This window comes from Pseudomonas koreensis (assembly GCF_012986595.1).
In the GTDB taxonomy this organism is placed as follows: domain Bacteria; phylum Pseudomonadota; class Gammaproteobacteria; order Pseudomonadales; family Pseudomonadaceae; genus Aquipseudomonas; species Aquipseudomonas koreensis.
The window spans coordinates 1-115,343 of sequence record NZ_JAAQYM010000003.1 but is presented as its reverse complement, the minus strand read 5'-3'; the positions used below and the strand labels follow the sequence as shown (position 1 = coordinate 115,343).

The 115,343-nt window shown below is 60.7% G+C and carries 100 protein-coding genes and 1 tRNA gene (1 of these 101 running past the window's edge); 44 read left to right on the top strand and 57 right to left on the bottom strand.

Annotated elements, in window-relative coordinates:
• A protein-coding gene (locus HBN98_RS10070; RefSeq protein WP_083367715.1) for an anti-sigma factor crosses the window boundary here: on the bottom strand, window positions 1-282 show its start. 393 nt of this gene lie to the left of the window's left edge; 282 of the gene's 675 nt are visible here — the first part of the coding sequence; its start codon is at window positions 280-282; its stop codon lies off the left edge, out of view.
• Window positions 279-914, bottom strand: a complete 636-nt coding sequence (locus HBN98_RS10065) for an RNA polymerase sigma factor (protein ID WP_083367716.1) — start codon at window positions 912-914, stop codon at window positions 279-281. The genes HBN98_RS10070 and HBN98_RS10065 overlap by 4 nt, the downstream gene beginning before the upstream one ends.
• 148 nt (window positions 915-1,062) lie before the next feature.
• Between HBN98_RS10065 and HBN98_RS10060 the strand changes: the two genes are divergently transcribed.
• Window positions 1,063-1,620 carry a DUF2780 domain-containing protein gene (locus HBN98_RS10060; protein ID WP_083367717.1) on the top strand — a complete coding sequence of 186 codons (558 nt, stop codon included), beginning with the start codon at window positions 1,063-1,065 and terminating at the stop codon, window positions 1,618-1,620.
• 1 nt (window position 1,621) lies between these two features.
• Here HBN98_RS10060 and HBN98_RS10055 read toward each other — a convergent pair whose 3' ends face one another.
• Window positions 1,622-2,509 carry an acyltransferase gene (locus HBN98_RS10055; protein ID WP_083367718.1) on the bottom strand — a complete coding sequence of 296 codons (888 nt, stop codon included), beginning with the start codon at window positions 2,507-2,509 and terminating at the stop codon, window positions 1,622-1,624.
• 333 nt (window positions 2,510-2,842) lie between these two features.
• Between HBN98_RS10055 and rloA2 the strand changes: the two genes are divergently transcribed.
• From rloA2 to creD, 4 genes are all read left to right on the top strand, one after another.
• Window positions 2,843-3,346 carry a retropepsin-like aspartic peptidase RloA2 gene (rloA2, locus tag HBN98_RS10050; protein ID WP_007962587.1) on the top strand — a complete coding sequence of 168 codons (504 nt, stop codon included), beginning with the start codon at window positions 2,843-2,845 and terminating at the stop codon, window positions 3,344-3,346.
• Between the two features lie 68 nt (window positions 3,347-3,414).
• Window positions 3,415-4,095 (top strand): two-component system response regulator CreB, encoded by a 681-nt coding sequence (creB, locus tag HBN98_RS10045; RefSeq protein ID WP_083369391.1) that lies wholly within the window; start codon window positions 3,415-3,417, stop codon window positions 4,093-4,095.
• The gene (gene creC, locus HBN98_RS10040; RefSeq protein ID WP_083367719.1) at window positions 4,095-5,513 is read left to right on the top strand and encodes a two-component system sensor histidine kinase CreC; all 1,419 of its coding nucleotides are present in this window, start codon (window positions 4,095-4,097) and stop codon (window positions 5,511-5,513) included. Before creB ends, creC begins: the two co-directional genes overlap by 1 nt.
• A 174-nt stretch (window positions 5,514-5,687) precedes the next feature.
• Window positions 5,688-7,058 carry a cell envelope integrity protein CreD gene (gene creD / locus HBN98_RS10035; RefSeq protein WP_083367720.1) on the top strand — a complete coding sequence of 457 codons (1,371 nt, stop codon included), beginning with the start codon at window positions 5,688-5,690 and terminating at the stop codon, window positions 7,056-7,058.
• A gap of 199 nt (window positions 7,059-7,257) precedes the next feature.
• Here creD and HBN98_RS10030 read toward each other — a convergent pair whose 3' ends face one another.
• The 8 genes from HBN98_RS10030 to HBN98_RS09995 all read right to left on the bottom strand — a co-directional run bounded on the left by HBN98_RS10030 (window position 7,258) and on the right by HBN98_RS09995 (window position 16,345).
• Complete coding sequence (locus tag HBN98_RS10030) at window positions 7,258-7,887, bottom strand: glutathione S-transferase (protein WP_083367722.1); 630 nt, start codon at window positions 7,885-7,887, stop codon at window positions 7,258-7,260.
• Between the two features lie 133 nt (window positions 7,888-8,020).
• Window positions 8,021-8,200: a hypothetical protein gene (locus HBN98_RS10025; protein ID WP_064589543.1), complete on the bottom strand. Its 180-nt coding sequence runs from the start codon at window positions 8,198-8,200 to the stop codon at window positions 8,021-8,023.
• On the bottom strand, window positions 8,197-9,321 hold the full coding sequence (locus tag HBN98_RS10020) for a PepSY-associated TM helix domain-containing protein (protein WP_083369392.1): 1,125 nt from the start codon (window positions 9,319-9,321) through the stop codon (window positions 8,197-8,199). Before HBN98_RS10020 ends, HBN98_RS10025 begins: the two co-directional genes overlap by 4 nt.
• A gap of 74 nt (window positions 9,322-9,395) precedes the next feature.
• Window positions 9,396-11,834, bottom strand: a complete 2,439-nt coding sequence (locus HBN98_RS10015; protein ID WP_083367723.1) for a TonB-dependent siderophore receptor — start codon at window positions 11,832-11,834, stop codon at window positions 9,396-9,398.
• A 248-nt stretch (window positions 11,835-12,082) separates the two neighbouring features.
• Entirely contained in the window at window positions 12,083-13,054 is a 972-nt protein-coding gene (locus HBN98_RS10010) for a FecR domain-containing protein (RefSeq protein ID WP_083367724.1), read from the bottom strand.
• Window positions 13,051-13,569, bottom strand: coding sequence for an RNA polymerase sigma factor (locus HBN98_RS10005; RefSeq protein WP_083369393.1), 519 nt, complete (start codon window positions 13,567-13,569; stop codon window positions 13,051-13,053). Before HBN98_RS10005 ends, HBN98_RS10010 begins: the two co-directional genes overlap by 4 nt.
• A gap of 137 nt (window positions 13,570-13,706) precedes the next feature.
• Entirely contained in the window at window positions 13,707-14,414 is a 708-nt protein-coding gene (locus HBN98_RS10000; RefSeq protein ID WP_083367725.1) for a 3'-5' exonuclease, read from the bottom strand.
• Complete coding sequence (locus HBN98_RS09995; protein WP_308425032.1) at window positions 14,411-16,345, bottom strand: putative nucleotidyltransferase substrate binding domain-containing protein; 1,935 nt, start codon at window positions 16,343-16,345, stop codon at window positions 14,411-14,413. Before HBN98_RS09995 ends, HBN98_RS10000 begins: the two co-directional genes overlap by 4 nt.
• A 259-nt stretch (window positions 16,346-16,604) precedes the next feature.
• Between HBN98_RS09995 and HBN98_RS09990 the strand changes: the two genes are divergently transcribed.
• Window positions 16,605-17,051: a response regulator gene (locus tag HBN98_RS09990; RefSeq protein WP_083367727.1), complete on the top strand. Its 447-nt coding sequence runs from the start codon at window positions 16,605-16,607 to the stop codon at window positions 17,049-17,051.
• 153 nt (window positions 17,052-17,204) lie between these two features.
• Here HBN98_RS09990 and HBN98_RS09985 read toward each other — a convergent pair whose 3' ends face one another.
• Entirely contained in the window at window positions 17,205-19,382 is a 2,178-nt protein-coding gene (locus HBN98_RS09985) for a malate synthase G (protein ID WP_064589536.1), read from the bottom strand.
• A 606-nt stretch (window positions 19,383-19,988) separates the two neighbouring features.
• Here HBN98_RS09985 and HBN98_RS09980 point away from each other — a divergent pair.
• Window positions 19,989-20,507 carry a glycine cleavage system transcriptional repressor gene (locus HBN98_RS09980; protein ID WP_007966538.1) on the top strand — a complete coding sequence of 173 codons (519 nt, stop codon included), beginning with the start codon at window positions 19,989-19,991 and terminating at the stop codon, window positions 20,505-20,507.
• A 223-nt stretch (window positions 20,508-20,730) separates the two neighbouring features.
• Here HBN98_RS09980 and rarD read toward each other — a convergent pair whose 3' ends face one another.
• From rarD to HBN98_RS09955, 5 genes are all read right to left on the bottom strand, one after another.
• Entirely contained in the window at window positions 20,731-21,618 is an 888-nt protein-coding gene (gene rarD / locus HBN98_RS09975) for an EamA family transporter RarD (RefSeq protein WP_064589534.1), read from the bottom strand.
• Between the two features lie 205 nt (window positions 21,619-21,823).
• Complete coding sequence (locus tag HBN98_RS09970; RefSeq protein ID WP_083367728.1) at window positions 21,824-22,798, bottom strand: serine/threonine protein kinase; 975 nt, start codon at window positions 22,796-22,798, stop codon at window positions 21,824-21,826.
• 166 nt (window positions 22,799-22,964) lie between these two features.
• Window positions 22,965-24,866 carry a PhoX family protein gene (locus tag HBN98_RS09965; protein ID WP_083367729.1) on the bottom strand — a complete coding sequence of 634 codons (1,902 nt, stop codon included), beginning with the start codon at window positions 24,864-24,866 and terminating at the stop codon, window positions 22,965-22,967.
• A 71-nt stretch (window positions 24,867-24,937) separates the two neighbouring features.
• Window positions 24,938-25,702 carry a TOBE domain-containing protein gene (locus tag HBN98_RS09960; protein WP_083367730.1) on the bottom strand — a complete coding sequence of 255 codons (765 nt, stop codon included), beginning with the start codon at window positions 25,700-25,702 and terminating at the stop codon, window positions 24,938-24,940.
• 183 nt (window positions 25,703-25,885) lie between these two features.
• On the bottom strand, window positions 25,886-26,620 hold the full coding sequence (locus HBN98_RS09955) for a ComF family protein (RefSeq protein WP_083367731.1): 735 nt from the start codon (window positions 26,618-26,620) through the stop codon (window positions 25,886-25,888).
• A 91-nt stretch (window positions 26,621-26,711) separates the two neighbouring features.
• Here HBN98_RS09955 and bioB point away from each other — a divergent pair, with 91 nt between their 5' ends.
• The 10 genes from bioB (at window position 26,712) to HBN98_RS09905 (ending at window position 39,615) form a co-directional block, all read left to right on the top strand.
• Window positions 26,712-27,767, top strand: coding sequence for a biotin synthase BioB (gene bioB / locus HBN98_RS09950; protein WP_064589529.1), 1,056 nt, complete (start codon window positions 26,712-26,714; stop codon window positions 27,765-27,767).
• Window positions 27,768-27,913: 146 nt separating this feature from the next.
• Window positions 27,914-29,092 (top strand): 8-amino-7-oxononanoate synthase, encoded by a 1,179-nt coding sequence (gene bioF, locus HBN98_RS09945; protein WP_083367732.1) that lies wholly within the window; start codon window positions 27,914-27,916, stop codon window positions 29,090-29,092.
• Window positions 29,085-29,816 (top strand): alpha/beta fold hydrolase, encoded by a 732-nt coding sequence (locus HBN98_RS09940; protein ID WP_083367733.1) that lies wholly within the window; start codon window positions 29,085-29,087, stop codon window positions 29,814-29,816. The genes bioF and HBN98_RS09940 overlap by 8 nt, the downstream gene beginning before the upstream one ends.
• Complete coding sequence (gene bioC / locus HBN98_RS09935) at window positions 29,809-30,621, top strand: malonyl-ACP O-methyltransferase BioC (protein WP_083367734.1); 813 nt, start codon at window positions 29,809-29,811, stop codon at window positions 30,619-30,621. The genes HBN98_RS09940 and bioC overlap by 8 nt, the downstream gene beginning before the upstream one ends.
• Window positions 30,618-31,298, top strand: coding sequence for a dethiobiotin synthase (gene bioD / locus HBN98_RS09930; protein WP_083367735.1), 681 nt, complete (start codon window positions 30,618-30,620; stop codon window positions 31,296-31,298). The genes bioC and bioD overlap by 4 nt, the downstream gene beginning before the upstream one ends.
• Window positions 31,299-31,407: 109 nt before the next feature.
• A complete protein-coding gene (locus tag HBN98_RS09925; RefSeq protein ID WP_003228898.1) occupies window positions 31,408-31,704 on the top strand; it encodes a hypothetical protein in 297 nt (98 codons plus the stop codon).
• Window positions 31,705-31,980: 276 nt separating this feature from the next.
• A complete protein-coding gene (locus tag HBN98_RS09920; protein WP_083367736.1) occupies window positions 31,981-33,786 on the top strand; it encodes a phenylacyl-CoA dehydrogenase in 1,806 nt (601 codons plus the stop codon).
• A 270-nt stretch (window positions 33,787-34,056) separates the two neighbouring features.
• On the top strand, window positions 34,057-36,159 hold the full coding sequence (locus HBN98_RS09915) for a cytochrome-c peroxidase (RefSeq protein ID WP_083367737.1): 2,103 nt from the start codon (window positions 34,057-34,059) through the stop codon (window positions 36,157-36,159).
• A 198-nt stretch (window positions 36,160-36,357) separates the two neighbouring features.
• Complete coding sequence (locus HBN98_RS09910; RefSeq protein WP_083367738.1) at window positions 36,358-37,647, top strand: GGDEF domain-containing protein; 1,290 nt, start codon at window positions 36,358-36,360, stop codon at window positions 37,645-37,647.
• A gap of 189 nt (window positions 37,648-37,836) precedes the next feature.
• On the top strand, window positions 37,837-39,615 hold the full coding sequence (locus HBN98_RS09905) for an acyl-CoA dehydrogenase C-terminal domain-containing protein (RefSeq protein WP_064589521.1): 1,779 nt from the start codon (window positions 37,837-37,839) through the stop codon (window positions 39,613-39,615).
• A gap of 227 nt (window positions 39,616-39,842) precedes the next feature.
• On the opposite strand, the gene HBN98_RS09900 is transcribed toward HBN98_RS09905, so the two are convergent.
• Complete coding sequence (locus HBN98_RS09900) at window positions 39,843-40,772, bottom strand: LysR family transcriptional regulator (RefSeq protein WP_064589520.1); 930 nt, start codon at window positions 40,770-40,772, stop codon at window positions 39,843-39,845.
• A 169-nt stretch (window positions 40,773-40,941) separates the two neighbouring features.
• On the opposite strand from HBN98_RS09900, the gene HBN98_RS09895 reads away from it, so the two are divergent.
• On the top strand, window positions 40,942-42,225 hold the full coding sequence (locus tag HBN98_RS09895) for an aspartate aminotransferase family protein (RefSeq protein ID WP_083367739.1): 1,284 nt from the start codon (window positions 40,942-40,944) through the stop codon (window positions 42,223-42,225).
• A gap of 197 nt (window positions 42,226-42,422) precedes the next feature.
• Window positions 42,423-42,581 (top strand): YqaE/Pmp3 family membrane protein, encoded by a 159-nt coding sequence (locus HBN98_RS09890; protein WP_003228885.1) that lies wholly within the window; start codon window positions 42,423-42,425, stop codon window positions 42,579-42,581.
• Between the two features lie 133 nt (window positions 42,582-42,714).
• Here the strand turns inward: HBN98_RS09890 and HBN98_RS09885 are convergent, their stop codons facing one another.
• From HBN98_RS09885 to rpsU, 16 genes are all read right to left on the bottom strand, one after another.
• Complete coding sequence (locus HBN98_RS09885; protein WP_083367740.1) at window positions 42,715-44,526, bottom strand: S9 family peptidase; 1,812 nt, start codon at window positions 44,524-44,526, stop codon at window positions 42,715-42,717.
• Window positions 44,492-45,652: a pyrroloquinoline quinone biosynthesis protein PqqE gene (pqqE, locus tag HBN98_RS09880; RefSeq protein ID WP_083367741.1), complete on the bottom strand. Its 1,161-nt coding sequence runs from the start codon at window positions 45,650-45,652 to the stop codon at window positions 44,492-44,494. The genes HBN98_RS09885 and pqqE overlap by 35 nt, the downstream gene beginning before the upstream one ends.
• Window positions 45,624-45,899, bottom strand: coding sequence for a pyrroloquinoline quinone biosynthesis peptide chaperone PqqD (gene pqqD / locus HBN98_RS09875; RefSeq protein WP_025108597.1), 276 nt, complete (start codon window positions 45,897-45,899; stop codon window positions 45,624-45,626). Before pqqD ends, pqqE begins: the two co-directional genes overlap by 29 nt.
• The gene (gene pqqC, locus HBN98_RS09870) at window positions 45,896-46,648 is read right to left on the bottom strand and encodes a pyrroloquinoline-quinone synthase PqqC (RefSeq protein ID WP_064589515.1); all 753 of its coding nucleotides are present in this window, start codon (window positions 46,646-46,648) and stop codon (window positions 45,896-45,898) included. Before pqqC ends, pqqD begins: the two co-directional genes overlap by 4 nt.
• 133 nt (window positions 46,649-46,781) lie before the next feature.
• Window positions 46,782-47,693, bottom strand: a complete 912-nt coding sequence (gene pqqB, locus HBN98_RS09865; RefSeq protein ID WP_047596447.1) for a pyrroloquinoline quinone biosynthesis protein PqqB — start codon at window positions 47,691-47,693, stop codon at window positions 46,782-46,784.
• 81 nt (window positions 47,694-47,774) lie between these two features.
• A complete protein-coding gene (gene pqqA / locus HBN98_RS09860; RefSeq protein ID WP_003444522.1) occupies window positions 47,775-47,849 on the bottom strand; it encodes a pyrroloquinoline quinone precursor peptide PqqA in 75 nt (24 codons plus the stop codon).
• Window positions 47,850-48,017: 168 nt separating this feature from the next.
• Window positions 48,018-50,435: a pyrroloquinoline quinone biosynthesis protein PqqF gene (pqqF, locus tag HBN98_RS09855; protein ID WP_083367742.1), complete on the bottom strand. Its 2,418-nt coding sequence runs from the start codon at window positions 50,433-50,435 to the stop codon at window positions 48,018-48,020.
• 48 nt (window positions 50,436-50,483) lie between these two features.
• Complete coding sequence (locus tag HBN98_RS09850; RefSeq protein WP_083367743.1) at window positions 50,484-51,278, bottom strand: carbon-nitrogen hydrolase family protein; 795 nt, start codon at window positions 51,276-51,278, stop codon at window positions 50,484-50,486.
• 12 nt (window positions 51,279-51,290) lie between these two features.
• Window positions 51,291-52,973, bottom strand: a complete 1,683-nt coding sequence (locus tag HBN98_RS09845; protein WP_083367744.1) for a flavin monoamine oxidase family protein — start codon at window positions 52,971-52,973, stop codon at window positions 51,291-51,293.
• Between the two features lie 223 nt (window positions 52,974-53,196).
• Window positions 53,197-53,658: an Lrp/AsnC family transcriptional regulator gene (locus HBN98_RS09840; RefSeq protein WP_007966501.1), complete on the bottom strand. Its 462-nt coding sequence runs from the start codon at window positions 53,656-53,658 to the stop codon at window positions 53,197-53,199.
• A gap of 297 nt (window positions 53,659-53,955) precedes the next feature.
• Complete coding sequence (locus HBN98_RS09835; RefSeq protein WP_083367746.1) at window positions 53,956-54,522, bottom strand: PBECR2 nuclease fold domain-containing protein; 567 nt, start codon at window positions 54,520-54,522, stop codon at window positions 53,956-53,958.
• Window positions 54,523-54,725: 203 nt separating this feature from the next.
• Window positions 54,726-54,802: transfer RNA gene (locus HBN98_RS09830), tRNA-Ile, on the bottom strand.
• A 15-nt stretch (window positions 54,803-54,817) separates the two neighbouring features.
• Window positions 54,818-58,564 (bottom strand): bifunctional diguanylate cyclase/phosphodiesterase, encoded by a 3,747-nt coding sequence (locus HBN98_RS09825; RefSeq protein WP_083367747.1) that lies wholly within the window; start codon window positions 58,562-58,564, stop codon window positions 54,818-54,820.
• Window positions 58,565-58,690: 126 nt separating this feature from the next.
• Entirely contained in the window at window positions 58,691-60,538 is a 1,848-nt protein-coding gene (gene rpoD, locus HBN98_RS09820; RefSeq protein WP_064589509.1) for an RNA polymerase sigma factor RpoD, read from the bottom strand.
• Window positions 60,539-60,605: 67 nt separating this feature from the next.
• Window positions 60,606-62,570, bottom strand: coding sequence for a DNA primase (gene dnaG, locus HBN98_RS09815; RefSeq protein WP_064589508.1), 1,965 nt, complete (start codon window positions 62,568-62,570; stop codon window positions 60,606-60,608).
• A gap of 482 nt (window positions 62,571-63,052) precedes the next feature.
• Window positions 63,053-63,268 (bottom strand): 30S ribosomal protein S21, encoded by a 216-nt coding sequence (gene rpsU / locus HBN98_RS09810; protein ID WP_002551877.1) that lies wholly within the window; start codon window positions 63,266-63,268, stop codon window positions 63,053-63,055.
• 199 nt (window positions 63,269-63,467) lie between these two features.
• On the opposite strand from rpsU, the gene tsaD reads away from it, so the two are divergent.
• Window positions 63,468-64,493: a tRNA (adenosine(37)-N6)-threonylcarbamoyltransferase complex transferase subunit TsaD gene (gene tsaD, locus HBN98_RS09805; RefSeq protein ID WP_064589507.1), complete on the top strand. Its 1,026-nt coding sequence runs from the start codon at window positions 63,468-63,470 to the stop codon at window positions 64,491-64,493.
• A gap of 10 nt (window positions 64,494-64,503) precedes the next feature.
• Here the strand turns inward: tsaD and plsY are convergent, their stop codons facing one another.
• Window positions 64,504-65,073, bottom strand: a complete 570-nt coding sequence (gene plsY, locus HBN98_RS09800) for a glycerol-3-phosphate 1-O-acyltransferase PlsY (protein ID WP_064589506.1) — start codon at window positions 65,071-65,073, stop codon at window positions 64,504-64,506.
• Between the two features lie 74 nt (window positions 65,074-65,147).
• Between plsY and folB the strand changes: the two genes are divergently transcribed.
• Together folB and folK are read left to right on the top strand one after the other, a co-directional pair.
• Window positions 65,148-65,504, top strand: coding sequence for a dihydroneopterin aldolase (gene folB / locus HBN98_RS09795; protein WP_083367748.1), 357 nt, complete (start codon window positions 65,148-65,150; stop codon window positions 65,502-65,504).
• A complete protein-coding gene (gene folK / locus HBN98_RS09790; RefSeq protein ID WP_083367749.1) occupies window positions 65,495-66,010 on the top strand; it encodes a 2-amino-4-hydroxy-6-hydroxymethyldihydropteridine diphosphokinase in 516 nt (171 codons plus the stop codon). The genes folB and folK overlap by 10 nt, the downstream gene beginning before the upstream one ends.
• Before the next feature lie 91 nt (window positions 66,011-66,101).
• Here the strand turns inward: folK and HBN98_RS09785 are convergent, their stop codons facing one another.
• The 11 genes from HBN98_RS09785 to HBN98_RS09735 all read right to left on the bottom strand — a co-directional run bounded on the left by HBN98_RS09785 (window position 66,102) and on the right by HBN98_RS09735 (window position 80,202).
• Window positions 66,102-67,325, bottom strand: a complete 1,224-nt coding sequence (locus HBN98_RS09785; protein WP_083367750.1) for a multifunctional CCA addition/repair protein — start codon at window positions 67,323-67,325, stop codon at window positions 66,102-66,104.
• Between the two features lie 63 nt (window positions 67,326-67,388).
• Complete coding sequence (locus HBN98_RS09780; protein WP_064589502.1) at window positions 67,389-68,951, bottom strand: SpoVR family protein; 1,563 nt, start codon at window positions 68,949-68,951, stop codon at window positions 67,389-67,391.
• Entirely contained in the window at window positions 68,948-70,219 is a 1,272-nt protein-coding gene (locus tag HBN98_RS09775; protein ID WP_041070055.1) for a YeaH/YhbH family protein, read from the bottom strand. Before HBN98_RS09775 ends, HBN98_RS09780 begins: the two co-directional genes overlap by 4 nt.
• Before the next feature lie 107 nt (window positions 70,220-70,326).
• Window positions 70,327-72,249, bottom strand: a complete 1,923-nt coding sequence (locus HBN98_RS09770; RefSeq protein WP_003228848.1) for a PrkA family serine protein kinase — start codon at window positions 72,247-72,249, stop codon at window positions 70,327-70,329.
• A 294-nt stretch (window positions 72,250-72,543) separates the two neighbouring features.
• On the bottom strand, window positions 72,544-72,873 hold the full coding sequence (glpE, locus tag HBN98_RS09765; protein WP_083367751.1) for a thiosulfate sulfurtransferase GlpE: 330 nt from the start codon (window positions 72,871-72,873) through the stop codon (window positions 72,544-72,546).
• A gap of 33 nt (window positions 72,874-72,906) precedes the next feature.
• Window positions 72,907-73,788 carry a symmetrical bis(5'-nucleosyl)-tetraphosphatase gene (locus tag HBN98_RS09760; RefSeq protein ID WP_083367752.1) on the bottom strand — a complete coding sequence of 294 codons (882 nt, stop codon included), beginning with the start codon at window positions 73,786-73,788 and terminating at the stop codon, window positions 72,907-72,909.
• On the bottom strand, window positions 73,788-74,168 hold the full coding sequence (gene apaG, locus HBN98_RS09755; protein WP_064589499.1) for a Co2+/Mg2+ efflux protein ApaG: 381 nt from the start codon (window positions 74,166-74,168) through the stop codon (window positions 73,788-73,790). Before apaG ends, HBN98_RS09760 begins: the two co-directional genes overlap by 1 nt.
• Window positions 74,169-74,281: 113 nt before the next feature.
• Window positions 74,282-75,100 carry a 16S rRNA (adenine(1518)-N(6)/adenine(1519)-N(6))-dimethyltransferase RsmA gene (gene rsmA / locus HBN98_RS09750; RefSeq protein WP_083367753.1) on the bottom strand — a complete coding sequence of 273 codons (819 nt, stop codon included), beginning with the start codon at window positions 75,098-75,100 and terminating at the stop codon, window positions 74,282-74,284.
• Window positions 75,097-76,086, bottom strand: coding sequence for a 4-hydroxythreonine-4-phosphate dehydrogenase PdxA (gene pdxA / locus HBN98_RS09745; protein WP_083367754.1), 990 nt, complete (start codon window positions 76,084-76,086; stop codon window positions 75,097-75,099). Before pdxA ends, rsmA begins: the two co-directional genes overlap by 4 nt.
• The gene (locus HBN98_RS09740) at window positions 76,083-77,399 is read right to left on the bottom strand and encodes a peptidylprolyl isomerase (RefSeq protein WP_064589496.1); all 1,317 of its coding nucleotides are present in this window, start codon (window positions 77,397-77,399) and stop codon (window positions 76,083-76,085) included. The genes pdxA and HBN98_RS09740 overlap by 4 nt, the downstream gene beginning before the upstream one ends.
• A complete protein-coding gene (locus tag HBN98_RS09735; protein WP_083367755.1) occupies window positions 77,380-80,202 on the bottom strand; it encodes an LPS-assembly protein LptD in 2,823 nt (940 codons plus the stop codon). Before HBN98_RS09735 ends, HBN98_RS09740 begins: the two co-directional genes overlap by 20 nt.
• 130 nt (window positions 80,203-80,332) lie before the next feature.
• Here HBN98_RS09735 and HBN98_RS09730 point away from each other — a divergent pair, with 130 nt between their 5' ends.
• From HBN98_RS09730 to HBN98_RS09720, 3 genes are read left to right on the top strand one after another with little or no spacing between them, the layout of a single operon-like run.
• Window positions 80,333-81,352: an aminoglycoside phosphotransferase family protein gene (locus HBN98_RS09730; RefSeq protein WP_083367756.1), complete on the top strand. Its 1,020-nt coding sequence runs from the start codon at window positions 80,333-80,335 to the stop codon at window positions 81,350-81,352.
• Window positions 81,349-82,020: an N-acetylmuramate alpha-1-phosphate uridylyltransferase MurU gene (gene murU, locus HBN98_RS09725; RefSeq protein ID WP_083367757.1), complete on the top strand. Its 672-nt coding sequence runs from the start codon at window positions 81,349-81,351 to the stop codon at window positions 82,018-82,020. The genes HBN98_RS09730 and murU overlap by 4 nt, the downstream gene beginning before the upstream one ends.
• A gap of 1 nt (window position 82,021) precedes the next feature.
• Complete coding sequence (locus HBN98_RS09720; RefSeq protein ID WP_083367758.1) at window positions 82,022-82,789, top strand: TerB family tellurite resistance protein; 768 nt, start codon at window positions 82,022-82,024, stop codon at window positions 82,787-82,789.
• Window positions 82,790-82,929: 140 nt separating this feature from the next.
• Here HBN98_RS09720 and HBN98_RS09715 read toward each other — a convergent pair whose 3' ends face one another.
• Window positions 82,930-83,904 carry an alpha/beta hydrolase family protein gene (locus HBN98_RS09715; RefSeq protein ID WP_064589491.1) on the bottom strand — a complete coding sequence of 325 codons (975 nt, stop codon included), beginning with the start codon at window positions 83,902-83,904 and terminating at the stop codon, window positions 82,930-82,932.
• Between the two features lie 74 nt (window positions 83,905-83,978).
• Here HBN98_RS09715 and HBN98_RS09710 point away from each other — a divergent pair, with 74 nt between their 5' ends.
• From HBN98_RS09710 to trpE, 10 genes are all read left to right on the top strand, one after another.
• A complete protein-coding gene (locus HBN98_RS09710; RefSeq protein WP_083367759.1) occupies window positions 83,979-86,375 on the top strand; it encodes a PAS domain-containing sensor histidine kinase in 2,397 nt (798 codons plus the stop codon).
• 124 nt (window positions 86,376-86,499) lie between these two features.
• Window positions 86,500-87,129, top strand: coding sequence for a response regulator (locus HBN98_RS09705; protein ID WP_064590115.1), 630 nt, complete (start codon window positions 86,500-86,502; stop codon window positions 87,127-87,129).
• 351 nt (window positions 87,130-87,480) lie between these two features.
• On the top strand, window positions 87,481-88,605 hold the full coding sequence (locus HBN98_RS09700) for an ABC transporter ATP-binding protein (RefSeq protein ID WP_064589489.1): 1,125 nt from the start codon (window positions 87,481-87,483) through the stop codon (window positions 88,603-88,605).
• 49 nt (window positions 88,606-88,654) lie between these two features.
• The gene (locus tag HBN98_RS09695) at window positions 88,655-89,698 is read left to right on the top strand and encodes an ABC transporter substrate-binding protein (protein WP_025113554.1); all 1,044 of its coding nucleotides are present in this window, start codon (window positions 88,655-88,657) and stop codon (window positions 89,696-89,698) included.
• A 281-nt stretch (window positions 89,699-89,979) separates the two neighbouring features.
• A complete protein-coding gene (locus tag HBN98_RS09690; protein ID WP_083367760.1) occupies window positions 89,980-91,227 on the top strand; it encodes an ABC transporter permease in 1,248 nt (415 codons plus the stop codon).
• A 12-nt stretch (window positions 91,228-91,239) separates the two neighbouring features.
• Window positions 91,240-92,064 (top strand): ABC transporter permease, encoded by an 825-nt coding sequence (locus HBN98_RS09685; RefSeq protein WP_064589486.1) that lies wholly within the window; start codon window positions 91,240-91,242, stop codon window positions 92,062-92,064.
• Between the two features lie 202 nt (window positions 92,065-92,266).
• Window positions 92,267-93,415: an iron-containing alcohol dehydrogenase gene (locus HBN98_RS09680; protein WP_083367761.1), complete on the top strand. Its 1,149-nt coding sequence runs from the start codon at window positions 92,267-92,269 to the stop codon at window positions 93,413-93,415.
• Window positions 93,416-93,495: 80 nt separating this feature from the next.
• The gene (rpe, locus tag HBN98_RS09675; protein ID WP_003228808.1) at window positions 93,496-94,170 is read left to right on the top strand and encodes a ribulose-phosphate 3-epimerase; all 675 of its coding nucleotides are present in this window, start codon (window positions 93,496-93,498) and stop codon (window positions 94,168-94,170) included.
• Window positions 94,167-94,985 carry a phosphoglycolate phosphatase gene (locus tag HBN98_RS09670; RefSeq protein ID WP_064589484.1) on the top strand — a complete coding sequence of 273 codons (819 nt, stop codon included), beginning with the start codon at window positions 94,167-94,169 and terminating at the stop codon, window positions 94,983-94,985. Before rpe ends, HBN98_RS09670 begins: the two co-directional genes overlap by 4 nt.
• Window positions 94,986-95,055: 70 nt before the next feature.
• Window positions 95,056-96,537: an anthranilate synthase component I gene (trpE, locus tag HBN98_RS09665; protein WP_083367762.1), complete on the top strand. Its 1,482-nt coding sequence runs from the start codon at window positions 95,056-95,058 to the stop codon at window positions 96,535-96,537.
• 171 nt (window positions 96,538-96,708) lie between these two features.
• On the opposite strand, the gene estP is transcribed toward trpE, so the two are convergent.
• The gene (gene estP, locus HBN98_RS09660) at window positions 96,709-98,619 is read right to left on the bottom strand and encodes an esterase EstP (RefSeq protein ID WP_064589482.1); all 1,911 of its coding nucleotides are present in this window, start codon (window positions 98,617-98,619) and stop codon (window positions 96,709-96,711) included.
• 408 nt (window positions 98,620-99,027) lie between these two features.
• Here estP and HBN98_RS09655 point away from each other — a divergent pair, with 408 nt between their 5' ends.
• The 4 genes from HBN98_RS09655 to HBN98_RS09640 all read left to right on the top strand — a co-directional run bounded on the left by HBN98_RS09655 (window position 99,028) and on the right by HBN98_RS09640 (window position 102,369).
• On the top strand, window positions 99,028-99,621 hold the full coding sequence (locus HBN98_RS09655) for an aminodeoxychorismate/anthranilate synthase component II (RefSeq protein WP_064589481.1): 594 nt from the start codon (window positions 99,028-99,030) through the stop codon (window positions 99,619-99,621).
• Window positions 99,622-99,630: 9 nt separating this feature from the next.
• Window positions 99,631-100,680, top strand: coding sequence for an anthranilate phosphoribosyltransferase (gene trpD, locus HBN98_RS09650; RefSeq protein ID WP_083367763.1), 1,050 nt, complete (start codon window positions 99,631-99,633; stop codon window positions 100,678-100,680).
• Window positions 100,677-101,516, top strand: a complete 840-nt coding sequence (gene trpC / locus HBN98_RS09645; protein WP_083367764.1) for an indole-3-glycerol phosphate synthase TrpC — start codon at window positions 100,677-100,679, stop codon at window positions 101,514-101,516. The genes trpD and trpC overlap by 4 nt, the downstream gene beginning before the upstream one ends.
• 151 nt (window positions 101,517-101,667) lie before the next feature.
• Window positions 101,668-102,369 (top strand): lipoate--protein ligase family protein, encoded by a 702-nt coding sequence (locus HBN98_RS09640; RefSeq protein WP_083367765.1) that lies wholly within the window; start codon window positions 101,668-101,670, stop codon window positions 102,367-102,369.
• A 10-nt stretch (window positions 102,370-102,379) separates the two neighbouring features.
• Here HBN98_RS09640 and crp read toward each other — a convergent pair whose 3' ends face one another.
• A complete protein-coding gene (gene crp / locus HBN98_RS09635; RefSeq protein WP_007966430.1) occupies window positions 102,380-103,024 on the bottom strand; it encodes a cAMP-activated global transcriptional regulator CRP in 645 nt (214 codons plus the stop codon).
• Between the two features lie 237 nt (window positions 103,025-103,261).
• Here crp and HBN98_RS09630 point away from each other — a divergent pair, with 237 nt between their 5' ends.
• Window positions 103,262-103,684 carry an OsmC family protein gene (locus tag HBN98_RS09630; protein ID WP_003228794.1) on the top strand — a complete coding sequence of 141 codons (423 nt, stop codon included), beginning with the start codon at window positions 103,262-103,264 and terminating at the stop codon, window positions 103,682-103,684.
• Between the two features lie 237 nt (window positions 103,685-103,921).
• Entirely contained in the window at window positions 103,922-104,716 is a 795-nt protein-coding gene (speD, locus tag HBN98_RS09625; protein ID WP_027610737.1) for an adenosylmethionine decarboxylase, read from the top strand.
• A gap of 112 nt (window positions 104,717-104,828) precedes the next feature.
• Here the strand turns inward: speD and coq7 are convergent, their stop codons facing one another.
• The 6 genes from coq7 to hemJ all read right to left on the bottom strand — a co-directional run bounded on the left by coq7 (window position 104,829) and on the right by hemJ (window position 109,405).
• Window positions 104,829-105,476, bottom strand: coding sequence for a 2-polyprenyl-3-methyl-6-methoxy-1,4-benzoquinone monooxygenase (coq7, locus tag HBN98_RS09620; RefSeq protein WP_083367766.1), 648 nt, complete (start codon window positions 105,474-105,476; stop codon window positions 104,829-104,831).
• 201 nt (window positions 105,477-105,677) lie between these two features.
• Window positions 105,678-106,016 carry a histidine triad nucleotide-binding protein gene (locus HBN98_RS09615; protein WP_003228789.1) on the bottom strand — a complete coding sequence of 113 codons (339 nt, stop codon included), beginning with the start codon at window positions 106,014-106,016 and terminating at the stop codon, window positions 105,678-105,680.
• A gap of 80 nt (window positions 106,017-106,096) precedes the next feature.
• On the bottom strand, window positions 106,097-106,885 hold the full coding sequence (locus tag HBN98_RS09610) for an SDR family NAD(P)-dependent oxidoreductase (protein ID WP_064589476.1): 789 nt from the start codon (window positions 106,883-106,885) through the stop codon (window positions 106,097-106,099).
• A 61-nt stretch (window positions 106,886-106,946) separates the two neighbouring features.
• A complete protein-coding gene (locus HBN98_RS09605; protein WP_083367767.1) occupies window positions 106,947-107,897 on the bottom strand; it encodes a DUF805 domain-containing protein in 951 nt (316 codons plus the stop codon).
• Between the two features lie 77 nt (window positions 107,898-107,974).
• A complete protein-coding gene (locus HBN98_RS09600; protein WP_083367768.1) occupies window positions 107,975-108,943 on the bottom strand; it encodes an NAD(P)H-dependent flavin oxidoreductase in 969 nt (322 codons plus the stop codon).
• A gap of 33 nt (window positions 108,944-108,976) precedes the next feature.
• Window positions 108,977-109,405, bottom strand: a complete 429-nt coding sequence (gene hemJ / locus HBN98_RS09595) for a protoporphyrinogen oxidase HemJ (RefSeq protein ID WP_083367769.1) — start codon at window positions 109,403-109,405, stop codon at window positions 108,977-108,979.
• A 134-nt stretch (window positions 109,406-109,539) separates the two neighbouring features.
• Here hemJ and argC point away from each other — a divergent pair, with 134 nt between their 5' ends.
• Window positions 109,540-110,574, top strand: coding sequence for an N-acetyl-gamma-glutamyl-phosphate reductase (gene argC / locus HBN98_RS09590; RefSeq protein ID WP_064589472.1), 1,035 nt, complete (start codon window positions 109,540-109,542; stop codon window positions 110,572-110,574).
• A 168-nt stretch (window positions 110,575-110,742) separates the two neighbouring features.
• Window positions 110,743-111,093: an iron-sulfur cluster insertion protein ErpA gene (erpA, locus tag HBN98_RS09585; protein ID WP_003228776.1), complete on the top strand. Its 351-nt coding sequence runs from the start codon at window positions 110,743-110,745 to the stop codon at window positions 111,091-111,093.
• A gap of 72 nt (window positions 111,094-111,165) precedes the next feature.
• Here erpA and HBN98_RS09580 read toward each other — a convergent pair whose 3' ends face one another.
• Entirely contained in the window at window positions 111,166-112,257 is a 1,092-nt protein-coding gene (locus tag HBN98_RS09580) for an anhydro-N-acetylmuramic acid kinase (protein ID WP_083367770.1), read from the bottom strand.
• Window positions 112,258-112,260: 3 nt separating this feature from the next.
• The gene (locus HBN98_RS09575) at window positions 112,261-113,685 is read right to left on the bottom strand and encodes a peptidoglycan DD-metalloendopeptidase family protein (RefSeq protein WP_083367771.1); all 1,425 of its coding nucleotides are present in this window, start codon (window positions 113,683-113,685) and stop codon (window positions 112,261-112,263) included.
• Window positions 113,686-113,897: 212 nt separating this feature from the next.
• On the opposite strand from HBN98_RS09575, the gene tyrS reads away from it, so the two are divergent.
• Window positions 113,898-115,097: a tyrosine--tRNA ligase gene (tyrS, locus tag HBN98_RS09570; protein WP_083367772.1), complete on the top strand. Its 1,200-nt coding sequence runs from the start codon at window positions 113,898-113,900 to the stop codon at window positions 115,095-115,097.
• Window positions 115,098-115,343: the final 246 nt, after the last annotated feature.

The following is a 115,343-nucleotide window of genomic DNA, read 5'->3' as shown; positions in this document are numbered from 1 at the left end:
GCTGACCCGCAGCCAGTTCCAGAACGGGCGCTTCTCGGGAAGGTGCAGCACTTGCGGTTCGATTCGCGCGGTGATGCCTTGCCAGACGTGTTCCGGCACTGGCTGCTGCGGTATCGCGTCGGTCAGGCTGGCGAGGCTCTCCTGCCATTGCGCCAGTTCGGTTCGCAAAGCAGCGTCATCCAAAAGCAATTGTTCAAAACGCCGACGCGCCGCCGTCGACATCAGGCCAATGGCGTAATCGGCAGCGAGCGCGCGGCGCAGGGCAGGGGTCTGGTAGTTCATGATTCGAGGCACCTGCGCAGACGTTCCATGCCACGGCGAATCCACGATTTCACCGAGCCCAGCGGCGCGGCCAGATGTTCGGCCAGTTCCGAGCAGGACAGACCCTGAAAGTAAGCAACGGTGATCGATTGCCGCTGCTGGCCGTCGAGAGTGTCCAGGCAACGGTGCAGCGCGCTGGCTTCGCGGCTGCTGTTCAGCAGTTCGTGCGCCGAAGGACCTTCGTCGGCGAGGGCGTCCTGTTCGACATCGGTCAGCGGGCGGTCGCGATGTTTGCGCAATTGGTCGATGGCCTGATTGCGGGTGATGTTGATCATCCAGGTCAGCGGCGCCGACAAATGCGCTTCGTAGCGCGACGCGTTGTTCCAGATGCGCACGAAGCTTTCCTGCAGCACTTCTTCGGCCAGATCCGCCCGGCCCATGAAACGCAGGGCCACGCCGTGCAGGCGCGGGCCGACACTACGATAGAGGGTTTCGAACGCGCGACGGTCGCCCAGTGAACACTGGGCCAACAGCTGGCGCAACTGATCGGTGTCGGCGGTGGAAATGACGTTTCTCCAGGCAATGGGCGGGCGACGAGGCTGCTGCTCGGGCTGTTCACAGGCTAGTTCAGCGACAGCGCTTGTGCCATTCATCTCGGGTTATCCACGGTTTCACGTTTTATATACGTGGCTATCCTGAAAATGGATGCGCCGGCGAGGAACATGCCGGCTGATACCCGGTCAAACCGGCAGTTTTGCCGCTCATTGACGGGCGGTTACCACAGCGCAAGAGGATGTCTGAATGAAGATTTCACGCGGTATTGCCTTGGCTTCACTGATGACCCTTGCAGCGAGCCCGGTGTTCGCCGGCTTCAGTCTGGACGACGTGACCAAAGCGGCTTCGAGCATGCAGGGCGGCAACGCCGCGACCGCCGCCGCGCCGACCTCGGAAACCGCCGGTCTACTGCAAGCGGTGACCGGTCTCGGTGTTACGCCTCAGCAAGCTGTCGGTGGCACCAGCGCCATGCTTGGCCTGGCCAAGAACCAATTGAGCAGCACCGATTATTCGCAGCTGGCCAAAGAAGTGCCGGGCATCGACAAACTGTCGGGTGGCAGCGGCAACCTGGCGGCGTTGAGCGGTTTGCTGGGCTCCTCGGGCAAGTCGGCGGGGCTGGAAAACGCCCTGGGCAATGTCAAGAACACCAACGACCTGAACAACGCCTTCGGCGCATTGGGCATGGACAGCGGGATGGTCGGTCAGTTTGCCCCGGTGCTGCTCAAGTATCTGGGTGATCAAGGCGTCGGCGGCCCGCTGCTGCAGAGCCTGGGCAGCATCTGGGGCGCCGGCACCGGTAGCTGATTCAGCCGCGCTCGTCGCGCAGTTCGGCGATGCGCTGGTCTTTCTCGGTCCAGAGCTGGTTGACCCAGTTCTGGACCGTCTGACGAAACACCGGATCGTTCTCGTAATCGCCCTGCCACAGCGCCGGGTCGAGTTCGCGGGTCTTGATGTCGACGATCACCCGCGGCACGTTGCCGCTGATCAAATCCCAGAACCCCGGAATCGTCTGCTGTGGATAAACCACGGTCACGTCGAGGATGGCGTCCAGTTGTTCACCCAACGCCGCCAGCACGAACGCCACGCCGCCGGCCTTGGGCTTGAGCAGGTGGTTGAACGGTGATTGTTGCTGCGCGCTTTTTGCCGCGGTGTAGCGGGTGCCTTCCAGATAGTTGACCACGGTCACCGGCTGGCGCTTGAACAGCTCGCAGGCCTGTCGGGTGATCTCCAGATCCTTGCCCGCCAGCTCCGGGTGCCTGGCCAGGAATGCCTTGGTGTAGCGCTTCATGAACGGGTAATCCAGCGCCCACCACGCCAGCCCCAGAAACGGAACCCAGATCAGCTCTTTCTTGAGGAAGAACTTGAAGAACGGCGTGCGCCGGTTGAGGGTCTGGATCAGCGCCGGAATATCGACCCACGACTGATGGTTGCTGACCACCAGGTACGAGGTGTCACCGCGCAGGTCTGCGCCCCCGCGAATGTCCCATTGGGTGGGGATGCACAGGCGAAAAATCAGCTTGTCGATTTCGGCCCAGGTCTCGGCAATCCACATCACCGCCCACGACGCATAGTCACGCCAGCGCCCGGGAGCAATCAGCTTGAGCAGCGCAAACACCAGCAACGGCCCGATCAGGATCAGGGTGTTGAGCAACAGCAGCAGGGTGACGAAACAGCCGGTGAGCAGGCGGCGCATAAGCAACTCTATGACGTTGGATGGGCGCGCCATGATAAGTGGCTTCGGGCGACAGGCCAAATCGGGGGTGACAAATGTTTCACTTTTGAGAGGTTACCCTTGAGTTATCGATGAACCCTGTGGCGAGGGAGCTTGCTCCCGCTGGGCTGCGAAGCGGCCCCGAATCCATTCCCCTCGGTGTGTCAGGCGAAACAGGCAGGCTGGTTTTACGACGACTGCGTCGTCGAGCGGGAGCAAGCTCCCTCGCCACAAAGGTTGGCGGTGAACCAACTATCGTGTTTTTTCGCGGTCTAGAATTCGGCGCTGAGCCCACTCTTTCAGGAAGCCCCTTACGTGAAATCCCTCCTTGCACTGTTTGCCCTCGTCGCCCTGCCGGTCATGGCCGCCGAGCCGACCCTGTACGGGCGTTATGAGTACATCGCGCTGCCGGAAATCGGTGGTGAGGTGCTCAAGGCCAAGATGGACACCGGCGCGCTGACCGCCTCGCTGTCGGCCAAGGACATCGAGACCTTCACCCGCGACGGCGAGAACTGGGTGCGTTTCCGCCTCGGCACCAAGGACGCCAGCAACAAGGTCTACGAGCACAAGGTCGCGCGGATCAGCAAGATCAAGAGCCGCTCGGATGAAGAGGACGAGGGCGACAGCACCGAAGTCGCCAAGCGCCCGGTGGTCGATCTGGAACTCTGCCTGGGCAACGTCAAGCGCACCGTTGAGGTCAACCTGACCGACCGCAGCAACTTCAACTACCCGCTGCTGATCGGTGCCAAGGCCTTGCGCGAGTTTGGCGCAGCGGTAAACCCGGCGCGGCGTTTTACCGCCGACAAGCCGGACTGCTAAGTGGTCTCATTGACGTAACGTCAGGCTTGGGGCACCGTTCGCGCACTTAACCCATGGGCTCGGACGCCATGCCTCATATCCTGATTGTCGAAGACGAAGCGGCGATTGCCGACACGCTGATTTTTGCCCTGCAGGGCGAGGGGTTCGCCACCACGTGGCTGAGCCTCGGCGCGGCGGCGCTGGAGCATCAACGGCAGACGCCAGCGGATCTGATCATCCTCGACATCGGCCTGCCGGACATCAGCGGTTTTGAAACCTGCAAACAGCTGCGGCGCTTCAGTGAGGTGCCGGTGCTGTTCCTCAGTGCCCGGGACGCCGAGATCGACCGGGTGGTGGGACTGGAGATCGGCGCCGACGATTACGTGGTCAAACCGTTCAGCCCGCGGGAAGTCGCCGCGCGGGTGCGGGCGATTCTCAAGCGCATGGCGCCGCGAGCTGCGGTGGACGCCGCTTCGGCGGTGTTTCGCATCGATCCCGAGCGGGTGCTGATCACCTACCGGGGCCAGCCGTTGAGCCTGACCCGGCATGAATTCCGTCTGCTGCAATGCCTGCTCGAGCAACCGCAGCGGGTCTTCAGCCGCGAGCAATTGCTCGACGCCCTAGGGGTTGCCGCCGACGCCGGCTACGAGCGCAGCATCGACAGCCACATCAAAAGCGTGCGCGCCAAACTGCGCCTGGTGCGGGCCGATGCCGAGCCGATCCAGACCCATCGCGGCCTCGGTTACAGCTACAGCCCGGGGCACAGCTAATGTCGCTGGGGCTGCGGATTTTTCTGGTGTATGTGCTGTTTATCGGCCTGACCGGTTACTTCGTGCTCAACACCGTGATGGAGGAAATCCGCCCCGGCGTGCGCCAGTCCACCGAAGAAACCCTGGTCGACACCGCCAACCTGATGGCGGAAATCCTTCGTGATGATTTCAAGGCCGGGACGCTCAGCGAGAACCGCTGGCCCGAGTTGCTGCGCGCCTATGGCGAGCGCCAGCCACAGGCGACGATCTGGGGCTTGCCGAAAAACCAGGTCAACCACCGCATCTACGTCACCGACGCCAAAGGCATCGTGGTGCTGGACTCCAGCGGGGTGGCGGTCGGTCAGGATTATTCGCGCTGGAACGACGTCTACCTGACCCTGCGGGGTGAGTACGGCGCACGTTCAACCCGCAGCGATCCGAATGATTCGGCGTCGTCGGTGATGCACGTCGGCGCGCCGATCCGCGACAACGGCCGGATCATCGGCGTGGTCACCGTGGCCAAACCCAACAGTTCCTTGCAGCCTTATGTCGATCGCACCGAGCGCCGCCTGCTGTTTTACGGAGCCGGGCTGATCGGCCTGGGTCTGCTGTTCGGCGCCTTGTTGTCATGGTGGCTGAGCCGCGCGCTGCACCGCTTGACCGGCTACGCCCAGGCGGTGAGTGAGGGGCGGCGAGTCGAAGTGCCGCATTACCGCGGTGGTGAACTGGAGCAACTGGCCACGGCGGTGGAGCAGATGCGCACTCAACTGGAAGGCAAAGCCTACGTAGAGCGCTACGTGCACACCCTGACCCATGAATTGAAGAGTCCGCTGGCGGCGATTCGCGGTGCGGCGGAACTGCTGCAGGGCGACATGCCGCCGATCCAGCGCCTGCGTTTTGTCGGCAACATCGACAGTGAGAGCGCGCGGATGCAGCAGTTGATCGAGCGGTTGTTGAATCTGGCGCAAGTCGAGCAGCGTCAGGGCCTGGAAGAGCGGGTGGCGGTGCCGCTGGCAGGGCTGGTCGATGAGTTGTTGCAGGCGCAGGCGGCGCGGATCGAAGGCCGGCGGCTCAAGGTCGAGCAGACGATTGCGCCGGACCTGTTACTGATCGGCGAGCCGTTTCTGCTGCGGCAGGCGGTGGGCAATCTGCTGGACAATGCGCTGGATTTCACCCCGGTCGCCGGGTTGCTGCGCTTCAGTGCCGAGCGGGTCGGGGAACAGGTCGAGTTCAGATTGTTCAACGAAGCCGCGGCGATTCCCGAGTACGCCTTGCCGCGCCTGAGTGAACGGTTTTACTCGCTGCCGCGTCCCGATAGTGGACGAAAAAGTACCGGGTTGGGGCTTAACTTCGTTGAGGAGGTGGTGAAGCTGCATGGTGGATCGATGCATATCCGCAACGTCGAGGGCGGCGTGGCAGTGATTTTGCGCTTGCCTTGAAACCGAGTCGCTGCCTTCGCGAGCAGGCTCGCTCCCACATTCGAACGCGTACACCTGTGGGAGCGAGCCTGCTCGCGAAGGGGCCATAACAGTCTCCACACAAACTCCACAATCGCCCCATATTCTTCCCACACAGCCCAACCAGACTCTGCCCATCCAAACAGGGAGAGTCCCATGAACAAGAATCTGACGATAAAGCTCGGGGCCATTGCCCTGCTGATCCTGCTGTTGCTGATACCACTGCTGATGATCGACGGCATCATCGACGATCGCCAGCAACTGCGCGACGGCGTGCTGGAAGACATCGCCCGCAGCTCCAGCTACAGCCAGCAACTGAGCGGGCCGGTGATGGTGGTGCCGTATCGCAAGGTGGTGCGTACCTGGAAAACCAACGAGAAAACCAATCAGCGCTATGAAGAGCTCGGCGAAGAACGCGGTCGTCTGTATTTCTTGCCGGAGCGCTTTGAGCTCGACGGGCAAGTGCAAACCGAACTGCGCAATCGCGGTATCTACGAAGCGCGGCTGTTCCATGCCGACAATCGCATCAATGGGCATTTCTCGTTGCCGGCGCAGTTGGGCATCCAGGAAGACTTCGCCGATTACCAGTTTGATGCGCCGTTTCTGGCGGTGGGCATCAGCGACATTCGCGGCATCGAGAACGCGCTGAAACTGGAAGTCGACGGCCAGCGTCTGGACTTCGTGCCTGGCACGCAGGTGGGCTGGCTCGGTGAAGGGGTGCGGGTGACGTTGCCGGTGCTGGACACCGGCAAAGCCACGGAGCTGGCCTTCGGCTTTGACCTGCGCCTGCAAGGCACCGGTTCGCTGCAGGTGCTGCCGGTGGGCAAGACCAGCCACGTCAGCCTTGCCGCCAACTGGCCGCACCCGAGTTTCATCGGCAACTTCCTGCCAGGCAAACGCGAGGTCAGTGATCAGGGTTTCAGCGCCGATTGGCAGACCTCGTTTTTCTCCACCAACCTGCAAGAAGCCATGAACCGTTGCGTGACCGGCAATGACTGTGAGGCCTTCAACGGCCGCAGCTTTGGCGTGAGTTTCATCGACCCGGTGGACCAGTACCTGAAGAGTGATCGGGCGATCAAATATGCGCTGCTGTTCATCGTCCTGACGTTCGCCGGTTTCTTCCTGTTCGAAGTGCTCAAGAGTCTGGCGGTGCACCCGGTGCAATACGCGCTGGTGGGTGTGGCGCTGGCGTTCTTCTACCTGTTGCTGCTGTCGCTGTCGGAACACATCGGGTTTGCCTTGGCGTATCTGCTGTCGGCCAGTGGCTGTGTGTTGCTGATCGGGTTTTATGTTTGCCACGTGCTGCACAGCGTGCGCCATGGGCTGAGTTTTTCCGCAGGGTTGGCGGCGTTGTATGGCCTGCTGTATGGCTTGCTCAGCGCTGAGGATTACGCGCTGCTGATGGGTTCGCTGCTGCTGTTCGGCTTGCTCGGGGTGTTCATGGTGCTGACGCGCAAACTCGACTGGTACGGGATCGGGCAGAAACCGGCCAAGCCACTGGCGTTTGATATCGGGGCGGTGCAATGAGCGGGTTGCGTGAGGAGCAGCGCTGGAAGGAAGCATTGGTGACGCGGATTATCGGCTTTCTGCCTGTGGATGCGAGTTGGTGCCATCGCTGGCAAGCCAGCTCCCACAGGACTTGTGCGGAAACAGAGGGCTCTGCCATACCAAAATCCAGTGTGGGAGCTGGCTTGCCAGCGATGAGGCCAGAACCGACGCCGCAGCCTTAAGGCTTGGGCAGGGTGGCGACCATGGACGGTCGCTGGCTCACTTCGAAATACCAGTTGGCCAGTTGTGGATTGGCGGTACGCCAGTCCAGATCCGGATGACGCAGGTCGAGGTAACCCAGCGCACAGGCGACGCTGATCGCTGCCACGTCGAAGTGGCTGGTCAGCTCGGCGATGGCGTCACTTTCCAGATAGGCCAGGGCGCGACGGATCTTGTCGCGCTGCGCGTCGAGCCACTCATCCCAGTGCTTTTCCGGGGCGCGTAGCACCAGTTCGTAACGCACGATCACTGAGGCGTCCATGATCCCGTCGGCCATCGAGGCCAGGGTCAGGCGCCGCCAGCGGGCCGAACCTTCGCGGGGGATCAGCGGATTGCCGACGTGCTGCTGGTCGAGGTATTCGAGGATCACGCGGCTGTCATGGATCACGCTGCCGTCGGCCAGGCGCAGGGCCGGGATCTTGCCCAGCGGGTTGTCGGCGTTGAGCGCAGCGTCCGGGCTGACCGGGCTGAGAACGCAGTCTTGCAGGGCCACGCGATCCTGCTGGCCGGTCTCGTGCAACAGCACCATGACTTTGCGCACGAACGGGGAGAGTGTGTTGTGGAACAGGGTCATGCTGGGGGCAGACATTGGCAAACCTCGGTGATCATCGAAGAACAGGAGGTTAGCCGTAGGAGCTGCGGAACGCTGCGATCTTTTGATCTTGATCTAAAAAAAGCATCAAGAGCAAAAGATCGCAGCGTGCCGCAGCTCCTTCAGGTGTTCAGCTTCGCGGCAGCAAGCCTCTTATGGCCAGAAACGCCGGAACACCCAGCCCGACCCAGCTCAACGCATCCCAGATCCCATCCCCCAACAGCGCCGAAAACAACCCCGCCGCACTCAGCAGCGCAATCACCAGCGGCGTGCTGAAGACCTTCCAGAAATTGGTCTGACGCGGCTTCATGCAACGGCCTCCGCTGGCAGCGGTTTCGCAGCCCTGCGCCGCACCAGCCACAGGTACACGCCACTGCCGAGGACGATGATGGTCAGCACGTCGAGGGTCGCCCAGAGGATTTTCATCGGCATGCCGCCGTAGTCACCGAAGTGCAGCGGCTGCGACATCCCCATGGCGTCCATGTACCACGGGCGTTCACCGACGGCAGTGACTTGCAGGGTGCTGGCGTCGATCAGCACCGGTGTCAGCAAATGCGAAGTCAGGTGGGTGCCGCCTTTCATGAACACCGAGTAATGGTGCTCACTGGAAAACCGTGTGCCGGGGAAGGCGATGAAGTCCGGGTTCATCCCCGGCGCGACGTCTTTGGCGATGTCCAGCAAACGGGTGGCGGGTGCCAGATGGGTCAGCGGCGGGGCATCGCGGTAGGGCGCGACCATGGCGTTCAACGTATCGTTGCGCCACGCGGCGATGATCAGGTCGGCGCAGGCGCTGATCACGCCGGTCACGCCGACCACCAGCGCCCAGGTCAGGGTGACGACGCCGATCAGGTTATGCAGATCGAGCCAGCGCAGACGGGTGGATTTGTCCTGGCGCACGGTGCCGAACTGCAAGCGGCGCATGAACGGCAGGTACAACACCGTGCCGGAGATGATCGCGACCACGAACAGCAGGCCCATGAACGCCAGCAGCAACTTGCCCGGCAGTCCGGCAAACATGTCGACGTGCAGGCGCAGGATGAACAGCATCAGGCCGCCGTTGGCCGACGGGGTTTCCAGCGCTTCACCGGTGCGCGCGTCGAGCATGAAGGTGTGCGAGGAGTTCGGTTCGGTGCCGGCGGTTTTCGCCATGATCGTCAGCACGGTGTTGGGCTCGTCGTCCTCGAAACCGAAGTACTGCACCACGTCGCCGGGACGATGTTTTTCTGCGGCCTCGACCAGTTGCGCCAGGTTCAGGTGCGGGGTGTTGGCGGGCATCTCGCGCACTTGCGGCGCATCGCCGAGCAGGTGCTCGATCTCGTGATGAAAGATCAGCGGCAGACCGGTCAATGCCAGCAGCAGCAAAAACACGGTGCAGATCAGGCTGGTCCAGGTGTGGATGAACGACCAGCGGCGAATTGTTTTACTTTTCATTTCATGACCTTCAAAAACACCGAAGCCGTCCACGGGGGACGGCTTGGTGACAGGACCGGGTTCAGCTCACGCGCTTACCACTTGTAAGTGGCGCTGGCGACGACACTGCGCTGGTCGCCGTAGTAGCAATAGAAACCGTCGCAGGTGGAGATGTAGTCCTTGTCGAACAGATTGGTGGCGTTGAGCGCGACCGACGCTCCTTTCAGGCTGTTGTCGAGGCGACCGAGGTCGTAATGCACGGCGGCGTCGAACACGGTGTAGGCGTCCGCCTTGCCCAGCCAGGTGTTGGCCTTGTCGCCGTAGGTGTTGCCGGTGTAACGCACACCACCGCCGATACCGAAGCCGTCGAGTACTCCGCTGTGCCAGGTGTAGTCGGTCCACAGCGACGCTTGCTGGTTGGGCATCAGTTGCAGGCGATTGCCCTTGTCCACGCCTTTCTGCACTTCGGACTTGGCCAGGGTGTAGGCGGCGATCACTTTGAGGTTATCGGTGACGTCCGAAACCGCTTCCAGCTCCAGACCTTTGACCTTCACTTCACCGGCCTGACTGGTGATCGTTACGTTGTTGACGATGGTGTTGACCGAGACGTTCTTCTGGGTCAAGTCATACACCGCGGCGCTCAGCAAAGTCTTGCTGCCTGGCGGCTGGTACTTGATGCCCAGTTCCCACTGCTTGCCTTCGGTCGGTTTGAGCGAGCCGGTGGACGTGGCGTCGGCGCCGGCCGTTGGCTGGAAGGACTCGGCGTACGACAGGTACGGCACGAAGCCCGAATCGAACACGTAGCTGAGCGCTGCGTTGCCGCTGAAGGCCTTGTCGCGCTGGGTGTTGGTGGCATCGCCCTTGTTGATGAACTGGGTGCTGGTGTGCACCCAGTCTTCACGCCCGCCCAGGGTCAGGCGCCATTGGTCGAGGGCCATCTGGTCCTGCACGTACAGGCCGGTCTGGTAGGTCTTCTGATCATAGTCATAGTAGGCCGAAGAGCGCGGCGGACGGGTGATCGGCTGACCGTAGATCGGGTTGTTGACGTTGATGTCCGGCGCGGTGCCGAAGATCGAGGTGTAGTTGGTGTTGCTGCGTTGATGATCCAGGCCGAGCAACAGCGTATGGCGGATGTCACCGGTGGCGAAGTCGGCCTGGAAGTTGTTGTCGACGGCGAACTGGCTGATGTCTTCATCAGCGTTGGTGGTGCCGCGACCGACATTGCCCTGATCGTCAACGGTGTATCCGGCGTATTTCGTGTTGTAGCTGTTGAGGGTCACGGTCTGGAACGACAGGTCTGATTTGGTGTAGCGCAGGTTCTGCTTGAACTGCCAGACGTCGTTGAGGCGATGCTCGAAGGCATAACCAAGCGCGTAGTAGGTGCGGTCGTAGAAGTCGTAGTCAGGATCGCCAAGATTCTTGTGATGGGAAATCTTGCCGAACGGCATGTCGATCTTGGTGCCCTGGATCGGGTAGAACTGGCTGGTGACACCGGTATCGTCGCGAGTGAACTGGCTCAGCAGGGTGAGTCTGGTGTCGTCGTCGATGTTCCAGGTCAGGCTCGGCGCGATGTTGTAGCGCTTGTTCTCGATGTGATCGATCTGCGTGTCGCTGTCACGCACCACACCGCTGATGCCGTAGAGAAACTGTCCGGCGTCGTCGATCTTGCCGGTGCTGGCGAAGTTGATCTGGCGATGATTGTCACTGCCGTACTGCAACTGGATTTCGCTGCTGGCGTCGCTGCTCGGGCGCCGGCTGACCATGTCCAGCAAGCCACCCGGCGGGGTCTGGCCGTAAACGGATGAGGCCGGGCCGCGCAGCAGGGCGAGGCGGTCGAGGTTCCAGGTTTCCTGTTTCGGGTTGGCGTATACGCCTTTTGGTAGTGGCAGGCCATCGAGGAACTGGGTCGGCTCGAAGCCGCGCACGCGCAGCCAGTCGGAGCGGGTGTCGCTGCCGTAGCTGCTGGCGGTGATGCCCGGCATGTAGCGCACGGCGTCATCGAGGCTGTGCACACTGCGGTCGTCCATTTGCTGGCGGGTGGCGACGGAGATCGAACGCGGCGCTTCGACCAGCGCGGTGTCGGTCTTGCTACCGGCAGCGGTGCGGGTGGCGGTGTAGCCTTCGACCGGGCCCCAGGCCGTTTCCAGGTTTTCCACGCCGATCACGGCGGTTTCCGGCAGCGCCAGTGTCCCTTCCGGCACGGCCACCAGGGTGTAGGTGCCGGTGCTGCTTTGTTCCAGTTGCAGACCGGTGCCTTGCAGCGCCGCGCGCAGAGCGCCGGCGGCGTCGTACTGACCGTTGACCGGCGCCGACGTCTTGCCGGCGGCCAGCGCCGGGTTCAGCGACAGTGCGAGGCCGCCCTGGCTGGCGATCTGGTTCAGCGTGGTCGACAACGCAGCGGCCGGCAGGTTGTAGGCGCGCACGCTGGAAGCCTGCTCAGCGGCGAGCAACGGGCTACTGAGCAGCGGTGCGCCGAAAGCGATGGCTGCCGCCAACAGACTGGGGCGCAACAAGGTGTCTAGCGAACGGGACATGCGAAGGCTCCTGAATGGAAATATTTCTCAATTGCCTGTGTGCCGGACGAGAAGTAAAAAGTGATAGGGCTGGATGAAAATAATTTCGATTAACTGAAAAGTGACCGATTCCCTGTGGCGAGGGAGCTTGCTCCCGATGGAGCGCGAAGCGGTCTCTGCTGTCTTTCAGATAAACCGCATTGACTGGTTTGACGACTGCTGCGCAGCCGAGCGGGAGCAAGCTCCCTCGCCACAGAGGTCGGTCGCTCTTAAGGCTTGGAATCTGCTTTGGCCACCGTGACCCAATACGGCGTATGCCGCTCGATCTGCACCGGCAGGGTCGGCAGCAGGGCGCTCAAGGCCTTGTCGGTGTCGTGCAGCGGGAAGCTGCCGGTGATGCGCAGATCAGCCACTTCCGGTGCCACGCCCAAATACCCGCGACGATAGCGCCCCAGTTCATGCACCAGATCCTCCAGCCGCGCGTTATCCACCACCAGCATGCCGCGGGTCCAGGCATCGGCGCCGGGCGTGAGCGCAGCGACCGCGTCGAGGCGGTCATTGCGGATCAGCACTTGCTGGCCTTCGCGCAGGATCTGCTCTTCAGGGTGGCTTTGCGGATGCGCGGCCACCGCCGATTGCAGGACGCTCAGGCGCGTGCCTTCGTCTTCACGCTTGACCAGAAACCGCGTGCCCAGCGCGCGCATGCTGCCTTCGCGGGTTTCAACAATGAACGGCCGCGCATCGCCATGGCCGGTCTCGACCATGATCTCGCCTTCCTGCAGGACGATCAGTCGTTGCCTGGCATCGAAGCGCACATCCACCGCGCTGTGGGTGTTGAGGTTGAGCAGGGTGCCGTCGACCAGGCGTACCGTGCGTTGTTCGCCGGTGGCGGTGCGTTGATCGGCGAGCCAGTAATCCAGCGGCAGGTAGCGATCTCCAACGAACAGCGCCAGACCCACCACCGCGACAATGCTCGCCAGACCACTGCCCAGCTTGCGCACCCGGCGGCGAATGCCTTCGCGTGATTGCAGCAAGGCGCTGCGGGCCGGGCCGTTGGCCACGCTGAAACGCTGATCGAGCATGCCCAACTGGCGCCAGGCCCGGGCGTGTTCTTCATGGGCGGCATGCCACTTGGCGAACTCTTCGCGCTCCAGCGGAGTGCCGGAATCCAGCGACAACTGCCAGGCAATCGCCGCATCCAGCACCTGAGCCGAGACCGGTTTGGAACTGGCCGGGCTCATGTCGGCTCACCGTACAGGGCGATGTAGCACTGACGAATCCCCTGCGCGAGGTACTGCCGCACCCGCGGCACCGAGACCCCGAGCTTCTCGGCGATTTCGGCATGGCCGAGGCCGTCGAGGCGGTTATAAAGGAAAGCGGCGCGGGCCTTGGTCGACAGTTTGCCGAGCAGGCGGTCGATGGCCTTGAGGTCTTCGAGGATCAGTTGCTGTTCTTCCACCGAAGGTTGTTCGCCTTCGGGGATCAGCATCAATTCAGTGAGGTAGGCCTGCTCCAGCGCGGCGCGGCGGAAGTAGTCAAACAGCAGGCCTTTGGCGATCGCCACCAGAAACGCCCGGGGCTCGCGCGGCGTCAGCAGTTCATCGCGCCCGAGCAGGCGCACAAAGGTGTCCTGGCTCAAGTCTTCGGCCCGTTGCGGGCACGCCACATTGCGCCGCAACCAGCTCAGCAGCCAACCGCGATGGTCGCGATACAACGCACCGACGAGTTCACTGTGAGGGCTTGGGACTGACGACACCAGACGCACCGATTGGGAAATGTTAACCAACGAGAATTGTTCGCGATTCTCGCAGAGGTGGGAATGGTTAGCAATTGGCCACTGGTCGGGTGAAGTTAATGGTGAACTCCTACATGGGATGTGGTTCGGCCGAAAATCTAGAAGGACGGCGCCTGCTGTCGGCGTTTCCACTGACTCAAACGCTGCTGCAAATTCAGCGGGCTATGAATCTGCTGCTGCCGCGCCCGGCTGAACAGAATCAGCGCCAGTTCCGCCGTCGCCAGCGCATCGGCGCTCGCGTTGTGTCGTTCGAACACTTCTAGCTTGAACCAGTCGATCCACTCATCCAGCCCGGCCTCACGGATGTTCGCCTGCGGGCACAGCAGCGGCGCCATGTCTGCGACATCCAGAAACACATTCTGCAGCTTGTAGCCCAGATGTTCCTTCAGCGCCCGCCCGAGCATGTGTTGATCGAAGGGCGCATGAAACGCCAGCACCGCGCTGTCGCCGATAAACTCCATGAGTTCCAGCAAGGCCTCAGCTGGCTCACTGCCCGCCGCAATCGCATTCGGCCCCAACCCGTGAATCAACACGCTCGGGCTGAGCTTCAGCTCTCGACATTGCAGGGTGCGCTCGAACTGCTGACTGAAGTCGATCGCGCCGTCTTCGATGACCACGGCGCCAATCGACAGCACGCGATCCTTGTTCAGGTTCAGCCCGGTGGTTTCCAGATCCAGCACCACCCAGCGCTGTTCGCGCAGGCTGCATTCGCGCAGTTCGCTGATTGCCGGCAGCTTCGCCAGACGCTGTTGCAGGTCGGCCGACAGCAGAGGGCTGGCCGGGCGCAGCCACGAAAACAGGCTCATAGCTGATACCGCAAGGCCAGACTGCTTTGCAGGCGCTGTGCCTGACGCAGGGATTCGCGCAGGATGCGCCGGTCCAGATGATTGAGGCTGTCGGGATCGACGCGGTTGGACCAGGGCAGGTTCTCGCGGGTCTGGATCTGGTGCTGTTGCATGCGCGTCTGCTGGATGAAGTGATACGCCTCTTCATACGCGGCGCCGTCGAGCCGTTCGATGACGTCTTTTTCGACCAGCTGGCGCAAGCGTTCCAGGGTGTTGTTGGTTTCGATGCCGTGCGCCAATGCCAGCAGGCGTGCGCCGTCGACGAAGGGCGTCAGGCCCTGGACCTTGAGGTCGAGGGTGGCTTTCTCGCCGTTCTTGCGTGCCAGCACAAACTCGCGAAAGCGCCCCACGGGCGGACGATTGCGCAGGGCGTTCTCGGCCATCATGCGCTGGAACAGACGGTTGTCGCCGACCTGATCGAGAATCCCCCGGCGCAGTTGCGCGCAGCCGTTCTCGTCGCCCCAGACCACTCGCAGGTCGAAATAGATGCTCGAACCGAGCAGGTTCTCCGGCGTCGCCTCGCGAATAAACGCCGCAAAACGCCGCGCCCATTCCGCCCGGGACAGACACAGCTCGGGGTTGCCGGCCATGATGTTGCCTTTGCACAGGCTGAAGCCGCACAGCGCCAGGCTCTGATTGATCTGTTGGGCGATCGGCAGTAGCTTGCCGCGAATCTGCGCCGCGTGCGCGGCATCCCGCGCTTCGAACAGAATGCCGTTGTCCTGATCGGTGTGCAGGGTCTGCTCGCGCCGCCCCTCGCTGCCGAAGCACAGCCAACTGAACGGCACACTGGGGTCGCCTTTTTCGGCAAGGGTCAATTCGATCACCCGGCACACGGTGTGGTCGTTGAGCAGGGTGATGATGTGCGTGATCTGCGTCGAAGACGCACCGTGAGCCAGCATGCGTTCGACCAGTTGACCGATCTCGCCGCGCAGGCTCACCAATTGCTCCACACGTTGGGCGCTGCGGATGGTCCGGGCCAGATGCACCAGGTCGACCCGTTGCAGGGAAAACAGGTCGCGCTCAGACACTACGCCGCACAGGCGCTGGTCTTTCACCAGGCAGACGTGGGCGATGTGCCGTTCGGTCATGGCAATCGCGGCATCGAAAGCGCTGTGATCCGGCGAAAGAAAAAACGGTGCGCGGGTCATGTGCTGGTCGATGGCTTCACTGAAATCACCGCTGCCATTGGCCACCACCTCGCGCAGGTCGCGCAGGGTGAAAATCCCCAACGGCGCCTTGTGTTCATCCACCGCGACGATGCTGCCGACCTGCTGCTCGTGCATCAGCTTCACCGCCTCGCGCAGTGGCGTGTCGGGGCTGCAGGTCACGGGATGACGCATCGCCAGTTCGCCCAGGCGGGTGTTGAGCGAATACTGGGTGCCGAGGGTTTCCACGGCTTTCTGCTGGACTTGCTGGTTGACCTGATCGAGCAGGCTGCTGACCCCGCGCAAAGCGAAGTCGCGGAAGCTGTTGGACAGGGCGAACAGTTTGATGAATGCCGGTTTGTTCAGTTGCAGGCAGAAGGTGTCTTCGCCCGCCAGATGCTCGGTGCGAGTGGCCCGTTCGCCGATCAGCGCGGCCAGCGGGAAGCATTCGCCGGTGGTGATCTCGAAGGTGGTTTCGGTGCCGGGCCTGGTGATGTGCTGGCGCTCGCCGACCACGCGGCCCTGTTTGACGATGTAGAAAAATTCGACCGGCCCGTCGGCGGGCTTGATGATGCTCTCGCCCTGGCCGTAGAAACGCAGCTGACATTGCTCCACCAGATAAGCCAGGTGGGTGTGTTCCATCTGATTGAAGGGCGGGAAGCGCTGGAGGAATTGCAGGGTGCCCTGAATGTTCTGCAACACCGCGGTTTTCCCTGCCTGGGTGAAGGCGTCCGCTTTACTCATAACCATTACCGCAGTCTTTTTTGAATTGTTGTTGTCGGGTCGTTGCAGCCATGGTCGGCCCCTGCGCGCGGGGTGCCCATTGGACGTAAGTCTAGGTTTGGGCTGCCGTTGGGCACATTTGGGAAGTGCCCTACAAAAACAGTCGGAAATTCGCCCGCCAGCCTCTTGGAAAAAAATCCGACGAAGTGCACATTGAAGCTCTGCTTAGCGATGTCTGACGACTGTGCCAGGTGATTGAATTGAAAACGTAGAGAACGCCATGTCCGACCACGATATTTTGAGCGACGCCGAGCGTGAAGCGCTCAGCGCTGTAATGCTCGAACCCGATTTGCCGCCGCAGCGTGTACTGATCGTCGATGACGACAAGGACGCCCGGGAGCTGTTGTCGGAGATACTCGCGTTGGATGGCATTCATTGCATGACCGCGGCCAGCGGCGAAACCGCGCTGAAGATGCTCGATGAAAAACCTTCGATCGGGCTGGTGATCACTGATTTGCGCATGGGCAATATCGATGGCCTCGACCTGATCCGCCAGGTGCGCGAATCAGTCAGGGCGGCACTGCCGATCATCATTGTCTCGGGTGACGCGGACGTGAAAGACGCCATTGCGGCGATGCATCTGAGCGTGGTGGATTTTCTGCTCAAGCCGATTGATACGGGCAAGTTGCTGGGCTTGGTCAAACACGAATTGGGCATCGAGCCCTGACTTTTTGAAGATCAAGAGATCGCAGCCTTCGGCAGCTCCTACATGAGTTCACCTGTAGGAGCTGCCGAAGGCTGCGATCTTTTGATTTTGCTTTCCAAAGAAAAAGCCCTGATCTCTCGACCAGGGCTTTTTCATGTCCGGCTTCAGCGCTAGTTACAGGCCGTTGGCCTTCTTGAACTCGCGGCGACGACGGTGCAGCACCGGCTCGGTGTAGCCGTTCGGCTGCTTGGTGCCTTCGATCACCAGTTCGACCGCCGCCTGGAAGGCGATGTTGCTGTCGAAGTTCGGTGCCAGCGGACGGTACAGCGGGTCGTTGGCGTTCTGACGGTCGACCACCGGCGCCATGCGCTTGAGACTTTCCATCACTTGCGCTTCGGTGACGATACCGTGGCGCAGCCAGTTGGCGATGTGCTGGCTGGAAATACGCAGCGTGGCACGGTCTTCCATCAGGCCGACGTCATTGATGTCCGGTACCTTCGAGCAACCGACGCCCTGGTCGATCCAGCGCACCACGTAACCGAGAATGCCCTGGGCGTTGTTGTCCAGTTCGTTCTTGATCTGCTCCGGGGTCCAGTTCGGGTTGACCGCCAGCGGGATGGTCAGGATGTCGTCCACCGAGGCGCGGGCACGTTTGGCCAGTTCGGCCTGACGGGCGAACACGTCAACCTTGTGGTAGTGCAGCGCGTGCAGCGCAGCGGCGGTCGGCGACGGTACCCAGGCGGTGTTGGCACCGGCCAGCGGGTGAGCGATTTTCTGTTCGAGCATCGCCGCCATCAGGTCGGGCATCGCCCACATGCCTTTACCGATTTGCGCACGACCTTGCAGGCCGGTGCTCAGACCGATATCGACGTTCCAGTTTTCATAGGCGCCGATCCACTTCTCGGCCTTCATGTCGGCCTTGCGCACCATCGGGCCGGCTTCCATGGAGGTGTGAATTTCATCGCCGGTGCGGTCGAGGAACCCGGTGTTGATGAACACCACGCGCTCGCTGGCGGCCTTGATGCAGGCCTTGAGGTTGACCGTGGTGCGGCGCTCCTCGTCCATGATCCCGACTTTCAGCGTGTTGCGCTTCAAGCCCAGCACGTCTTCGATGCGACCGAACAGCTCGTTGGTGAACGCCGCTTCTTCCGGGCCGTGCATCTTCGGTTTGACGATGTAGACCGAACCGGTGCGAGTGTTCTTGCGCGAGGTGTTGCCGTTGAGGTTGTGCATCGCCGCCAGGCACGTGACCAGACCGTCGAGGATGCCTTCCGGCACTTCGTTGCCGTCTTTGTCGAGAATCGCGTCGATGGTCATCAGGTGACCGACGTTGCGCACGAACAACAGCGAGCGACCGTGCAGGGTCAGTTCACTGCCGTCGACCTGGGTGTAGGTGCGATCCGGGTTCATGGTGCGGGTGAAGGTCTGGCCGCCCTTGGCGACTTCTTCGGACAGGTCGCCCTTCATCAGGCCGAGCCAGTTGCGGTAGATCACCACTTTGTCGTCGGCATCGACGGCGGCCACGGAGTCTTCGCAGTCCATGATGGTGGTCAGTGCCGCTTCCATCAGGATGTCTTTGACGCCGGCGGCGTCTGTCTGGCCGACCGGAGTGCTGGCGTCGATCTGGATTTCGAAGTGCAGGCCGTGGTTCTTCAGCAGGATGGCGATCGGGGCATTGGCATCGCCCTGGAAGCCGATCAGCTGAGCATCGTTGCGCAGGCCGGTGTTGCTGCCGCCCTTGAGGGAGACCAGCAGTTTGCCGTCAACGATCTTGTAGCCGGTGGAGTCGACATGGGAGCCGGCAGCCAGTGGCGCCGCTTCGTCGAGGAAGGCACGGGCGAAGGCGATGACTTTGTCGCCACGCACCTTGTTGTAGCCTTTGCCTTTTTCCGCGCCACCGTCTTCGCTGATCGCGTCGGTGCCGTAGAGGGCGTCGTACAGCGAACCCCAACGGGCGTTCGAGGCATTGAGGGCGAAGCGGGCGTTCATTACCGGCACGACGAGTTGCGGGCCGGCGGTACGGGCGATTTCATCATCGACGTTTTGCGTCGTTGCCTGGAAATCAGCCGCTTCTGGCAGCAGATAACCGATTTCTTGCAGGAACGCTTTGTAGGCTGCGGCGTCGTGCGCCTTGCCAGCGTGTTCCTGGTGCCAGGCATCAAGACGAGCCTGGAAGTCATCGCGTTTGGCGAGTAGGGCTTTGTTCTTCGGCGCCAGGTCATGAATGACCTTGTCGGCACCTTCCCAGAATTTGTCGGCGGTGAGGCCGGTACCGGGAATGGCTTCGTTGTTCACGAAGTCGAACAGGACTTTGGCGACCTGCAGGCCACCGACTTGAACGTGTTCAGTCATTGCTTGCCTCACTCTGCTCAGCTATTTCGCTTTTCAGCTCTTCAATTTAACAATGAAGCCTCTGGCCATTTAAACCACAAACCTTCCGACCAGTACATGCCATTGCTGGCGGCTGGGCTGGGACCAATCAACGGCTTGTTGGCCTTGCTGACGGGGCTTTCAGGGTTGCGAACGTGCCTTGGGCAGACATCGATCCAGCGTTATGTAGTGCGCGCTGCGGCATACTACATGATGCGTTGCGCTTGTGAAAATCAGACTAATTACGTCGTTCTGCGACCTCATGACGCATTGCGGTCACGTCGCGGAACTGGATGTTCTCAAAAAACCAGCGGATTGTTCCAGCTAAATATAAAAAGTTGTACACATAAATACTGTGTGGCTTCCATTCAGCTTCGCTGAGCCTGCATTTGTGGCGAGGGAGCTTGCTCCCGCTCGGGTGCGAAGCATCCGCAAAAGATATTACTGTCTGGAGAGGGCGTCCTGCGGCCGCCAGCGGGAGCAAGCTCCCTCGCCACAGGTGTTGTTCACTTGAGCATGGCGGCTGAATGTCGGTGCTTGCCTATACTTGCCCTTCTACAACAAAAGTCATGACAAGAGGGCTGCGCCATGGACCATCTCGTACTCACTGTCTTCGCCCCGGACAAGCCCGGGCAGGTCGAGCGCATCGCCCAATGCATTGCCGAGCACGGTGGCAACTGGCTGGAAAGCCGCATGTCACGGATGGCCGGGCAGTTCGCCGGGATTCTGCGGGTGGGCGTGCCGGCGGAGGCTTACGACGAATTAGTCGATTCCTTACAAGCACTGTCGGCCCAAGGCATTCGCGTGCTGATTGCAGAGAGCGGCATCGAGCAGTCCTGCACCTGGAAACCGATCGCCATGGAGCTGGTGGGCAATGACCGCCCGGGGATCGTGCGGGATATCACTCGGCTGTTGAGCGAGCAAGGTGTGAACCTGGAAAGGTTGGTCACTGAAGTGCGCCCGGCGCCGATGAGCAGCGAGCCGCTGTTTCACGCCGAAGCGATTCTGGCGGTGCCGCTGACGCTGTCGCTGGATGTGCTGCAATCGCGCCTGGAAACCCTGGCCGATGATCTGATGGTCGAGCTGGTGTTACGCACAGACGTTTAACCGGCGCTTGGCTTATCCAGTGTTAACGTGCACCTGCCTGTGGATAACCTGTAGAGACCGTGCGCAGCGCCAGGCCGGCCGGGGCTTGCAAGGAACTGATCAAAAAACCGCCAACATTCAGTGAGTTGCGCACAAACGGCGGGGATCACGCTGTGGATAACCTTGGGAAGGAACGTTGCAGGCCACGAGAACCGTGGCCTGCGAAGCTTTGTGCGTTTTTTGATCAGCTGCGTCGACGCAGACTGATCACCGCATCGACGCTGTAGACGGCCAGACCGGCCCAGATAAAGATGAACGCGATCAGGGTGCTCGACGACAAATGCTCGCCGAACAGCAACACTGCCTGCAGCAGCACCAGGGTCGGCGCCAGGTATTGCAGGAAGCCGATGGTGGTGTAGGGCAGGTGGCGGGTGGCGGCGTTGAAGCACACCAGCGGCACCAGCGTCACCGGGCCGGCCGCCACCAGCCACCAGGCTTGTGACGTGGTCCAGAACTCGGGTTGGGCGCTGGTGGCGGTCTGGTTGAACAGCAGCCAGGCCAGGGCAATCGGTACCAGCATCCAGGTTTCCACCACCAGTCCCGGCAAGGCTTTGACCGGCGCCTGTTTGCGGATCAAACCGTAGAAACCGAAGGTCAGCGCCAGCACCAGCGACACCCACGGCAGACTGCCGACCTGCCACACCTGCTGCGCCACGCCGATGGCCGCCAGGCCCACCGCGACCCACTGCATGCGCCGCAGACGTTCACCGAGAATCAGCATGCCCAACAGCACGTTGACCAGCGGGTTGATGTAGTAACCGAGGCTCGCTTCGAGCATGCGCCCGTTGTTCACCGACCATACGTAGGTCAGCCAGTTGGCCGCGATCAGGGTGCCGCTCAGTGCCAGAATCGCCAGACGCTTGGGGTTGTCGAGCAACTCGCGCAACCAGCCGGGATGCTTCCACACCATCAGCAGCAAGGCGCCGAACAGCGCTGACCACAGCACTCGGTGAATGATGATTTCGACGGCCGGGACTTCGGCGATGGCTTTGAAATAGATCGGGAACAGGCCCCAGATGATATAGGCACTCAGGCCCAGAATGTACCCGCGACGCGGGTTGGCGGCTTGCATGCAGAATCCTTGCTCAGGCAGCTGACAAAGGAGGGATTGTAAGGAGATTTGTCGACGAATGCCGTAGCGCAATGGTCGGGAAATTGTGAACGGCGGACAATTGTGGGAGCGAGCCTGCTCGCGAAGGCGTCGTTTCAGTCGACATCAGTGTTGAATGTCTGTCCGTATTCGCGAGCAGGCTCGCTCCCACAAGGATTTTGGTGAATCAGAACAACTTCAAAGGTTCTTCGTTGAGTGCCGACAGCTGTTCACGCAGCGCCAGCACCTGATCACCCCAATACCGTTCCGTGCCAAACCACGGAAAGCTGTGCGGGAACGCCGGGTCGTCCCAGCGCCGCGCGAGCCAGGCGCTATAGTGCATCAGGCGCAGGGCGCGCAGCGGCTCGATCAGCGCCAGTTCGCGCGGGTCGAAGTCGTGGAATTCGTTGTAGCCGTCCATCAGTTCCGACAGTTGGCCGAGGCATTCCTGACGGTCGCCCGCCAGCATCATCCAGATGTCCTGCACCGCCGGGCCCATGCGGCAGTCGTCGAGGTCGACGATGTGGAACATCTCGTCGCGGCACATCATGTTGCCGGGGTGGCAGTCGCCGTGCATGCGGATGTTCTGGTGCGGCGTGGCGGCGTACACATCTTCCACACGCTTGAGCAGATCGCGAGCGACGGATTCGTAGGCGGGCAACAGGCTCTTGGGAATGAAGTTGCCTTCGAGCAGCGTGTTCAGCGAATCATGGCCGAAGTTTTTCACGCCCAGCGCTTCGCGGTGCTCGAACGGTTTGGTCGCGCCAACCGCATGAATGCGCCCGAGCAATTGGCCGAGGCGATACAACTGATCGAGATTGCCCGGCTCCGGCGCACGGCCGCCACGGCGGGGAAACAGGGTGAAGCGGAAACCGGCGTGTTCGTGCAGGGTCTGGCCGTTGTGGATCAGCGGCGCGACCACCGGGATGTCGACGTCGGCCAACTCAAAGGTGAACGTGTGTTCTTCGAGGATGGCTTCGTTGGTCCAACGCTGCGGACGGTAGAACTTGGCGATCAGCGGTTCGGAGTCTTCGATGCCGACCTGATAGACGCGGTTTTCGTAGCTGTTGAGCGCGAGAATGCGCGCATCACTGAGGAACCCGATGCTTTCGACGGCATCGAGTACAAGGTCTGGGGTGAGGGTTTCAAACGGGTGGGCCATGCTGACTCCTGCGCGCAGCAGGCTGCCGCGTCCGGCCCAGCATGGTAGCGCAGATGGCAGCGGGGGAGGTGGTTGGTGTCTGTGCTGACGCCATCGCTGGCAAGCCAGCTCCCACATTTGGAATGCGATCCCCTGTGGGAGCGAGCCTGCTCGCGAAAGCGATTTATCAGGCGCCGACGATCCCGCCATCCTCACGGGTAATCGCCATCACCGAAGAACGCGGCTTGCCGTTCGGCAGATGCTCGGGGAAAGTCGACCCACCGTTCTCCCCCGGGTGCTGAATCCCGACAAACAACGTCTTCTGATCCGGCGAGAAGCTGATCCCGGTGACTTCGCAACCGATCGGTCCGACCATGAAGCGGCGAATCTCGCCGGTCTTGGGATCGGCGCAGAGCATTTGGTTGTTGCCCATCCCGGCAAAGTCGCCGGCGTTGCTCGAATCACCGTCAGTCAGAATCCACAAGCGTCCGGCCTTGTCGAAACCCAGGCCATCGGGGCTGTTGAACATGTTCTGCGCATTGATATTCGACGAGCCGCCCTTCGGCGTACCGGCGTGCACGCTCGGGTTGCCGGCAACCACGAACAGATCCCAGGCTAAGGTCTTCGACGCGTGATCGTCGCGGTCGGTGCGCCAGCGCAGGATCTGCCCGTAGACGTTCTTCGCGCGCGGGTTGGGCCCGCCCACCGGTTGCCCGTCTTCGCCGCGTTTGGCGTTGTTGGTCAGAGTGCAATAGACCTGGCCGTCCTTCGGACTGACCACGATCCACTCCGGGCGGTCCATGCGCGTCGCGCCGACCACGCTGGCGGCAAGGCGGGCGTGGATCAGCACTTCGGCCTGATCGGCGAAGCCGCTGCTGGCGTCGATGCCGTTCTTGCCGTGAGTCAGTTCGATCCACTGGCCCTGGCCTTTCGGGTGATCGGGGTTGCTGTCGCCGTTATCGAACTTCGCCACGTACAGGGTGCCGTGGTCGAGGATGTCGCGGTTGGCTTTCGGGTTGCGGTGGTTGATGCGGTCGCGGCTGACGAATTTGTAGATGAACTCGCCACGCTCGTCGTCGCCCATGTACACCACGGCGCGACCGTCATCGGTCTCGGCCAGGGCGGCGTTTTCATGTTTGAAGCGGCCCAGTGCGGTGCGTTTGACCGGAGTCGATTGCGGATCGAACGGATCGATCTCGACCACCCAGCCGTGACGGTTGAGTTCGTTGGGGTTCTTGGCCATGTCGAAACGCGGGTCGAACGGGTGCCAGTTGATCTCGCGGCTGGCGGCCGAGACGCCGTAGCGCTTTTGCGCCGGGTCGAACTGCTGTTGGGCGTTGCTGCTGCCGAAGCAGTCGGTGAAGTTCTCTTCGCAGGTCAGATAAGTGCCCCAAGGGGTTTTACCGTTGGCGCAGTTCTGGAAGGTGCCGAGGACTTTCTTGCCGTGTTTGTCGGCAGCCGTTTTCATCAAGTCGTGGCCGGCGGCCGGACCGCTGATGCGCAGCGGCGAGTTGCCATGAATCCGGCGGTTGTAGCGCGAGCCCTGGACGAACTGCCACTGACCGTTCTTGCGTTGCACTTCGATCACCGACACGCCTTCGCAGGCCAGCGCCTTGCGCACGTCTTCGGCCGATTGCGGCATGCCGCCGTGCGGGTAGAGGTAGCGGTAGTTGGTGTATTCGTTGTTGATGGCCATCAACGCGCGGTTTCGGTCGTCGGGGAATTCGAACAGACTCATGCCGTCGTTGTTGTCACCGAACTGCACTTCCTGTGCGGCGGCGGTGCCATTGCCGCTCGGGTCGAAGGCCGGGCCGTTCTTGTGCAGCGGCTGGCCCCAACTGATCAGCACCGAGGATTTGTAGCCCTTGGGCAGGCTGATGACGTCGGTGGTCGCAGCGGGAATGCTCTCGAAACCGAGCAGGCGACTGTTGCCGGCGCTGACTCCGGCAGCCAGTGCGCTGCGGGTCAGCAGGTTGCCGCCGAGGAACATGGCTGCGCCGCACAGCGCGCCGGCGCTGATGAAACCGCGACGGCTGAGGCCGACCATCTTTTCCAGATCAGTGGATTGGTTTTCTTCTAATAGGCTCACATCAGGCTCCCTGCTTGGTTTTGGCAGCAACCTTAATGGGGAGCGATGAAGTTTTTGTTGCAGGAAGTCCGTTAAAGCGGCGTGCCGATCAGCACATTGGACGGCGAAAACTGCACCTGCACCGGTTGCGCGACATTCAGTCCGCGCGTGCGCAGCTGCAGCGGCTCGGCCAGAGCGCAGAGGATCTGGCCGTTGGGCAGGGCGACGCGCACTTCGCTGGGGCCGTCCTCGGCGTCGAGAATGGCTTCGATGGTACCGCTCAGAAGATTGTGTCCAGATGTTGCGACCTGGTTCGGCGCCAGTAATTCAAGCCAACCGGCCTTGATCAGTGCCACCACTTCGGTGCCCGGTTGCAGCTCCAGGTGCACGGTGCTGTCGTGGGTGATTTGCGCATCGATGCACAAGCCTTCGGCCAGTTCGAGGCGGATCAGATCATTGCGCCCCTGGCCGTCGATCGCCACGACCTTGCCGTGCAACTGGTTGCGGGCGCTGGTGCGCAGCATCAGGCGACCGAGCAGGTCCAGGTCGCTGGCGTCTTCGGCGGCTTCCAGCACCTGCGCCTGCAAGGCCTGCAGCTTTTGATAAAGACGCAACACTCGCTCGCCCTCGCTGGACAGCCTGGCGCCACCACCGCCCTTGCCACCGACGACGCGTTCCACCAGTGGTTTCTGCGCCAGGTTGTTCAGCTCATCGATCGCGTCCCAGGCCGCTTTGTAACTCAGCCCGGCGCTTTTCGCGGCGCGGGTGATCGAACCTTGCTCGGCAATGTGCTGCAGCAAGGCAATGCGCTGCGGACGGCGGACGATGTGCTGGGACAACAGGGAAGGCATGGACATGAATGGGGGCTTTTGTGCTGTGGCGTTGGGACGTGAAGTTGGCGGCTTGCGACGCGAGAGTCAAGCCGAGCCGAGATCCCTTGTAGGAGTGAGCCTGCTCGCGATGGCGTTGTCATTGCCAACATCTATGCTGACCTTTCCACCGCCATCGCGAGCAGGCTCACTCCTACAAGGGTGCCGATTTCAGCTTCCGGGTTTTGGTGTACGGGCCAGGCAATAAACGTCGACCCTTGTCGCCCCTGCATCCCTCAACAGTCGCGCCAGTGCCTGGGCCGTGGCGCCGGTGGTCAGTACGTCATCGATCAACGCGAAGTGCCGACCTTTCACATCCGCCTCGGGCGCGAGTGCGAAGGCGTGACGCAAATTGCGCTTGCGCGCCTTGGCGTCGAGGTCCTGCTGGGCGCTGGTGTCGTGAATCCGCTGGAGCACCTGTTCTTCAAGCGGCAGATCGAGCTGTTTGCTCAACCATCGCCCCAGCATCGCGGCTTGATTGAACCCGCGTTGACGCAGGCGTTTGCTCGCCAGTGGCACTGGCAGCAAGACGTCGGGTCGCGGCAAACCTTCATCGAAGCGATGTTGCAGGTATTGTCCGGCAACGTCGGCGAGCAGGTGACCAAACGGCCATTTCGCGTTGTGTTTAAAACGCGTAATCAGACTGTCCACCGGGAAGTCATAACGCCACGGCACCACCACCTGTTCGAAGGCCGGAGGCTCTAGCAGGCACTCGCCGCACGTCAGGCCAGCGCCGGGTAACGGCAGGGCGCAGGTCTGGCAGTGCTCGCCGAGCCAGGGCAAATCGGTCTCGCAGGCGACGCAGATTGGCATTTCTGCTTCTGCGGGCTCATCGCACAGCAAGCAGATTTGTACGTTTTTTAAACAGATGTAAACCTGTTGTTCGTGTCGTGGTTGACAGCGCATGGCTCTTCCTTAAATATGCCGAACATCCGTGTCGCGCCTGTGGGTATTCCGTTCCCGCAGCCGCCAGCCAAGCATAACCAAGGAACTGCCCATGAGCGCCAGCACCTCTGCCACCCTGCGTCACGACTGGTCTTTAGCCGAAGTCAAAGCCCTCTTCGTACAGCCATTCAACGACTTGCTGTTCCAGGCGCAGACAGTGCACCGCGCGCATTTCAACGCCAACCGCGTGCAGGTTTCCACCCTGCTGTCGATCAAGACCGGCGCCTGTCCGGAAGACTGCAAATACTGTCCGCAGTCCGGTCACTACAACACCGGTCTGGAAAAAGAAAAGCTGATGGAAGTGCAGAAGGTCCTCGAAGAGGCTGCCCGCGCCAAAGCCATCGGCTCGACGCGCTTCTGCATGGGCGCAGCGTGGAAACACCCGTCGGCCAAAGACATGCCGTACGTGCTGAAGATGGTCGAAGGCGTCAAGGCCATGGGCCTGGAAACCTGCATGACCCTCGGTCGTCTCGATCAGGAGCAGACCGCAGCGCTGGCCAAGGCTGGCCTGGATTACTACAACCACAACCTCGACACCTCGCCGGAGTTCTACGGCAGCATCATCACCACCCGTACTTACAGCGAGCGTCTGCAGACCCTGGCCTACGTGCGTGAGTCGGGGATGAAGATCTGCTCCGGCGGCATTCTCGGCATGGGCGAGTCGCTGGATGACCGCGCCAATCTGCTGATCCAGCTGGCCAACCTGCCGGAGCATCCGGAATCGGTGCCGATCAACATGCTGGTGAAAGTCGCCGGCACGCCGCTGGAAAATGCTGACGATGTCGACCCGTTCGACTTCATCCGCATGCTCGCCGTGGCGCGCATCCTCATGCCGCAATCCCACGTGCGCCTGTCCGCCGGCCGCGAAGCGATGAACGAGCAGATGCAGGCCCTGGCGTTCTTTGCCGGTGCCAACTCGATTTTCTACGGCGACAAACTGCTGACCACCGCCAACCCGCAGGCCGACAAGGACATGCAACTGTTCGCGCGTCTGGGCATCCAGCCGGAAGCGCGCGAAGAGCATTCCGATGAGGTGCATCAGGCCGCGATCGAGCAGGCGCTGGTGGAGCAGAAGAGCAGCGAGCAGTTCTATAACGCTGCGGTTTGACCGCCACTTGAAATGCAAAACCTTGTAGGCGTGAGCCTGCTCGCGATAGCGGTCTGACATTCACCAATAATGTCGACTGATACACCGCCATCGCGAGCAGGCTCACTCCTACAGGGGATCTGTGTCACTTGAAAGTCGAGGCCTGCATGTCTTTCGATCTCGCCGCACGCCTTGCTGCCCGCCGTGCTGAAAACCTCTACCGCCAGCGCCCGTTGCTCGAGTCCCCGCAGGGACCTGAAGTGGTGGTCGACGGCCAGCCATTATTGGCGTTCTGCAACAACGACTACCTGGGCCTGGCCAATCACCCGCAGGTGATCGAAGCCTGGCGCGCCGGTGCCAAGCGCTGGGGCGTTGGTGGTGGCGCGTCGCATCTGGTGATCGGCCATAGCGGCCCGCACCATGCGCTCGAAGAAGCATTGGCCGATCTCACTAGCCGGCCGCGTGCGCTGCTGTTCACCACCGGCTACATGGCCAACCTCGGCGCGGTCACGGCGCTGGTCGGGCAGGGTGATACGGTGTTGGAAGACCGGCTCAACCATGCCTCGCTGCTTGATGCGGGCCTGCTGTCTGGCGCGCGTTTCAATCGGTATCTGCACAATGACGCCGACAGTCTGGCCAGGCGTCTGGAGAAGGCTACCGGCAACACGCTGGTGGTCACCGATGGCGTGTTCAGCATGGACGGCGACATCGCCGATCTGCCGGCGCTGGCGCGTGAGGCCAAGGCCAGAGGCGCGTGGCTGATGGTCGACGATGCCCATGGCTTCGGCCCGCTCGGCGCCAATGGCGGCGGAATTGTTGAGCATTTCGGCTTGAGCCAGGACGATGTGCCGGTGCTGGTCGGCACCCTGGGCAAGGCGTTCGGCACCGCCGGCGCCTTTGTCGCCGGCAGCGAAGAGCTGATCGAAAGCCTGATCCAGTTCGCCCGGCCGTACATCTACACCACCAGCCAACCGCCGGCGCTGGCCTGTGCCACGCTGAAAAGTCTGGAGTTGCTGCGCAGCGAACACTGGCGTCGTGAACATTTGCAGACGCTGATTCGCCAGTTCCGCCAGGGTGCCGAGCAGATCGGTCTGCAACTGATGGACAGCTTCACCCCGATCCAGCCGATCCTGATCGGCGATGCCGCTCGCGCCGTGCGCCTGTCACAGATGCTGCGTGAGCGTGGCTTGATGGTCACGGCAATCCGTCCGCCTACCGTGCCCGCTGGCAGCGCACGCCTGCGCGTGACCCTGACCGCCGCCCACAGCGAGGCGCAGGTGCAGCTATTGTTAGAAGGACTGGCCGATTGCTTTGCCCAACTGTCGCCGGAGCCAAGCCATGCGTGATCGCCTGATTCTGCTGCCCGGCTGGGGCCTCGGTGTTTCGCCGCTGGAGCCCTTGGCGGCGGCGTTGCGCGGGCTCAACGAGCATCTGCATGTCGAGATCGAGCCGTTGCCGGAGCTGGACTCCGGCGCTCTGCAGGACTGGCTCGACGAACTCGATGAGCGCATTCCTCAAGACGTGTGGCTGGGCGGCTGGTCGCTGGGCGGCATGCTTGCCTCTGAATTGGCAGCACGGCGCGGTGAGCGTTGCTGCGGTCTGCTGACCTTGGCGAGTAATCCGTCCTTCGTGGCTCACGAGCAATGGCCGAGTGCGATGCCGGGCGAAACGTTCGATGCGTTTCTTGCCGGTTGCACGGCCGATCCGAAAACCACGCTCAAACGTTTTACGCTGCTGTGTGCCCAGGGTGCGCAAGACCCACGCGGTTTGTCGCGCCTGATGCTCGGCGGCGCGCCGAACACCACGCCAGCCGCCTTGATGGCCGGGCTGGAATTGCTCGCCCAACTGGACACCCGTGATGCGTTGCAGGCGTTCCGTGGGCCGCAATTGCACTTGTTCGCCGGGCAGGACGGTTTGGTGCCTGCGGAGGCGGCGGGCGAGTTGTTCGCGCTGTTGCCGGATATCGAAATTGGCCTGATCGAACAGGCCAGTCATGCGTTTCTTCTGGAAGACCCCCATGGTGTGGCGGGTGCGATCCAGGCTTTTCTACATGAGTGTGGCGATGACTGATTTGTCTCTTGTTGCGCTGCCCGGCGGCTTGCCCGACAAGCGCCAGGTCGCGGCCTCCTTTTCCCGTGCAGCGGCCAGTTACGACAGCGTCGCCGAGTTGCAGCGCGACGTTGGCACGCAGTTGCTGCAGCGCTTGCCGGCGAGTTTCGTGCCGTCCCGTTGGCTGGATCTGGGTTGCGGCACCGGTTATTTCACTCGCGCACTGGCCGAGCGTTTCCCGTATGGCCAGGGGTTGGCGCTGGACATCGCCGAAGGCATGCTCGAACACGCACGTCCGCTGGGCGGCGCGGAGCATTTCATCGCCGGTGATGCCGAGCGTCTGCCGCTGCAGGATGCGACCTGCGAGCTGATTTTCTCCAGCCTTGCGGTGCAGTGGTGTGCCGACTTCGAGTCGGTGCTCAGTGAGGCTGTTCGCGTGCTGAAACCCGGCGGGATTTTTGCGTTTGCTAGTCTTTGTGTCGGGACGCTGTACGAATTGCGCGACAGCTGGCGCGAGGTCGATGGGCTGGTGCACGTCAACCGCTTCCGTGAGTTCGCCCGTTATCAAAAGTCGTGCACGGACAGCGGCTTGCGCACGGTGAGTCTGCAGAATCAGGCGCACGTGCTGCATTACCCTGATGTGCGCAGCCTGACCCATGAGCTCAAGGCGCTGGGTGCGCACAATCTGAACCCCGGTCGACCGGGAGGTTTGACCGGGCGAGCGCGGATTCTCGGTCTGGTCGCGGCTTATGAGCAGTACCGTCAGGCACAGGGATTGCCGGCGACCTATCAAGTGGTTTACGCCGTGTTGGAGAAACCCTTATGAGCGCAGCCTATTTCATCACCGGAACGGACACCGACGTCGGCAAGACCACCGTGGCTGCCGGGTTGCTGCATGCGGCACGATCAGCAGGGTTGAGTACGGCGGCGGGCAAGCCGGTGGCTTCGGGCTGCGAAGTGACGCCCAAAGGACTGCGCAATGCCGATGCGCTGGCACTGCTGGCTGAGTGTTCGTTGCCACTGACGTATCAACAGGTCAATCCGGTGGCGTTCGAACCGGCCATCGCCCCGCATCTGGCGGCGCGCGAGGCTGGCGTGGCGTTGACGGTGCAATCGTTGCTGGTACCGATGCGCGAGATCCTGGCGCTGAATGCCGATTTCACCCTGATTGAGGGGGCGGGTGGCTGGCGGGTCCCGTTGGCGGATCAGGCCAATCTCTCCGACTTGGCCATGGCGTTGAAGCTGCCGGTGATCCTGGTGGTGGGTGTTCGATTGGGCTGCATCAGTCATGCGTTGCTGACGGCTGAGGCGATCGCGCGCGATGGCCTGCAACTGGCCGGTTGGGTGGCCAACATCATTGATCCGAAGACATCGCGGCTGGAGGAGAACCTGGCGACCCTGGCCGAGCGGCTGCCGGCGCCATGCCTGGGGCGTGTGCCGAAATTGAAGGCGCTGAGCGCCGAGGCGGTGGCGGATCATTTGCAGCTGGATTTGCTCGACTAATGTTTTTGGCTATGACAGGGCACTGTGCCATCAGTATTTTTGACGGGTGTTTTTCTGGCGCCTCTGCTTCAATGGTAACCATTGATCCTTCCCAAGGATGAGAACTCCCATGGAAATCTCCGGTAACACAGCTTTTTATGCGGGTTTGAGCACCATTCAGACCGGGCAGAACCGCGTCGATCAGGCCGCCAGCCAGATTGCCAACAACACCATCGAGCGTTCGGTCACCAGCCAGTCTTCCGAGGCGCAAGTGGATCGTCTGCGCGGGATTGACCGCAGCCAGCAAATGGATCCGGGCAGCGCCATGGCCGAGATGGCCCAAGGCAAGTTCCAGGTGGAGCTGGGCACCAAGGTCGCCAAGGCCTCCGATGAAATGCTCGGTACGATCATCGACACGTTTGCCTGATTTTTCTCGCTGTCTGCCTATGGAACGCCGCGCCCTGTCGCGGCGTTTTTCGTTGTAAGTCCTTCTCCCTCAACTAATCTTTTTTTATCGCCCGTGATGCTCCGCAGCTCATGGCGGTTTGCGGTGCCCGGCGTTTTAAAAAGCGGATGACGAACGGCAAAAGATCGATGCTTGACAAGATTTCGGCGTAAACGTATGTTTCAAACAACTGTTTGACCGTCATAACAAATCAACACGGTCGTTCATTCCCGGTTACATCAGCAGAGGTTTATCGCTATGCCTGACTACAAGGCCCCCTTGCGTGATATTCGCTTCGTTCGTGACGAACTGCTCGGCTACGAAGCGCACTATCAGAGCCTTCCGGCTTGCGCCGACGCAACCCCGGACATGGTTGACGCCATTCTCGAAGAAGGCGCCAAGTTTTGTGAGCAGGTATTGGCACCGCTGAACCGTGTGGGCGACCTCGAAGGCTGCACCTGGAGCGAGTCCGGCGTGAAAACCCCGACTGGCTTCAAAGAGGCGTACAAGCAATTCGTCGAAGGCGGCTGGCCAAGCCTGGCGCACGACGTCGAGCACGGCGGTCAGGGCCTGCCGGAGTCGCTGGGTCTGGCCGTCAGCGAAATGGTTGGCGAAGCCAACTGGTCGTGGGGCATGTACCCAGGCCTGTCGCACGGCGCGATGAACACCATCTCCGAGCACGGCACCCCTGAGCAACAAGAAGCCTATCTGACCAAACTGGTGTCCGGCGAGTGGACCGGCACCATGTGCCTGACCGAACCGCACTGCGGCACCGACCTGGGCATGCTGCGCACCAAGGCCGAGCCTCAGGCCGACGGTTCCTACAAAGTCTCCGGCACCAAGATCTTTATCTCGGCCGGTGAACACGACATGGCCGACAACATCGTCCACATCGTACTGGCCCGCCTGCCGGACGCACCGGCTGGCACCAAAGGCATTTCGCTGTTCATCGTTCCAAAGTTCCTGCCGAACGCGGATGGCACCGTCGGTGCACGCAACGCCGTGAGCTGCGGCTCGCTGGAACACAAGATGGGCATCCACGGCAACGCCACTTGCGTGATGAACTTCGACGGCGCCACTGGTTTCCTGATCGGCCCGGCGAACAAAGGCCTGAACTGCATGTTCACCTTTATGAACACCGCGCGTCTGGGTACCGCACTGCAAGGTCTGGCTCACGCCGAAATCGGCTTCCAGGGCGGCCTGAAATACGCTCGCGATCGTCTGCAAATGCGCTCCCTGACTGGCCCGAAAGCGCCGGAAAAAGCCGCTGACCCGATCATCGTGCACCCGGATGTGCGCCGCATGCTGTTGACCATGAAGGCATTCGCCGAAGGCAACCGCGCGATGGTGTACTTCACCGCCAAACAGGTCGACATCGTCAAATACGGCGTCGACGAAGAAGAGAAAAAGAAAGCCGACGCACTGCTGGCGTTCATGACGCCGATCGCCAAAGCCTTCATGACCGAAGTCGGTTTCGAAGCTGCCAACCACGGCGTGCAGATCTACGGCGGCCACGGCTTCATCGCCGAGTGGGGCATGGAGCAGAACGTTCGCGACAGCCGCATCTCGATGCTGTACGAAGGCACCACCGGTATCCAGGCGCTCGACCTGCTGGGCCGTAAAGTGCTGATGACTCAAGGCGAGGCTCTGAAAGGCTTCACCAAGATCGTCCACAAGTTCTGCCAGACCAACGAAGGCAACGAAGCCGTCAAAGAGTTCGTTGCACCGCTGGCGGCACTGAACAAAGAGTGGGGCGAGCTGACCATGAAGGTCGGTATGGCCGCCATGAAAGACCGCGAAGAAGTCGGCGCGGCCTCCGTGGACTACCTGATGTACTCCGGTTACGCCTGCCTGGCCTACTTCTGGGCCGACATGGCACGTGTCGCCGCCGAGAAGCTGGCAGAAGGCAGCGGCGACGCAGCGTTCTACACCGCCAAGCTGCAAACCGCGCGTTTCTACTTCCAGCGCATCCTGCCACGTACCCGTACCCACGTGGCCACCATGCTGTCGGGCGCCAACAACCTGATGGACATGAAGGAAGAAGACTTCGCACTGGGCTACTAAGCCTTAACGCGGTCTGACGAAACCGCTGCGCCTTCGGGGGCAGCGGTTTTTTTTCGCGTTGGATTTATCCCCAATTCCGGGGGAGTTTCCCCAGCAGAAACGGTGCGCCAACAGCGCGAACCTCAGTGTTTATTGATTCAAAATGTTTCTCGAAAGGCTGGCCAATTAATTGCAATGCGCATATCAACCGGCGCTCACGAGAAATCCTGTGCTGTTCCACGACGTCTCTCGCCCGGCAAACGCAAAACAACAATCGTCAGGGTGAAGCACATGAACATCTGCCGACTTGCCTGGTTAGCCCTCACACTTGCTGCCTGCAGTGCCATGGCGGCAGATCCCGCCGAAGTGGAGCCGCTCGTGCCGGAAGTGCCAAGCCTGCAATCCTTGCGTGGAATGGTTCCGCCTGATCCCTCCGGAACCGAGGGCGGGCGCAAAGTCGACCTGATGACCGACTACGTGCTCAATCGCTCAGCCGCGATCCTGCTCGGCAAAGCGTTGTTCTGGGACATGGAAGTCGGCAGCGATGGCGCCACCGCTTGCGCATCCTGCCACTACCACGCCGGTGTCGACCATCGCATCACCAACCAGCTCAACCCCGGCCAGGCGCACACCAGCGCCAACATCGCGTCGATCTTCAACAAACCCTTCGTAGCCTCTGACATCCCCGGTGACGTGGCGTCTTACGCAACCCTGTCCGGCGGTAAAGGTGGGCCGAACTACACACTGAAGAAAACCGATTTTCCAACCCATGTGCTGAGCAACCCTCTGGAGCGCAATTCGCCTATTGTTTACTCGACCGACGACGTGGTCGGTTCCCAAGGCGTATTCGACGCCAACTTCGTCAAACCCAATCAGCCACGTTTTGACAAATGCACCCAGCAACCGGACGGCATTTTTCAGGTCGGCGGCATCAACGTGCGCCGCAGCACCGGGCGTAACGCGCCGTCGGTGATTAACGCTGCGTTCAACGTGCGCAATTTCTGGGATGGCCGTGCGAACAACGTGTTCAACGGTTTCTCGCCGTTCGGCAATCGTGATCCGGATGCGGGGATTTACGTGACCAGCGAGCGCAGTACGGTGGCGACAAAAGTTCGTCTGGCGCTAAACGACGCATCAGCCGCTTCGCAAGCTGTGGGCCCGCCCGGCAGCGCCGTGGAAATGTCCTGCGGCGGCCGCACTTTCGCCGACATTGGCCGGCGCATGCTCGACCAATTGATGCTCAAGCAACAGCGAATCTCCTCAAGCGATTCCGTGCTCGCTCCGGTATCCGGCGCGCGTCGCCCGACCTATCGCGAGCTGATCAAGAACGCCTTCCAGCCGCGTCTGTGGAACGCCACGCAAAATGTGCTGGTGGGTGGCGCGCCGTACACGCAAATGGAGGCCAATTTCCCGCTGTTCTTCGGGCTGGCGATCCAGATGTACGAAGCCACGCTGGTCTCCGATCAGGCCCCCATCGATGCTTACCTGCAAGGCGATTCAACCGCGCTGAATGCGCAGCAGATCCAGGGCATGAACCTGTTCCTCGGCAAGGGCAAATGCGTCAATTGCCACGGCGGCCCGGAACTGACCAATGCTGCCAGCCGCCTGTTGATGCACCCGCGTGAACGTATCGAGCGCATGGTCATGGCCGACAATCTCACCACGCTCTATGACAACGGTTTCTACAACACGGGTGTGCGTCCGACTTCTGAAGACCTGGCGCTCGGTGGCTCGGACGCCTGGGGCAATCCATGGTCATTCACCCGCCAGTACAACAAGCTGCTGCAGGGCGGCAGCATTCCCGACCCGCTGGATGTTGACGTGTGTACCTTCGAAGCGCCGCTGAGCGCAGCGATTCCGTGCGACGCCACGCTCAAACCCAACGTCAACTTCCGTGATTCGGTCGACGGTGCCTTCAAGACGCCGACCCTGCGTAACATCGCGCTGACCGGGCCGTACTTTCATAACGGCAGCCGCGCGACGCTCAAGCAAGTCATGGAGTTCTACAACCGCGGCGGTGATCGCCGTGGTGAGGACGCCAACAACACCAGCGGCTTCGAGCACCCGGCGGTAAATCAGCACAACACCTCGAACCTGGATCCGGACATGACCAGCCTCAATCTGTCGCCGGATGAGATCGACGCACTGGTGAAATTCATGGAAGTCGGCCTGACCGATCCGCGTGTGGCCTGGGAGCGGGCGCCGTTCGATCATCCGTCGCTGGTCATCCCGCAGGGCCATATCGGCGATGAAAACGCTGTGACCCAGCGTCCGGCAAGTCCGAAAGTCACGACCCGGCAAGCGGCGGATGCTTCGCTCAATCTCAAACCCTACGGTGCTGAAGGACGGAGCCCGGCGGAGGGGCCGCTGCTGCCGTTCTACAACGATCTTTGAGGGGAATCTTCCAGCCTGGCCATCACTCGTGATGGCCAGCGCTTCGCTGAAGGCAAAAAACTTGGCAAATCGCTCAGATACTGAGGTTTTCTGCCGTTAAAGAGACTGCCTGTGATCTGGATCACATTGTGTGTGCTTAACTGGCCCCATTGCAGGCACAATGCCATCTCTTTGATATGACGGGTCGGAGCTTTACCCTTGCCGCGTTCTTCCGCTGTACGTTTCAGTCATTTCCTACCTTCACTGCTGTTGTTGCTTGCGGGGTTGGCGGCTGCGTACGTCAAAGACCTCAACGTGTTCTTCACTTCGCTGTTCAACGTGCTGCCGACCCTGGTGCTGTTGTTGGGCGGCGCGTATTGCGCGGTTTACCGACGTCAGCGCGAACTGTTTCTGATGCTCACGGTGTACATCGCCTACTTTCTGCTCGATACCCAGACCGATTATTACCGCGACAACGGCAAAGTGCGCGACGACGCCGCCGTGGTGTTTCACCTGGTCTGCCTGCTGCTGCCGTTGCTGTTCGGCTTGTTTGCGGCGTGGCAGGAGCGCACGCATCTGTTTCAGGACATGGTCGCGCGCTTCGCGGTGTTGCTGGCCTTCGGCAGTGTGGCGTTGGGGCTTGAGCAAAGTTATCCCCAGGCGTTGCTGATGTGGCTCTCGGAAATTCGCTGGCCGGCGTTGCACGGCGCATGGATGAGCCTGATCCAGCTCTCTTATCCCGTGTTTATCTCGGCGTTCCTGCTATTGGCCTGGCAATACTGGCGCAACCCGCGCCCGCTGCACGCGGCGCAACTGGTTGGCCTGCTCGGCGTGTTCTGGATGCTGCCGAAAACCTTCATCCTGCCGTTCACCCTGAACATCATGTGCAGCCAAGTGATGTTGATGATCGCCGCCGCCGTTGCGCATGAGGCTTATCAAATGGCCTTCCGCGACGAACTCACCGGTCTGCCGGGGCGTCGCGCGCTCAATGAGCGCATGCAACGTCTGGGGCGCAACTATGTGCTGGCGATGAGCGACGTCGATCACTTCAAGAAATTCAACGACACTCACGGTCACGATGTCGGTGACCAGGTGTTGCGTCTGGTCGCCAGCAAGCTGTCGAAAATCAGCGGTGGCGGTAGGGCGTATCGCTATGGTGGTGAGGAATTTGCCTTGGTGTTCGCAGGCAAAACCCTTGAGGAGTGCATGCCGCACCTGGAAGTCATCCGTGAGTCGATTGCGTCCTACAACATCCAGTTGCGCAATCAGGAAAACCGTCCACAGGATGACTTGCAAGGTCGGCAGCGTCGCGGTGGTTCCGGTGCTTCCAGTGTCTCGGTCACGGTCAGTATCGGCGTCGCCGAACGCGTCGAGCAGCGGACCCCGGAAGAAGTCCTGAAGTCCGCCGACCAAGCGTTGTATAGCGCCAAAAGTGCCGGGCGTAACTGCGTCATGGCGTTCGGACAGAACCGCCGCGGGGCGGTGCGCATGGACAGCGCCGCCGGCTGAATCGAGGCCCATCCGTATATAAAGAGCCCGCTGCTTGCGGGCTTCTTTTTACCTTTGAAATGCCAGTGACCAAAAATAACAAATCAGTCACCGCCTGACCCTATGTGTCGCAAAAGTTGTTGAGGTACACTCGACCTCACAGAAAACACCCTTCCACGAATCACCTGTTTAGATCTTGCGAGGTTTGCCATGGCTGACTACAAAGCGCCGCTGCGCGATATGCGCTTCGTCCTCAATGAAGTATTCGAAGTCGCCAAACTCTGGGCCGAACTCCCGGCACTGGCCGAGACCGTTGATGCGGAAACCGTAGAGGCCATTCTCGAAGAAGCCGGCAAGGTCACCAGCAAAAGCATCGCGCCACTGAGCCGAGCTGCCGACGAAGAAGGCTGCCACTGGAAGGACGGTGCCGTCACCACGCCGGCCGGTTTCCCACAGGCTTATCAGACTTACGCTGAAGGCGGCTGGGTCGGTGTCGGTGGCGATCCGGCTTACGGCGGCATGGGTATGCCCAAAGCCGTTTCGGCGCAGGTCGAAGAAATGGTCAACTCCGCCAGCCTGTCGTTCGGTCTGTATCCGATGCTGACCGCCGGTGCGTGCCTGTCGATCAACGCCCACGCCAGCGAAGAGCTGAAAGCCGCGTACCTGCCGAACATGTATGCCGGCATCTGGGCCGGGTCCATGTGCCTGACCGAGCCGCACGCCGGCACCGACCTGGGCATCATCCGCACCAAGGCCGAGCCTCAGGCCGACGGCTCCTACAAGGTCAGCGGCACCAAGATCTTCATCACCGGCGGTGAGCACGACCTGACTGAAAACATCATTCACCTGGTGCTGGCGAAACTGCCGGACGCCCCGGCGGGCCCGAAAGGTATTTCGCTGTTTCTGGTGCCGAAGTTCATGGTCAATGCCGATGGCAGCCTCGGCGCGCGCAACCCGGCGAACTGCGGTTCGATCGAACACAAGATGGGCATCCAGGCGTCCGCGACCTGCGTCATGAACTTTGATGAAGCCGTGGGTTATCTGGTCGGTGAACCGAACAAGGGCCTGGCGGCGATGTTCACCATGATGAACTACGAGCGTCTGGGCGTCGGCATTCAAGGCCTGGCCAGCGGTGAGCGTTCCTACCAGAACGCCGTCGAATACGCCCGTGATCGTCTGCAAAGCCGTTCGCCCACCGGTGCGCAAAACAAAGACAAGGTCGCTGACCCGATCATCGTCCACCCGGACGTGCGTCGCATGCTGCTGACCATGAAAGCCTCGAACGAAGGTGGCCGTGCATTCTCCACCTACGTGGCGATGCAGCTCGACACCGCCAAGTTCAGCGAAGACCCGACTACCCGCAAGCGTGCGGAAGATCTGGTGGCGCTGCTGACGCCAGTGGCCAAGGCATTCCTGACCGACCTGGGTCTGGAAACCACCGTTCACGGCCAGCAGATTTTCGGCGGCCACGGTTACATTCGCGAGTGGGGCCAGGAGCAACTGGTGCGTGACGTACGCATCACGCAAATCTACGAAGGCACCAACGGCATTCAGGCGCTGGATCTGGTCGGGCGCAAGATCGTCGGTAGCGGCGGCGCGTTCTACAAGTTGTTTGCTGACGAGATCCGCCACTTCACCGCGACGGCCAGCGCTGATCTGGGCGAATTCACCAAGCCGCTGAACGACGCCGTCGGCACCCTCGACGAGCTGACTGCGTGGCTGCTGGATCGGGCGAAAACCAATCCGAACGAAATCGGCGCGGCCTCGGTCGAATATTTGCAAGCGTTCGGCTACACCGCCTACGCCTACATGTGGGCATTGATGGCGAAAGCCGCGCTGGGCAAAGAAGCGCAGGACGATTTCTACGCCAGCAAGCTGGGCACCGCGCGGTTCTATTTCGCCCGCCTGCTGCCGCGTATCCACTCGCTGAGCGCGTCGGTGAAGGCTGGTAGCGAATCGCTGTTCCTGCTGAACGCTGAACAGTTCTGATGATGTAGCGTCATGTAAGCATTCTCTTACATGACGTGCTGCTGTTCTCCCATAGGCGTAGATTGGATCCACAGCTAATCTACAACTCATGGACGTCGCGCAGGAAGCGCAAAGCAACAACACGGACACGTAGGATTCTGCCAGGGTGGCGGAGTGAAATGGATGTCAGGGAAACAGTCTGCAAAGCCCCGCTTCGGCGGGGTTTTCTTTTGCCTGAAGAAAAGTGTTCAGCTCAATGGATCTCGCGCAGGCGCGCCTTTGAGCGGTTTGTCCTCACGTTGAATCACCTCTTCCAGCAACGTCCGCAGCAGGGCCAAAGACGCCTGCTGGCGTTGCACATCGCGGCACACCAGCCCGACTGTCAGCGGCACCCGCGGTTCGCTCAGCGGTTTCCACAACAGATCCTCATCGTCGTATTCCTTCTGTGAACGCCCGGGCAGCACCGTCGCCAGTTTGGTGTGCGGCAGACTGTCGAGAATCCCCAGCATATTGTTCAGTTCGGCCTGCACCTGCGGCCGACGCCCGAGGCTCGTCAGTTGCGCCTGCCAGATCTGGCGGATCTGAAACTCTTCACCCAGCAGCAACATCGGCAACTCGGCGGCCTGACGCATCGAGACCTTCTTGAACTCACGCAACGGATGATCCGCCGGGATCACCAGCGTCAGCTCATCTTCATACAGCATCACGCCATGCAGCCCGGGCTGCCGCGGTGGCAGATAGCTGATACCGATGTCCAGCGAGCCGTTAAGCAAGCGGCGCTCGATTTCCAGCCCGGTCAGCTCATAAATCTGCACCACCAGATGCGGCTGCGCTTTGCGTACCCGCTCCAGCATTTGCGGCACGAGGCTGGTGTGCACGGTTTGCAGCACGCCAATCGCCAGAGTGCGCAAGGCCTGGCCCTTGAAGTTGCCCAGTGCCTCACGCGCGCGCTGCAGTCCATCGAGCAGCGGCAGGGCGTGGTTGTACAGCGTATGCGCGGCGAGTGTCGGCAACAGGCGTTTGCTGCTGCGTTCGAACAGGGTGACGTCGAGGTTCTGCTCGAGCTGGCGAATCTGCTGCGACAGCGCCGGTTGCGAGATCGACAGGCGTTCGGCAGCGCGGCCGACATGACCCTCTTCGTAGACCGCGACGAAATAACGCAGTTGTTTGAAATCCATAAGTAATGCTTATCGAAAATGCTGGTAAATCGAAATGGCCCGAAGCCTTCAGTGAGCCTAGTCTAACCGCAATCACAAGGCTTACAGGGCCAGAGAGCGCGATGAATAGCGTTTGCTTCGACAGTGTTTGCATAGGCAGTTCAAAAAACCTCAATCGAGGTTTTTTTCAATGAATCTGTTCAGTTTGCGGCGCCAGGCGCCGAGTCTCGATGACCTCGCGTTTGAGGCTAGCCCCCCCGATGCAGGCGAAAGCCTGAATGCCGCCCGCCTGATGCCCAGCGTCGAGCGCCCGCAGCAGGTGTTCGTTCGTGGTCAGGGTTCCTGGTTGTGGGACAGCAATGACCGCGCCTACCTCGACTTCTCCCAGGCCGGCGGCGCCAACAGTCTCGGGCACAGCCCCTCGGCGCTGGTCAAAGCCATTGCCGGGCAGGCCCAGGCGCTGATCAATCCCGGTTTCAATCTGCACAATCGCGGCATGCTCAGCCTCGCCGAGCGCCTGTGTGCCAGCACTTGCAGTGATCAGGCCTACCTGCTCAACAGCGGTAGCGAGGCCTGTGAAGCGGCGATCAAACTGGCACGCAAATGGGGCCAACTGCATCGTGGTGGCGCCTCGCGGATCATCGTGGCCAAACAAGGCTGCCATGGCCGTAGTCTGGCGACGATTTCCGCGTCAGACAGTGGCAACCTGCACAACCGCTTCGCCCCGTTGCTGCCGGGTTTCGATCGAGTGCCATTCAACGACTTGCCGGCGCTGCACGCTGCGGTAGACGCGCACACCGTGGCGATCATGCTCGAACCGATCCAGAGCGATGCCGGGGTGATTCCGGCCACCGAACATTACCTCAAGGGTGTCGAGCGCCTGTGCCGCGAGCTGGGCATTCTGCTGATCCTTGACGAAGTGCAGACCGGCATCGGTCGCTGTGGCACCTTGCTCGCCGAACAGTCCTACGGCGTACGCGCCGATATCGTCGTGCTCGGCAAGGGCCTTGGCGGCGGTGTTCCGCTGGCGGCGTTGCTGGCTCGCGGCAAGGCCTGCTGCTTCGATGCGGGTGAGTTGGGCGGCACTCATCATGGCAACGCGCTGATGGCTGCGGCCGGTCTGGTGGTCCTCGACAGCGTGCAGGATCGGGCCTTTCTGCAGCAAGTCAACGAGAGCGGCCAGCACCTGCGCGAGGGCCTCGCGCGACTGGCACACCGCTACGGCCATGGTGAGTTACGCGGGCAAGGGCTGTTCTGGGGCCTGAGCCTGTCAGAGGATTCTGCCGATGCCGTAGTCAATGCCGCGTTGCACGAAGGCTTGCTGCTCAACGCGCCGCAAGCCAATTGCCTGCGTTTCACCCCGGCGCTCACCGTGAGCAAGGCCAACATCGATGAAATGCTCCTGCGTCTGACCCGCGCCTTTTCGCGGGTGCGCACCGCGCAACTGCAATGCCGTAAAGGGATTGCCGTTTGAGCTGAAGTGTCCTGCCTGATTTCAAGAACCGTCTCGCGGTATAACGCACGCCTCACGCCTGATTCTTTTGGCGTGGGGCGTTTTTTTTTGGCCTGGGTGATGGCGATCAAATGGCGTTTGCACTGAACCCTGACGAATGGCGCTGGTCGATTAGCTTGTATGGCTCATGTGAGCCAACCCCCATTCAGGAGCTGACCATGGACTTCATTCGCATCATCATCGCCATTCTGTTGCCGCCACTGGGCGTGTTTCTGCAGGTCGGGTTCGGCGGGGCGTTCTGGTTGAACATTCTGCTGACGCTGTGTGGCTACATTCCGGGGATCGTGCATGCGGTGTACATCATCGCCAAGCGCTGAGCATTGCGTCGTCTGATACAAAGCCATCGCGAGCAGGCTCACTCCTACAGAGGATCGGTGTCGTTCACAAACCCTGTAGGAGTGAGCCTGCTCGCGATTGGGACACCGCAATTCCGAATAGCAAATGCGGTGTTCAGTCCGCCAACCCCATCACCCGCCGGTAAAACTTCCACTCCTGCTCCAGTGCATGCGCCTGATTCACCGCCCGGCGAAAGCCATGGCGCTCGTCAGCGTAGTAATGCGCCTCGACATCAATGCCATTGCGCTCCAGTGCCGTGACCATGTCGCGGGTCTGTTGCGGCACGACGACGGCGTCCAGTTCACCCTGAAAGAAAATCACCGGCACACGAATGTTGCTCGCGTGTAGCAATGGCGTGCGCGCCGCGTAGCGCTCGGCGTACTGCTCGGGATCGCCGATCAGCCAGTCCAGATAATCACCTTCGAACTTGTGCGTCGCCCGGGCCAGTGCCACCGGGTCGCTGACGCCATACAAACTGGCGCCGGCGCGGAACACCTGGTGAAACGCCAGCGCGCACAACGTGGTGTAACCCCCGGCGCTGCCGCCACGGATGAAGGCGCGCTCGCCGTCGATCAGACCTTGTTCGGCCAGGGATGCCACCACCGCGCAGGCGTCCTCGACATCCACCTCGCCCCAGCTCAGGTGCAAAGCCTGGCGATACTCGCGGCCATAACCGCTGCTGCCGCGATAGTTGAGGTCGGCGACGGCGAAACCGCGTTGCGTCCAGTACTGGATGCGCGGGTCGAGCATCGGGTAGCAGGCCGAGGTCGGGCCGCCGTGGATGAACACCACCAGCGGTGGTCTGGCTTCGTCATTCATGGCCGGGTAGAAAAAGCCATGGGCCTCGCCCGTGCCGCTCGGATAGCGCAGGGTTTGCGGACGGCTGATGCGTTCGGCGGGCAAGGGCGCCACACCACCGGCCAGCACATTGACTTCGCGGGTCGTGCGATCAATCGCGATCACCGCCGAAGGGCTGATCGGCGAGGCAGCGATGCAGTAGATGAATTGCTGATCCAGCGCCAGATGGCGGAAGCGGCTGTAGTCGCCAGTGAAGTCTTCGCCGCCGAGCATCAGGCGGCCAAAACCGCCCTCGGTCCAACTCGCCAGAAACGAATTCTCGACCGGGAGCCAAGTGCAGCCGCCCAGTTGCCACGGCGCCGGCGCATGATCGGCCTGCGCCGCTGGCAATGCTCTTAAGCCGTCGGAGGTTTCTACCCACGGCTGCCAGAATCCACCGCGATCGGTCAGGCAATGCAGGCGATTTCCGGCATCGAATCGCGGTTGCTGGATGGACTCTTCACCCTCGGCGCCAGCCACGCATCGCGGTGAACTGAATGCATCCTCGGTCAGGCGTTCAGCCACCATCAAACGCGTTGAGGTCCACGGCTGATGCGGGCGGCTCCACTCGATCCACGCCAAACGTCGGCCATCCGGGCTGATGGTGGGGGCGGCGTAAAAATCCGCGCCTTCAGCCAAGACATGCCGGGTGCCGTCAGCCAGATCAAGCGCTACCAGCCGATGCTGATCTTGCTGTTCTTCAACCGCCAGAATCTGGCCGCCAGCAAAATGCAGATCGCCATAACGGCACTCGCCTGACGTCAGCGCCTCAGGCGCGCCATCCAGCGTCTGCCGGTACAGCTGCTGGTCTGTCTCATTGACGAAAACCACCCCGTCCGGCGTCAGACAGAAGGCCCCGCCGCCATATTCGTACACCCGGCTGCGCACACTGAAGCCCTTCGGCGTCAGGCATTTCGCCACGCCGTCGCGCCACTGCCAGATCCGGCACGCGGCATCTTCCGGGCGATATTCATTCCAGAACACACCGTGGGCGCCGAGCTGCAGTTCGGCGAAATCCATGCCGGCGGCGACGGCCTGGGTGGCGCTGAAAGGCTCAGCCCTTGGCGATGAGGCGTGAGTTTCGTTCATTACGGAAGGCCAGTTGTTCGATGGTCTGGGTAGCGTGCTCGGCTTCTTCGCGGGCCTTGAGGATCACGCCGTGATGTTCGGACTTGCTGCACACCGGGTCGGCATTGCTCGCGTCACCCGTGAGCATGAATGCCTGACAGCGGCAGCCGCCGAAGTCCTGTTCCTTCTCGTCACAGGAGCGGCACGGCTCGGGCATCCAGTCGTAACCGCGAAAACGGTTGAAGCCGAACGAGTCGTACCAGATGTGCTGCATGCTGTGGTCGCGCACGTTGGGAAATTGTACCGGCAGTTGTCGCGCGCCATGACAGGGCAGGGCGGTGCCGTCCGGGGTGACCGTCAGAAAAAGGCTGCCCCAGCCGTTCATGCAGGCTTTCGGGCGTTCCTCGTAATAATCCGGGGTGACGAAAATCAGCTTGCACGGGTGCCCTTCGGCTTCCAGCTTGGCGCGGTATTCGTTGGTGATGCGCTCGGCGCGCACCAGTTGCTCTTTGGTCGGCAACAGGCCGACACGATTGAGCTGCGCCCAGCCGTAGAACTGGCAGGTGGCGAGTTCGACGAAGTCGGCCTCCAGCGCGATGCACAGCTCGATGATGCGGTCGATCTTGTCGATGTTGTGCCGGTGGGTGACGAAATTCAGCACCATCGGATAGCCGTGGGCTTTCACCGCACGAGCCATTTCCAGTTTCTGCGCGAAGGCTTTTTTCGAGCCGGCGAGCAGGTTGTTCACTTGCTCGTCACTGGCCTGGAAACTGATCTGGATGTGATCGAGACCGGCCTTCTTGAAATCGCTGATTTTCTGCTCGGTCAGGCCGATACCGGAGGTGATCAGGTTGGTGTAGAAGCCCAACTGGCGCGCCTCCCGGATCAGCTCGGCGAGGTCCTGGCGCACCAGTGGCTCGCCACCGGAAAAGCCCAGTTGCGCCGCGCCCATCTCCCGCGCTTCGCGGAATACCTTGATCCACTGCTCGGTGCTCAGCTCTTTGCCCTGCTCGGCGAAATCCAGCGGATTGGAGCAGTACGGGCATTGCAGCGGGCAGCGGTAAGTCAGCTCGGCGAGCAGCCACAGCGGCAGGCCGACCTCAGGCTTGGGCGGCAGATCAGTCAAGGGTGATCCAGTGCTGTGCACGGGCAACCTCCATGAATTGCTCGATGTCATCACCGAGCTCAGGCACGCCGGGGAACTGCTCATCGAGTTTGGCGATGATTGCCGCGACATCGCGTTCACCGTCGATCAAACCGCCGATCAGCGCGGCGCTGTCGTTGAGCTTGATCATGCCCTCGGGGTAGAGCAGCACGTGGCCTTTTTGCGCCGGTTCGTACTGGAAACGGTAGCCGGGACGCCAGGTCGGGGTCTTGCTGCGGTCGAAACTCATAGGGTGATTCCTTTGTGCCAGACCCGTTGCTCGGTGACGCTGTGATACGGCGGGCGGTTCAGTTCGTAAGCCATGCTCATGGCATCGAGCATGCTCCAAAGAATGTCCAGTTTGAACTGGAGAATTTCCAGCATGCGCTCCTGGCCTTCGCGGGTCTTGTAGTGTTCAAGCGTGATCGCCAGACCGTGCTCGACATCGCGCCGCGCCTGCCCGAGGCGGGTGCGGAAGTATTCGTAACCGGCCGGGTCGATCCACGGGTAATGCTGCGGCCAGCTGTCGAGGCGCGACTGGTGGATCTGCGGCGCGAACAGTTCGGTCAGCGAGCTGCTGGCGGCTTCCTGCCAACTGGCGCGGCGGGCGAAGTTGACGTAGGCATCGACGGCGAAACGCACCCCGGGCAGCACCAGCTCCTGAGAGCGCAGTTGATCCGGGTCGAGACCGACTGCTTGCCCGAGGCGCAGCCAGGCTTCGATGCCGCCGTCTTCACCGGGAGCGCCGTCGTGGTCGAGCAGGCGTTGAATCCACTCGCGGCGGATTTCGCGATCCGGGCAATTGGCGAGAATCGCCGCGTCTTTCAGGGGGATGTTCACCTGATAGTAGAAGCGGTTGGCGACCCAGCCCTGAATCTGCTCGCGGCTGGCGCGGCCTTCATACATCGCCACGTGATACGGATGGTAGATGTGGTAGTAGGCGCCCTTGGCGCGCAGGGCCGCTTCGAATTCGCTGGGGGACATAGGCGTGTCAGTCATTGCGGTTCTCCGGGGAACAACCCTAGAAATCTCTTTTGTTTGCACTGGCCTCTTCGCGAGCAGGCTCGCTCCCACAGGTTGATCGCATTTCAATGTGGGAGCGAGCCTGCTCGCGAAGGGGGGTCTCAAAGGCTTACAGCACGATACTCATGCCATCAAACGCCACTTCAACATTACGCCGCGCCAGTTCCGCGCGCTCAGCCGAATCCTCATCGAGAATCGGGTTGGTGTTGTTGATGTGGATAAGCACCTTGCGCTGTTCGGGCAACTGTTCCAGCACTTCGAGCATGCCGCCGGGGCCGTTCTGCGCCAGGTGGCCCATCTCGCGACCGGTGCGGGTGCCGACGCCACGGCGCTGCATTTCATCGTCGTCCCACAGCGTGCCATCCACCAGCAGGCAATCGCTGCCTGCCATGATCTCCAGCAGCGGCGCGTCGACCTTGCCCAGGCCGGGGGCGTAAAACAGTTTGCCGCCGGTGTTGAGGTCTTCGACGATCAGGCCGATGTTGTCGCCCGGGTGCGGGTCGAAACGGTGCGGCGAATACGGCGGCGCGGCGCTGCGCAACGGCAGTGGGGTGAAACGCAGGTTCGGGCAGGCAGCGACGGTGAAGCTCTGGTCGAGTTCGATGCGATTCCAGTTCAAACCGCCGTTCCAGTGGGTGAGCATCTTGAACAGCGGGAAGCCGGTGCTCAGGTCTTCGTGAACCATGTCCGTGCACCACACCTGATGCGGGCAGCCTTCGCGCAGGCTGAGCAGGCCGGTGGTGTGGTCGATCTGGCTGTCCATCAGAATGATCGCGCTGATGCCGGTGTCACGCAGGGCGCGACCCGGTTGCATCGGGGCGAAACTCTGCAGTTGCGCGCGGATGTCCGGCGAGGCGTTGCACAACACCCAGTTCACGCCATCATCGGAAATCGCGATGGACGATTGGGTGCGGGCCTTGGCATTCAGGCTGCCGTCGCGAAAGCCTGCGCAATTGACGCAGTTGCAGTTCCACTGCGGAAATCCGCCACCGGCGGCCGAACCCAGAATCTGGACGAACATGAACGCTCCCATCTTTCAACGCTGAAAATAAAACGCCTCGGCGAGCCGAGGCGTTGCACTGCAAGTCTGCGTAGGCAGAACTCAGCGGCTGGCGAAGTACATGGTGACTTCGAAGCCGATACGCAGGTCGGTGTAAGCCGGTTTGGTCCAAGCCATGAGGTGACTCCTTCAAGTGGGTGACGCGGTGGGTGGGATAGCGCTGTCCATAGTTATAGTCCACGGCAGCGCAGGGATGTTCCAAATAGTTAGGCTGCTATGTTACTCAAAATTTCCAGGTGATTGCCCGTGAATCTTTGAGAAAGCTCCTTGCAGCCTGAGTAATGATCATTTTCCCGCTTGCCACGGCGCGCCCGGTGACGCGCTGCTGGCCAGACAGCGCCAGCCGGCCTCGGCGTTGATCAAGCGTTGCGCGGCCGCCAGCAGTGCCGGCCGCTGCAGTTGCGCAATGGCTGCGATCAATTGCGCCAGATAATCCGACGAGTGGCCGGCGAGCTTGGCCTGCCACAGCAGCTCGGCGGCGTCCCTGACGGACAGGTTGCTCTCGTCGAATTGCTCCACGAGTGACTGGCGCAACTGGTTGAAGCTGTGGTCGTCCAGGCTTTCGATCAGCTCCGGAACGCTGGCGAGGAACTGTTGAATATGCTTGAGCAACGCCTCGGGCGCGGCGTTGGGCGACTGCACGCCAAACAGCAGTCCGCTCTGGCCGTGCAGCTGGCGCAAGGCGCTGAACACTGCATAACCCAACTGCAATTCGACCCGCAGACGCTGATAGAACGGTGTCTGGCACAGCTGCGCGAGCAGACGCCAAGCGGCTTCGTCGGCGATCTCGTGGCTCGCGGTCGGACAGAACAGCAGCAGCGCATGTTCGCTGGAGTCGGTGTCGACGTGGCTCCAGATTTGTCGAACCTCACTTGCTGGCTGGGCGGGGAGGTGATTGTCCGGGACCCCGGGGATCCGGCTCAGGGCCAGGCCCATGGCAGATTGGGTCTGTGCGCTTAAGCCAAGGGCCAGTCCGTCCCAACGGGAAGTTGTCCACAGTTGTTTGACGTCGTCCGAACGCGCCGCCGTAGGCAGGCAGTGTTCAGGCAATGCCTTGAGTAACTGGCGGATCGGTATCAGCGGGGCTTCTGGCTCTGCGCTCGCAGAATCGGCATCAACTTGCGTCAGACATTTCAGCGCATGCTCCAGGACGCCTGGCATCGGTTCCTGCAGACCGGTCAGTTTCAGCAGCCATTGAGTCCCGCTGGCACTGAATGACAACTCGACCCCGGCCTGACGCGCGTCCTCTTGGGTTTCCCGCAGACTGCGTTGCAGCTTCCCGTGCAGATCGGCCGTTGCCGCCGCTTCCAGTTGCCAGCGCAGGTAAATCGCCCCTTCAGCAGTGGTGTCCGCCAAAGCCTGGCTGAATTGCATCGGCGAGCGTTCGCGGCGGCTGCGTGAGCGATCCTGGGCAAATGTGCGCAGGCCTCGGTGTGCGCTGGTTTGACCGCGAATCAACCCGGCATTGGCCAAAGGTTCGCTGGAGCCGAGGAAGGGGTTGGCGGCGGGTAGCTGCCAGTGCGCGCTGAAGTTATCCACAACGCCGATGTCGCGCAGGATCTTTCTGAGCGCGACGACGCCGTTTTCCGACAAGCCGTGTTCGAGGCGTTCGCTGTCGAGCCGTGCCAGTTGCAGTGCGCCGCTGACCTGTTGCTGACGCTCCAGCAGCTTGGCGTACTCCTCGCGCAACGCCGCCCAGTCCTGCTGCGCGGCGAAGAAGCTCAGCCAATCCAGCACCTGTTCGCGAAGGGCGTTCAGGGATCCGCCGGCGGCGCTGAATTGCAGGTGCAGCAAGGCTTGTCCGGCAAACTGGTACAACGGCGTGGCTTTCAGGCTGTGCGCGAGATTCTGTTGTTGCAGATGGGCGAGCAGGCCGCCGGGCTTGGCGTTGTTCAGCCAGTGGCAGAGGAACACCAGCGCTTCGACGGAGGCGTCGGGCAGTGCTTCGAAGCCAAACAGCAGATGGCAGTGCTGCTCGCCGACCTGTTGATAACTGTTTGCCTGCAGTGGCTGGGTCGCCGCTTGCGCAACGTTATCCCCAACCGGCAACGCCGCCGCGAACTGCTGCGCCAGTGTTCGCAACACTTCAAGGCTTTGCGGCCCGACCAGACTCAAGGTCATTTGCCCGCTGCGATAAAAGCGCTGATGGAACTCCTTCAACGCCTGCTGGAACGCCGGTTGCTCGACCTTCAGGCTGTCGCGATTGCCCGCATGAAATCCACGCAGCGGATGCGTCGCTGGTAAACCCTCGTACAAGGAAAGTGCCTGCTGCGCGGTGGGATCCTGCGACCATGCGACAAATTCCGCGTCGAGCACTTCGCGTTCACGCAACTGATCGTCCGGATTCATACGCGGGTGGGCGAGCATGTCTGACAGACGTTCGAGCCCGGCGCCGAAGGCCGAGGTCGGCAGTTCAAAGAAGAAGTCAGTGGTGCGCTCGCGGGTGCTGGCATTCACCTGGCCGCCATGCCTTTGCACGAACGTCATCAGTGCCTGATCGGCAGGAAAGCGCTCAGTGCCGAGAAACAGTAAATGCTCAAGGAAGTGCGCCAGCCCCGGCCACTCCAGCGGCACATCATGACTGCCGGCGGCCACTCGCAACGCGGCGGCGCTGCGCTTCAAGCCGGGCACATGACGCAGGGTCACGCGCAAGCCGTTGGCCAGAATTTCAGCGTGAGGGCGGGGGTGAGTCGGCGCAGGCATGGGCACTTCCAGAACAGTGAAGTGCCAATGCTAGCGGATTGCGTGGGGTCAGCGCTTGTTCAGTGCGTCGTAAAGCTCGGGACGGCGGTCACTGAGGTAGCGATTGGCGGCGCGGGAATCGACCATCAACTGACGATCCAGCTCACCGACGATCAGCGCCTCATCAAGGCCCGCCTGGGCGACACGACTGCCGTCCGGCGCGGCGATGCTGCTTTGCCCGCAATAGTGGATCTCGCCTTCATGCCCGCAATAGTTGGCGTACGCCACGTAGCACTGGTTTTCGAAGGCGCGGGAACGCACGGTCACGTCGGCGACGAAATCGAACGGAATCATGTTCGCCGTCGGCACCAGAATCAGCTCGGCGCCGGCCAGCGCCAGACGCCGCGCGTTCTCCGGAAACTCCAGGTCGTAGCAGATCAGGAAGCCGAGCTTCCAGCCATTGAGCTCGACCACTGGAAACTCGTCTTCGCCCCGGCTGAACATTGAGCGATCCAGATCACCAAACAGATGCGTCTTGCGGTAATTGCACAGGCGCTCGCCGTGCGCATCGATCAACTGCACGGCGTTGTAGATCTGCCCGTCGGCGGTGCGCTCCGGATAACTGTAGGCAATCGCCAGGCCGGCGGCTTTGGCGATTCGAGCGATCTGTTGCGCCCACTCACCGTTGTAGACCTCGGCCAGCGTACTGACTGCTTCGGCGCCGATGTTGTAGCCGGTCAGAAACATCTCCGGCAGCACCAGCAGGTCGGCGCCCTTGGCCTCCATCGCCACTTGGTGCAGGCGATGCAGATTGGCGGCGGGCTCCAGGGGCAGCGGTGGACATTGGTAAAGGGCTACACGCATCAGGGATTCCTCTTACTCGGGCAAGGCGATAGGGCCGATGTCTTTGAACACATCACCCGGGCCCGGGTTCTCTTTATGTGTCGACCCGCCGAAATGTTTCATGATGCCCCACACCGCGTTGAGCGAGGTCTGCACTGCGCCCTCGACCCACGCCGGGGTCCACGATACGTCGTCGCCGGCGATGAAAATCCCGCGCTGCTCGGCGGGCATGTCGTCCTGCATGAAGTGCGCGTACATGCGCTGGTTGTAGCGATAGTGGCCGGGCAGGGCGCCTTTGAATGCGCCGAGGAAGTGCGGATCGGCTTCCCACGACACGGTGATCGGATCGCCGATGATGCGCGCGGCGATGTCGACTTTCGGGTAGATCTTCTTCAGCGCGTTCAACGCCAGTTCCACGCGTTTTTCCACTGGGTGCGGCAGCATCTTCAGTGCGTCGCTCATCCACGAGTACGACAGGCAGATCACGCCCGGCTTGTCGTCACCGTTGTCGAACAGGTAGGTGCCGCGGGTCAGACGATCGGTGAGGGTCATGCTCATCAGGTCGCGGCCGGTTTCCGGATCCTTGTCCTTCCAGAACGGGCGATCGACCATCACGAAGGTTTTCGACGACTGCATGTAGCGCGTGCGGTCCAGCGCCATCCACATCTTCTGCGAGAACAGGGTTTCGTCGCATTCGATCTGGGTGGTCAGCAGCCAGCTCTGGCAGGTGGTCAGCACGGCGGCGTATTCACGGGTGTCGCCGTTGTTGTCAGTGACGGCGAACCGGCCCTCCGGCGCGTGGGCGATTTTCTTCACGCCGGAACGCGGTGCGCCACGGTGCAGGGATTTCAGGCTGGTGCCTTCAGGCCAGTGCACGCAACGCTCCGGCACATGCCGCCAGATGCCTTGTGGCACTTGTTCCACGCCGCCGACCACCAGGTGCTGGTGATCGTCGCAGTTGGTCATCACCACGCGGAAGATTTCCAGCATCGAGTTAGGGAAGTCCGAGTCCCAGCCACCGGTGCCGAAACCGACCTGACCGAACACTTCGCGGTGATGGAACGACAGCTTGGCAAAGGCCTTGGACGTGGCAACGAAGTCGTAGAAAGTGCGGTCGTCCCACAGCGGTACGAGCGTGTTCCACAGCTCTTTGAGGCGCGGCACATCGCGGTCGCGGATCGCTTGCTGGATATCGGAGAACTGCGACCCGGCCTCCAGCGCATCCGCCCAGGCGTCAGCCACTTCCTGAAACAGTGCAGGAAGATCCGCCAGTTTCTGTGCGTAATGGGTTTTGCCTTCCAGGTCGATCACCGTGCTGCCGGAAGCCGGCGTCAGCGGGTTCGGGAACGGTTTGGTCTCAAGACCGAGCTTGTCGACGTAGTGGTAGAACGCGGTGGAGGACACTGGGAAACGCATGCCGCCGAGTTCCGCGACGATGCCGTCGGTGCCGTTGAACGCTTGCGAACGCAGACGTCCGCCGAGCTTCGAAGCCTCGTAAACCACTGGTTTCAAGCCTAGCTTCATCAGCTCGTACGCGGCCACCAAGCCTGCAATACCGGCGCCGACAATCGCCACTTCAGCGCCATGATGGTGTTCAGGAATACTGCCGAGACCAGCCGGGTGTTCGATCCAGTCGTCGAAAGCGAAGGGAAAGTCCGGACCGAAAATGGTGACTGGTTTTTTACCGTCTGCAGGATGGCGATTGTTCTTGTTCATGGCTGACCTTGCTGGCGACCCGACGCCGAATGCGCGTCTGAGTATAGGAAAAGATGCCAGCCATTCTAGGGAGCACGGACCACGTTAATAAGACGCAAAGTGTCGTCGTTTTGCCAAATAACTGATCAATATGACGATTAGTAACTACACACCGACCAAAATAGGGGGGCGAGCCTGCCCGCGAAGAGGCCCTGCAATCCACCCGAGAAGGCCGGACACAACCTTAAACCGGCTGCCCCCGATCAATTTTGCTGCTCAAAATAATCGACGTGGTGGTCTTCTCCACCCCGTCCACACTGCCAATCTGATCCAGCAACTGGTCCAGCTGCTCCGGCGAATCGGTGCGCAACCACGCCACATAATCAAATTCGCCACTCACCGCACACAGTTGCTGCACCTGGGCCATCGCACTCAAACGGCGTAACACCTCTTTGCCGGAACGCGGCTGCACCTTGATCCCGACGTACGCCTGCAATCCACCATCGACCACGCGCTGACCCAGGCGCACGCCATAACCGGTAATCACTTTGGCCTTCTCCAGCCGCGCCAACCGTGATGTGACGGTGGTACGCGCAATGCCCAGCTGCCGGGCAAGCATGGCCACACTCTCGCGGGCGTTGATCTGCAGGGCGGCGATTAGCTGGCGGTCGATTTCATCGAGTGCGGGGGGGCGGGTGTCGGGCAAGGGGCGGCTCCATTGGCGCGGCGGCGGGTGAGTTGTGCATGTTACAGGCACGATCAGCGACACGCTTGCAGGTGATGTTTAAACGGATCAGCCAAGCGTCGACGTTATCGTCCTGCGCTAACAAAACATCGGATATTTGATTTGACTTGCCTGGCCTATTTATCAAGAATGCCAGCAAGAGCGCGAAATCTGCTGCCTTGCAGGGCATTAGCGGACGTAGGTACCTCAGCGATGCTGCAACATCGGTGTAAGGTGAGACCTCTTCATCCCATTTCCTGAGGATGCAAATATCAGGATTCAAACATCAAGGGCAGCCAAATGGCTGCCCTTTTCTTTGTCTTCAAGAATGTATCGCTTGTACAAAAGGTCGCCTTGGCGGTGCTTGTTCATGGCTCTTGCCGGAGCATGCATAAAGTTCCAGAGGACGTGCCCTTTTCGCACATCGACCACGACAAGCATGTCATTTTTTGCCTCATACGCATTGATGAATGCCATTCGGTATCCGCCGTTATCGTAAAGGACTTTCCATACTTCGAAAGGCCCCGTCAGTGTATCAATGGCATGTCGGACATAGCGTTCTCGGGAGTCTGGACGTTTCTCGACGATGTGCGCCAGTTTGTCTCTCATGACTGCAACATTCCCAATGGGCGTGAGGATGGTAACCGCCAATACGGAGTCGTCGAAGAACCCGAAGTGATCCAAGAGGATTTTGAGGGCGCCTTCTGCGTCGTCAGCCCTTTTTATTTCTTCTATTGCGGCTGACCGAAGCTCTCGCGATAACGTTCTCAGGTCGGGTAGAGCAAGGTCGATCCAGGTTTGTTGGTCGGCTGCTTCCTTTACCAGTGGCGCAGCATTCACGAGCATTAAAATAATCCTGAGCGGGCGGTAGCGTCCGGAGATTACTCGTCTGGATAAACGCTCAACAATATGCGGGGAGTTGAGATAACACAGCTTCGGAACTTGCCTACAGCCTCCGGGGAAGTCTTCCGAACATTGCGCTCGCAAAGACTTGTCCTCTCAACCGATCGCCCAAAAAAAAGCCGCGCATGTAGCGCGGCTTTCAAATTTGGTGGGCCCACACGGACTTGAACCGTGGACCAAAGGATTATGAGTCCTCTGCTCTAACCAACTGAGCTATAGGCCCTCAGTAGGTCGCGGATTATAGCGACGGTTTGGCGGCTGTGCTATCCGAATAATCCGATACGGTTATATGAAGAAATGTCGCGGCGAATTCTTCTGGCGGCAGCGGCAGGCTGACGATGTAGCCCTGAATCTGTTCGCAGCCCTCGGCAGCGAGGAATTGTTGTTGGGCCTGGGTTTCCACGCCTTCGGCAATCACGGTGAATTGCATGCTCCGGCCGAGCGCGATGATCGCCCGCACAATGGCCGCGTCGTGGGGATCGTCCGGCAGGCCGCGGACGAACGACTGGTCGATCTTGAGGATGTCCAGCGGCAGGCGCTTGAGGTAGCTGAGCGAGGAGTAGCCGGTGCCGAAGTCGTCGATCGCCAGTTGCACACCCAGGTGTTTGAGCTGATGCAGCACCGCCAGCGCTTCTTCGGCCTGGCTCATGATGAAGTTTTCGGTAATTTCCAGTTGCAGCAAATCCGGCTGCAGACGGTTTTCCCTGAGCAGTTGTTCGATGCGCCCGAGCAGGTTCGGCTGGCGCAGTTGTGCGCCGGCGAGGTTGACCGACAGCGGGCCGAGGCTGTCGTAGATCTGGTTCCACTCGAACATCTGCCGGCAGGCGGTCTCGAGCACCCAGTCGCCGATCTGCAGGATCATGCCGTTCTCTTCGGCCAGCGGGATGAAGTGCTCGGGCGGCACGTCGCCGAAGGTCGGATGGTGCCAGCGAATCAGCGCTTCGGCGCCGACCAGGCTATGGTCGTCGAGGCTGATTTTGGGTTGGTAGTAGAGGAACAACTCATTGCGCTCGATGGCTCGGCGCAATTCATGCTCCAGCGCCACCCGTTCGCTGGCCTGAGCGGTGAGGTCGCGGGTGTAGCTCTCGACGCGGTTGCGGCCCTTGGCCTTGGAGCGGTACATCGCTGCGTCGGCGTTTTTCACCAGGGTGGCGACGTCACAGCCGTCCCGAGGGTAGAGGCTGGTGCCGATACTGGCGCTGATGAAGAACTCGTGCTCGCCGGCCTGGAACGGGGCGCTGAAGCAATTGAGCAGTTTGGTGGCGATGTGGTCGGCGTCGCTGGCCTGTTGCAGGCCGGGCAGCAGGATGATGAATTCATCGCCGCCCAGGCGCGCAACGGTATCGATGTCGCGCAATTGTTCTTTCAAACGCACGGCGATGCCCTTGAGCAGCAGGTCGCCGACCGGGTGCCCGAGGCTGTCGTTGATGTGCTTGAAACGGTCGAGATCGAGGAACAGCACAGCGCCCTGACCGCCGTTTTCCTGCTGACTGTTGAGCGCCGTGAGCAGGCGACTTTCAAACAGCGTGCGATTTGGCAGGCCGGTCAGCGGGTCGTGGTGCGCCTGATAATCGAGCTTGGCCTGCGCGTGCTTGAGGCTGGAGATATCGGCAAACACCGCGACGAAGTGGGTGATGAACCTGTCGCGGTTGCGCACGGCGCTGATGGTCAGCCAGCTCGGGTACAGTTCGCCGTTCTTGCGCCGGTTGGAAATCTCGCCCTGCCAGTGACCTTCGTCGGTCAACTGGTGCCACATCGCCGCATAAAACGCGCTGTCGTGCAGTCCGGAGGCGAGCAGGCGCGGGGTGTGGCCGAGGGCTTCGCTTTCGCTGTAGCCGGTGATTTCGGTGAAGGCCCGGTTGACCGCGCTGATGTGCTGCTGGGTGTCGGTGATCAGCACGCCCTCGGCGGTGCTCTCGAATACGGTGGCCGCTTGCTGCAGCTTTTCCTGCATCAGATGGCGCTCGGTGATGTCCCGGGCGATGGTCAGCATGCAGTCTTCTTCGCCGATGGGCAGCGGTCGACTGGATACTTCGCAGAGGCGAATCTGCCCGTCGCTGCGGCGGATATGGCAGGTGAAGTCGCGGACGAAACCGTCGCGGTGCAGCAGGTCGAGCATCTGTTTGCGTTCGTTGAGGTTGACCCAGATTCCCAAGTCCAGCGCCGAACGGTCCACCGACATCGCGCTGTTGAACCCGGTGATACGGCTGAAACCTTCGTTGACCTCCAGCAGCAGACCATCGCTCTGGCGTGACAGCAACAAGCCGTCCGGAGAGGCATGAAACGCCTTGGCGAATTTCTCCTCGGAGGTTTGCAATTGCTGCTGGGTTTCTTTGAGCTGGGTGATGTCACGCACCACCACCACCAGCGCCGGGGTGGTGTCGAGGTCGAACGGTTCGGCAGAGATCAGGCCGGTAAACACCTGGCCGTTGTTGCGGCGAAAGGGCATCTCCAGGTTACGGATACTGCCGGCCTGCAAGCGCTGGAGCAGTCCCGGCCCGACCCCGGGAATGCCCCAGATGTTGAGTTCGGTGGCGGTCTGGCCGACAACATCCTCGGCCTTGAGCCCGATCTGTTCTTCAAAGGCTTCGTTGACCTCCAGCAGGCAGCCATCTGACAGCCGCGCGATCACCAGAATGTCCGGGCATTGCTGGAACACCGAGGCGAACTTCTGCTCCGACAGCCGCAGCGCTTCCTCGGTGCGCTTGGTTTCGCTGATGTCGATCATCAGCCCGCGCATCACCGGCTCATGCCCGTGTTCAATCAGGCTGACGATGTCGCGCACCCACAGGCAGCGCCCGTCTGCGGTGATGACCCGATAGTCGAGAGTGTGATCGCGCCCCTCACGCACCGCGTCATCGCAAATGGCCTGGGCGCGGGTCAGGTCGGCGGGGTGGATGATGTTGCGCCAGAACCCCGGGATCAGCCAATGCGCCTGTGGATAACCAAGCAGATCTTCGGCATGGGGCGACACATAGCTGTAGGTGAAGTCGCTCATACGCGCTTCCCAAGCGATGGCCGACAGGCTTTCGACCAAGCCGCGGTAGTGGTATTCGCTGCTGCGCAGTTCCTGTTCGAGGTCAACGCGCCGAGCGATTTCCGAGCTCAAGCGGCGGTTGATGCGAATGACCACTGCAAGGATGATTATCAGCAATACCAGGCCCGGCAGGCCGTAGATCAGCAGGTCTGACCAGAAGGTCCGATGGTCCAGGACATTGCCGACCCAATGTTCCTGAATGCTGCTGATTTCCTCCGGACTCATGTCCGCCAGGACTTTATCCAGAATGCCCACCAGCATCTTGTTGTCACGCGGCACGCCCATTGCCAACTGGTAGCGGTACGGGGTTTCGCCGCTCACGTATAAGCCGTCGAGCTTGAGCTGGCGCAGACTCCAGACGCTGGAGGCGAGATCGCCGACCACGGCGTCTACTTCATCCGTAGCCAAGGCCTGCAAGGCCGAGCTGACATTGGGCATGGCCACCAGATTCAGGTCGGGATGGTGGGTGCGCAAGAGTTCGTGGGGGGCGTAGTTCTCCACCACGGCGATCTTCAGGCCGTACAGGTCTTCGATTTTGCGCGGTTGTGCGCCGCCGATATGGGCGAGGATCACGATCGGGAAATCAAGGTAGGGGCGGGTGAACGAGAGGTAGTTCTGGCGCTCGGGCGTGGACATGATCCCCGGCAGCAGGTCGATTTTGCCGGTTTTCACCTGCGCCAGCACTTCGGTCCAGCTCGACGGCTCGATCGGGGTGAGTTTGACCGCCAGGCGCTGGCGGATCACGTCAATGTAATCAGCGGCCAGGCCTTGATAGCGGTTCTGCTCATCGCGGAACTCGAACGGCGGCCACGAAGCATCGACACCCAGGCGCAAGTCCGGGTGAGCCGCGAGCCAGCTACGTTCTTCATCGGTCAGAGTCAGCGCGTTAGCCGTTGCGGTCCAGATCATCAGTGACAGCAAGAAAAGCACGGGCGCCAGTCTGGGCATAACCGTCTCGTTAGGGCACGGGATTCATTGTTTCGAGTGTAGACGGGGTATGCAGGGGAGGGGCGTTGCGAGGGATTTAATCTGCTGTAAAAACAAAAACCCCGGCCTGGGCCGGGGGTTCTGGTATCACTCGTCGAGGAAAGAGCGCAGATGCTCGCTTCGCGTCGGGTGGCGCAGCTTGCGCAGCGCCTTGGCTTCGATCTGACGGATCCGCTCACGCGTTACGTCAAACTGTTTGCCCACTTCTTCGAGTGTGTGGTCGGTGTTCATGTCGATACCGAAGCGCATGCGCAGTACCTTGGCTTCACGGGCAGTGAGGCCGGACAGCACTTCGCGAGTCGCTTCTTTCAGGCTTTCAACGGTTGCAACATCGATTGGCGACTGCATGGTCGAGTCTTCGATGAAGTCACCCAGATGAGAGTCTTCGTCATCACCGATCGGGGTTTCCATGGAGATCGGCTCTTTAGCGATCTTCAATACCTTGCGGATCTTGTCCTCAGGCATTTCCATGCGTTCGCCCAGCTCTTCCGGGGTCGGTTCGCGACCCATTTCCTGCAGCATCTGGCGGGAAATGCGGTTGAGCTTGTTGATCGTCTCGATCATGTGCACCGGAATACGGATGGTGCGGGCCTGGTCGGCGATCGAGCGAGTGATTGCCTGACGGATCCACCAGGTGGCATAGGTCGAGAACTTGTAACCACGACGGTATTCGAACTTGTCCACCGCTTTCATCAGACCGATGTTGCCTTCCTGGATCAGATCGAGGAATTGCAGGCCGCGGTTGGTGTACTTCTTGGCGATCGAGATCACCAGACGCAAGTTGGCTTCAACCATCTCTTTCTTCGCGCGGCGGGCCTTGGCCTCACCGATCGACATGCGACGGTTGATGTCCTTGATCTCTGCGATGGTCAGGCCGGTCTCGGTTTCCAGCGCAATCAGTTTCTGCTGGCAACGGATGATGTCCGGCTGTACGCGACCAATGGCTTCGGCGTATTTGCTCTTGCCTTTGGCCAGGGCGTCGGACCAGCTCTCGTCAACTTCGTTGCCCGGGAACTGACGCAGGAAATCGGCGCGTGGCATACGTGCATCACGTACGCACAGCTGCATGATCGCGCGCTCTTGCTGACGCAGACGATCCAGGGCACTGCGAACACGCTCGACCAGGGCTTCGAATTGCTTCGGCACCAGTTTGATCGGCATGAACAGTTCGGCCAGGGCCAGCAACTCGGCAATCGCTGCCTTGTTGTGACGACCGTGCTTCTTCAGGGCCTTGCGGGTGATTTCCATCTGGTCGGACACAGCGCCAAAACGCTGGGCAGCGATGACCGGATCCGGACCGCTTTCGGCTTCTTCTTCGTCATCCGAAGCTTCGGCGTCATCGTCGTCGGTGTCGTCATCCGCTTTCACGGCTTTCGGATCGATCGGCGGTGGCACTTCGGCAGCCGGCGGCGCAATACCGTCGTCCGGGTCGATGTAACCGCTCAGAACGTCAGACAGGCGACCACCCTCGGTGGTGACGCGAGTGTACTCGGAGAGGATGTGGTCAACCGTGCCTGGGAAGTGCGCGATAGCGCTCATCACTTCACGGATGCCTTCTTCGATCCGCTTGGCGATTTCGATTTCGCCTTCACGAGTCAGAAGCTCGACCGTACCCATTTCACGCATGTACATGCGCACTGGGTCAGTGGTGCGACCGATATCGGTCTCCACCGCTGCCAACGCGGCGGCTGCTTCTTCCGCAGCGGCCTCGTCGGTATCGGCGTCGGCCAACATAAGGGCGTCCGCATCCGGAGCACTCTCGTGTACGGGGATCCCCATGTCGTTAATCATGCGGATGATGTCTTCCACCTGCTCCGGATCTGAAATATCCTCGGGCAGGTGGTCGTTGACCTCGGCGTAAGTCAGATACTTCTGCTCACGACCCAGTTTGATCAACTCAATAATACGAGACTGCTGTTGCGCTTTTCCGGACATAACACCCTATCCACTGAAGGTCTTGGCGGGCAAAAAACAAGCCGAGGATTATACCTGAGCTATGACCTCACGCGCCAGTTGAGGTCGGGTTTGATGCGGAAACATTGCGACTTAAAAGGTCGCGCAGTTGATTTTTCTCTTCGGCACTCAGTTCGCTTTGACGCGCTTTTCTGAGCAACTGTTCCAGATTTCGCTCGCGTTGGCGGGCTGACAAGCTAGTAATGGTGTCGAAAAACTGTTGTTCAAGGTTTTCTCCGTCAATCAGCCACTCCTTTTCCGCCAGCGCCTTGAGCAGACGACCCTGTTCAGTACCGTGCCATCGCGCGATCAACTGAAATGAGTTTAGCTTGGGATTCTTCTGTACGGCTTCGAGCAGCGCCACAAGCAACTGGGCATTGGTCTGATTTTCGTCCGCAATGTGCCCGGCGTCCTCGACGCGCTTGGCCAGCTGCGGGTGATGAAGCAAGGTACGCAGGGCGGTCAGGGTCGGCGATTCGACGCCAATCGGCGTCCGCGGGCGCTGCTGGTCGCGATCGCCGCCACGCTTGCCGTTCTTGTCCCAGGGTTTCTTGTCCCATTTCTTGCCGCCGGCGCCGGGTTTCTTTGGCGTCCATTCCTGCTGCGGCACATACATGTCCTGTGCCTGCGGCTGATGGTAGTCGCTGTAGTCGGGCATTGCGTCGTAATCGATGCCGGGATCGTAGGCCGGCGGTGCTTCCTGCGGCGCGCTCTGGGCCAGCTGACTGACGGTTTCACTGCTCAGGCCGGTGATTTCGCTCAGGCGCTGGCGCATCAGAATGCGCAGGTTGGCCCCGGGCACTTTGTCGATCAGCGGTGCGGCGAGGGTGGCCATGTGGGCCTTGCCCTCGAGCGAGCGTGGATCCGCTTCTTCGGTCAATTGCTGGAAGAAGTAGTCCGCCAGCGGCTGCGCATGCTGATTGATGCGCGCCTTGAAGGCGTCAGTGCCTTCGGCGCGGACCAGGGTGTCCGGGTCTTCGCCTTCGGGCAGAAACAGGAAGCGCGCGCGGCGTCCGTCCTGCAGGCACGGAAGTGTCGCTTCCAGTGCGCGCCATGCGGCGTTGCGCCCGGCCTGGTCGCCGTCGAAGCAGAACAAAACGTTCGGCACGACGCGAAACAGGCGCTTGAGGTGCTCTTCGCTGGTCGCGGTGCCCAGCGTCGCGACGGCATTGCGCAAGCCTTGCTGGGCGAGGGCGATGACGTCCATGTAACCCTCGACGACGATGATTTCGTCGAGGTTGCGGTTGTTCTTGCGGGCCTCATAGAGGCCGTAGAGTTCCTGGCCTTTATGGAAGACCGGGGTTTCCGGCGAGTTCAGGTACTTCGGTTTGTCGTCGCCGAGTACCCGGCCGCCGAAAGCGATGATCCGGCCGCGGGTGTCGCGGATCGGGAACATCACGCGATCGCGGAAGCGGTCATAGCGTTTGCCGGTTTCGGCGTTCTCGATCAGCAGGCCGGCGTCGATCATGGCTTTCTGCTGCAGGGTGTCGCTGCTCAAGTGCTTGAACAGATTGTCCCAGCCCGGCGGCGCGAAGCCGAGACCGAAGTCCCGGGCAATCTCGCCGGTCAGTCCGCGGCCCTTGAGGTAATCCACGGCGGCTTTGCGCGCTGGGTGGCTCTTGAGCGCCTGCCGGTAAAAGTCGGCGGCGGCGGTCAGCAGCGGGTACAGCGGCGAATCGGTCGGCTGCCGCGGTTTGTGCGGGCGGCCGCTTTCTTCGCGGGGGATTTCCATGCCGGCGGCTTTGGCCAGATCCTCGACGGCCTGGGGGAAGTCCAGGTTGTCGTGGTCCATGAGAAAGCCCAGGGCGTTGCCGCCGGCACCGCAACCGAAGCAGTAATAGAACTGCTTGTCGGGGCTGACGCTGAACGACGGGGTTTTCTCTTTATGGAACGGGCAGCAGGCGGTGTAGTTCTTGCCGGCCTTTTTCAGTTGCACGCGCGAGCTGACCACGTCGACGATGTCGGTGCGGTTCAGGAGGTCGTCAATAAAGCTCTGGGGAATCAGCCCGGCCATGGCGTTCTCGTCTGTGCGGTAATTGAGTCCGATGCGAAGGGCGGCCGGACGCAGGTCTTGACTGAGGCGCGCATGATGGGCGGCTCGACCGGTGTCGTTTGCGTGATCGCTGTCGGGAAGTGTATCTGCCGAAAATCCACTGACGTTAGTACCTATCAGTCTTCGACTATTTGAAAGTGTTGCGCTGAATCCGCTGACGGCCGATAAATGGCCTCGGATAGCTCAATAAAGCGGGCACGCATGCAGGTGCCTTGGGCTGATCGTCGTAAGAGGAATCAGTGGGTGTGCTCGTCAGTAGCCTTGAAAGGCTCGTCAGAAAAGACGTGCACCGCTGGCAAAAAAGCCAGGTCTGACGTGTGAAGCAGATTTGTCTCGGTCGCGTGTGCGGCTTCGACAGTGAAGCATCAAGCGTTTTACGCAAATGCCATTAGCCCGGCTGAGGGCCGGGCTTAGGCAAGAAGCTTGCTACGAACGTCTGTGTATTAGTACAGACGAACGGCGCGGCGCTGTTCGCGCTGAACTTTCTTGGCGTGACGCTTAACAGCGGCTGCTGCTTTGCGCTTACGCTCAGAAGTTGGCTTCTCGTAAAATTCGCGGCTACGAACTTCAGCCAGTACACCGGCTTTTTCGCAGGAGCGCTTGAAACGACGCAGAGCTACGTCGAAGGGTTCGTTCTCTTTAACTTTGACGGCTGGCATCCAGAGCTACCTTCATTCATTACCGGGGTCAACATCCTCGCGGCAAAAGAGCACTTGAAGACGTCGGTTTTTAAGGGTTGCGGATGTTAACCCCTCATCGCTCGGAATGCAAAGCCTCTGATCGAAAACCGCTGGTCGGGGCCTCACGTGGCGACTATTATGCGCGCCTTCGAATTCAGCCTAAACAAGGCGCAAACCCATGCTAGTACTGGGATTAGAAACCTCCTGCGACGAAACCGGCGTCGCCTTATACGACAGTGAACGAGGCCTGCTGGCCGACGCGCTGTTCAGCCAGATCGACCTGCACCGCGTCTATGGTGGCGTGGTGCCGGAACTGGCCTCCCGTGACCATGTGAAACGCATGCTGCCCTTGATCCGTCAGGTGTTGGCCGAGGCTGACTGCGTGCCGACCGAGATCGACGCCATCGCCTATACCGCGGGTCCCGGCCTGGTCGGTGCGCTGCTGGTGGGGGCTTCCTGCGCTCAGGCGCTGGCGTTTGCCTGGGGCATTCCGGCACTCGGCGTGCACCACATGGAAGGCCACCTGCTGGCGCCGATGCTGGAGGCAAAGCCGCCGGAGTTCCCGTTCGTCGCTTTGTTGGTTTCCGGTGGTCATACGCAGCTGGTTCAGGTCGATGGCATCGGCCAATACAGTCTGCTCGGCGAGACACTCGACGATGCGGCCGGCGAAGCCTTCGACAAAACCGCAAAAATGATGGGCCTCAATTATCCGGGCGGACCGGAAATCGCCAAGCTGGCGGAGAAGGGCGTTGCAGGACGTTTCACCTTCCCGCGTCCGATGTGTGATCGTCCGGGGCTGGATTTCAGCTTCAGCGGCCTGAAGACCTTCGCCCTCAACACTTGGCAGCAATGCGTCAGCGCCGGGGACGACAGCGAGCAAGCCCGTTGCGACATCGCGCTGGCGTTCCAGCAGGCCGTGGTGGAGACTTTGACCATCAAGTGCAAGCGTGCCCTGAAACAGGCCGGGATGAAGCGTCTGGTGATTGCTGGCGGCGTCAGTGCCAACAAGGCCTTGCGTGTTTCGCTGGAAAAAATGCTCGGCGACATGAACGGCGATGTGTTCTATGCCCGCCCCGAGTTCTGCACCGACAACGGCGCGATGATCGCGTTTGCCGGTTGCCAGCGTTTGCAGGCGGGTCAGCAGGAAAGCCTGGCGATCAGCGTGCAGGCACGCTGGCCGATGGAGCAGCTGTCGGCACTGTGATGAGCGCTATTTAAAAATGCCGTTCGCGCCCGGCAAACAGGTCGCGTAGATTGCCGCGGTGGCGCCAGACGATCAGTAGCGTCAACGCGCTCATCGGCAGCAGCGCTTCCGGTTCTTGCCATGCGAGCAATGGCAGGGTCAGGGGCGTGGCGATCAGCGCCGCCAGCGAGCTGGTGCGGGTCAGGTAGAACGTCAGCAGCCAGGCGCACACCGCCAGCAGCGCGGCGGGCGGATACAGGCCCAGCAGCATGCCGGCAGCGGTAGCGACGCCTTTGCCGCCGCGAAAACGGAAATACAGCGGGAACAGGTGACCGATCACGGCGCACACGCCGATCCAGGCCTGATCCTGCAGCGACAGGCCCATGGCCGCTGCGATCAGCACCGGCAACAGGCCTTTGCACAGATCACCCAGCAGGGTCAGGATCGCGAGTTTGCGGCCGGCCAGGCGCAGCATGTTGGTGGCACCGGCATTACCCGAGCCACTCATTCGCGGATCCGGATTTCCGGTCAGGCGGCTGAGCAAAATGGCGAAGGACAGAGAGCCGAGCAGGTAGGCGAAAGTCGCCAATAACCAAAACATGCTAACTATTCCGGGCGAGGACGCCCTGATTCTAACGGCGCATTGCGCCCTTGTCGTGTAGCGGAGAAAAGTGCTTGGACAGAGTGTTTATCGAGGGCCTGGAAGTCGACACCGTAATCGGTGCCTACGACTGGGAGCGCGGCATCCGCCAGTGTCTGCGTCTTGATCTGAGCTTCGCTTGGGACAATCGCCCGGCCGCGGCCGGGGACGACCTGACCCTGGCGCTCGATTACGCCAGCGTGTCTACGCGCATCCAGGCTTTTGCCGAGCAGGCACAGTTCCAGCTGGTCGAGACCTTTGCCGAGCGGCTGGTCGAAGTGCTGATGGCCGAGTTCAAGATCACTTGGATTCGGCTGAAACTGACCAAGCCCGGAGCCGTGCCGGCGGCCAAGGGTGGCGTGGGCGTGGAGATCGAGCGCGGATGTCGCTGACTCAGGTGTACCTCGGGCTCGGTAGCAATATCGAGCGCGAAACCCATTTGCGCGCCGGGCTCGACGCTTTGGCGACATTCCTCGTGGATATCCGCTGTTCGGCGGTGTTCGAGAGCCAGCCGGTGGGCATCAAGAGCGGGCCGTTCTTCAATTTCGTGGTCTCGGCGTTTACCGATTTGCCGTTGATGGAGCTGGATCGGCGCTTGAAATGCATTGAGGCCGATAACGGTCGCTATGCACCGGACCGCAAGGGGTTGCCGCTGGATATCGACGTGCTGTTGTACGGCGATCTGACGGGTAACTTCGACGGTTTGATCCTGCCGCGTGCCGAGATCCTGAAAAATGCCTTTGTGTTGTGGCCGCTGTCGCTGATTGCGCCGGATCGGGTGCATCCGGGTGTGGGAAAAAGCTTCGCAACGCTGTGGGCCGAGGCGCAGATTGATCAGGTGTTGGCGCCGGTGGCTTTTGAATGGCGCGGCGAACAGCTCACCCCTCCAAACCTTTAAAGCAAAAAGATCGCAGCCTGCGGCAGCTCCTACAGAGAAACGCATATTCCCGTGTAGGAGCTGCCGCAGGCTGCGATCTTTTGATCTTGCTTTAGCGGTTTTCCTTGTAAGCCTTCAACGCCTTGAGCCGCTCGCGTTTGAGCGCCTCGCCCAGTTCCGGGCCTTTGAATCCTTTCTCCAGCAACGGCTGCACCGCGACTTCCCGCGCTGCCTTGGCCGCGCCGCGCAGGTAATCCGCCTGTGGATAACTGCGCTGCTCCAGTCCCTTGCGTCCGCGCGCATCCATCTCGCACGCGACGATGAATTCCTCAAAACGCTGCGGGCGGCGATACACGTCAAAGCTCTGTAACAGCTCCAGCAGGGTCGACGCCTTCAGCTCCAGAGCGCGGTGGCCGTGGGTGTGATACTGGCCGACCAGCAGCGCGAGTTCCTGGCAATCTTTCGGCGCCTTGAAGCGTTCGTTGACTGCTTTGATCAGCTTCAGCCCGGTGTGCTCGTGGGCGATGTGTTGCGGCCATTCTGCTTCGGGCGTCAGGCCTTTACCGAGGTCGTGCAGCAGGCAGGCCCAGCGCACGGTCAGTGGCTGTTTATGCAGTGCCGCCTGTTCGAGCACGCTCAGGGTGTGGATGCCGCTGTCGATCTCCGGGTGATGGGCCTCCGGTTGCGGTACGCCAAACAGCGCATCCACTTCAGGCATCAAGACCTTCAATGCGCCGCAGTCGCGCAGCACCTGGATGAATACCTGGGGCTGATCCTCCATCAGCGCCCGAGAAATCTCCTTCCAGCTGCGCTCGGCGGTCAGTGCTTGCAGTTCGCCGGACTCGCTGAGCTGACGCATCAGTTCAAGGGTCTCTGGGGCAACAGTGAAACCCAGCGCGGCATAGCGAGCAGCGAAGCGCGCTACGCGCAATACCCGGAGCGGATCTTCGGCGAACGCCGGGGAAACGTGGCGCAGGATTCGGTTTTTCAGGTCGCGCTGGCCATGATAGGGATCGGTCAGATTCTGCTGGCCGTCCTCGGCCATCGCGTTGATCGTCAGATCACGGCGGATGAGGTCTTCTTCGAGGGTCACTTCGGGGCTGGCGTGAAAGGTGAAGCCGCCATAACCGCGACCGCTTTTACGCTCGGTGCGGGCGAGGGCGTATTCCTCGCCAGTCCTGGGATGAAGAAACACCGGAAAATCCGCGCCGACCGGGCGATAACCCTGGGCAAGCATCTCTTCTGTCGTGGCCCCGACCACCACCCAATCGACATCGGTAACCGGTAGCCCGAGCAGGCGATCACGTACTGCGCCGCCGACCTTGTAAATCTGCATAAAAAACCTCCGTTGGCCCGACAGGATAACCCTTGCGTCGGACTTTCGGAGGCCAAAACCGGATCAAAGATGAATCACGGCCAGATCGAGCCTGCCGTAATCCCCTTCGCTGTGTTCACTGCGTGGCGGTACGTGGTGGGTTTTCATGATCTGGTCGCCCTGCAGGGTTTCCAGGTGAATGTCGAAGCCCCACAACCGGTGCAGATGTTTCAGTACCTCGTCGGTGGAATCGCCCAAGGGTTTGCGGTCGTGCTGCTGATGACGCAGGGTCAGGGAACGGTCGCCACGCCGGTCGATGCTGTAGATCTGCACGTTCGGCTCGCGGTTGCCGAGGTTGTACTGTGCGGCGAGGGTCTCGCGGATGATCCGGTACCCGGTTTCGTCGTGGATCGCCGGCACCAGCAGGTCATCTTTCTGGTCGTCATCCAGGATGCTGAACAGCTTGAGGTCACGGATGACCTTGGGTGACAGGTACTGCAGGATGAAACTCTCATCCTTGAAGCTGCTCATGGCGAACTTGATGCTCGACAGCCAGTCGGAACCGGCGATGTCCGGGAACCAGCGACGGTCCTCCTCGGTCGGGTCTTCGCACATGCGACGGATGTCGCGATACATCGCGAAACCCAGTGCATAAGGGTTTATCCCGCTGTAGTAAGGGCTGTCAAAGCCCGGCTGGAACACCACGCTGGTGTGCGAGGTGAGAAACTCCATCATGAACCCGTCGGTCACCAGGCCTTCGTCGTACAGGTCGTTCATCAGCGTGTAGTGCCAGAACGTGGCCCAGCCTTCGTTCATCACTTGGGTCTGGCGCTGTGGATAGAAGTATTGGGCGATCTTGCGCACGATGCGCACGATTTCCCGCTGCCAGGGCTCGAGCAGCGGCGCGTGTTTCTCGATGAAATAGAGGATGTTTTCCTGCGGCTCGGCCGGGAAGCGCGCGTTGTCCTTGTCGCTGTATTTGTCCGCACCTTTGGGGATGGTGCGCCACAGATCGTTGATCTGCTTCTGCATGTGTTCTTCGCGATCCTTTTGCCGCCGGCGCTCCTCTTCGGCTGAAATCGGATAAGGACGTTTGTAGCGGTCGACGCCGTAGTTCATCAGCGCATGGCAGGAGTCGAGCAGGTCCTCCACGGCATCAATGCCATGGCGCTCCTCGCACTGCATGATGTACTGCTTGGCGAACACCAGGTAATCGATAATCGAACTGGCGTCGGTCCAGGTGCGGAACAGGTAGTTGCCCTTGAAGAAGCTGTTGTGGCCATAACACGCGTGCGCCACCACCAGCGCCTGCATGCAGATGGTGTTTTCTTCCATCAGGTAGGCGATGCACGGGTCGGAGTTGATCACGATCTCGTAGGCCAGCCCCATCTGCCCGCGGCTGTAGGATTTCTCGGTACTGAGGAAGTGTTTGCCGTAAGACCAGTGGTGATAGCCCAGTGGCATGCCGACCGAGGCATAGGCGTCCATCATCTGCTCGGCGGTGATCACTTCGATCTGGTTGGGATAGGTATCCAGGGCGTAGCCGGCCGCAATCCGGGCAATCTCGCGGTCGTAGGCCTGAATCAGCTCGAACGTCCATTCGGAGCCGGTGGAGATGGGTTGGCGTTTCTGCTCTTTGGCGGTCATGTCACTAACCTGCGCTGGAAGAGTTCACGGAAGACCGGATAGATATCCCCGGCCGAGACCAGCTGCTGCTGGGCAAACGTGTCGGAAAAGGCTTCGGCGATGCGTTCGTATTCGTACCAGAGGGCCTGGTGTTCGCGTGGGGTGATCTCCACATAAGTGTAGTACTGCACAAACGGCATGATCTGGTTGATCAGGATGTCGCGGCAGATTGGCGAGTCATCGTTCCAGTTGTCGCCGTCGGAGGCTTGCGCGGCGTAGATGTTCCACTCGTTGCTCGGATAACGCTCGGCCATGATCTCCTGCATCAGTTTCAGGGCGCTGGAAACGATGGTGCCGCCGGTTTCCCGTGAATAGAAGAACTCCTCTTCGTCCACTTCCCGGGCGCTGGTGTGATGGCGGATGAACACCACATCAATCTTGTCGTAGTTACGCTTGAGAAACAGGTACAACAGGATGAAAAAGCGCTTGGCGATGTCCTTGGTGGCCTGGGTCATGGAACCGGAAACGTCCATCAGGCAGAACATCACCGCTTTGGAGCTGGGGTTGGGTTGCTTGACCAGCAGGTTGTATTTCAAGTCGAAGGTGTCGAGGAACGGCACGCGGTGAATGCGCGCGCTGAGTTTCTCGATTTCCGCCTCGAGTTCCTGAATATCGCCGAAGTTATCCGGTTCTTCCCGTTTGAGTCGCGCCAGTTCCTCTTTGGCTTCGCGAAGTTTGGCGCGACTGCTGCCGGACAGCGCAATGCGCCGGGCGTGCGCCGAGCGCAGGGTGCGAATGATGTTGATCCGTGACGGATTGCCTTCGTTGCTGATCCCCGCGCGCACGGTCTTGAAGGTGTCGGTGCCGCTCAGGTTGCGTTTGACCAGATTGGGCAGTTCGAGATCTTCGAACATGAACTCGAGGAATTCTTCCTGAGTAATCTGGAAGACGAATTCGTCCATGCCTTCGCCGGAATTACCGGCCTTGCCTGGACCGCGTCCGCCGCCACCGCCCGGTGGCCTGGCGATGTGCTCGCCGGCGGTGAATTCCTTGTTGCCGGGGTGAACCACGGTCTGCTTGCCGCCACGGCCGTGGTGAAGCACCGGTTCGTCGATGTCGCGACCGGGAATGCTGATCTGTTCGCCGTGCTCCATGTCGGTGATGGAGCGCCGGCTGACCGCCTCTTCGACAGCCTTCTTGATGTGATCACGGTAACGCCGCAGGAAACGCTGGCGGTTTACCGTGCTCTTGTTCTTGCCATTGAGACGTCGGTCGATCACATAGCTCATACGTGGCCCTCCGGGCAGCTTCAAGTTGTGAGCGGCGAGCCGCAAGTAGAAGCACAGCGTTCACATGCTTTTTTCTTGCAGCTCGTAGCTTGAGGCTTGTCGCTGTTTTACTGCGATTTCCGGACCCGTAGGTACCATTCGGACAGCAGTCGTACCTGTTTGTCGGTGTAGCCGCGTTCGACCATTCGAGTAACGAAGTCGTTGTGTTTCTGCTGATCCTCTTTGCTGGCCTTGGCGTTGAAGCTGATGACTGGCAGCAGATCTTCGGTGTTCGAGAACATTTTCTTCTCGATGACCACCCGCAGCTTCTCGTAACTGAGCCAGGTCGGATTCTTGCCGTTGTTGTTGGCCCGGGCGCGCAATACGAAGTTGACGATTTCGTTGCGGAAATCCTTCGGATTGCTGATGCCGGCCGGCTTCTCGATTTTCTCCAGTTCTTCGTTCAGCGCGACGCGGTTGAGGATCTCGCCGGTCTCCGGATCGCGGTATTCCTGATCCTGAATCCAGAAGTCCGCATACAGCACGTAGCGGTCGAAAATGTTCTGCCCGTATTCGCTGTAAGACTCGAGATAAGCGGTCTGGATCTCCTTGCCGATGAATTCGATATAACGCGGCGCCAGGTATTCCTTGAGGTAGCGCAGATACCGCTCGCGAGTCTCGGCCTGGAACTGTTCCTGTTCGATCTGCTGTTCCAGCACATACAACAGGTGAACCGGGTTGGCGGCAATTTCATGCGGGTCGAAGTTGAACACCTTGGACAGGATCTTGAACGCAAAGCGGGTCGACAGACCGTTCATGCCCTCGTCGACGCCGGCCGAGTCGCGGTATTCCTGGATCGACTTGGCTTTCGGATCGGTGTCCTTGAGGTTTTCCCCGTCGTAGACGCGCATCTTCGAATAGATGTTGGAGTTTTCTGGCTCCTTGAGGCGCGACAGCACGGTGAACTGCGCCAGCATCTTCAGGGTATCGGGTGCGCAGTGGGCCTTGGCCAAGGAGCTGTTGAACAGCAACTTGTCGTAGATCTTCACCTCATCGCTGACTCGCAGGCAGTACGGCACCTTGACGATGTAGATCCGGTCGATGAAAGCTTCGTTGTTCTTGTTGTTGCGGAAGGTGTGCCACTCCGATTCGTTGGAGTGAGCAAGCAGGATCCCGGTGAACGGAATCGCCCCCAGACCTTCGGTACTGTTGTAGTTACCCTCCTGGGTGGCGGTCAGCAATGGGTGCAGCACCTTGATCGGTGCCTTGAACATTTCGACGAATTCCATCAGGCCCTGGTTGGCCCGGCACAGCGCACCGGAATAGCTGTACGCGTCGGCGTCGTTCTGTGGGTATTCCTCGAGTTTGCGGATGTCGACCTTGCCCACCAGTGCCGAGATGTCCTGGTTGTTCTCGTCACCCGGTTCAGTCTTGGCCACGGCGATCTGGTTGAGGATCGACGGGTACAGCTTGACCACGCGGAACTGACTGATGTCACCGCCGAATTCGGCCAGGCGCTTGGTCGCCCACGGCGACATGATGGTGTTCAGGTAGCGCCGTGGAATGCCGAAGTCTTCCTCAAGGATCGCGCCATCTTCGGTGGCGTTGAACAGACCCAAGGGCGATTCGAATACCGGCGAGCCCTTGATCGCGTAGAAGGGCACTTTTTCCATCAGCTGTTTCAGCTTCTCGGCCAGGGACGATTTACCGCCACCGACGGGGCCGAGCAGGTAGAGGATCTGTTTCTTCTCTTCCAGGCCTTGGGCGGCATGGCGAAAATACGAAACGATCTGGTCGATGCATTCTTCCATCCCGTGGAAGTCTTCAAAGGCCGGATAGCGACGAATCACCTTGTTGGAGAAGATCCGCGACAGCCGCGAGTTGGTCGACGTGTCGAGCAGCTCGGGTTCGCCGATGGCCATCAATAGACGCTCGGCGGCGGAAACGTAAGCGCTGCGGTCCTTTTTGCACAGTTCCAGGTACTCCTGCAGCGAGAGTTCTTCCTGGCGTGTGGACTCGAAGCGTTGTTGGAAGTGGCTAAAGATACTCATGACGTCACCTCGCTCGATACGTGGAGCCGACGCCGGATCACTCAGTCGATGCTGGCAAGCAGCCGCGGTGGCCGCTTGTTTACCCCCCAGAACACTTTCGCGGTCGACAACCTTGAAAGTCACTCCCGATGACCCGTACGCCGGTGTACCGGCTCTCCCCTGTTTTGGATGGCCTGGGCTTAAGGATAGTTGGGAATTCGGGAGGTAAAGGCGAGATACGTAATTAGTTGTGGCAGACCGTTCGTCTGCCCCGCGCGGGCCCACGGCAGCCGGGGCCTGCGCGCAACAAAAAAATTATTCGGCGGTGCCTTGCGCGGTTTCCGACGGATAAGTCGTACGCCACAGCTCGAAGCCGCCGTCCATGCTGTAGACGTCGGAGAAGCCTTGGCTGATCAGGTATGCGGCCGCGTTCTGACTGGAGTTGCCGTGGTAGCAGACCACCACCAGCGGTGCGTCGAGATCGGCGTTGCGGATAAATTCCGAAATCGAATGGTTGTCCAGATGGGTCGAGCCGGCGATGTGCAGTGCGGCATAGGTTTGCGGATCGCGGATGTCGACCACTACGGCGCCCTGCTCGCGCAGGGCCTGGGCCTGTTCCGGGGGGATTCGTTTGAATTCGCTCATGGCGGGTTCCTGTAGCTCGGCAGAATGCGCAGTCTAACGCGGGGCGCTGACTGGCGACGTTTCGGGGATAAGTGGTGCGACGGTTGGCGCAAGGCCGCCGTGTTCATCGCATTTGCATGACACGCGCTCGCCGCTGTCGACGTTCATCAGGGTCAGGCTGCCGCCCCAGACACAACCGGTGTCCAGCGCCGAAATGCCCGGTTCATGGACATTGCCTTCCAATGCCGCCCAGTGGCCGAAGATGATCCGCAGGCCGCGGGTCTTGCGCTCTTTATGCAGGAACCACGGTTTGTAGCCCGGCGGTGCGGTGTCGAGGCCTTCCTTGCTCTTGAGGTCGAGCTTGCCGTCGGCGGTGCAGAAGCGCATGCGGGTGAAGTAGTTGGTGATGACGCGCAGCCGGGTGACGCCGGTGAGGTCGCTGTCCCATTTCGCCGGCTCGTTGCCGTACATGCCATCGAGGTACAGCGGGAACAGGTTGTCGTCACGCAGCGCCGCTTCGGCTTCGGCGGCGTACTTCAAGGCCTTGCGCAACGACCATTGCGGAGGAATGCCGGCGTGGACCATGGCGACTTCGCGTTGTTCGTCGTAGTGCACGAGTTTCTGCTGACGCAGCCACTCGAGCAGATCGGCGGCGTCGGGTGCTTCGAGAATCTCGCGCAGGGTGTCGGACTTCTTCAGCCGCTCGATGTTGTTGGCGGCGGCAAGCAGGTGCAGATCGTGATTGCCGAGCACGCAGACCAGTGACTCGCGCATGCCATAGAGAAAGCGCAGGGTCTCCAGCGATTGCGGGCCGCGGTTGACCAGATCGCCAACCAGCCACAGCCGATCGAGCGCCGGGTCGAACGCGACTTGCTTGAGCAGGCATTTGAGCGGTTCGAGGCAGCCTTGCAGGTCGCCGACGGCGTACGTCGTCATCAGTGCAGGGCTCCGGGGACGGCGAGGCGGAAAGGCTTGATGATCGCGTCGAAATGTTTGCCATCGGTGGCGACCATTTCGTAGGTGCCCTGCATGGTGCCGACCTTGGTGGTCATCACTGTGCCGCTGCTGTAGGTATGGCTTTGGCCAACGTCGATCAGCGGTTGCTGGCCGACGACACCTGCGCCGCGAACCTCTTCGACATGGCCGTCACCGTCGGTGATCACCCAGTGCCGCGACATCAGGCGAGCCGGCTGCTCTCCGTTGTTCTGCACGGTGATGGTGTAGGCGAAGGCGAAGCGGTCGTGCTCGGGTTGCGATTGGTCTGCCAGGTAGTGGGTAACGACACTGACGTCGACCTGATAACGAGGATCGGACATGCAAAAAGGCCTTAAGCAAAGCGGAACGCGGGGCGTAGCTGATGGGAGTCAGTCTAGGCAAGTATCGGGCAGTAAACCAGAGTGGCGTCCTGCCCGATAGCGTTCATCGCCGGTCAGTCGGCGGCAGGGGAGGCCGGGACCTGTTCGGCGAGCTTGTCGGCCAGGCGCACGAATGCGGCCAGGTCCAGTTGCTCCGGACGCAGGCTGCCGTCGACGCCGGCGGCTTCGATCTCGGCGGTGGTCATCAATTGCTTGAGGGTGTTGCGCAGGGTCTTGCGACGCTGGTTGAAGGCTTCGCGAACAACGCGCTCCAGCAGGCGATGATCCTTGGCCGGGTGTGGCAGGACTGCGTGTGGCACCAGACGGACGATGGCCGAGTCGACTTTCGGCGGCGGGTTGAACGCACCCGGGCCGACATTGAACAGGTGTTCGACGCGGCAGTGGTACTGAACCATGATCGACAGGCGACCCCAATCACCGCCACCCGGGCCGGCGGCCAGGCGCTCGACCACTTCCTTCTGCAGCATGAAGTGCATGTCACGGATGATGCCGGCGTTGTTCAGCAGATGAAAGATCAGCGGTGTGGAGATGTTGTACGGCAGGTTGCCGACCACGCGCAGGCTGTTCGGTGCGGCATTCAGCGTATTGAAGTCGAACTTCAACGCATCGCCCTGATGCAGGTTGAAATTGCTCTTGCCGGCAAACTGCTGGTTGAGGATCGGGATCAGATCCTTGTCCAGCTCCACCACGTCCAGTTGCGCGCCGGAGTTGAGCAGGCCGGCGGTCAGCGCGCCCTGGCCCGGGCCGATTTCCAGCAGGCGGTCTTCGGACTTGGCGCTGATGGAGCGCAGGATGCGGTCGATGACGCCGGCATCGTGCAGGAAGTTCTGGCCAAAGCGTTTGCGCGCCTTGTGTTGGTATTGCTCGGTCATAAACGGGTCTCGGCCATCTGGTAAGCGGTTTCCAGGGCGACCTGCAGGCTGCCGGTGTCGATCTTGCCGCTGCCGGCCAGATCCAGGGCAGTGCCGTGGTCAACCGAGGTGCGGATGATCGGCAGGCCGAGGGTCACGTTGACCGCGGCGCCGAAGCCTTTGTACTTCAGCACGGGCAGGCCCTGGTCGTGGTACATCGCCAACACTGCGTCGCAGTGCTCCAGATATTTGGGGGTAAACAGAGTGTCGGCAGGCAGCGGGCCACGAAGGTCCATGCCCTCGCCGCGCAGGCGCTCTAAGGTAGGTTCGATGATGTCGATTTCTTCATGGCCCAGATGCCCGCCTTCACCGGCGTGCGGGTTGAGTCCGCAAACCAGGATGCGTGGCCGGGCGATGCCGAATTTGTCTTGCAGGTCGGCGTGCAGAATCCGCGTGACCCGCTCCAGCCGCTCCGGTGTGATGGCGTCGGCAATCTCGCGCAGGGGCAGGTGGGTGGTGACCAGTGCCACGCGCAAACCGCGGGTGGCAAGCATCATCACCACTTGGGCGGTATGGGTCAGGTCAGCCAGAAACTCTGTATGCCCGGAGAAGGCAATGCCGGATTCGTTGATCACGCCCTTGTGTACAGGGGCGGTGATCATCCCGGCGAAGTCGCCGTTGAGGCAGCCGTTGCCGGCACGGGTCAGGGTTTCGAGGACGAACGCGGCGTTGGCCTTGTCCAGTTGCCCGGCAACCACGGGGGCGCTGAGCGAGGTGTCCCAGACGTACAGGCTGCCTGCCGGTGCCGGCGCGTCCGGCCAGTGACCGGGCGCCACCTCCAGCAAGGTGACGGCCAGCCCGAGCTGCGCGGCCCGCTCGAGGAGCAGGTCGCGGCTGGTGATGGCAATCAGGGGGTGTGGCTGGGCTTGCGAGGCGAGCAGCAGGCACAGGTCGGGACCGATGCCGGCTGGTTCGCCGGGTGTCAGCGCGAAACGCTTGGGTTTCACTGCGCTGCCTGGTCTGCACCAGGGAGTTTGATTTCTACGTAGGCTTCTTCACGAATCTGACGCAGCCAGTTCTGCAGCTCTTCATCGTACTTTTTGTTACGCAGAACGGTCATCGCTTGTTGCTCGCGGGCCTGTGCCGTGCTGTCGGTGGCGCGGCGGCCAAGGACTTCCAGCACATGCCAGCCGTACTGGGTCTGGAACGGCTTGGACAGCTGACCTTGTGGGGTCTTGGCCATCACTTCGCGGAATTCCGGTACCAGTGCGTTCGGGTCGATCCAGTTCAGGTCGCCGCCGTTGAGTGCCGAACCCGGGTCTTCGGAGTAGTTCTTCGCCAGTTCAGCGAAGTCTTCACCGGCCAGGATGCGGTCATACAGCGATTGCACCAGGGCTTTGGTCTTGGCTTCGTCGCGGATCGGGCTTGGCTTGACCAGGATGTGGCGCACATGCACCTCATCGCGCATCTGCGCTTCGCCACCACGTTTGGCCAGCAACTTGAGGATGATGAAGCCACCCGGGGTGCGTGCAGGTTGGGTGATATCGCCAACTGCCATGCTGCTCAGTTCACGGTCGAACGGCGGTGGCAGTTGCGCGGCTTTGCGCCAGCCCATGTCGCCGCCTTCCAGCGCGTTGTCGCTGCCGGACTTGGCAACGGCCAGTTGACCGAAGTCCGTGCCTTTTTTGAGCTGCTGGTAAACGTCCATCGCCTGACGGTAAGCGTTCTGAATCGCTTCAGAATTGGCGCTTTCCGGCGTAGGAATCAGGATGTTGGCCAGGTGCAGCTCTTCGGACAATTGCATCTTGCCCAGGTCGGAGGCGAGGAAGTTCTTCACTTCCTGCTCGGAGACCTGGATACGTTCTGCCACACGGCGCTGACGCACACGGCTGATGATCATTTCGCGCTTGATCTGGTCACGGGCGTCGTCGTAGGACAGACCGTCGTGAGCCAGAGCCGCGCGGAATTGATCCACAGTCATGTTGTTACGCTGAGCGATAGTGCCAACAGCCTGGTTCAGCTCTTCATCGGTAATGCGGATGCCGGAACGCTCGCCGATCTGCAGTTGCAGGTTTTCGACGATCAGACGCTCAAGCACCTGTTGATCCAGCACGCCCGGAGGCGGCATGCCGCCGCCACGCTTGGCGATGGTCTGCTGAACTTCGTGGACACGCTGGTCCAGTTGGCTCTGCATGACTACGTCGTTATCAACGATCGCGACCACTTTATCGATGGACTGTACTGCGGCGTTGGCCGCAGTACCCAGGAACAGCGCGCCCAGCAGCAGCGGGCGCAGAGAATCAGAAAGCTTGGTCTTCACGTTGACGATAACCTTGGATGCCTTTGTCGAGGAAGCTCTCTGCCTTGGCGCCAGTCAAGCCGCCGAGTCCCTTCAGAACAATTTGGAGGAAGACGCCGTGGTCGCCTTTTTCGTTTTGCGGAGCTTCCTGACTGAATTCGTCGTAGGAAACCCAGTAACGGTTGATCAGGCGCAGTTTCCAGCAGCAGTTGTCGTACTCGAAACCACCGAAGGCTTCCAGCGTACGGTTGCGGTTGTAGTCGTACTGCCAGCGGCTGATCGCGCTCCACTGTGGAACGATCGGCCAGATGACCGAGAAGTCATGCTGCTGGATCTTGTAGTAGTCCTTCACGTAGCCAGGCTGGCCCGGGGTGCCGTAGTCGCCACCGCCGACAGTCCATTTACCGGTATTCTGGTCGTAACGAACCTGGTCGTTGCGATAGCGATAGCCCGCGTTGATGACTTTGTTCGGGTTGTCTTCAGGCTGGTAATGGAACATCGCGCTGCCGGAACGAGGGCTTCTGCTGTCCGGGTCCCAGTTGTAATCGGCAGTGGTGCGCCAGTCGCGGTTCCAGCGGTATTCGTATTCCAGCGCGTATGGCGACACATTGGCATGGGCGTCGTCACGGGTTCTGGCATCAATACCTGGCAGTTGTACTTCACGATCTTTGAAGTACAGCGCCTGGCCGATGCTGATGCGTTGACGTTCGAAACCGTTGTCCTCGATCCAGCGGTTGGTCACGCCCAGCGAGAGCTTGTTCTCGTCGCCGACTCGGTCGGAGCCTGAGAAGCGGTTATCGCGGAACAGAGAGGAGTAGTTGAACGTGGTTTCACTGGTATCGAACACCGGGATGTCCGACTGATCCTTCTCCGGTACATAGAGATAGAATAGGCGCGGCTCTAGTGTCTGGGTATAGCCTTTACCGAACCAGGATGTCTTGCGGTCGAAGTACAGGCCGCTATCGATACTGGCGATCGGAATGGCACGGCTCTGATTGCTGCCAAAGGTGCCAAGTAGCTTGTCGGCGTCAGGACCCTGCGTCGCGATCTGGTTCTTGCCTCTATTGTCCAAGTCCAGTTGGTACTGGGTGTATTGATACTTGAGCGATGGCTTGATGAAGCCATAGGTCCAGTTCAGCGGCAGGCTGACTGTCGGTGCGAGATTCAGACGATCGCCGTTAGCGCGAGCCAGACCGAAGACGTTGGTGTCCAGACGCGGAGTGCCAACAGTGCCATCTGCGTTGAATGGCCCGCCATCTTCATCGGTATAATTGCCGGTTTTCAAGTCCCGATCAAAACGAACTAGCTCGGTCTCGTAGTCGAAGTTCAAACCTTGAGGGTGGAACGGTAACTGACCATTTAGGGTGAGCTGCGGCAAGCGATCATACGGCGTAATGTTTGAAACTGTAGCCAGTTGATAGGCCTGAGCGTTCAATCGGGCTACATAGCTGTCACCGCGATAGGAGATCGATCCTTGCTGGTTAACGTAGTCGGCGGATTTCACACCAATCTGGTCGGTCTGCAGATCCTGGAAGTAGTACGGATCGCTGATCTTGGTGTAGTCGACTTGTGTGAGCACTCGGGAGTCCAGGCCACCCGTGTGTTGCCAGTTGTACATGTAGCGGGTTTTTTTGGAGTCGGTCTGCTTGTCGCGCTCGGTACTTTCGTCGTTCAGGTACGCAGCACCGAATTGACCTTCACTGGACTTGGTCAGATAGCGGAATTCGCCTTCCATCAACAAGCCATGCTTTTCCATATAGCGCGGATACAACGTGGCATCGTAGTTCGGCGCCAGGTTGAAGTAGTACGGGGTGACCAGCATGAAGCCGGTATCGCTGCCGGTGCCGATGGTCGGCGGCAGGAAACCCGACTGGCGACGGTCGTCGATCGGGAAGTAGATATACGGCGTGTACAGGATCGGAATGTCCTTGACCCGCAGCGTCACGTTGGTCGCGGTACCGAAACCGGTGGCCGGGTTCAGGGTGATGTTGTTGCCCTTGAGCTGCCACGCATTGCTGTTCGGTTCGCACGTGGTGTACGTGCCGTCCTTCAAGCGGATGATCGCGTTTTCGGCACGCTTGGCGTACAGCGCGTTACCGCGGATGCGCGATTTGTGCATCACGTATTCGGCGTTGTCGACCTTGGCTTCACCGGTGTCGAGCTGCACATCGGCGTGGTCGCCGACGATCAGCGCACCGTTGTCGCGGATGCGTACGTCGCCGTTGAGTTCGGCGCGGCTCTCGGCCTGATACAGGCTGGCCTCGTCGGACTCGACCTGCATGCTGCCCTGACGCAGGACCACGTCGCCGGCCAGCGTACCCACCTGATCTTCGGTGTTGTAGCGCGAGGCCTTGGCGCCGATAAAGGTCGGTGCGTCACTTTTATTCGTCTTGTCATTCATGCCAGGACGAATCGGTTCGATATAGGAACCAGAGCAGTAAGGACCGGTCTCGGCCAATTGGGCGGCGGTGAGCTTCTCGCGCGGAACCCAGTCGAGATGACTGTAGTCTTCGCTACGGGATTTCAGGCCGCGGCCCTTGGCTTGGGTGACCAGCACAGGCTTGGCGCCGGTGTCGGATGTGGAACCGTTCTGGGCCGGGGCTTCGCCGGCGGCGCTGACAGCGCTGCCGTCATGCACCGGACGCGGCGGCAATGCAGCCGCCGGCGTCTTGGGCGCACACGCCCAGCCACCCGTTGCCGATACGGCGCAGTCATACTGCTCGGCGGCAACAACGAATTGACTGGCCAGAGGTTGCATAGCCAGCAGACTGCCGGTTACCAACAACGGAAATTTTTTACGAAACGCGGGGGATTTCAATGCCATCTTATTAGTCCGGGCTTCCTGCGTGCCATCTGCCCGCGGTGTGGGCCGCACGCCTCTCGATGGTCTGAAAAAGATGCTGGATAATAAAGCATGACCCGCTTGACGGCTAGCGCCGTCGGAGACCCTTGCAATGCCTGACCAAGATGTACGCTTGCAACACCTGAAAGTTTGGCTCGATGAGCAGTTGGCAATCCTGTTTGCAGATCAGGGCTGGGGCGCCGTGCCCCCGGCCACGTTGACCGCGGCCAGCAGCGACGCGAGTTTCCGGCGTTATTTCCGCTGGGAAGGAGAGGGCCGCAGTTTCGTCGTGATGGACGCGCCACCGCCCCAGGAAAACTGCAAACCGTTCGTGGATATCGCCTTTTTGCTGGCGAAATCCGGAATTAACGTGCCGAAAATTTATGCCGAAGACCTCGAACGCGGATTTCTTTTGCTCAATGACCTGGGCAACAAGACCTATCTGGACGTAATCGACGGCGAAAATGCCGACGCTTTGTTCAGCGATGCCCTGCAGGCCCTGTTGGCATTTCAGCAATTGCCGATGGTGGCACCGCTGCCGAGTTACGACGTGGCACTGCTGCGCCGCGAGCTGGAACTGTTCCCCGAGTGGTACGTGAAACGCGAACTCGGCATCGAGTTCGACGCGGCCCAGCAACAACAATGGCAAGCCGTCAGCGAGCTGCTGATCGACAGCGCCCTGGCCCAGCCGAAAGTGCTGGTGCACCGCGACTACATGCCGCGCAACCTGATGCTCAGCGAGCCGAATCCCGGCGTGCTGGATTTTCAGGACGCTGTGTATGGCCCGGTCACCTACGACGTGACCTGTCTGTTCAAGGACGCCTTCCTCAGCTGGCCTGAAGAACGTGTGCGCGGCTGGCTGGAAAGTTACTGGCAGCAAGCCTCGGCACTGAACATTCCGGTGCAGGCGGACTTCGAAGACTTCCTGCGCGCCAGCGACCTGATGGGTGTGCAGCGCCACCTGAAAGTCATCGGTATCTTCGCCCGCATCTGCCATCGCGATGGCAAGCCGCGTTACCTGGCCGACGTGCCACGCTTCTTTGCTTATATAGAGGCGGTGATTGCCCGTCGTCCTGAACTGGCGGATCTGCGGGCGCTGTTCGCCAGTCTGCGTGGCGGAGTGACTGCATGAAGGCCATGATTCTGGCGGCAGGCAAGGGCGAACGCATGCGCCCGCTGACCCTGACCACCCCCAAACCGCTGGTGCGTGCCGGCGGCGTGCCGTTGATCGAATATCACCTGCGGGCGCTGGCGGCGGCCGGTTTCAGCGAAATCGTGATCAATCATGCCTGGCTCGGTCAGCAGATCGAGGATTACCTGGGCGACGGTTCGCAATACGGCGTGAGCATCCAGTACTCGCCGGAAGGCGAGCCGCTGGAAACCGGCGGCGGAATCTTCCGCGCCTTGCCGTTGCTCGGTGACGATGCCTTCCTGGTGGTCAACGGCGATATCTGGACTGATTACGACTTCAGCGTGCTGCACCAACCGATCAACGGTCTGGCCTATCTGGTGCTGGCAGACAACCCGGCCCATCACCCGACAGGCGATTTCACCTTGCTCGACGGTCAGGTGCTCGATGCTCTGCCAGACGCGCCAACCCTGACCTACAGCGGCATCGCGGTCCTGCATCCGCAGTTGTTCGATGGCTGCACGGACGGCGCGTTCAAGCTGGCACCGCTGCTGCGCAAGGCCATGGCCGAAGGACAGGTCACGGGCGAGCGCTTGAAAGGTCACTGGGTCGATGTCGGTACGCACGAGCGTCTGGCCGAAGCTGAAGCATTGATAAAAGCGAGTCGTTGATATGTTGTGGCCAGGGACTCTGATTGGAGCCGGAGCGGGTTTTGCGATTGCCAGTATTCCGGGGGCCATGCTTGGGGCGTTGTTGGGGCAGGCGCTGGATCGGCGCCTGCATTTGCAGAGCTGGGGACATCTGCGGGAAAGACTCGGCGGTCGGCCGATGCTGCGCAACGACGAACTGCTGTTCGTGTTGCTCGGGCGTCTGGCGAAAAGCGATGGACGGGTGACGGACGGGCATATCCAGCAGGCGCGCCATGAAATGAACGCCCTGGAAATGAGCGAACCGGCACGGCGCCGGGCCATTGCCGCGTTCAATCGCGGCAAGTCCGGAGGTGATCACCTGCGCGGGTATTTGCGACGCCTGAGTGCCCAGCCGCACGCGGCCGAAGGCGTGTTGCGCGCCTGCTGGCGGATGGTCTGGGCCGACGGCCGCGCCGGGGTCAGCGAGCGTGAACTGCTGGCGCAGTGGGGCAAGTGGCTGGGGTGGACAACGCAGCAGATCCAGGCGCTGGCCAGTGACTACGAGCCGAACAAGCGCCCGATCGTCAGTGCGGCGGTGAGTTATCAGGAGGCAATGCGCCTGCTCGGTGTGTCGGCGACCAGCGAACCGGCGCAGATCAAGCGCGCCTACCGACGCCTGCTCAGCCGTCATCATCCGGACAAGATTGCCGGCAGCGGTGCCACTCCGGAACAGGTGCGAGAAGCGACCGAGAAAACCCGCGAGCTGCACAACGCGTTTACCCTGATTCGGACGCGGCGGGATTTTCGCTGATCGTTGCCGTTAAAGATGGGTTGCCTGAAAGGGCCTCTTCGCGAGCAGGCTCGCTCCCACATTTGAATGCATTCCATCTTTAGGAATGCGATCAGGGTGGGAGCGAGCCTGCTCGCGAATGGGGCGACTCGGTCTTCCAGTCAGTCAGCCTTCTGCGGATTCAACCAGCCGCGAACCCGTCGGAACAGCTGCTCCTGCTCAGCCTTTTTATCCGGCAACGCCTTGAGCGCGACCTGGCTGAACGCTGAAGTCTTCAAACGCTTGCTGGCCTGCATGCGTTCCAGTGCCGCGTTGCGATCCAGTGCCTTGTCCATATAGAAGATGTCGGCCGTCGGCAGTTTCAGGGTCGGCGTCAGTTCCGCCAGCTGCGGCTTGGCCTTGCTCGGCGTTTGCGCATCCACCATCACCAGTTTCTCGACCTGAGAGCTCTGCCGCTCACTCAGAAAACGCGCCGCCCAGTAGGCGCCCGTGCCGTGACCGAGGACGACGACACGGCGTGCGCTCTGCTGTTCGGCATAGGCGATTGCTGCGTCGATCCGCGCAAAGATTCGCTCGGCATCGGCCTTGGACTGTTCTTCAGTCGTTTCGGCGACCACCTGATCCGCGACGTCCGCTTCACCGCCCGCCGCTTGCTCGATCGGTTGGGCGGTGGTGGAATCCTTGCTGCCGCTTTCCGGGGCTTTCGGCGCCGCCGCGGCTGCAATCACCCGCGGTGCGATGGCATCGCTTTGCAGGTCGGGCAGGGTGATACTCAGGCTGCTCCACTCGACGTCGGGCAATTTGCTGCGCAGCGGGCCGATCACTTGCGGCCAGTCAGCGGTTTCGCCAGCGCCGGGGACGATAATCACAGCGCCTTTGGGCTCGGCGGTGTTGGCCGGTTTCCACAGAGCGAGGAAGGTGTCGGCGCCGGCCTGCAATTGTTGCTGTTCTTGCGCCGGGACTTGGCGTTCGAGTGCTGCGGCTTCTTCCTGACTACGCTCAAGCAGTGGCTGGCGTTCGGCCGGTTTGTCGGCGGTGGAGGCTGGGGCCGGATCGGCGGCTTCGACGGAAAACGCACAAGGCAGGATCAGCGACAGGCACAATGCTGGCATTGCCAGGCGGTAGACAGAGGGCATCGGTTATTCCAGGCCAGAAAAGTATCCCGGCAGCCTAATGGGTTGGTCAGAATTTGTCAGTGTACGAGACTTCAATGATGCGTTTTTGCTGCCTGTGGGTTATCGGCTGGTTGTGTTTTCCCTTGATGGGCTGGGCGGCGTCTGCGCCAGCGGCGCATGCGGCGTCCTTGACCTTCAGCGAGCAGCAATGGCTGGCGCAGCACCGTGAGCTGCGCGTGGGGCTGGTGCTGCAGGCGCCGTACGCGCAATACGACCGGCGCCTGCAGCGGCTGTCCGGGGCCAACGTCGAGTTGATGAAGGCGCTGGCCAAGACGCTGAATGTCGAGCTGAGCTGGCGCAATTTCCAGGATCTGGCGCAGTTGGAGCAAGCTGCCCGCGCAGGCGAGATCGACATCGCCCCGGGCCTGACCCAGACCCCGGGCGCGCTGCGTCTGTGGCTGTTTTCCGATCCGTACATGCGCGTGCCGCAACTGGTGGTCAGCGACCAGAAGAGCAGCGGCGTGGTGGAACTGGAGAAAGTCGACAGCCTCGCCCGCGTCGCTGTGCGCATGCCCAGCGCCACCGCCGATTACCTGCGCAGCAATTATCCGCACCTGAATCTGCAAGGCGTGCCCCTGGAGCGTCAGGCGCTGCAACTGCTGTTGAGTCAGCAGGCGTCCTACGCCGTGGTGGATGAAGCGCAACTCGGGCGCTTGTCGGCTGAACCGGAGTTCGCCGGGTTGGTGGTGGTCGGTGATATCGGGCTGCCGCAACTGTTGCGGGTCGCCACGCGACGCGACTGGCCGGAGCTGGCCGGGATCGTCGAAAACGCCTTGCGAGCGATCCCGGCCAAGGATCTGGAGCACCTGCACACGCAGTGGCTGCAACCCAAGTATCCACGTCTGTCGGAGTCGCCGGGGTTCTGGCAGAACCTGAGCCTGTTATTCGCGGTGCTGCTGCTCAGTTGTATCGCCATCGTCTGGTGGCAGCGCCGTCAGCAGCACAGCCTTGAGCACCGGCTACGGGCGGCGCGAGAGGACATCGCGCTGCGCGCGGCCAGCGAAGAAGCCTTGCGTCTGACCCAGTTTTCCATCGATCAAAGCACCGTCGGCATCCTCTGGGTCAACTGGGACAGCCATGTGCGTTACGCCAACCGTGCGGCGGAAAGCATGCTCGGTTATCCACAGGGCGCGCTGATCGAACGGCCGCTGATCGACTTCGAACCGGGCCTGCACATGGACCGCTGGCTCAACCTGTGGAAACGCGCGCGGGCCAGTGAAGAAGGGCCGCTGAGTTTTGAAACCAGTTGCGTGCGCGCCGATGGCAGCATCCTGCCGGCGGACGTCTCGCTGAGTTTTCTGCGCTTTCGCGACAGCGAGTATCTGGTGGTTTATCTCACCGACGTCACCGAACGGCGCCGCGCCCTTGCCGCCCTGCAGGAAAGTGAAGCGCGCTTGCAGGGCATTGCCGCCAACGTGCCGGGGCTGGTGTTCCGCCTGGAGCGGGCGCCGGTGACCGGGCAGATCGATTTCGCCTACATCAGTGAGGGCAGCGAAAGTCTGGTCGGTTACGCGCCGGCCGTTATCGCGCACCGTGACATGGGCCTGCGCAGTCTGGTGCATCCCGACGACAAGGCCAGTTACCACCAGACCCAGGATCAGGCGCTCGACACCGACAGTGACTGGTCGTGGCAGGGCCGCATCCTCACCCGTCAGGGCGAACAACGCTGGGCCGAGATCAAGGCGATCACCCGGCAACTGGAAGACGGCGCCTATGTCTGGGACGGCATCGTCTGGGACATCAGCGAAAGCAAGCGCATCGAACTGGAGCTGGCGGCGTCCCGCGAGCAACTGCGCGAGCTGTCGGCGCACCTGGAAAGCGTGCGTGAAGAAGAGAAGGCGCGCATTGCCCGTGAAGTGCACGATGAGCTGGGGCAGATGCTCACGGTGCTGAAACTGGAAACCTCGATGTGCGAACTGGCTTATGCGCAACTCGACCCCGGGCTGAACGAGCGGCTCAACAGCATGAAACGCCTGATCGCCCAGTTGTTCCAGCTGGTGCGCGATGTGGCAACGGCGTTGCGCCCGCCGATTCTCGATGCCGGGATCGCTTCGGCGATTGAATGGCAGGCGCGGCGATTTGAGGCGCGTACGCAGATTCCGTGTCTGGTGCAGGTGCCGGACAATCTGCCGGCGCTCAGCGATGCCAAGGCCATTGGCCTGTTCCGGATACTGCAGGAAGCGCTGACCAATGTGATGCGGCATGCCCAGGCGCATACTGTGGAACTGACGCTGGCGCTGGAAGGCGACGAATTGTGTCTGACGGTCAGCGACGATGGCGTAGGCTTTGTCGTCGCGAGCGACCGGCCAACCTCCTTTGGCCTGGTCGGCATGCGCGAGCGGGTGCTGATCATGGGCGGGCGCTTGCGGCTTGAGAGTGAGCCGGGGGAGGGCACCAGCCTGAATGTTTGGGTGCCGATTTTCGAGGTCTGAAGATTTGCGGTGTTTGAGCTGACGCTATCGCGAGCAGGCTCACTCCTGGGGGAATGCATTGCAATGTGGGAGCGAGCCGGCTCGCGAATGATCCTGACGCTGAATAAGAACAATGGAGAAGAACGTGATCCGTGTACTGGTAGCCGAAGACCACACCATCGTCCGTGAAGGGATCAAGCAATTGATCGGCCTGGCCAAGGACCTGCAAGTTGTGGGAGAGGCGAGCAATGGCGAGCAGTTGCTGGAAACCCTGCGCAGCGTGCCGTGCGAGGTGGTGCTGCTGGACATCTCGATGCCCGGGGTCAACGGGCTGGAGGCGATCCCGCGGATTCGCGCGCTGAACAACCCGCCGGCGATTCTGGTGCTGTCGATGCACGACGAAGCGCAAATGGCCGCCCGCGCGCTGAAGGTCGGCGCGGCCGGGTATGCAACCAAGGACAGCGATCCGGCATTGCTGCTGACCGCCATTCGCAAAGTCGCGGCCGGCGGGCGCTACATCGACCCGGAACTGGCCGACCGGATGGTCTTCGAAGTCGGCCTGACCGACACCCGTCCGTTGCATTCGCTGCTGTCCGAGCGCGAGTTCTCGGTGTTCGAACGCCTGGCCCAGGGTGCCAACGTCAACGACATCGCCCAGCAACTGGCCCTGAGCAGCAAGACCATCAGCACCCACAAGGCGCGGCTGATGCAGAAGCTCAACATCACCTCCCTGGCCGATCTGGTCAAATACGCGATGGAACACAAACTCCTCTAAAGATCACCGCAGTTAAAACTGTAGGAGTGAGCCTGCTCGCGATAGCGATCTGTCAGGCAACCCTTCGGTGACTGAGCCACCGCTATCGCGAGCAGGCTCACTCCTACAGGGGATCTTCATAGCGCCCTAAATTGTGGGCATATCTGTTAGCGACAACCGCTTTTGCTTGTTCTTGTGGCTTGCAGCTCGACGCTTGCAACTGCCTTGTCCATTTGCGCCATCCTTGTAGGGCGATCCCTACCCCCAACCTTCCATCCGGCTGAGGCGATTCTCTCCTGCGCCCCGATTTGCGTGGCTGGCGCCAGCCACTAGGCTTGTTCCACAGCAGTTACCAATAACAAAGGTGTGGGTATGAGCCAGGTCGATTCAAACGCAGGGGCCAGTGACGTGCTGGTCAGCTTTCGTGGAGTGCAGAAGAGCTACGACGGCGAGAACCTGATCGTCAAAGACCTCAACCTGGACATTCGCAAAGGCGAGTTCCTGACCCTGCTCGGGCCGTCCGGCTCCGGCAAGACCACCAGCCTGATGATGCTCGCCGGCTTCGAAACACCGACCGCCGGCGAAATCCTCCTGGCCGGTCGCGCAATCAACAACGTGCCGCCACACAAGCGTGACATCGGCATGGTGTTCCAGAACTACGCGCTGTTCCCGCACATGACCGTGGCCGAGAACCTCGCCTTCCCGTTGACCGTGCGCGGCCTGAACAAGAGCGACGTCAGCGACAAGGTCAAGAAGGTCCTGAGCATGGTCCAGCTCGACGCCTTCGCGTCGCGCTATCCGGCGCAACTCTCCGGCGGCCAGCAGCAGCGGGTGGCACTGGCCCGCGCGCTGGTGTTCGAGCCGCAACTGGTACTGATGGACGAACCGTTGGGCGCGCTCGACAAACAACTGCGCGAACACATGCAGATGGAGATCAAGCACCTGCACCAGCGTCTTGGCGTGACCGTGGTCTACGTGACCCACGACCAGGGCGAAGCGCTGACCATGTCCGACCGCGTGGCCGTGTTCCACCAGGGCGAGATCCAGCAGATCGCCCCGCCACGCAGCCTTTACGAAGAACCGAAAAACACCTTTGTCGCCAACTTCATCGGCGAGAACAACCGCCTCAACGGTCGCCTGCTCAGCCAGAGCGGCGAGCGCTGCGTGGTCGAGCTGAGTCGTGGCGAGAAGGTCGAGGCGCTGGCGGTCAACGTCGGCCAGACCGGCGAACCGGTGACCCTGTCGATCCGTCCGGAACGCGTCAGTCTCAATGGCTCAAGCGATCAATGCGTCAACCGCTTCTCAGGGAGGGTGGCGGAATTCATCTATCTGGGCGACCACGTCCGGGTACGCCTGGAAGTCTGCGGCAAGACCGACTTCTTCGTGAAACAGCCGATTGCCGAGCTCGATCCCGCGCTCGCCGTCGGGGACGTGGTACCGCTTGGCTGGCAGGTCGAGCACGTTCGTGCGCTTGACCCGCTGTTAGAGGCGAACTGATCGCCCCCCGCAATACCAACACCAACCCTGCACGTGGAGAGAACAATAAATGTTGAGATCCCTGAAGTTCACCGCCCTGACCCTGGGCCTGATGGGCGCGGCCAGCGCCATGGCCGCTGGCCCGGATTTGACTGTGGTGTCGTTTGGCGGGGCGAACAAGGCTGCGCAGGTCAAAGCCTTCTATGCACCGTGGGAAGCAGCGGGCAACGGCAAGATCGTCGCCGGCGAGTACAACGGCGAAATGGCCAAGGTCAAAGCCATGGTCGACACCAAGAGCGTGTCGTGGGACCTGGTAGAAGTCGAATCGCCGGAGCTGGCCCGTGGCTGCGATGAAGACATGTTCGAACCGCTGGACCCGGCGCTGTTCGGCAAGTCCGAAGATTACGTCAAGGGTGCGATCCAGCCTTGCGGCGTGGGTTTCTTCGTCTGGTCGACCGTGCTCGCGTACAACGCCGACAAGCTGAAAACCGCACCGACCAGTTGGGCCGATTTCTGGGACACCAAGAAATTCCCGGGCAAGCGTGGCCTGCGCAAAGGCGCCAAGTACACCCTCGAATTCGCTTTGATGGCCGATGGTGTGGCGCCGAAAGACGTCTACAAAGTGCTGGCTGGCAAGGATGGCCAGGACCGTGCATTCAAGAAACTTGATGAGCTCAAGCCAAGCATCCAGTGGTGGGAAGCCGGCGCGCAACCGCCGCAATACCTCGCTTCTGGTGACGTGGTGATGAGCTCGGCCTACAACGGTCGCATCGCTGCGGTGCAGAAAGAATCCAACCTGAAAGTGGTGTGGAACGGCGGCATCTACGATTTCGACGCGTGGGCCATCCCGAAAGGCCTGGACAAGGCGCGTGCTGAAGCGGCGAAGAAATTCATCGCCTACTCGGTCCAGCCACAGCAGCAGAAGACCTACTCGGAAAACATCGCCTACGGCCCGGCCAACACCCAAGCCGTTCCGCTGCTGAGCAAGGACGTGCTGAAAGACATGCCGACCACCCCGGAAAACATCGCCAACCAGGTGCAGATCGACGTCAGCTTCTGGGCTGACAACGGCGAGCAACTGGAGCAGCGCTTCAACTCCTGGGCGGCGAAATAACCCGGCTCCGACTGGATGAGAGACTTTGTGGCAAGGGAGCTTTTGTGGCGAGGGGATTTATCCCCGATGGGTTGCGCAGCAGCCCCGAAGCCATACCCGCTCGGTGTGTCAGATAAACCGGACTCTCAGGTTTTAGACTGCTGCGCAGCCGATCGGGGATAAATCCCCTCGCCACAAAGGTTCGCTCTCTCAGCAAGGCTCGCTCCCACCGGTAGTGGTGTTTCAACACAACAGAGGTGGTTCGCCACCTCTGTAACGATCAAAGATTTGCGGAGTACGTCATGGCCATCGCCGTTCCCCTGAACGAGGGCGCCAGCCCCACCTTGAAGCGGAAGCTCAAGCGCGCCGAGCGGGTCAACCGCTGGAAGGCCCAGGCGTTGATTGCGCCGCTGGTGCTGTTTCTGTTGCTGGTGTTCCTGGTGCCGATCGTGGCGCTGCTCTATAAAAGCGTCGGCAACCCGGAAGTGGTCGGCGGCATGCCGCGCACCGTGGCGGCCATCGCCAGTTGGGACGGCCGCGGCCTGCCCGCTGAACCGGTGTACAAAGCGGCCGGCGAAGACCTCGCCGAAGCGCGCAAAAACCAGACGCTGGGCGACCTGTCCAAGCGCTTGAACATGGAGTTGGCCGGCTATCGCAGCCTGCTGACCAAAACGGCCCGGGCGCTGCCATTTACCAGCGAGCCGGCCTCTTATAAAGAAGCACTCGAAGGCCTCGATGAACGCTGGGGCGATCCGGCCTACTGGCAAGCGGTCAAACGCAACACCAGCAGCATCACCCCGTATTACCTGCTGGCGGCGGTCGATCACCGTATCGACGACCTCGGCGAACTCGCCCCGGCGACCCCGGATCAGGCGATCTACCTCGACATCTTCGCCCGCACCTTCTGGATGGGCCTGATCATCACCGTGATCTGCCTGCTGCTCGCTTATCCACTGGCGTATCTGCTGGCCAACCTGCCGTCGCGCCAGAGCAACCTGTTGATGATTCTGGTGCTGCTGCCGTTCTGGACCTCGATTCTGGTGCGGGTCGCTGCGTGGATCGTGTTGCTGCAATCGGGCGGTCTGATCAACAGCGCGCTGCTGGCGATGGGCATCATCGATAAGCCACTGGAACTGGTGTTCAACCGCACCGGGGTCTACATCTCGATGGTGCACATCCTGCTGCCGTTCATGATCCTGCCGATCTACAGCGTGATGAAAGGCATCTCACCGACCTACATGCGCGCCGCGATCTCGCTGGGCTGTCACCCGTTCGCCAGTTTCTGGCGGGTGTACTTCCCGCAGACCTATGCCGGTGTCGGCGCCGGTTGCCTGTTGGTGTTCATCCTCGCCATCGGCTACTACATCACCCCGGCGCTGCTGGGCAGCCCGAACGATCAAATGGTCAGCTACTTCGTCGCGTTCTACACCAACACCAGCATCAACTGGGGCATGGCCACTGCGTTGGGCGGCTTGCTGCTGCTGGCGACCGTGGTGCTTTATCTGATCTACAGCTGGCTGGTGGGCGCCAGTCGCCTGCGCCTGAGCTAAGGGGAATTTGAAATGCTGAGTCCTTACATGTCGCCCATCGAACGGGTGTGGTTCTACAGCTTGCGGATTCTCTGCGGCCTGATCCTGCTGTTCCTGATTCTGCCGGTGCTGGTGATCGTGCCGCTGTCGTTCAACTCGGGCAGTTTCCTCGTGTATCCGTTGCAGGGTTTTTCCCTGCACTGGTATCAGGACTTCTTCGCCTCGGCCGAATGGATGCGCGCGCTGAAGAACAGCATCATCGTCGCCCCTGCCGCGACCGTGCTGGCGATGGTCTTCGGAACCCTGGCCGCCATCGGCCTGACCCGTGGCGACTTCCCTGGCAAATCGCTGGTGATGGCGCTGGTGATTTCACCGATGGTGGTGCCGGTGGTGATCATCGGTGTCGCCAGTTATCTGTTTTTCGCGCCGCTGGGCCTGGGCAACAGCTTCTTCTCGCTGATCGTGGTGCATGCGGTGCTCGGTGTGCCGTTCGTGATAATTACCGTGTCGGCAACGCTGCAGGGCTTCAACCACAACCTGGTACGGGCGGCGGCCAGTCTCGGCGCTTCACCGCTGACCGCGTTCCGCCGGGTGACCCTGCCGCTGATTGCACCGGGAGTGATTTCCGGGGCGCTGTTCGCCTTCGCGACGTCGTTCGATGAGGTGGTGGTGACGCTGTTCCTCGCCGGCCCCGAGCAAGCGACGCTGCCACGGCAGATGTTCAGCGGGATCCGCGAGAACTTGAGCCCGACGATTGCCGCTGCGGCGACGTTGCTGATCGCCTTTTCCGTCATCCTGCTGCTGACCCTGGAGTGGCTGCGAGGCCGCAGTGAAAAACTGCGTACCGCTCAGGTCTGACGCCGATCCCCTGTAGGAGCTGCCGAAGGCTGCGATCTTCTGATCTTAAAAACAAAATCAAAAGATCGCAGCCTTCGGCAGCTCCTACAGGGGGTAATTGTTTAAAGGGTTCTTGCGGTCATTCACGACCTGAATAACAGACAACCCCAAATCCCCAGCTAATCTTGTGCCCAGCTCCCACATCTATAAGAGGCTGCGCACGATGAGTCTGTCTCAGTTCAAAATCGCTCACAAACTGATCACCGGCGCCGGGGCCATCGAGCAACTGGCGGCGGAACTCACGCGCCTGGATATCGACAACCCGCTGATCGTCACCGACGCTGCGCTGGTCAAGTCCGGCACCGTCGAGCTGGCGCTGTGCCAATTGGGTGGGCGCGATTACGAGATTTTCGACCGGGTGCTGCCGGACCCGGAAATCGCCATCGTCGAAGACTGCATGCGCGTCTATCGCGAAGGCGGGCATGACGGCTTGATCGGTTTGGGTGGCGGCAGTGCCATCGACATCGCCAAGAGTGTCGCCGCATATGCCGGATACCACGGCGCGCTGGAGGACCTGTTCGGCGTCGATCAAGTGCCGCGCAAAGGCCCGCCGCTGATTGCCATCCCGACCACCGCCGGCACCGGTTCGGAAGTGACCAACGTGGCGATCCTTTCCGACAAGGTTGCGCAACTGAAGAAAGGCATCGTCAGCGACTATCTGTTACCGGACGTCGCGCTGGTCAGCCCGCAAATGACCCTGACCTGTCCGCGCAGCGTCACTGCCGCCAGTGGCGTCGATGCGCTGGTGCATGCCATCGAATCCTATCTGTCGGTCAACGCTTCGCCGATTACCGACGCGCTGGCACTCGGCGCGATCAAACTGATCGCCAGGTCGTTGCCCAAGGCCTACGCCAACGGCGCCAACCTGCAAGCCCGCGAAGACATGGCCACCGCCAGCCTGATGGCCGGCATGGCGTTCGGCAATGCCGGGGTCGGCGCGGTGCATGCGTTGGCCTATCCGCTGGGCGGACGTTTCAACATCGCCCACGGCGTCAGCAATGCCTTGCTGCTGCCGTATGTCATGACCTGGAACAAGATGGCCTGCGTCGAGCGCATGCAGGATATCGCCGAAGCCATGGGGCTGAAGACCGCTCATCTGAGTGCCAGCGAAGCGGCGGACAAAGCCGTGCAGGCGATGACCGACTTGTGCGTGGCGGTGGAAATTCCCGTCGGCCTGCGCAGTTTCGGTGTACCGGAAGACGCGATCCCGGCCATGGCCGTGGAGGCCGCGGGAATCGAGCGCTTGATGCGCAATAACCCGCGCAAGCTCAGCGCCATCGATATCGAGAAGATCTACCGCGCAGCCTACTGATCATCGCGGTCACGGTGCGCGCGCGGAAACTTGAGGTATACAATGCGCGCCATCGTGATTTAGCTCAGAAAAGGTGCGTCATGCAGCCCTTCGTAATTGCTCCGTCGATTCTCTCCGCCGACTTCGCCCGCCTCGGCGAAGAAGTGGACAACGTTCTGGCCGCCGGTGCGGACTTCGTTCACTTCGATGTCATGGACAACCACTACGTGCCAAACCTGACCATCGGTCCGATGGTCTGCGCGGCACTGCGCAAGTACGGCATCACCGCGCCGATCGACGCGCACCTGATGGTCAGCCCGGTGGATCGCATCGTCGGCGACTTCATCGAGGCCGGCGCCACCTACATCACCTTCCACCCGGAAGCCACGCTGCACGTCGATCGTTCGCTGCAGCTGATCCGTGAAGGCGGCTGCAAATCTGGCCTGGTGTTCAACCCGGCGACCCCGCTGGACGTGCTCAAGTACGTGATCGACAAGGTCGACATGGTCTTGCTGATGAGTGTCAACCCGGGCTTCGGCGGGCAGAAGTTCATTCCCGGCACCCTCGACAAACTGCGCGAAGCGCGGGCGATCATCGATGCCTCGGGCCGCGACATTCGCCTGGAAATCGACGGCGGCGTCAACGTCAACAACATCCGTGAAATCGCTGCCGCTGGCGCTGATACCTTCGTTGCCGGCTCGGCGATTTTCAATGCGCCGAACTATCAGGAAGTCATCGACAAGATGCGTTCCGAACTGGCGCTGGCGCGCCCATGAGCGGTTTTGAGCAGCTGTTCCCGGGGCAACTGCCACGGTTGGTGATGTTCGATCTGGATGGCACGCTGATCGACTCGGTTCCCGACCTGGCGGCGGCGGTGGACACCATGCTGCTCTCCTTGGGCCGCAAGCCTGCCGGCATCGAGTCGGTGCGCGAGTGGGTCGGCAATGGCGCACCGGTGCTGGTGCGCCGGGCGCTGGCCGGCGGCATCGATCATTCGGCGGTGGACGACGTCGAGGCCGAGCACGCGCTGGAAGTGTTCATGGACGCCTACGGCGCCAGCCATGAGCTGACCGTGGTTTATCCCGGCGTGCGCGACACCCTCAAGTGGCTGCACAAGCAGGGCGTGGCCATGGCGCTGATCACCAACAAGCCGGAGCGTTTTGTCGCGCCGTTGCTGGATCAGATGAAGATTGGCCGTTACTTCAAGTGGATCATCGGCGGCGATACCTTGCCGCAGAAGAAACCCGATCCGGCCGCGCTGTTCTTCGTGATGAAAATGGCCAATATCCCGGCCTCGCAATCGCTGTTCGTCGGTGATTCGCGCAGCGATGTGCTGGCGGCGAAAGCGGCGGGGGTCAAATGTGTAGGGCTGAGCTACGGCTACAACCACGGCCGGCCGATTGCCGAGGAATCCCCGGCGCTGGTGATCGACGATCTGCGCCAGCTAATTCCCGGTTGCCTCGGTACAGCCGCTGAGATAACGTTGCCCGACGCTTCTCAATCCCATTCTGGAAACGCCATCGTGGTGGTCACTCGCAAACTCTGGATGAAAGTCATCAAGGCTCTGGCCCGCTGGCGTTGGCGCGCCTGACTGGTTCCTGGCCGGCATGCCGGCGCGTTTGCATACCTGACTGTCAGCACCTCACACCACGAGGCACCTCATGATCCGCGAAGAATTCCTGCGCTTGGCCGCCGACGGCTACAACCGCATTCCGTTGGCCTGCGAAACCCTGGCCGACTTCGACACGCCGCTGTCGATCTATCTGAAACTGGCTGACCAGCCCAACTCCTACCTGCTCGAATCGGTGCAGGGCGGCGAGAAATGGGGCCGCTATTCGATCATCGGCCTGCCTTGCCGCACCGTGCTGCGGGTTCACGATCATCACGTAAGCATCACTGTCGACGGCGTCGAGACCGAAAGCCATGACGTCGAAGACCCGCTGGCCTTCGTCGAAACCTTCAAGGCCCGCTACAACGTACCGACCATCGCCGGTCTGCCGCGTTTCAACGGTGGCCTGGTCGGTTACTTCGGTTATGACTGCGTGCGCTATGTGGAAAAGCGTCTGGGCAAGTGCCCGAACCCGGATCCGCTGGGCGTACCGGACATTCTGCTGATGGTGTCCGATGCGGTGGTGGTGTTCGATAACCTCGCCGGCAAGATGCACGCGATCGTCCTGGCCGATCCTTCGCAGGCTGATGCCTACGAGCAAGGTCAGGCGCAATTGCAGGGATTGCTGGAGAAACTGCGTCAGCCGATCACCCCGCGCCGTGGCCTGGATTTCAGCAAGCAGCAAGCGGCTGACCCGGTATTCCGCTCCAGTTTCACCCAGGACGATTACGAAAAAGCCGTCGACACCATCAAGGAATACATCCTGGCCGGTGACTGCATGCAGGTCGTGCCGTCGCAGCGCATGTCGATCGACTTCAAGGCCGCGCCGATCGATCTGTACCGCGCCCTGCGTTGCTTCAACCCGACGCCGTACATGTACTTCTTCAACTTCGGCGACTTCCACGTCGTCGGCAGTTCGCCGGAAGTGCTGGTGCGGGTCGAAGACAACCTGATCACCGTGCGCCCGATTGCCGGTACGCGTCCGCGTGGCGCCACCGAAGAAGCGGATCGGGCGCTGGAAGAAGACCTGCTGTCGGACGACAAAGAGATCGCCGAGCACTTGATGCTGATCGATCTGGGTCGCAACGACACCGGGCGCGTCTCGGAAATCGGTTCGGTGAAGCTCACCGAGAAGATGGTCATCGAGCGCTATTCCAACGTGATGCACATCGTCTCTAACGTGACCGGCCAGTTGAAGGCCGGGCTGACGGCGATGGATGCACTGCGGGCGATTCTGCCGGCGGGCACCTTGTCGGGCGCACCGAAGATTCGCGCGATGGAAATCATCGACGAGCTGGAACCGGTCAAACGTGGCGTGTATGGCGGCGCAGTCGGTTACTTCGCCTGGAACGGCAACATGGACACCGCGATTGCGATTCGTACTGCGGTGATCAAGAACGGCGAACTGCACGTGCAGGCCGGGGGCGGCATCGTGGCCGACTCGGTGCCGGCGCTGGAATGGGAAGAAACCCTGAACAAGCGCCGCGCAATGTTCCGCGCGGTGGCCCTGGCCGAGCAAACCCCGGAAATTTGATCCACGTTATCCCCTGTAGGAGCGAGCCTGCTCGCGAAGAGGACGTGTCAGTCGCTGTAGATGTTGACTGATACACCACCATCGCGAGCGGGCTCGCTCCTGCACTGGATTGTGTTCAGCCATAAAAAAACGCGGCGCCTGTAAGGGTGCCGCGTTTTTTATGCCCGCCAATCAGAAATCCAGACTGACCCCGACGTTAACCCCTTGCTGGGTAAAGTCGTCATCCTTGCGCACGTTGTAGCTGGCGCGCAGGGCCAGGTCCTGAGTGAGCTTGTGGCTCACGCCCAGGTTCAGGCGATTGAGGTTGGTCTGCGGCTCGTAGCCTTCGAGGGTGAAACGGTTGCCTGGCAGGCTGTTGAGGTTGATGGTCAAGTCTTGCCGGTCATCGTTGTACTCACGCTCGTGGGCGAATTCACCGAACACTTCGGTCTGCGCGGTGATCTGGTACTTGCCCTGGATACCCACGCCCAGGCGCCGAGAGTTGCGCGACTGGTCATCGAAGGTCAGCGCCGTCGAGTCCGCGCCTTTTTCCGAGTAACCATCGACTTCGGTCTTGCCAAAGTCGGCGCTGACAAACGGCGACAGATGCCACGGGCTGCTGGCCTGCTGCGCGATGTCGTAACCGATGCGGCCACTGATCGCCAGCACGTAGCCGTCGGTATCGCCTTTTTCCCCGCGCTCGTTGACCCCGAGCTGGAATTTGCGCTTGAGGCTGTCGTAGTCGAGTTTGCCGGCGGTCATCGCCAGATCGCCCCACCAGCGGTTTTGCTGGTACTGAGCGAACGCGGTGCCCATGTAGGAATTGAGTTTGTATTCCGAGTCAGCGTCGCCGGCTTCGAGTTTCTGGTGGTAAAGACCAGCGGCCACGCCGACACGCCAGGCCTCGTTGACGCGATAGCTGCCGCCGATGTTCAGGTTATAGCCGTTGCCATCGGCACTGGCGGCGCTGTGCTGGCCGTCGAAGTCCTGATGCTGACCGCCACCGGCGACGATCGCGCGCCATTGGCCGATGCCCTGCCAGTTTTCCCAGTCGGCCAGCCATTGATTGCGCAGTTCATCCTGGTGCGCGCGCAATGAGCCTTGGGCCATTTCCGGGAGCAAGGTCAGCTCCCACGGGGCCGCCAGCAGCGAGTAGGCGTAATCGGCAATCAGGCGCTGACCCGCTTCGGTCGGGTGCACCGAGTCGTTGTAGATCAGCTTGGTCGGGTCCGGGGTGGCGCTGTTGATGCCGTATCTGGCGTTCTCTGTGCAACTGTTGCCGCTGAAGCAGGTGGCGGTCAGGTTCTGGTCGGTTGCGAGGCCGAACTGTGCCGGATTGGCGAAGGCCTCTTTGAGCAGCACCGGAATGTTCAACGGAATGATTTCGGCGTTGATGCCCTGCAACTGGCTGACCAGTTCGGTGTTGAACCGAGCGCTGAGTTGCGAGGTGAAAGACTGCAGCGGCGAGCCGTTGATCGCCGGGGTCAGGCCGATGTCCGGCAGCAGCCAGACCATGATGTATTTGGCGCCGGCGCCTTGCAGCGTACGTGCGCTGTCAGCCAGGCGATCAGCCGCCGAACTGGCCTGATCGAGACTGAGCACGCGGCCCTGGAGGAAGTCGTTACCGCCTCCGGACAGGTAATACAGCGCATTCGGGTCGGCGCGGAAGCCGTTCGAAGGCAGGTAACCGCTGCGGGTGCGTTCGCCGGTGGCGGACTGCGTGGTAATCGAGTCGAGAATCTGGTCGGTACGGTAACCGCCCACCGCCCAGTTATTGCCATCGGCCAGACCTTCGCCAGCCCGTACGGCCGAGGACGAAGACGCGGTCTGATCAGGGCTGAAGCCCAGTTTGCCGCCGATGATCTGGGTGGCGTTGAGGTCGCGGTTCTCGCCGGTACCGTCCTTGTACAACGGGCCGGTGCGGTTGGTGTAGCGCTGCGTGGCGCCGGCCGGACCGCCGGTGTCCTTGAAGGTCCCGGCATCGTTCAGGCTGTCGCCGAACACGATGAAATTGGAGTAGGGCGCGGGTGCTGCGTACGCCTGGGCACATGCCATGGCGAGCAGGCATCCGGCGAGCGGTACAAACAACGTCTGTTTGATCATGAGCAAGTCCGTTTATTTATTGTTGTAGGTGAACGAAACGACAGTACCAAAAACTCCCGGCCTTTTGCCATCGGTCGTGAACCCCCGCAAAGTTTGTTCCCCTGCCGGCCCCGCCATATTGCACGCTCCGCCCAGCTAAGTTACTGTGCCAGAACGTATGAACGAGACCTTCCCCGTGTTGATCGTCAGCAAACTTCTGGATCAAGTCATCAAGGCACACGCCCGTTGGCGTTGGCGCGCCTGAATCTTTTCTGCCGGCCCGGCCGGATCTGTATCGCTTTGCCTTCCTTACCCGTTTGAAATGCCGCTGTGCCGACGTGCATTCCCGCGTCCGACGTCGTGCAGCGCCCTGCGGGCAAGTCATCTGAAGGCTGTCTTCAAGTCAGAATTCAAGAGGTTCGAAACGCCATGTTGCTGATGATCGACAACTACGACTCCTTTACTTACAACGTTGTGCAATACCTCGGCGAGCTGGGTGCCGAGGTCAAGGTGGTGCGCAACGACGAGCTGACCATCGCCGAAATCGAAGCGCTCAACCCGGAGCGCATCGTGGTCTCCCCTGGTCCGTGCACGCCGAGTGAAGCCGGCATTTCCATCGAGGCGATCAAGCACTTTGCCGGCAAACTGCCGATCCTCGGCGTTTGCCTGGGTCACCAGTCCATCGGTCAGGCCTTCGGTGGCGATGTGGTGCGCGCCCGTCAGGTAATGCACGGTAAGACTAGCCCGGTATTCCACGAGGACAAGGGCGTTTTCCAAGGTTTGAATCATCCGCTGACGGTTACCCGCTATCACTCGCTGATCGTCAAGCACGATACTTTGCCCGAGTGCCTGGAGCTGACCGCGTGGACGCAACACGATGACGGCTCGGTCGACGAAATCATGGGCCTGCGTCACAAGACCCTGAACATTGAGGGCGTACAGTTCCACCCTGAATCGATCCTCACCGAGCAGGGCCATGAACTGTTTGCCAACTTCCTCAAACAAACCGGCGGCACGCGCTAAGGACTTCCCATGAATATCAAGACAGCCCTGAGCCGTATCGTCGATCACCTTGACCTCAGCACCGATGAAATGCGCGACGTGATGCGCGAAATCATGACCGGCCAATGCACAGATGCGCAGATCGGCGCGTTCATGATGGCCATGCGCATGAAGAGCGAAAGCATCGATGAAATCGTCGGCGCCGTATCGGTGATGCGCGAACTGGCCGATCAGGTCGAACTCAAGACCCTCGACGGCGTGGTCGATGTGGTGGGGACTGGCGGTGACGGCGCGAACATCTTCAACGTGTCGACGGCCTCTTCGTTTGTCGTCGCGGCAGCCGGTTGCACTGTGGCCAAGCACGGCAACCGTGCGGTATCGGGCAAGAGCGGCAGCGCCGACTTGCTGGAAGCCGCCGGCATCTACCTGAACCTGACGCCGGTTCAGGTTGCCCGATGCATCGACAACGTCGGCATCGGTTTCATGTTTGCCCAGACCCATCACAAAGCCATGAAGTACGCCGCCGGCCCGCGCCGCGATCTCGGTCTGCGTACGCTGTTCAACATGCTCGGCCCGCTTACGAATCCGGCCGGTGTGAAACATCAGGTGGTGGGCGTGTTCACCCAGGCCCTGTGCCGGCCATTGGCCGAAGTCTTGCAGCGTCTGGGCAGCAAACACGTGTTGGTGGTGCATTCGAAGGACGGTCTGGACGAGTTCAGCCTGGCCGCGCCGACGTATGTCGCCGAACTGAAGAACAACGAGATCAGCGAGTACTGGGTCGAGCCGGAAGATCTGGGCATGAAGAGCCAGAGCCTGCACGGCCTCTCGGTCGAAGGACCGGAAGCGTCGCTGGCGCTGATCCGCGATGCGCTGGGCAAGCGCAAAACCGAAAACGGCCAGAAAGCCGCTGAAATGATTGTGCTCAATGCCGGTGCAGCGCTGTACGCCGCTGACCTGGCCACGAGTTTGAAAGAAGGCGTGGCGCTTGCGCACGACGCCCTGCATACCGGTCTTGCTCGGGAAAAACTCGAGGAGTTGGGTGCCTTTACCGCGGTATTCAAAGTGGAGAATGAGGGATGAGTGTACCGACGGTTCTGGAAAACATTCTGGCCCGCAAGGTTCAGGAAGTCGCCGAGCGCAGCGCTCGCGTCAGCCTGAGCGAGCTGGAAAGTCTGGCCAAGGCGGCCGATGCACCCCGTGGTTTTGCCAAGGCATTGATCGATCAAGCCAAGACGAAACACCCCGCAGTCATCGCCGAAATCAAGAAGGCCTCGCCGAGCAAAGGCGTGATTCGCGAGCACTTCGTGCCTGCCGATATCGCCAAGAGCTACGAGAAGGGCGGGGCGACCTGCCTGTCGGTGCTGACTGACATCGATTACTTCCAAGGCGCCGACATTTACCTGCAACAGGCCCGCGCCGCGTGCAAGCTGCCGGTGATCCGCAAGGACTTCATGATCGATCCGTACCAGATCGTCGAAGCCCGTGCGCTGGGCGCCGACTGTGTGCTGTTGATCGTCTCCGCACTGGACGACGTGAAAATGGCCGAGCTGGCTTCGGTTGCCAGAGGCGTCGGTCTCGACGTGCTGGTGGAAGTGCACGACGGCGATGAACTGGAACGTGCATTGAAAACCCTCGACACACCATTGGTCGGGGTCAACAACCGTAACCTGCACACCTTCGATGTCAGCCTGGAAACCACCCTCGACCTGCTGCCGCGCATTCCACGCGATCGTCTGGTGATCACCGAGAGCGGTATCCTCAACCGCGCCGATGTCGAGTTGATGGAAATCAGCGACGTCTACGCGTTCCTGGTGGGCGAGGCGTTCATGCGCGCCGAAAGCCCGGGCACCGAACTGCAGCGGTTATTCTTCCCGGAGCGCGGTGGTCCGGTAGTCAGCGGTTCGACCCTCGACTGATATTCTTTCAGGCCGAGTCGACGCCATCGTCGGAACGCCGCCCGGAGCAGGCTCACTCCTACACTTGGAATGCGTTCCCCCTGTAGGAGTGAGCCTGCTCGCGATGAGGCCCTCGAAATCCCCAAAGATTCCAAATCTGCCGGAGCCCGCCATGTCGCTGCCCACCTCCCTGACCATCGAAGCCGGCCTGCAAGCCGAACAGGACTTGCTCGCCTCTGTCTGCGCCGGCGACGCAGAATTCGGCCTTCTCTTCTGGCAGCCCAGCGATCGCGCCCTGGTCATGCCACGCCGCCTCAATCGTCTTCCCGGTTTCGACCACGCCTGCGACGTTTCTGCCGCTGCCGGCTGGCCGGTGCTGCTGCGTGAAACCGGTGGCGAACCCGTCCCGCAATCCGCATCCACCATCAACATCGCGTTGGTCTACGCTCCGCCCCGCAGCGAAGGCGATCTGAACCGCATCGAAACCGGTTACCGGCGATTGTGTGATCCGATCTGCGAATTGCTGGATGAGCTGGGTGGTCAGTCGTCCCTGGGTGAAATCGACGGTGCGTTCTGCGACGGTCGTTTCAACGTCAATCTCGACGGGCGCAAGATGGTCGGCACGGCCCAGCGCTGGCGCCAGAGTCAGGGCGGTCAGCGTCCGGTGGGTCTGGTGCACGGGGCGATGCTCATGGATAACGAGCGCGAGTCTATGGTCGCGGCAGTCAATCGCTTCAATGAGGCTTGTGGCCTTGAGCAGCGGGTGCGGGCTGAAAGCCATATTGCCCTGCACGAGAAATTCGCCGCGCCACATGCCTTGGCGCGTCTGGATGAACTGTTTCGTTTGATGCTGGCGCAGGTCTATAGCGCCTGACGTTGCGCGCTTAGCGGGTGCCGAAGACCACCATGGTCTTGCCTTTCACATCGACCAGGTTGCGTTCTTCAAGATCCTTGAGCACGCGACCGACCATCTCCCGCGAACAACCAACGATCCGCCCGATTTCCTGACGGGTCACCTTGATCTGCATGCCGTCCGGATGCGTCATGGCGTCGGGCTGCTTGCACAGCTCCAGCAGGCAGCGCGCCACGCGCCCCGTGACGTCGAAAAACGCCAGGTCGCCGACCTTGCGCGTGGTATTGCGCAGGCGTTGTGCGATTTGTCCGCTGAGGACGTAAAGAATGTCTGGATCCTGCTGCGACAATTCGCGGAACTTCACGTAGCTGATTTCCGCGATCTCGCATTCGACCTTGGCCCGCACCCAGGCACTGCGTTGCTGTTCCTGTCCCGCCTGCTCAAACAGACCCAGCTCACCGAAGAAATCCCCGGCATTGAGGTAGGCGATGATCATTTCGCGACCGTCGTCATCCTCGATCAGGATGGTGACCGAACCTTTGATGATGAAGTACAGCGTGTCCGAGCGATCGCCCGCGCAGATGATGTTGCTCTTGGCCGCATGGCGACGGCGCTGGCAATGCATCAACAGCTTGTCGAGGTTCTTGATTTTGGGTGTGGGGGTAATAGCAACCATGGTTGTATCCCGAAAAGACTGCACGGTGATGTTTGATTTTTTTATGAGGCGTTGAAGGCGGTCGCTACAGGCTGACAATTGGCGCCAGCGAATTGGCGCCAGCTTACCAGACACTTCGTCGCAAATTCGAGAAATTACCTACGCAGTAAAGGCATCCGTCCTAGGAATGCCGCGCGCTGTCGGAGCAAAGGCCTGTGCTAAGCTGGCGACCCTTTTTTCTACAGTGGAGTCTTGGCGATGAAGGCACGCATCCAATGGGCTGGCGAAGCCATGTTCCTCGGCGAATCCGGTAGCGGTCATGTCGTGGTCATGGACGGTCCGCCGGACGCCGGTGGTCGTAATCTGGGTGTTCGCCCGATGGAAATGCTCCTGCTGGGCGTTGGCGGTTGCAGCAACTTCGACGTGGTCAGCATCCTGAAGAAGTCGCGTCAGGCGGTTGAAAGCTGCGAAGCGTTCCTCGAAGCCGAGCGTGCGACCGAAGATCCGAAGGTATTTACCAAGATTCACATGCACTTCGTGGTCAAGGGTCGTGGCCTGAAAGAAGCCCAGGTCAAACGCGCCATCGAGCTGTCTGCCGAGAAGTATTGCTCGGCCTCGATCATGCTCGGCGCGGCCGGCGTGGCAATCACCCACGATTATGAAATCGTCGAACTCGGTTGAACCGACATTCAACTATCATAAAAGCAGTGCAGACTCTGGCGATCCCTCGCTGACGTCTGCATAATGCGCCACTTTTTTCAGGGCAGTGATCGGTCAGCCGACGGGTCATCCGCCTGAACAGATAACCAAAATCGCCATCGCGAAGAGGTGTTAACCGTCCTACGCAGGTGCGTTGTTCGCACTTGACGGGCATGCTTGATCACGCGGCTGCGCCGCATACATAGAGAGTTTTTAACGGTGAAAAGCAAACTCAAGCTCCACGGGTTCAATAACCTGACAAAGACCTTGAGCTTCAACATCTATGACATCTGCTACGCGGAAACCCCGCAAGACCAGCAGGCTTACGTCGAGTACATCAATCAAGAGTACAACGCCGAACGCCTGACGCAGATCCTCACGGAAGTTGTCGAAATCATTGGTGCCAACATTCTGAACATTGCCAGTCAGAACTATGAGCCTCAGGGTGCCAGCGTCACGATTCTGATCTCGGAAGAGCCGGTGACCCCGACTGACAGCCAGATCGAAGAGTCTCCGGGTCCATTGCCCGAAATCATCCTTGCCCACCTCGACAAGAGCCACATAACGGTGCATACCTACCCGGAAATCCATCCGGACGCCGGTATTGCGACGTTCCGTGTGGACATCGACGTGTCGACCTGTGGTGTCATTTCACCGCTTAAAGCGCTCAACTTCCTCATTCATCAGTTCGATTCGGACATCGTGACTGTGGATTACCGTGTGCGCGGCTTCACCCGTGACGTTGAAGGCAACAAGCACTTCATCGATCACGAGATCAACTCGATCCAGAACTACCTTTCCGAAGACACCCGCGACGCGTACCAGATGACCGACGTGAACGTGTATCAGGAAAACCTGTTCCACACCAAAATGCTGCTGAAGAACTTCGAGCTGGATAACTACCTGTTCGGCGACGCCACCAGCAATCTGTCCTCGGAGCAGCGTGCTCAGGTGACCGAGCGTGTGAAACACGAAATGCTGGAGATCTTCTACGCGCGCAACATGCCGGCGTAAGATTTTCGGGCACAAAAAAAAGGCGACTTCGGTCGCCTTTTTTAATGTCTGCCGCATGCCCCCGGTAGGAGCGAGTCTGCTCGTGAAGGGGGTTTATGCAGCGCTACAGCATTCAGATTCGATATGTACTCTTGGTCATCACCTTGGCCAACAGACTCATTCCGAACTTCACTGGCGCCGGAAAACGGAAACCGCCGGCATCCAGTGCATTCTCTGCATGATGTTCTTCATCAATGCGCATCTGCTGCAGAATCGCCCGGGACTTCTCGTCCTCGGCTGGCAATTGCTCCAGGTGCTCGTTCAAGTGCTTGCACACCTGGTGCTCGGTGGCCGCGACGAAACCGAGACTGACCTTGTCACTGATCAGGCCGGCCACCGCGCCGATGCCGAACGACATGCCGTAGAACAGCGGATTGAGCACGCTGGTGTGGCTGCCCAGTTGATGGATGCGCTGCTCGCACCACACCAGATGATCGATTTCTTCTTCGGCGGCGTGCTCCATGGCTGCACGCACCTGCGGCAATTTGGCGGTCAGCGCCTGACCCTGATACAACGCCTGGGCGCAGACTTCACCGGTGTGGTTGATGCGCATCAGGCCGGCCACGTGGCGGGTCTCCTCGTCGCTCATCTGCGCTTCCGGCTGCACGATCGCTGGCGACGGACGGTAAGGCTGACCGCTGAAGGGCAGCAGGGTGCGCATCGCGGCATCGGCTTGCAGCAGAAGACGGTCAATCGGCGAGTAGTGACGTTGGGTAGTCATGCTGACCTCCGGAAAAAATCTCGGCGATCAGTTTAACCGAATCGGCCGGGGAAGGTTTGCGCTGGGTCATTTGCTGCTGTGTTGCGCTTGATTTGCTGTATGTAGGAGCTGCCGAAGGCTGCGATCTTTTGATCTTGTTTTTTCAGGATCAAGATCAAAAGATCGCAGCCTTCGGCAGCTCCTACACGGGTTTGCTGGGTATCAGCCCGGCGGCCAGTTCATCTGGCGCTGACCCAGTACATGCATATGAATGTGATAGACGGTCTGCCCACCCTTCTCATTGCAGTTCATCACCACCCGGAAGCCTTCTTCGCAGCCCAGCTCCAGCGCCAGCCGCTGGGCAGTGAACAGAATGTGCCCGGCCAGTGCCTTGTCGTCTTCGGTCAGGTCATTGAGGGTGCGCACCGGTTTCTTCGGGATGACCAGAAAATGCACCGGTGCCTGAGGGGCGATATCGTGGAACGCCAGAACCTGGTCGTCCTCGTAGATGATCTTGGCCGGAATCTCCCGGTTGATGATCTTGGTGAACAGAGTATCCACTGCTGTTTTCTCCGTGGTGTGGGCTGGCCTGAGTGTACTCATGGGAAATGACCCCGCCCAGTGTTTTGCCGTAGGACAGTTCAGCGCGGGCAGTAAGCCTTGTTGACCATGCCGACGATAGTGCGATTGAGCCAGCGCGAACCAAGGCGCGGCAGGAAGGCGAACCAGCGGTTGCGCCGTCCCGGAATGATGATTGCGCGGTTTTTCTCCAGCGCACGCACGGTGTACAGCGCGACTTCCTCGGGACTCATCAGCAGCTTGCTGTCTTTGAGTTTGTCGTCGTTGAGCTGCGCGGTACGGAAAAACGCGGTGCGGGTCGGGCCGGGGCAGAGCACCGACACCTTGACCGCGCTCTGCTTGAGTTCAACCCGCAGGGCTTCGGAGAAGTGCAAGACGTAAGCCTTGCTGGCGTAGTAGGTGCTCATCCACGGACCGGGATTGAACGCCGCCACCGAGGCCACGTTGAGAATCTGCCCGCCGCCCTGCAGTGCCATGCTGTTGCCGATGGCGTGGCACAGGCGGGTAAGGGCGAGGATGTTCACTTCGATCAGGTCCTGCTCGGTCATCCAGTCCTGAGCCAGAAACGGGCCGCAGGTGCCGATGCCGGCGCAGTTGACCAACAGGTCGATCTGTCGATCGCCTTCTTCCAGCTCCAGCAGGAAACCGGACAGGCGCAAAGGCTCGCCGAGGTCGCAGGCACGGAACAAGACTTCCACGCCAAAGCGCTGGGTCAGTTCGATCGCGATACTTTCCAGCTGATCACGCTGTCGGGCCACCAGAATCAGGCTGCGGCCGCGCCGGGCCAGCGCTTCGGCCATGGCCAGGCCGATGCCGCTGGAAGCGCCAGTGATCAGAGCGTAACGGGTCATGCAATTCTCCATCGCAACAGCTCCGCGCCAGCGACGCAGGTGTCACGGCGGGGAGCGTTGTTCATTCTTTCGCAGAGTCTACAGGGGCCGGGGCCGCTTCGGCTGCATCATCCACCGAATTCGCCGCGGGTGCGGTCTCGACCTCGACTTCATCGGTGGTGACCGAGCCGCTTTCATAGCTGCTCTCGAGGTTGCTTTCGTATTCCTGCTGAATGGCCGAGATGCCGCCCAGCATGCCGCCGGCAAATACCAGTGCAAAGAACACGATCCACAGCGAGCACAACACCTTGACCGCGGTGCTGTTGGGCGGCGGCGGGGGACCGTAGCGGTTGGCACCGGTGTTGCCCGGCATGACCATGATCACCAGCGGGAAGAAGCTGCCCACGAAGGGCACCAGATTCAGCAACCACAGCCAGCCGGACCAGCCGATGTCGTGCAGGCGCTGCACGCTGAACAGGATGCTGACAATGATGAAACCAAGGAACAGGAAGAACGCAAAAATGCCGCCGATGATCAGGCCTGTGGTCGTGTCGCCGCTGACCAGACCGAGACCGATCAGGGCGAATACGCCAACGATCGGCAGGGTGACCAGGCTCAGCACCATCGTCCAGGCAAGGAAGCGCAGGCGACCGATCCGTCCTTCGACACTGAAAGGCTTTAGTACGGCGAATGGCGGCAGGCTCTCGCCAACATCGGCGCGTGGTGGTGCGTAAGGGGAGTCCGGCTCTGCAACGGTGGACGGGTGTTCGTGCACGTCGGCCAGATTCAACTCGATCGCCGTTTCGGTTTCGATTCGCGCGTCGATTCCGGTCTTGCTCAGCGCTTGCAGATAGGTCTGCGCATCACTGTGGGACAGGTCGCGCTTGAGAGCGATGGTATTGCCGTTGAACAGGCGCTCGATGCCGGCGACATCGCTCTTGAACAGGGCCGCCAGATTGAGCTTGGCGGTGGTGAGATCGACACCGGGCTGTAGAGCACCGTCGAAAACGATCTTGTAACGGGGTTCGCTCATGGCCGAGGCATCCTTGTCGCGAATGAATTGAAGGTCGAATTGTAAGGCCAGTCGGACGGTAACTGGCCGGGTTTTTCTCAGCGCGGCCAGCGTTTCGGCAACTGCGCTGCGCGTTCCTGGGCCTGACGGTATTCCGCGTCGAGCCGGGCGATCAACTGATCCACGCTCGGCAGATCATCGATTTGCCCTACGCCCTGGCCGGCAGACCAAACGGTCTTCCAGGCCTTGGCTTCATCATTGATGGGCTTGAGCTTGTCACCGAAGTTGACCTCACCTTTGCCTTGCAGTGCAGCCATGTCGAAACCCGCCGCCTCCAGGCTTTGGCGCATGAAACTGGCCGGTACCCCAGAGACCGCAGGAGTATGAATGATGTCCGCTGCTTTGGCCGTCAGCAGCATCTGCTTGTAAGCGTCAGGCGCATGGCTTTCAGTGGTGCCGATAAATCGCGTACCGAAGTAGGCCAAATCCGCGCCAAGCAGCTGTGCGGCGAGAATCTCATGGCCGTGGTTAAGACATCCTGCAAGCAGCAGGGTTTTATCGAAGAACTCACGTATCTCGGCGATCAGCGCAAACGGACTCCAGGTTCCGGCATGGCCGCCGGCACCGGCCGCGACGGCAATCAAACCGTCGACACCGGCCTCGGCCGCTTTCTCGGCATGGCGGCGGGTGGTCACATCGTGAAATACCAGGCCACCGTAGCTGTGAACTGCGTCGACCAGTTCCTTCACCGCGCCGAGGCTGGTGATGACAATCGGCACCTTGTGCTCGACACAAATGTTCAGGTCCGCCTGCAGGCGCGGGTTGCTGTTGTGAACGATCAGGTTCACGGCATACGGCGCCGGGTTGTCCAGCGTCGCCAGTCCCGCTTCGATCTGCTCCAGCCAGGCTTTGAAACCGCTGCTTTCGCGTTGGTTCAGGGCCGGAAAGCTGCCGACCACGCCGTTGCGACAGCAGGCGAGCACCAGCTCCGGGTTGGATATCAGGAACATCGGCGCCGCCACGACGGGCAGGCGCAGACGTTGTTCGAGCAGAGCGGGCAGCGACATTGGAAATCCCCCGAAGTGTGGTGTCTGTTGAAGTTAGAACGGCTTGACCACCACCAGAATTACGATAGCCAGCAATATCAGAACCGGTACTTCATTGAACCAGCGATAAAAGACATGGCTGCGGGTGTTCTCGCCACGGGCGAAGCGTTTTACCTGCGCGCCGCACATGTGGTGATAGCCGATCAGCAAGACCACCAGCGTCAGCTTGGCATGGATCCAGCCGCCCATGCTGAAGATGCCCGGATTGAGGTAGATCAGCCAGCCGCCGAAGATCAGCGTGGCGATCATCGCCGGGCCCATGATGCCGCGGTACAGCTTGCGTTCCATGATGCTGAAGCGTTCTTTGCTGATCGCGTCTTCGCTTTGCGCGTGGTAAACGAACAGCCTCGGCAAGTAGAACAGCCCGGCAAACCAGCACACGACGCTGACGATATGCAACGCTTTGATCCATAGATAGAGCATTTTAGTTATTCCCAGGTTCACGGTAGCCGGGATAGTAGAGGCTTGAGCGTCCGCACGTCACCTTGATGGTTGTCGCAGACGCGCGCGGCCCCTATTATCGACGGCTTTCCAGTGGGTTCGTTGAGGGCAGGTTTATGGTCAAGGTCGGTATTGTCGGCGGCACGGGTTACACCGGTGTCGAACTGCTGCGTCTGTTGGCACAGCATCCGCAGGCAGAAGTGGTGGTGATCACTTCCCGATCCGAGGCCGGTCTGGCCGTGGCTGATATGTACCCGAACCTGCGCGGCCACTATGACGGCCTGGCGTTCAGCGTGCCGGACATCAAGACCCTGGGTGCTTGCGACGTGGTGTTTTTCGCCACCCCGCACGGCGTCGCCCATGCTCTGGCCGGTGAACTGCTGGCAGCCGGCACCAAGGTCATCGATCTGTCGGCGGACTTCCGTCTGCAAGACGCTGAAGAGTGGGCCAAGTGGTATGGCCAGCCGCACGGCGCACCGGCGTTGCTGGACGAAGCGGTCTACGGTTTGCCCGAAGTCAATCGCGAGCAGATCAAGAAGGCGCGCCTGATCGCCGTTCCAGGTTGCTATCCAACCGCGACACAACTGGGTTTCCTGCCGCTGCTGGAAGCGGGTCTGGCCGATACTTCGCGTCTGATCGCCGACTGCAAATCCGGTGTCAGCGGTGCCGGCCGTGGTGCAGCGGTAGGTTCGCTGTACTCCGAGACGTCGGAAAGCATGAAGGCTTACGCGGTGAAAGGTCACCGTCACCTGCCGGAAATTCGCCAAGGCCTGCGTCGCGCCGCCGGCAAGGACGTCGGCCTGACCTTCGTTCCGCACCTGACGCCGATGATCCGTGGCATTCACTCCACGCTCTACGCGACCGTGGTTGATCGCTCGGTGGATCTGCAGGCGCTGTTCGAAAAGCGTTATGCCAACGAGCCGTTCGTCGATGTGATGCCGGCCGGCAGCCATCCGGAAACACGCAGTGTGCGCGGCGCCAACGTCTGCCGCATCGCCGTGCACCGTCCGCAGGATGGCGATCTGGTGGTGGTGTTGTCGGTGATCGACAATCTGGTCAAAGGTGCGTCGGGTCAGGCTGTGCAGAACATGAACATCCTGTTCGGGCTGGACGAGCGCTTCGGTTTGTCCCACGCTGGTATGCTGCCGTAACACGTTCGGCAACACAGCAAAAAGGCCCGTCAGACGGGCCTTTTTGCATTCTGGGCAGTTGGTCGGGTTTATTGATATACCGTAACAATAGTTGACCGATTTTCTAGGACAAGCGGATAATGCGCGTCATCACGCATTATGGCGGCGTAACGCCGGGAGATAGTCAGCATGAGCGTCGAATCCTTCACCCCCACGGCTTTGCAATTCACCCAAGGTGCTGCGCACAAGGTGAAGAGCCTGGTCGATGAAGAGGGGAATGATCGCTTGAAGCTGCGCGTATTCGTTACGGGCGGCGGTTGTTCAGGGTTTCAGTACGGTTTCACCTTCGATGAAGATGTGGCCGAGGACGACACCATCGTCGAGCGCGAAGGCGTGAGCCTGGTGGTTGATCCGATGAGCTTCCAGTACCTGGCCGGTGCCGAAGTCGACTACCAGGAAGGTCTGGAAGGTTCGCGCTTCGTGATCAAGAACCCGAACGCCACCACGACCTGTGGTTGCGGTTCTTCGTTCTCGATCTGATCGCACTGCGCTGCACACAATAAAACGCCGCAGAGCCCTAAGGTTCTGCGGCGTTTTTTGTTGTCTGAATTTTCAGTTGGGATAGATGGCGCCGAGTACGCGCAGACCTTTGGCGCCCGTGACACTCGGTCGATTGGCGGCAACGCCTTCCAGACAGCAATGGGCCAGCCAGGCGAAGGCCATGGCCTCGACCCAGTCCGGATCGACGCCGTGGCTCGCAGTGCTGGCAACGACCGCATTGGGCAGCAGATCCGCGAGGCGTTTCATCAGTGTGGCATTGTGTGCGCCGCCGCCGCAGACCAGCATCTCGCGGGTATCTGCTTGAGCGCTTTGCAGCGACTCGACGATGGTCAGTGCCGTCAGCTCCAGCAGCGTCGCCTGGACGTTTTCAGCGGCAAAGGTCGGCAGTCTTGAGAGGTGCTGTTCCAGCCAAGGCAGGTTGAACACTTCCCGGCCCGTGCTTTTCGGGCCTTTGGTCACGAAGAACGGGTCGCTGAGCAGCGCATTCAGCAAGGCGGGCTCGACATTGCCGGTGGCTGCCCATTGGCCATTGCGATCGTAGTTCTCGCCGCGTTGCTGGTGAATCCAGGCATCCATCAGCACATTCCCAGGGCCGCAGTCGAAACCGGCTACAGGCCGTGTCGGCTCAATCAGACTGAGATTGCTGAAACCACCGACATTCAGCACCGCACGATTGCCGGTACGCTCTTCGAACAACGCCTCGTGGAAGGCCGGCACCAGCGGGGCGCCCTGACCACCTGCGGCCACATCGCGGCTGCGGAAGTCACTGACAACGGTGATGCCGGTCAGCTCCGTAAGTAGCGCAGGATTGCCGATCTGTACGGTGAACCCGCGTGCGGGTTCATGGCGAATGGTTTGCCCATGGCTGCCAATGGCGCGAATGGCTTCGGGCTTGAGCTGCTGCTGGTCGAGGAGGGTATGGATCCCCTGCGCGGCGAGCTTCACCCAGTGTTGCTGGGCAACCGCCGAGCGGGCAATTTCGTCAGGGCCGCTGGCGCACAAGCTCAACAGCTCGGCGCGCAGGGAGTCAGGCATGGGGATGTAGTGTGTGGCGATCAGCTTGATTGCCTGGGTCTGCTCGATCAGCGCGATGTCCAGTCCATCGAGGCTGGTTCCGGACATCACACCGATATAGAGGGTCATGGCTTAACGCTTGCTCGAAGCCAGCATGGTGGCCTTCTCTTGGTCCATGCGCGCCATCAACGGCTGGCTCTGGGCAAGGAAGCGTGCGCGTTCGGACTTGGCGATCGGGTCGGCCATCGGCAGCTTCTGGCCCAGTGGATCGACGTGGACGCCGTTGACCTGGAACTCATAGTGCAAGTGCGGGCCGGTGGACAGGCCGGTGGTGCCGATATAACCGATCACCTGACCCTGCTTGACGGTACCGCCGGTCTTCACACCTTTGGCGAAGCCCTGCATGTGCCCGTAGAGCGTACGGTAGGTATTGCCGTGTTGAATGATCACGGTGTTGCCGTAGCCACCGCGGCGACCGGCCAGCAGTACTTTTCCGTCGCCAGCAGCCTTGATCGGTGTACCGCGTGGCGCCGCGTAATCGACGCCTTTGTGGGCGCGGATCTTGTTGAGGATCGGGTGTTTGCGGCCCATGGAGAACTTCGAGCTGATGCGGGCAAAGTCAACCGGCGTGCGGATGAACGCCTTGCGCATGCTGTTGCCGTCGGCAGTGTAATAGCTGCTGTTGCCTTGCTTGTTGGTGTAGCGCACGGCGGTGTAAGTCTTGCCGCGGTTGGTGAAGCGCGCAGACAGGATAGGACCTGTGCCGACGGCCTTGCCGTTGACCACTTTCTGCTCGTAGATCACGTCGAATTCGTCACCCTGGCGAATGTCCTGGGCGAAATCGACGTCGTAGCCGAAGACGCTGGCCATATCCATGGTCAGGCTATGGGAGAGGCCGGCGCGTGCGGCGGATTGTGACAGCGAGCTATTGATGACGCCGTGGACGTAAGCGGTGCGAACGGTAGGCTTCGCAGTGACCCGGTTGAACGCATAACCCTTGTCATTCTTGGTCAGGGTGATGGTTTCGACGTCGCTGACCTTGCTGTGCAGACTGGTCAGTTGGCCTTGCGGGTTGAGTTCGAATTCAAGTTTCTGGCCGTGCTTGAGCTGGCTGAACTGTTTGGCTTGTTTGTCGCTGGCCAGTACTTCGTGCACGGCAGCGGCAGGCAGGCCAACCTTTTCAAACAGGGTGGACAGCGTGTCGCCTTTGGCAACGATCACTTCCCGATGGCCGGGGGCCTTTGGTTTTTCGACAACCGGAGCCGGTGCAGGCGCGGTTTCAGCAGTTTGCGGGGTGTTTTCTTCTGTGTTTTCGATCTGGGCAAATGGCGAGGCGACGGGCTCATTTGTGGCTTGAACTGCGTCAGCGGCGTCTTGATCTTGTGTCAGTTGTTCAGCAGGACTTTCCAGTTCAAGGCTCAGGGTCGTCTTTTTGGCTTCAACATCACTGGAAGGGAATACCAGGAGCGCCAGGCTGAGAAGGGCGGCGATTCCACTTGCGGCGAGCAGGTGGGTCTTCGGGTAAAGCGGTGGCGCTTTAGACGGTTCAGTGGTCATAAGTAATTTTGACTTTGAAAAAAGATGAATTGGAAAAGATGAATGACATGATGAAGATGAAATAACTGTATAAAATATAACCAAATCATCCCCGAAGCAAGTCTACAGACAGCCTGTCTGCAGATTGGTGTCCGTGCGCCGGGCAAAACTTGTAATTGGTGCACGATCTTGTATGGTTGGTTCCCTTTGAATCTGAGCCTTGCGGGTCTGTTATGAAGTCGGTTGAAGAGCAGCTAGCGCTGATTAAACGTGGTGCGGAAGAACTATTGGTCGAGTCCGAGCTGATCGAGAAGCTCAAGCGCGGCCAGCCGCTGCGTATCAAGGCTGGTTTCGACCCAACCGCTCCGGATCTGCACTTGGGTCACACCGTGCTTATTAATAAGCTGCGCCAGTTCCAGGAGCTGGGGCATCAGGTGATCTTCCTTATTGGTGACTTCACCGGGATGATCGGTGACCCGAGTGGCAAGAGCGCTACTCGCCCTCCGTTGACTCGCGAGCAGGTTCTGGAAAATGCCGAGACTTATAAGTCTCAGGTATTCAAGATTCTTGATCCGGCCAAGACCGAAGTGGCGTTCAACTCCACCTGGATGGATCAGATGGGGCCGGCGGATTTCATTCGTCTGACTTCGCAGTACACCGTCGCTCGCATGCTCGAGCGTGATGACTTCGACAAGCGCTACACCACTAATCAGCCAATCGCTATCCATGAGTTCCTCTATCCGCTGGTTCAGGGGTATGACTCGGTTGCTCTGCGCGCGGACGTCGAGTTGGGTGGTACCGACCAGAAGTTCAACCTGTTGATGGGGCGTGAGCTGCAACGTGGTTATGGTCAGGAGGCTCAATGCATTCTGACCATGCCGTTGCTTGAAGGTCTGGATGGCGTGAAGAAGATGTCCAAGTCGTTGGGCAACTACGTCGGTATTCAGGAAGCGCCGGGTGTGATGTACGGCAAACTGGTTTCGATTCCGGATGCGTTGATGTGGCGTTACTTCGAACTGCTCAGCTTCCGCTCGATGGATGAGATCAATGCTTTCCGCGCAGATGTAGAAGCAGGGGCTAACCCGCGCGACATCAAGATCAAGCTGGCGGAAGAAATTGTGGCGCGTTTCCATGGTGAGGAAGCGGCAGCCAATGCTCATCGTGCTGCGGGCAACCGCATGAAAGATGGCGAGCTGCCGGATGATCTGCCAGAGATCGAACTGACTTCCGCTGAAGATATGCCGATTGCTGCTGTCCTTAATAAGGCAGGCCTGGTGAAGAACTCGGCGGCGGCTCGCGATCTGTTGGCTTCTGGTGGTGTGCGTGTTGATGGTGAGGTGGTTGATCGCTCCTTTATATATGTAGTGGGTGCGATCCATGTTTGCCAGGCGGGCAAGAAGGCATTTGCACGTATTACATTGAAATCTGAATAAATTTAGAAATAGGGGTTGACGGCGAATTCCAGAGGTCTATAATTCGCCCCACTTCCGGCGCAGTCGAAACGGAAAACTCCTTGAAATTCAATGAGTTGCGCAGTTTTCGACAGTGACTGGCTTCAGTTCATCGAAGCCTGGAAGGAGTTGAAAGAGTGGTGATGTTTGGCTCTTTTAACGGTTCGATCTTCTCGGTCGAAAGCGGAGAAAAAGAGGTGTTGACAGCAGCGTGTAACGCTGTAGAAT

Bases quoted from the DNA above. Each gene is read 5' to 3' on its own strand.
- HBN98_RS10065 (WP_083367716.1), bottom strand. From the start codon at position 914: ATGAATGGCACAAGCGCTGTCGCTGAACTAGCCTGTGAACAGCCCGAG.
- HBN98_RS10060 (WP_083367717.1), top strand. From the start codon at position 1,063: ATGAAGATTTCACGCGGTATTGCCTTGGCTTCACTGATGACCCTTGCA.
- HBN98_RS10055 (WP_083367718.1), bottom strand. From the start codon at position 2,509: ATGCGCCGCCTGCTCACCGGCTGTTTCGTCACCCTGCTGCTGTTGCTC.
- creB (WP_083369391.1), top strand. From the start codon at position 3,415: ATGCCTCATATCCTGATTGTCGAAGACGAAGCGGCGATTGCCGACACG.
- creC (WP_083367719.1), top strand. From the start codon at position 4,095: ATGTCGCTGGGGCTGCGGATTTTTCTGGTGTATGTGCTGTTTATCGGC.
- creD (WP_083367720.1), top strand. From the start codon at position 5,688: ATGAACAAGAATCTGACGATAAAGCTCGGGGCCATTGCCCTGCTGATC.
- HBN98_RS10030 (WP_083367722.1), bottom strand. From the start codon at position 7,887: ATGTCTGCCCCCAGCATGACCCTGTTCCACAACACACTCTCCCCGTTC.
- HBN98_RS10025 (WP_064589543.1), bottom strand. From the start codon at position 8,200: ATGAAGCCGCGTCAGACCAATTTCTGGAAGGTCTTCAGCACGCCGCTG.
- HBN98_RS10020 (WP_083369392.1), bottom strand. From the start codon at position 9,321: ATGAAAAGTAAAACAATTCGCCGCTGGTCGTTCATCCACACCTGGACC.
- HBN98_RS10015 (WP_083367723.1), bottom strand. From the start codon at position 11,834: ATGTCCCGTTCGCTAGACACCTTGTTGCGCCCCAGTCTGTTGGCGGCA.
- HBN98_RS10010 (WP_083367724.1), bottom strand. From the start codon at position 13,054: ATGAGCCCGGCCAGTTCCAAACCGGTCTCGGCTCAGGTGCTGGATGCG.
- HBN98_RS10000 (WP_083367725.1), bottom strand. From the start codon at position 14,414: ATGAGCCTGTTTTCGTGGCTGCGCCCGGCCAGCCCTCTGCTGTCGGCC.
- HBN98_RS09995 (WP_308425032.1), bottom strand. From the start codon at position 16,345: ATGAGTAAAGCGGACGCCTTCACCCAGGCAGGGAAAACCGCGGTGTTG.
- HBN98_RS09990 (WP_083367727.1), top strand. From the start codon at position 16,605: ATGTCCGACCACGATATTTTGAGCGACGCCGAGCGTGAAGCGCTCAGC.
- HBN98_RS09985 (WP_064589536.1), bottom strand. From the start codon at position 19,382: ATGACTGAACACGTTCAAGTCGGTGGCCTGCAGGTCGCCAAAGTCCTG.
- HBN98_RS09980 (WP_007966538.1), top strand. From the start codon at position 19,989: ATGGACCATCTCGTACTCACTGTCTTCGCCCCGGACAAGCCCGGGCAG.
- rarD (WP_064589534.1), bottom strand. From the start codon at position 21,618: ATGCAAGCCGCCAACCCGCGTCGCGGGTACATTCTGGGCCTGAGTGCC.
- HBN98_RS09970 (WP_083367728.1), bottom strand. From the start codon at position 22,798: ATGGCCCACCCGTTTGAAACCCTCACCCCAGACCTTGTACTCGATGCC.
- HBN98_RS09960 (WP_083367730.1), bottom strand. From the start codon at position 25,702: ATGTCCATGCCTTCCCTGTTGTCCCAGCACATCGTCCGCCGTCCGCAG.
- HBN98_RS09955 (WP_083367731.1), bottom strand. From the start codon at position 26,620: ATGCGCTGTCAACCACGACACGAACAACAGGTTTACATCTGTTTAAAA.
- bioB (WP_064589529.1), top strand. From the start codon at position 26,712: ATGAGCGCCAGCACCTCTGCCACCCTGCGTCACGACTGGTCTTTAGCC.
- bioF (WP_083367732.1), top strand. From the start codon at position 27,914: ATGTCTTTCGATCTCGCCGCACGCCTTGCTGCCCGCCGTGCTGAAAAC.
- HBN98_RS09940 (WP_083367733.1), top strand. From the start codon at position 29,085: ATGCGTGATCGCCTGATTCTGCTGCCCGGCTGGGGCCTCGGTGTTTCG.
- bioC (WP_083367734.1), top strand. From the start codon at position 29,809: ATGACTGATTTGTCTCTTGTTGCGCTGCCCGGCGGCTTGCCCGACAAG.
- bioD (WP_083367735.1), top strand. From the start codon at position 30,618: ATGAGCGCAGCCTATTTCATCACCGGAACGGACACCGACGTCGGCAAG.
- HBN98_RS09925 (WP_003228898.1), top strand. From the start codon at position 31,408: ATGGAAATCTCCGGTAACACAGCTTTTTATGCGGGTTTGAGCACCATT.
- HBN98_RS09920 (WP_083367736.1), top strand. From the start codon at position 31,981: ATGCCTGACTACAAGGCCCCCTTGCGTGATATTCGCTTCGTTCGTGAC.
- HBN98_RS09915 (WP_083367737.1), top strand. From the start codon at position 34,057: ATGAACATCTGCCGACTTGCCTGGTTAGCCCTCACACTTGCTGCCTGC.
- HBN98_RS09905 (WP_064589521.1), top strand. From the start codon at position 37,837: ATGGCTGACTACAAAGCGCCGCTGCGCGATATGCGCTTCGTCCTCAAT.
- HBN98_RS09900 (WP_064589520.1), bottom strand. From the start codon at position 40,772: ATGGATTTCAAACAACTGCGTTATTTCGTCGCGGTCTACGAAGAGGGT.
- HBN98_RS09895 (WP_083367739.1), top strand. From the start codon at position 40,942: ATGAATCTGTTCAGTTTGCGGCGCCAGGCGCCGAGTCTCGATGACCTC.
- HBN98_RS09890 (WP_003228885.1), top strand. From the start codon at position 42,423: ATGGACTTCATTCGCATCATCATCGCCATTCTGTTGCCGCCACTGGGC.
- HBN98_RS09885 (WP_083367740.1), bottom strand. From the start codon at position 44,526: ATGAACGAAACTCACGCCTCATCGCCAAGGGCTGAGCCTTTCAGCGCC.
- pqqD (WP_025108597.1), bottom strand. From the start codon at position 45,899: ATGAGTTTCGACCGCAGCAAGACCCCGACCTGGCGTCCCGGCTACCGT.
- pqqC (WP_064589515.1), bottom strand. From the start codon at position 46,648: ATGACTGACACGCCTATGTCCCCCAGCGAATTCGAAGCGGCCCTGCGC.
- pqqB (WP_047596447.1), bottom strand. From the start codon at position 47,693: ATGTTCGTCCAGATTCTGGGTTCGGCCGCCGGTGGCGGATTTCCGCAG.
- pqqF (WP_083367742.1), bottom strand. From the start codon at position 50,435: ATGCCTGCGCCGACTCACCCCCGCCCTCACGCTGAAATTCTGGCCAAC.
- HBN98_RS09850 (WP_083367743.1), bottom strand. From the start codon at position 51,278: ATGCGTGTAGCCCTTTACCAATGTCCACCGCTGCCCCTGGAGCCCGCC.
- HBN98_RS09845 (WP_083367744.1), bottom strand. From the start codon at position 52,973: ATGAACAAGAACAATCGCCATCCTGCAGACGGTAAAAAACCAGTCACC.
- HBN98_RS09835 (WP_083367746.1), bottom strand. From the start codon at position 54,522: ATGCTCGTGAATGCTGCGCCACTGGTAAAGGAAGCAGCCGACCAACAA.
- HBN98_RS09825 (WP_083367747.1), bottom strand. From the start codon at position 58,564: ATGCCCAGACTGGCGCCCGTGCTTTTCTTGCTGTCACTGATGATCTGG.
- rpoD (WP_064589509.1), bottom strand. From the start codon at position 60,538: ATGTCCGGAAAAGCGCAACAGCAGTCTCGTATTATTGAGTTGATCAAA.
- dnaG (WP_064589508.1), bottom strand. From the start codon at position 62,570: ATGGCCGGGCTGATTCCCCAGAGCTTTATTGACGACCTCCTGAACCGC.
- rpsU (WP_002551877.1), bottom strand. From the start codon at position 63,268: ATGCCAGCCGTCAAAGTTAAAGAGAACGAACCCTTCGACGTAGCTCTG.
- tsaD (WP_064589507.1), top strand. From the start codon at position 63,468: ATGCTAGTACTGGGATTAGAAACCTCCTGCGACGAAACCGGCGTCGCC.
- plsY (WP_064589506.1), bottom strand. From the start codon at position 65,073: ATGTTTTGGTTATTGGCGACTTTCGCCTACCTGCTCGGCTCTCTGTCC.
- folK (WP_083367749.1), top strand. From the start codon at position 65,495: ATGTCGCTGACTCAGGTGTACCTCGGGCTCGGTAGCAATATCGAGCGC.
- HBN98_RS09785 (WP_083367750.1), bottom strand. From the start codon at position 67,325: ATGCAGATTTACAAGGTCGGCGGCGCAGTACGTGATCGCCTGCTCGGG.
- HBN98_RS09780 (WP_064589502.1), bottom strand. From the start codon at position 68,951: ATGACCGCCAAAGAGCAGAAACGCCAACCCATCTCCACCGGCTCCGAA.
- HBN98_RS09775 (WP_041070055.1), bottom strand. From the start codon at position 70,219: ATGAGCTATGTGATCGACCGACGTCTCAATGGCAAGAACAAGAGCACG.
- HBN98_RS09770 (WP_003228848.1), bottom strand. From the start codon at position 72,249: ATGAGTATCTTTAGCCACTTCCAACAACGCTTCGAGTCCACACGCCAG.
- glpE (WP_083367751.1), bottom strand. From the start codon at position 72,873: ATGAGCGAATTCAAACGAATCCCCCCGGAACAGGCCCAGGCCCTGCGC.
- HBN98_RS09760 (WP_083367752.1), bottom strand. From the start codon at position 73,788: ATGACGACGTACGCCGTCGGCGACCTGCAAGGCTGCCTCGAACCGCTC.
- apaG (WP_064589499.1), bottom strand. From the start codon at position 74,168: ATGTCCGATCCTCGTTATCAGGTCGACGTCAGTGTCGTTACCCACTAC.
- rsmA (WP_083367753.1), bottom strand. From the start codon at position 75,100: ATGACCGAGCAATACCAACACAAGGCGCGCAAACGCTTTGGCCAGAAC.
- HBN98_RS09735 (WP_083367755.1), bottom strand. From the start codon at position 80,202: ATGGCATTGAAATCCCCCGCGTTTCGTAAAAAATTTCCGTTGTTGGTA.
- HBN98_RS09730 (WP_083367756.1), top strand. From the start codon at position 80,333: ATGCCTGACCAAGATGTACGCTTGCAACACCTGAAAGTTTGGCTCGAT.
- murU (WP_083367757.1), top strand. From the start codon at position 81,349: ATGAAGGCCATGATTCTGGCGGCAGGCAAGGGCGAACGCATGCGCCCG.
- HBN98_RS09720 (WP_083367758.1), top strand. From the start codon at position 82,022: ATGTTGTGGCCAGGGACTCTGATTGGAGCCGGAGCGGGTTTTGCGATT.
- HBN98_RS09715 (WP_064589491.1), bottom strand. From the start codon at position 83,904: ATGCCCTCTGTCTACCGCCTGGCAATGCCAGCATTGTGCCTGTCGCTG.
- HBN98_RS09710 (WP_083367759.1), top strand. From the start codon at position 83,979: ATGATGCGTTTTTGCTGCCTGTGGGTTATCGGCTGGTTGTGTTTTCCC.
- HBN98_RS09700 (WP_064589489.1), top strand. From the start codon at position 87,481: ATGAGCCAGGTCGATTCAAACGCAGGGGCCAGTGACGTGCTGGTCAGC.
- HBN98_RS09695 (WP_025113554.1), top strand. From the start codon at position 88,655: ATGTTGAGATCCCTGAAGTTCACCGCCCTGACCCTGGGCCTGATGGGC.
- HBN98_RS09690 (WP_083367760.1), top strand. From the start codon at position 89,980: ATGGCCATCGCCGTTCCCCTGAACGAGGGCGCCAGCCCCACCTTGAAG.
- HBN98_RS09685 (WP_064589486.1), top strand. From the start codon at position 91,240: ATGCTGAGTCCTTACATGTCGCCCATCGAACGGGTGTGGTTCTACAGC.
- HBN98_RS09680 (WP_083367761.1), top strand. From the start codon at position 92,267: ATGAGTCTGTCTCAGTTCAAAATCGCTCACAAACTGATCACCGGCGCC.
- rpe (WP_003228808.1), top strand. From the start codon at position 93,496: ATGCAGCCCTTCGTAATTGCTCCGTCGATTCTCTCCGCCGACTTCGCC.
- HBN98_RS09670 (WP_064589484.1), top strand. From the start codon at position 94,167: ATGAGCGGTTTTGAGCAGCTGTTCCCGGGGCAACTGCCACGGTTGGTG.
- trpE (WP_083367762.1), top strand. From the start codon at position 95,056: ATGATCCGCGAAGAATTCCTGCGCTTGGCCGCCGACGGCTACAACCGC.
- estP (WP_064589482.1), bottom strand. From the start codon at position 98,619: ATGATCAAACAGACGTTGTTTGTACCGCTCGCCGGATGCCTGCTCGCC.
- HBN98_RS09655 (WP_064589481.1), top strand. From the start codon at position 99,028: ATGTTGCTGATGATCGACAACTACGACTCCTTTACTTACAACGTTGTG.
- trpD (WP_083367763.1), top strand. From the start codon at position 99,631: ATGAATATCAAGACAGCCCTGAGCCGTATCGTCGATCACCTTGACCTC.
- trpC (WP_083367764.1), top strand. From the start codon at position 100,677: ATGAGTGTACCGACGGTTCTGGAAAACATTCTGGCCCGCAAGGTTCAG.
- HBN98_RS09640 (WP_083367765.1), top strand. From the start codon at position 101,668: ATGTCGCTGCCCACCTCCCTGACCATCGAAGCCGGCCTGCAAGCCGAA.
- crp (WP_007966430.1), bottom strand. From the start codon at position 103,024: ATGGTTGCTATTACCCCCACACCCAAAATCAAGAACCTCGACAAGCTG.
- HBN98_RS09630 (WP_003228794.1), top strand. From the start codon at position 103,262: ATGAAGGCACGCATCCAATGGGCTGGCGAAGCCATGTTCCTCGGCGAA.
- coq7 (WP_083367766.1), bottom strand. From the start codon at position 105,476: ATGACTACCCAACGTCACTACTCGCCGATTGACCGTCTTCTGCTGCAA.
- HBN98_RS09610 (WP_064589476.1), bottom strand. From the start codon at position 106,885: ATGACCCGTTACGCTCTGATCACTGGCGCTTCCAGCGGCATCGGCCTG.
- HBN98_RS09605 (WP_083367767.1), bottom strand. From the start codon at position 107,897: ATGAGCGAACCCCGTTACAAGATCGTTTTCGACGGTGCTCTACAGCCC.
- HBN98_RS09600 (WP_083367768.1), bottom strand. From the start codon at position 108,943: ATGTCGCTGCCCGCTCTGCTCGAACAACGTCTGCGCCTGCCCGTCGTG.
- hemJ (WP_083367769.1), bottom strand. From the start codon at position 109,405: ATGCTCTATCTATGGATCAAAGCGTTGCATATCGTCAGCGTCGTGTGC.
- argC (WP_064589472.1), top strand. From the start codon at position 109,540: ATGGTCAAGGTCGGTATTGTCGGCGGCACGGGTTACACCGGTGTCGAA.
- erpA (WP_003228776.1), top strand. From the start codon at position 110,743: ATGAGCGTCGAATCCTTCACCCCCACGGCTTTGCAATTCACCCAAGGT.
- HBN98_RS09580 (WP_083367770.1), bottom strand. From the start codon at position 112,257: ATGACCCTCTATATCGGTGTGATGTCCGGAACCAGCCTCGATGGACTG.
- HBN98_RS09575 (WP_083367771.1), bottom strand. From the start codon at position 113,685: ATGACCACTGAACCGTCTAAAGCGCCACCGCTTTACCCGAAGACCCAC.
- tyrS (WP_083367772.1), top strand. From the start codon at position 113,898: ATGAAGTCGGTTGAAGAGCAGCTAGCGCTGATTAAACGTGGTGCGGAA.